The organism is Acinetobacter sp. YH12100 (genome assembly GCF_013419135.1).
GTDB lineage: Bacteria > Pseudomonadota > Gammaproteobacteria > Pseudomonadales > Moraxellaceae > Acinetobacter > Acinetobacter pseudolwoffii.
Genome location: NZ_VPAQ01000006.1, coordinates 56,974 through 150,573 on the forward strand (window position 1 = coordinate 56,974; position 93,600 = coordinate 150,573).

Genomic DNA, 93,600 nt, shown 5'->3' on the forward strand with positions numbered 1-93,600 from the left:
CCTTCTGCGACACTTTTTGCCACCAGACCCACTTCATCATATTTTAGGGTAGAACCTAAATAATCCGGGTCTTCCGAAGATAAGCCGACCACACCACTTCGGGTGACCAGACGCGCATCGATTTTTGGTTTAGCACCTTGCGCCCAGGCTGCCTTGGCATAACCGTTCACTTTACCGGTCAATGCCAGCCCTTCAGGCAGGAATGCACTGAAATCATCCAGATCCAGGTTTTGGGTCACAAAGGATACGCTGCCACGGGTTTTATTGACCCGAATCGGTTGATCAAAACACAACTGGCTTTGCTGACTCATCCAGCAATGTGCACCGACAAACAGATCAGACTGGGCCGCATTATAAATCACTGCCGCATTTTGATGCTGTACTAAATGAGCACGCAAAGAGTCAAAATCACCTTTTTGAATCTGACCCAGCCAGTTATTTTGTGCATTAAAGCCACCGGCCAACTGCACAAAGAATTTTGACAGTTTATTTTCTGCCTGAACTTTAAGGATATGCGCCGCACGAGTACCGGCAAGTGATATTTCCCCGCGTACAATTTCCCGTGAACCGCTACGCAAGCGATCCATTGTGGCAGTTAATAAGGTTGCTGTGGTCTGCGAGGTCGGCAACTGCCCGCGGACACGAATTTTTTGCACACTCATCAGGTTTTTAAAGGCAAAATTATCAATCGAAAGATTTGCCGAAGCCTGCAAACGTGGCTGCGCCTGCATATTGATATAGCCCTGTGCACGACCTCTTAAGCCCGGATATAACTCATACAATGCTGGTGCGTTGACTTTGAGTTGCAGATTCTGCGCATTGCCAGTGGCCTGAATCTGGTTGCTGGCATAAGACAGGAACAGGTTATTGGCTTCAAACTGCTCTGGGACAAAACCACGCTGATTTGAATTAATAATGACTGATAAATTACCTGTGCCTCGTACCGGCTTGTTATTTAACATACCGGCCAGATTCAAACGCTGGATCTGAATGCGTTTTAAGGCATCTGACCAAACCCCTTGGGTTTTTACATTGCCCGACAACTCGCCTTTCAGGTTGGCATTAAAATATTGCGGCTTAAAGCGGATTAATGAAGCGTTAATATCCCAGCCAATACCATTTGCCAGATTCACCAGACCATTGGCATTAATCTTGCCAGCGATACCATCATGACGCAATTCATTGACTCTCAATACTTCTGGTGTACCTGAAACACGCAGTTTCAGGATTCCCTGACTGGCTTGCAACTGACTGGCATTTAAAGCCCCATCATAATTGACTGCATAGCCTCTAAAACCACCGCCGGCTTTTTCATTATGGAATAATAAAGCAATGGTACTGTTACCGGTCAGACGTACTGTTTCGTTCTGTTCTGCCAGGCGCCCAGTCAGGTCTACATTAGACAGTTTAATAATCTGCTGATTGGGTTGTGCATAGCCATTGGCCTTGATCTGGCCATTTAAACGGTCTATCGGTGAAGCCGCAGCGAGACTTCGGGTATTTAAGTCTTTGGCGTTTAATAATGCAGTCCATTTCAACTGGCGTTTTTCTTGTGGCAGTTCAATTCGCGCATGACCGCTTAAGCTACCTGCCTGTGCATTGGCGCTATAATTGAAGCTCGGCACATTTAGAATATTATTTTTCAGATCCAGTTTGGCCTGATACATGCCTGCTGGCAGAAGACCTTGTTCGTGCTGTTCGACTTTGGTTGCCACATGAATATTCTGCTGGCCTTCGACCAGTGCCAGTTTCACATCGCCAGACTGACTGCTGAGCCAGCCGACATAGGGTACGGCGCGGTCGATATTTTGCCAGGCAACATCCAGAAGCATCGGTTGTGCTTTATTGTCTTTAACCGGATTCTGATCCAGCTTGATATTCCAAGTTTCATAACGGTCAAAATCTACCAGCGCCGTCAGATGCAGGCCATTTTCCAGATTGCCTTTTGAGGCAATATTGCCATCCAGGCTTGGTGGTAAAAAGTCTTGTACGACTTGCGGGATACGTTCATGCCTAGGATCAATTCCGTTTAATCGTCCGTTCAGATCCCAGCTTACCTGTTCGTTCCAGCCCACTGTCCCGGCAAGGCTAACCGCACCTTTCATCAGCTGGCCATTCAGATCGGTAATGTTGAGCTGATTGACCAGATCGGTATACATCACCGCGTTATACTGGCCTTGTGGAATATTTTCACCGCTCAGGTCGGTACGGACGTTCAAGTCCAGACGATCGATATCTCCATTGAACTCGGCAATCCCGTCTTTCGTAAACAGTTTCTGCTCAGTCAGAATCGGCCAGTTATAATCTTTAAATTTTAACTCGCCACGCATCGGCACCTGGGGCCGCATTGGATGTACGATGGCCCAACCGGTTAATAAATCAGGTGTATTGGTCGCTACGCCTGCCTGAATCGTATCCAGCGTGCCACGCGCCCGAACCTGAATATCATGAATATTCAAGCTGTCTCTTAAAGAAGGCAGATTGACGATTGCGCGGGCATCCAGTGGATATTTGCCTTCAAACTGCATTTTACCCGTCGCTTCACGCACCGAGAGATAACCCATATCCATGCGGGAATCTTCAAAGTTTAATTCGGTACCAGACCAGAGCGCATCATTTAATTCGATATTATAAAAATCAACTGCCGTGGTTTGGGTTTTAATCACCAGATGATCAAGCAGCAGATGATCGACGCGCAGCACAAAAGGCAAACGGATGGCATTGAACTTGAAAGGTTCGCTGCTAGACGGAGTTTTATTAATAATTTGCAGGTTACGGACATCTGCTTCATTCAGATGAATTTCTTTTTTGATGATCGCCCGCCAGCCCAGTTTTACATCAGCACGATCAATTTTAACATCGACCGGTTTCAGGCTGACCAGCACATTTTTAAGAATAATTCCACGCCATAAATTTCCGCCTTCATATTCATAATGAATAATTTGCTGGCGTTGTAATACCTGATCTAGCAGGAACTTACTGCCCTGATTGGTCGAAAACAGCAGCGCCAGCACAGAGAGCAGGAAAATGAGTGAGAAAAGTACCGACAACAGGATACTTCTCAATATACGGCGCTTTTTCGGCACAACGCTATCTTGTGGTTGTTGTTCTGGCTGTGGTTGGTTCTCGACCATGATGTACCCAAATAACTATTTTTAAAAAATGATGTTTTATAACTGCGAACCAATAAAGAAATGCAGACGAATTGGGTGATTGTCATCAGACAATCCAGTCGCCACATCGATACGAATCGGTCCAATCGGTGAGGCCCAACGTATCCCCACACCCGCACCATATTCGGTCGGATTACTGAACTCTTTATTATAAGCATTTCCGGCATCTGCAAAAACCGCAGCACGCCAGCCTTCCCTAAACTGATAGTTATACTCTAAGGAAGCAACCCCTAAGGCCTGCCCCCCGACTTTAAAGCCTTCAATTTCCGGAGAAAGACTCTTGTAATCAAAACCACGAATGCTCTGGTCACCACCAGTGAAATATCTCAGGTTATACGGCACTTTGGCAAAATCCTCAGTGAAGATATAACCGGCATCAGCACGTCCAACAAACTGATGATCTGCATTTTCACCCAATGAATAGATAAAACGCCAGCCTGCATTTACAATCGCCATATCTGCATCAGACAATAACGCCTCACTACCCAGCTCGACTTTGTAGGTCTGCTTGAAACCCTTGGTCGGATTGACCCGACGATCGGTATCGGTACGTGAAACTTCATAACCGACCAGTAACGACTGCTGTTCATCTTCGGTATTAAAGCGAAACGCTTCCGGAATCTGGTTAAAATCAACAGAACCATTCTGCTTCAAGCGATCCAGACGGTAACGCGCTCCAAAAGTACGCTGCCAGTTACCCAGCGGGTTTTTAATAATCCGGTCTACACCCAGCACTGCCGATTCAATTTGCAGACCTTCACCTTGAGCCACGCCATCACGTTCTTCGCGCTCATAACCACCGACAATACTGACATAATCATTCAGCGGATGGTGATAAGGAATGTTATAACGACCATCGATGGACTGCCGGATACCGGACAACTCGAGGTTGGCATCAAAAGAATGTCCGCGCTTATTTACAATGGCGCGGCGGTACTGACCACGTAGACGGATATTGGTATCTGTTCCATAACCCAGACCCAGTTCAGCACTGTTTAAACGGTCTGCATTTAAAGTCACAATCACTGGAACTTTCTTCTCTTCCCGCGCTTGTGCCTTTAAACGCTCCTGCTCATTTTCTTTGGTCTGCTGCTCGACCCGCAAGCTTCTTAAATTTGGATTTTCCTGATCGCGGCTACCGGCAAACTGGTCTTCATCGACGACATTTTGAGTGACTTCTTTAGCAGATGCCACTGAGCGATCAGGCTGTGTCGCAGTCGCCTGATCTTCAGAAAGTTTCTGTTCTTCTATCAGGCTTTGAATATCCGGTGCCAGCTCCAGCTCCCTGTCAACCGGATCAGGGCGAATTGCGTCCACCAGGGTATAGTTAAAATAGCGCGAGTTGGTCAGGTTATTGGCCAGGCTATTCACTCGCCAGAAGGTATAGTCTGCACCATCTTTCCAGGTGACCAGACTTTCGAGTACATCACGATCCAGCGGAAATTCCTTTTCAGGATCACTCATTCTAAACTCGACATTGCCCAGCTTGTAACGCTCGCCTGTCTCGAAACGTAGATTTACATCGGCCGTATTTTGTGGCTGTGCAATCTTGACATCATGCAAGCGCCAGTATGAATCAAAATAACCGTTGTTATTGGCGGCAGTATTAATCCGTTGTTTGGTCTGTTCATAATTGCCGTGATTGAAAATATCGCCCTCTTCCTGCTCAGGCAAAAGACTGATGACCTGGAATTGCGGCTGTTCCGCACCCGCTCCGCTAAATTCCAGATTTTGTGTAGTGATCAGCACAGGTTCATTCGGGGTGACAAAAACCCGAACGCGGCTATCAGAGATTTTTTCAAACCTGAACTGGGCATTGTAATAACCGACTGCCTGTGCCGCCTGTCGGGACAAGGTTCGCAGTTGTGGCAAAGCGGAATTAAAGTCGCCAAAAGACTCCTGGGTAAAACTGGACAGTTTGGCTTTGACATTATTTCTTAAATTCAGATAGCCTTCAGGCTCAGCTCCACGATTCAGCATACCATTGCTTTGCGCAATACCTTCGCCGTTCATAATCACCACATCCGCACTAATTCGCGGAACTCTCGCGGTCATGATCTGACGTGGCGGACGGATTTTATAAAATAGTCGTTTAAAAATATTGGGACGTTTCTCATCTTCAGCAACAAGTGGCCCCGTTACTTCTGGCAAAGTCATGCCGGCTTCATTATTTTGTACAATAATCTGGCTGTCTGCCTGAATCGATTGCATCAACTGGTCGACATTTACAGGTGCCTGATTGATTTCAAGTAACTCTTGCTGACTGATATCTGCTACGACTGTTTCAGCGGTCTGGGTATTGCGATAATTTTGTGCTTCCTGCTTGGCTTGCTCGGCCTCACGATAAATTTCATTCGCCATGTTCTGGTCAATGGACTGGATCGGCAGCTCTTCCATATCATCGAACTGGATCGGTGTAAATACGTCCAGACCGGAGCCTGCATTTTGCTGTTGCTCCAGCATCAACATGCTGTCGACAGATGCTTCCGGCTGTATCGCTTCTTCAATTTTTTCGGTGGCTTCATTTTCAGATGTTACCAGTCCCTGTCGCATCGCTTCTTTGGACAGTTCATCTACCATTTCTGCCTGAGAAATGGCCACAGGTGTTTCAGGCTGTTCGGTTTGTGCCATGCTCTGATGGGATAACATCATAAAAAAAATGCTCATACACAGCTGTGCCCCACTCTGAAGTGGTATAAGCGACCCCATACTGCGATGAAGCATCGTTTTTTTAAATTTTTTCTTTGCAGGCATGGCAAACTCGAAACGAATACATTCTTTAATTGATTATTTGACCGAAAAATATAAGCTAAAGAGCTTAATTGATTGGTTTTTACCTTTACATGGCTGAAAGTATCTTACATGATTTTTCTCAATGTTTACGCATAACTGACATTTCTTAATAAAACTTAATGTAGCACGCTCTATATGAACAAAAATGAACATTTGTTAGCTTCTCGGCGCTTTTTACCGATGTTTCTGACGCAGTTTTTTGGTGCATTAAACGATAATGTATTTAAACAAGCGTTACTCCTGGTCATCACCTACGGCTGGATTCAGCAGCAATCGGCCAGCATCAGCACCTTGAATAATCTGGCTGCTTTGCTGTTTATCCTGCCTTATTTTATTTTTTCAGCCACCGCCGGACAAATTGCCGATAAATACGAACGTTCACAGCTGATTCGCTATTTAAAGATTCTGGAAATTGTGATTATGTTGTTGGGAACGGTGGGTTTCCTGCTTGGCAACCTCTGGATTCTGTTATTTGCCTTGTTCCTGATGGGAACCCAGTCCACCTTCTTTGGCCCAATCAAATATGCCATTTTACCGGAAGTGCTAAAACCCAATGAGCTGATGTCTGGCAATGCCCTGTTTCAGTCCGGAACATCGCTGGCAATTTTATTCGGTATGATTCTGGGTGGTGCGGTCATTGCTGCATCTTCTGGTAATCTGATCTGGATCAGTTTAACAGTCGTTGTGATCGCCCTGATTGGTTATGGATCGAGTCGTTATATTCTCAAACAGAATATCCCTGCGCCAGAACTGCAAATTGACTGGAATTTTTTCCGTACCAGCTTGCAAACATTAAAATATGCCCAGGGTTTGCCATTAGTCTTTACCATTTTATTGGGCAACTCATGGTACTGGTTTTACGGCGCAACCTATCTGACTCAAATCCCTCAACTGACCTTGCAAAATCTGCATGCCTCTGAAAATGTTGCCAGCCTGCTCTTAACTTTCTTTTCTGTCGGAATCGGGCTAGGTTCATATTTATGCCGTAAAATTGGCGGCAGCAAGGTCAATATCAAGATGGTGCCTTTTGGCGCAATCGGTCTGGTGATCTTTGCCCTATATCTGGCCGCGAGTCTGGCCTTTGTTCCAGCACGTACCGGTGAATTAATCGGTCTGGCTGATGTGTTTCAGCAAGGCTGGAGTTATTACCATGTGATGCTGGCAGTGACCTTACTCGGGATTAGTGGCGGTTTTTATATCGTACCGCTTTATGCCATGATGCAGGCGCATTCTCCCCGCTCACATCGTGCGCGTGTGGTTGCAGCAAATAACATTCTGAATGCCGTTTTCATGGTATCTTCTGCTATATTTTCGATTATTATTTTAAGTGTTTTAGAGCTTGATCTTAAAATACTTTTTTGTATTACCGCAGTGTTAAGCGGCCTGTTTACCCTATGGCTGCTTTTCCGACTCAAACCCATGATCAAAACCGCGAAAACACCCTTGGAGGATTAATTCATGCGTCAATATACAGGTGTCGACAAGCTGATTCATTCTTTTGATCAGGCATTACGCAGTCTCGTCCCGGGCACGACATCGGCACAACGTGAAAATCCAGCCCAACCGGTAGAAACACAATTGACGGTGAGCGATGCCCGTCATGTGGCAGGTTTGATGCGGGTCAATCATAGTGGTGAAGTGTGTGCACAGGCGCTCTATCATGGTCAGGCCATGACGGCAAAACTTCCGAATGTGCGTCGTGAAATGGAACAGGCAGCGATTGAGGAGCAGGATCATCTGGCCTGGTGTGAAGACCGCTTGAAAGAACTGGATAGCCATACCAGTCTGCTCAATCCGGTCTGGTACGGCCTGTCCTTTGGTATGGGCGCGCTGGCCGGAATTGCCGGTGATAAATACAGTCTGGGTTTTGTCGCAGAAACTGAACGTCAGGTGAGCATGCATTTGCAGCATCATATCAGTCAGTTGCCGCCGCAAGATGAGCGTTCTCGGCGCATTCTGGAACAGATGAATGAAGATGAGCTGCATCATCGGGATACAGCGTTGAAGGCAGGCGGTGTAGATCTGCCTGCTCCGGTCAAAATCACCATGACAGCTATTTCCAAACTCATGACCAAGACCAGTTATTTTATTTAAAAAGATCGATCCGATCTCAGCCCACGCATTGTGGGCTTTTTAATGTGTCTCAAATTTTGATCTAAATTTATTCGCTAAAGATATGCGATCATCCTTTATTTACAATCCATATAAAATATGAGAAATACCACAGCTTTTCATTTCAATACTTCTTGCTCATTTCCGAGAGTAAATCCAGCTGGATTTCCTGTATTTGCGCCAGCCTTTCCCATTGATGCATTAATAGATGATCGAGTTTTTCATGTAAATGCTGGATTTCCAGTTCGGCTTTTAAATTGATCTGATAATCATTTTGAGAACGTAGACGGTCTTTTGCCTCTTGTCTATTCTGACTCATCATAATGACCGGTGCCTGAATTGCCGCGAGACAGGAAAGGATTAAATTCAATAGAATAAATGGATAAGGGTCTGCAGGCTGAGTCACCATCACCACAGTATTTATCGTAATCCATAGACCTAGAAAAATTGCAAAACAGATCAGAAAGACCCAGCTTCCACCAAAAGTTGCAACTTTATCGGCCAGCCTTTCACCCAAGGTCCACTTTTGCTCTAATTCCGTTTCCACATTTTTGGTGATCAGTTCATGCTGATGCATGCTATGAATCACTTCGACCTCAAGATCTGTGACCTCACCCTTTTCCAAACTTAATAATGAATGTACATACTGCATGCGATAGCGGGTTAGATCTGTCTGACAAATATAATCTTGCGGCGTCCAGACTGGAATATCCTTGCCAATCTCTTCAGTAATGACTTTTCTGACCGTTCCCATCGGAGTAAGATCTTTCAGAAGAAAGTGCTTGCCGCACACCAAACATTTATGGCTCTCATTTTTTTCTTTCATGATAATTCTCTTTTTAAACCAGCTCACTCAGCTATAATTTTTATATAATTGTTTTTATTAAATAAATTTGATCCCTTGGATATCAATTATATATCAAGTCCGTCTGGTCTTTTGAATAAATGAATTTCACCTCGGTTTTATTTTGGATTGATAAAATACTTAACCAAGCGCACTATGATCTGATCATTCAAGGTAATTTTCAGATCGATTCAATCCTACTATCTATACATGACTTAAATTTACTATAATCATAATGATAATAAAAAAGGGCTTCATTGTGCGCCATTCATACCATCTTGAAAAACATTATATCGAACGTGCGGGCTGGCTTCGTGCAGCTGTACTGGGGGCAAATGACGGGATTATTTCGGTCACCAGTCTGGTGGTGGGTATCGCAGCCAGTGGAGCATCCACTGAAATTTTATTGGTAACCTGTGTTGCCGGATTGATTTCTGGCGCCGCATCAATGGCAGCTGGTGAATATATTTCAGTAAAATCCCAGCAAGATATTGAAACCAATGATCTACTCATGGAAGAGCGCGAACTGCAACGCCATCCCACCCATGAATTAAATGAGCTCAAAACGATTTATATACAACGAGGTCTGGAACCCGCTTTGGCACAACAGGTCGCTGAACAGTTGACCGACCATAATGCCTTGGATGCCCATGCCCGGGATGAAATTGGTATTTCAGCACATACCTCGGCTCAGCCCTTTCTCGCTGCATTTTCTTCGGCTATGGCATTTACGGTAGGTTCATTATTTCCTTTAATTTCAATCATGATTCTACCGGAACACTATCTGGATAAAGGCGTCATGCTGATTGGCGTTTTAAGTTTGGGGATGATGGGTGCACTGGCGAGCTATGCCGGTGGAGTGAGCGTCTGGAGAGGTGCAGTTCGGGTGATGCTGTGGGGAATTATCGCCATGTTATTCAGTGCGTGGATCGGATCATTATTTAATGTGTCTGTTGCCTAAATATGGGTTTATTTTTTAGTTAAATACAGAATAGGATTGAGCGGTTCTTCTATTAACATCACTGAAAAATGTTTTTTCGAAAAACTAACGGCTCTAACAAAACTTGAGTTTATTTTAATTTACGTTCAGTTTTAATTTAGACGCTTAAACCTTAAGATCTATGTCTGAGAGGTATTGTTATGGAAACTGCGATCATTCTTGCCATCTTGGTGATCATTATCGTATTGCTGATTATTTTTTATAACAAGAAAAAGTAAAAGCGCGATGATGCATTTTTACTGCTTTGAGGGTTTTTACTGATCTTAGAATAAATTCCAGAGCTTCAAATCAATCACATATGAATTCCTTGTCGGAAAACCATGAAATCCTCATTGGATCACATAAAGGATCCCAAAAATTAAAATAACATAAGCCAAGATTTCTCATATTTTCATGTTTAAATGATTCCTAAACTCCACCTGAGCCATCTTATCTGAATTTTTTCTTTTCATATAAAAACAAAAAACTGCATCATAAAAAAGCCTGATCTTGCTTGATCAGGCTTTTAAATATTCGTATTGCATAAATTACATCAGCAAAAAATTAGGTGATTTGATTTAAATCAGCTGTTCAACTCTTGGGAAACAATGTAACTCATGCTCGAATACAGGGTCTTGCCAGATATCAAACATGGGAACTTTTACATCCAAAGCCAAGGGCAATTTTTTTTCATTAAACTGCATATGCTTGAGATCAGCTCCCCAGGCAATCAGATCTACATCCAGAGTAATCTGATGCGATGGACGTATCCGTCCTGACGCCTGTTCCAGCTGTTTAAGCAAATCAATTATCTCTGCACTGGACATCGAACTTTTTAATAGACATGCCGCATTCCAGTAGTCAGCTCCAATGCCATCCCGGCAAGGAATCCTATAAATGGGAGAGAACTGGACTTTCCCCCAGGCAGAAATACCTTGCTGTGCAGCTTGAAAATGTTGCTGAGGATGACAATTACTCGCTAATGCTAGGGCGAAAATCGTTTCGGTGGCGTTCAAGACGTATCCCTACAGAATTGGCTTGCGCGATAATGGCAGGCTTACGGATCGTAATATTAATCGATTCAATTGCTGTAAAGGTAGTAAAAAGTGCATTCAACACCAACTTTGCTGCATGTTCAATCAATTCAGGCTGAGCTTCTTGAATGACCTTGGCTGAAATCTCACAAATTTCTGCATAATTCAGCGTATCTGCAAGAGCATCTGAATTTGATGCCTGTTCTAAATCGGTTTGAATGGTCAAATCCAGCATTAAAGGCTGAATAATTTGACGCTCCCAGTTAAAGCAGCCCACGACTGTTTCAACCTTTAAACCTTCAATAATAATGGCGTCCATTGGATTGCTCGAGAATATGATATTTACAACTAATCTCCCTAAATCCCTCTTTTATAAAGAGGAACTTTTATCGCTTATACTTTATCAAGCAGTGAAACACTCCTCCCTGAGCTATTTTAAAGCGCTGCTTTAAAATTTGCGCAAGGAAGGGAGGTCGGGAGGGATTAAATTAATGCTTTAACAGCAGATTCGGATCCATGCTTTGCACCATTTGCAAACGCTGGTCGGCATAGATGTCGGTATACGGCGCAAGAATTCGCATAAAACGGTCAAAATACAGCATTTGCTTGAACAGCAAGGCAAAGTCGCGCGGGAAACGGATACCGTGACGCTCACCCACCGCCACCATATCCATCATGATATCGTTCAGGTCGGCAGGATTTGAAGTTAACAGTTGTTGAGGATCGGCCATCAATACGCCACTAAACAAACGCTCAAGATCCGCTGCAAGAACTTTGGTATCAATCTCTACTGCGGTCATACCCATTTTCAGCATGTTTTCTGCCATCAGCTCATAATTGGTATGTTGCAATGAGTCCATGAATGCCATGCATGCGGTCCATACTTCTGGTTTAAGCTGACCGACAATCCCGAAGTCAATAAAACCAATACGACCATCTTCGAGTAGCATCAGGTTGCCTGCGTGCAGGTCGGCATGGAAGCTGTTACACATCATCAGGCTACCAAACCAGGTATTCATTGCAGTAATCAGTACCTGAGATGGATCTTTAGATACTTTCTTGACCACTTCAAAATCGGTCAAGGGCACACCATACAAGCGCTGCATGGTCAGTACACGACGGGTCGAATACTGATGATAAACCTTCGGTGCAGTCGCTGCCTGATTGTTGGTGATATTCAGGTAATTAACAAAATCATCCAGATTCTGGGCTTCTTCGATAAAATCGACTTCACGCACCATACGGGTTTTGATTTCTTCGACAATGTCGGCCAGTGACGCAAACTTGACTTTTGGTACTGCTTTTTCCAGTAACTTGGTTGCCCAATGTAGGACGTTCAAGTCAGTGTACAAAATGGTCTCTACGCCCGGTTTTTGTACTTTAATCACGACATCTTCGCCAGACACCAGTTTGGCTGCATGCACCTGTGCAATAGATGCAGAAGCTAACGGCGTTTCATCAATCGATGCAAAGATTTCATCCAGATTGCGTCCTGCAAATTCAGAAGCCAACACTTGCTGGATATAGCTAAACGGTAAGCGTGGTGTCTGATCCAGACAGCCCTGAAATTCTTCAACGTATTCACGTGGAAACAGCGACGGTGTGCTGGCAATAAACTGACCCAGCTTGATATAAGTTGAACCTAAGGATTCAAAAGTTTCACGCATCAGTTTGGCATTGCTCGGCTTTTCAGTGGCATATTTAAAGCCCGCCTTTGCCGCAACGACTGCTGTTTCTCCCATACGGGCAACTGAACGTATTCCATCTAACCAGATATTGTTTTTCATAATGTCTTAGGAAAAATTAATTAAATGCAGTGTAGCAAAAAAAATTCACTTTGCAGGCTTATCTTGCCTGACAGATTGGGCAATCTGTATCTTTTTCGAAAGCGAGAATCCGCTGTTTAAAGCTCAGCCCATCCCATAACAACAGCTTTTGTCGAAGTGGCGTCTGGCCCAATCCCAGATATAATAAGGCATGATGTGCCTGCAAGCTGGCCATCACATTCGGTGTGGTGGCCAGTACACCGGAGTTTGCACAGCGTAGACTTTCATCAGCCTGGTTTTCGGGTGGAAACAGACAGGCATAACAGGCGGAATGCCCTTCGACCATAAACAACTGGCCTTGCAAGCCAATTGCCGAGGCACTCAACAAGGGCACATTCTGTTCAATACAAATCTGGTTGACCAGATAACGTGTGGCAAACTGGTCGCAGCCATCCAATACCAGATCCTGATGTTCGATCAGGTGCGCTGCATTCTCAGCCGTTAAGGCCTGATTCACATATTCAACCTGTACGTTCGGGTTAATCTGGCCCAGCCTTTTGGCGAGAGTTTCTGCCTTATAAAATCCAATATCCTGCGGCATAAATGCCAGTTGTCGCTGCAAATTACTCATCTCGATGGTATCCGGATCGATCAGGGTAATTTTCCCCACGCCTGCGCGTGCCAGAAGTTCTGCCAGTGTACAGCCTATCCCGCCACAACCAATAATGCAGACATTAGAAAATTTTAACCTTTCTTGAGCGTCAATATCCCAGCCATCCAGAAGAATCTGACGGCTATACAGATGTAGTTCAGCATCAGTGAGTTCAAATTCTGGGGAGATGGCATCCATGTTAAATGTAGACAACGTCTTTCCTTGTTTCGAAAATTTTTAACAATGATCGCAAAAATTAGCCTTACTGAAGTTTCTAAAGGCTGATAAATCTCTGGAAGATCAATCTCACAGTCAATTTACAGCATATCAATAAATGGTTCGGCAATCGTTGAGCCAAATAGCATATCAGCTAAACGCTCGGTATCAAGCTGCAGCCGCTATGGCTTGGCAAGATTTGTTGAATCACCTCAATTAAACGGTTCCGGCAAACAGCTCTTTCTCATTTATAAAAGGTGTCAGACCTGAAGTTTTTAAAATCTTTGCTATTGAATTCCCCTGTAAATCGAGCTGTCTTGTTTAGCAATTCTGTAGTCTCTGCCTGTATTTGAGTATGAAAATGTATGAGTTCAGTGAGACCTAAGGCATCTGTCTCTAAATATGATTAATCTGAAAATACCAAGCAATTTTTTCAGCTTTCATAAAATCGTATGGAGAACATACATGACCGAGCATAACAATACTCAACATGATAATCGTGAAAAATTATGGGAATTGATCAAGGATGTTCGTTATACCATGATCAGCCATTTAACCGACACACATGAAATCCACTCCTAGCCGATGACCATGCTGAACTCCGAGCAGATGAATGAACGTCAAAACTTATATTTCATCCTGCGTAATACCAATGATCTGGTCAAAGCAGCAGAAACAGGCCGTGGTCAGATTGGTCTGTCTTTTGCAAAACCATCAGATGGTATTTATGTGTCGATTAGTGCACATGCTCAGATCAGTACTGACCGCATCTTGATTGAGCAATTATGGAATCCCTGGGCTGAAAACTGGTTTGAAGGCAAGGATGATCCGACTGTACGGGTATTGATTGCTGAAGCAGTCAGCGCAGAATATTGGAATGTAACAGACAACAAAGTCACCCAGCTTTTTAAAGCCTTAAAAGGCGGCGTTACCGGTGAAGCGGGCGAACCGCATGCAGAGCATCAAAAAGTGAATTTACAAGGCAATATCTGGTGAGTAACGAGATTTAGCCTCTTTATATTAAGAGGCTAAATTTTTGATATATTTAATTTTAAATACTAATGTAATTTTACTGTAATGACATAAAAAATTATAACTTTTACTTGCCTTAATCTGCTCTCTTAAAAATATAAGCTTGAGAAAATCAGCTTAATATCTGACTAAAATTTAACTAGAAAATGATTATTCCTCAAATACCAAAGGCTGCCATGGTAGCCTTTGAGCATTCAATCAAAAAAACTAACTGACTCGCTTCATTTCTTGAAGTTTGGCAATTTCCTGTTGTTTGAGTAAATTTCGCTGAATTTTTCCACTCGACGTTTTAGGTAAACACCCGACAAATTCAATCTCTTTTGGGTAGGCATGCTTGGATAGGCGTGAACGCACATAGCTTTGCAGCTTCAGCATGAGTTCTTCAGTGGCTGGATAGGCTGATTTAAGTACCACAAAGGCTTTTACAATTTCTGTTCGTTCTGGATCTGGTTTACCGACGACTGCAGATTCAAGCACTTCTTCACATTCCAGCAAGGTACTTTCCACATCAAAAGGCCCTACACGATAGCCCGAAGTTGTAATGACATCGTCCGCACGTCCAATAAAATCAATACCGCCATATTCATTCAGTTTTACAGTGTCACCGGTTAAATAATACTGCCCGACAAAAGACTTTCGATTATGACCGGCATAGCCTTTAAACCACATCAAGGGTGAAGCCGAACAGTCAATTGCCAAGATTCCAATCCCGCCTTTTTCGACTTCCTGATGTTTTGGGTTCAATACCGCAAAGCGATGCCCCGGAATCGCAAATCCAGCTGAACCCACTTTTTTATGATGCTCCAAGCCATGATGATTGGCGATCACCATACCGAGTTCAGTCTGTCCATATTGATCATAAATATTCACATTTAAATCATGATTGAACCACTGGATCACTTCAGGCGTAAGCGGTTCACCTGCACTACTGACCACACGCAAATGCGAACTGATGCCTGCATCAAATTTTTCTTTAAAGCCAAAGAACATCCGGAATGCAGTTGGCGAGCCAGTCAGGTTACTGACTTTATATTTCTCAATGATATGTACAGCATTATCGACGCTAAATCCACGTTCATCCATAATGATGCTATGACCTAAACTGAGCGGGCCCGCAATGCCATAATATAGTCCATAGGCCCAACCTGGGTCGGCCAGATTCCAGAAGGAATCTTCTTCTCGCAGATCTACGGCGTGCAGCATATAGCCTTTAAAGGCCAACAACGCTTTTAAAGGTACAGGAACCGATTTTGCCAAGCCTGTGGTGCCTGAAGTAAACATCATCAGAAAAATATCATTAAATTGGCCACTCACTGGCTCAAACTCTTCTGACTGCTGCTTTAACTCGGTCCAAAAGTCAGCATCCGGATAATGATCTGCCACTGCCTGATGTACGGTCAGAATATTTGGAATATTCAGATCATGCAGTTTCAAGCGCTGCTCTTGATCGGTGACAATCAGTTGAGTAGCGGCTGTACTCATACGATGCTCAATTGCTTTACTTTCAAAGGCAGTGAACAAAGGCTGATAGATAGCACCGATCCGCCAGGTGGCCAAAATAGTAATTAAGAGTGCAGGTGTTCTTGGCAGTAGTCCAGCTATACAATCTCCTGCTTTTAAACCCAGAGAATGCATATAATTGGCCAGCTGTCCTGAAGCAGTTGCCAATTGTTCAAATGTCCACTGCTCTGTTTGACCATTTTTGCCTTCCCAGATCAGTGCGGTTCGGTTTTGGCCAAGGTAACGTCCACAACATTCAGTATAGGCATTGATGGACTCTGCATTTCCAGCCAGATGTTCCTGAACCATATTTTCAAAATTGAAATCAACATATGCTTGTTCTAGTGTCTTCATGACGACAACCTCTATCCTGTTGTATTTTTCAGGCGACCTTGCCTGAGTGTGTCCACTTATCGTTGTTGTTCCTGCTGATTCCATCAGCATAGTTTCTTCACATCTAATTCATGCCTGATGACTAAGACATGAATCATGCTGCTTTATTTATCTTCTGCGTACTGTCTGTCTTTAGCTAATCAGGGTTGCTTGATCCTGGCAATTTCCATATCCATCAACCGAAATGCCAGATTTGAATATCGACCAAAATCTATTTTTTAATCAAAATCAACGTTGACAGACTTCACGCGCAATCACCAAACGTTGAATATCCGATGCACCTTCATAAATTTGGCTCACGCGCACATCACGGTAAATACGCTCTACTGGAAAATCAGAGACATAACCGTAGCCACCATGAATCTGAATCGCATCGGAACAGACCCGTTCTGCAATGGTTGATGCAAACAGTTTTGCCATTGAGGCTTCTTTTAAGCAGGCTAAACCAGCATCTTTTAAAGTTGCCGCATGCAAGGTCAGCTGACGTGCCGCTTCAATTTGTGTCGCCATATCTGCCAGCCTGAAAGCCACTGCCTGATGCTGCACAATTTCTACACCAAAGGCTTTACGTTCATTGGCATATTCCACCGCTGCATCCAGCGCAGCCCGAGCCATCCCGACTGATTGTGCTGCAATACCAATACGACCAGATTCAAGATTGGACAAGGCAATTTTGTAGCCTTCACCTTCCTGACCCAGCAGGTTTTCCACCGGAATCCGGCAGTTATCCAGAACAATCGTCGCGGTATCGGAACAATGCTGACCCATTTTCTCCTCTAGGCGTGACACGATATAACCCGGTGCATCGGTCGGTACCAGAAAACATGAAATGCCTTTTTTCCCTGCCAATTTATCTGTCACAGCAAAGACTAATGCGATCTGTGCATGTTTGCCCGTGGTAATAAACTGCTTGGTGCCATTAAGTACCCATTCATCGCCATCACGTTCGGCCCTACATTCTAAAGAACTGGCATCTGAACCGGCCTGAGGTTCTGTCAAGCAGAAACAACCCAGCCATTCACCGGTGGCCAGTTTAGTTAAATACTGCTGTTTCTGTGCTTCGGTGCCATAACGCTGGGTAATCCCACAAGGCAAAGAATTCTGCACACTAATAATAGTCGAAATTGCCCCATCTCCTGCGGCAATTTCCTCAAGTGCCAAAACCAGAGAAACATAATCCAGACCTGCACCGCCCCATTCTTCAGCAACGGTCATACCCAGTGCGCCAAGCTCACCCAGTTCTTTGAGTTCTTGTACAGGAAATTGTGCTGTTTTATCGCGTAAGGCCGCTGTTGGTTTCAGTTTCTGCTGCGAATAATTGCGCATCATGTCCTGAATCATTTTTTGTTCATCATTTAAAATCATTGAACTTCCCTTTCTATATCTATTTTATTTACTTCAAGCTTTTTACTATTGAGATCGTTGGAACGTCAGTTAAGGCGGCATGGATGTCGCCTGCGAAACTGAGATACAGGGATGTATCTTCAGTTTCGCAAAGGATTTTTGTTTCTTTTGATCCTTCAAAAGAAAATGCATGCTTAAACAAAGTCATTTAAATTCAATGAGAAACTGGCAGCTGTGCAAATCATCATGTCCTATATAAATCGAAGACTTATTTAGGCTGCATGCGAATCGCGCCATCCAGACGAATCACTTCACCATTTAAATAGCTATTTTCAAAAATATGCCCCACCAGCTGGGCAAATTCCTGAGGTTTAGCCAAACGTGATGGGAATGGCACCATTTGTCCCAAAGCATCCTGAACATTTTGCGGCATACCTTTTAGCATCGGGGTTTCCATAATGCCCGGGGCGATGGTCATCACTCGAATGGCTTCACGTGCCAGTTCACGAGCCAAAGGTAAAGTCATCGCCACCACTGCACCTTTGGAAGCAGCATAAGCGGTCTGGCCAATTTGACCATCATAAGCGGCGACCGAAGCGGTATTTACAATCACGCCACGCTCTTCTTCACCAGATTGCAGTTCATATTTTGCAATTAACGCCGCTGCATGACGTAGCATATTAAATGTGCCATTCACGTTAATATTCAGCACTTTTTGGAACATCGCCAATTCATGAATACCGTTACGCCCCAGCACTTTGGCAGAAGGTGCAATACCTGCGCAGTTGATCAAACCATTCAGTTGAGCATACGCATTTTCGACATGTGCAAAGAACGTTTCTACGGCCTGCTCATCGGTGACATCTAGCTGTACAAATTCAGCCTGCTCACCCAGTTGTTGCTGTAATGCCTCACCCTGCTCTTGATTCATATCGACCAGAATCACTTTGGCACCGTGTGCAACCAGATGCGTGGCTGTCGCTGCACCCAAACCCGATGCTCCCCCGGTAATCACAACGACTTTTCCCTGAATTTTCATATTTCTTCCCTGATAATTTTCTATTTGAGATACGACTTAATATGCAGAGTAAACAGAGTTTTTATTCTGTACAATTTCCAAATATTGCATCTTGCCTGAGGTATTTGGACAATAAAAATGAGGATGTCACACTGAACATGCATAAGCCTGCACTGGAATATAGCAAAGGGACTATTTCGATCGACTTGGTCAAGGAAGCCTTGCTCGATGCCAAACGATTAGAATTTGATATCTCTACTATTCTGAAAAAAGCCAATATTCCAGCCGAAGTACTCAATGCACCTCAAGCGCGCGTGTCGGTAAGCCAGTTTGCCCAATTATGGACAGTGCTTGCAGACAGCATGAATGACGAATTTTTTGGCATGGACAGTCATGCCATGCGCCGTGGCAGCTTTAAATTGCTTTCAAAAATGCTTATGCAGGCAGATACACTGGAAAAGGCGCTACAACACATTTTGCAATTTCTCAACTTGATTCTGGACGATCTGCAAAGCACGCTTCTCGTTGAGGAACACTATGCCTATATCGTGATTTATGATTTAAAATCTACAAAACGCATGTTTAGTTATGCGACCTATCTGATGCTGATTCATACCTTGATCTGCTGGTTAAGTGGACAACGGATTTTGCTGAATCAGATTCAATTAAAATGTCCTGCACCACTCGATGATTTTGATTATAAAGTCCGTTTTTGTGAACAGATTGAATATCAGGCCAATGAAAACTATGTGCAGTTTGATGCAAGCTATCTGCAACTGCCGATTAAGCAGGATGCTCAATCCTGGTATCAGTTTATTCAACAAACGCCTCACAATTTATTGGTGCGTTTTAAAAATCCTTATGCACTCAGCACCCAGATTCGCAGACAGCTTCTGCAAGTTTCACCGTCAGAATGGCTAGAACTGAATGATCTTGCCTCAAAAATGAATATGTCCGAGGCGACCATACAACGGCGTTTAAAAAGCGAAGGGGTCAGCTACCAGCAATTAAAAAATGAAATACGCCGGGATACCGCAATCGAATTATTGACGCGTACTGAGCAAAGCTTGCAAGACATCAGTGACCAGCTCAACTTCCAGGAATCCAGCGCCTTTCATCGTGCCTTTAAGAAATGGACTGGAGTCAGTCCGGGAGCTTATCGTCAAAATAATATTAGATAATTTATATAAATTGATACTTAAAAAATATTAATAAAATTTTATTGAAACTTAAGTTCATATTTTTACTGTGATTATAAATTTCAAGCCCTGCAGCATATATTAGCAGGACTACACAGTCATCCAGAAAGCTTTGCAATTCGTCTGAGAATAGATTATTTTTCACTCAATTTATAGCACTTTGCTATTGGCTGTACTCCCAAATTTTCTCCTAAGTTGAAGGTATTTTCATGTTAAAGATGACTGATGTTCTTGAACAGAATCTTGTTCAAAACTTCGCCAATGCTTTAGTTCATTCAGCTGATCAAATCTCTGAACAGCTTAATCAAGCTATTTTAAGTGCCTCTGACTCAGCGCTTAAAGATGTTGTGGTTCAGTTCTTTAACCGTGTTGATGCAACTGAAACTGCCGCAGCCTTAGAAATTCCGGCAGATCGCATTGTCGCCCTGCAACAAGGTATTGCGCTCAAAGATGAACAATACTTGGCACATACTGTGAAAGTTGTAGCGCTTTGTCTGGCAATGGAAACCGGTGGCTTAGATCAAGTCGAAGTCTATGACTGCCTGCAAGACTATCCGATGTAATTCTTTTAAAGAATTTAACAAAAGTGATGCTCTGGCATCACTTTTTTCTTTATAGGATAGTAATAGAATGTCATTAAAAATACTGGATATTTCAGATGTTAATCTAAGAATTTAAAAAACCAAAAAAAAAGCGACCAAATCGGTCGCTCTTTTCATAAAGAAGGATTAAAAATTAATGCGGCCACTGACCCAAAGTCACCCGATCATTACCGCCATAATCTTTTACGGTACGGACCTTTTTATAACCGGCCTGCTTAAATAGATGCTGCACGGCATCAGCCTGATCATAACCATGCTCAAGCACCACCCAGCCATTGACGGTTAAATGCTTTTTGGCCTGAATAATAATGTCTTCCAAATCAGCCAAGCCCTTTTTATCCGCAACCAGTGCACGTTGCGGCTCGGTCGCCAGATGCTGCATATGTGCATCATCCGGATCGATATACGGCGGATTTGAAGCAATCACATCAAAGAACTGACGGCCAAATGGTTTCAACCACGAACCCAGAACGAATTCTACATTCTCAATATCATGTTGTTCTGCATTATATTTGGCTACTTCAAGCGTAGGCGCATAAATATCTGATGCAACAATCACCCATTCAGGACGCTCCGATGCAAGCGATAAGGCAATTGCACCTGTGCCTGTACCCAAATCCACCACACGGGCATCTTCAGGCAAATCTAACTTTAACACGGTTTCAACCAGCACTTCAGTATCAGGACGCGGCACCAACGTATCTTTGCTGACTTTCAGATCCAAAGTCCAGAATGGTTGTGAACCGGTGACATAAGCCAAAGGTTCACCGGCAGCAATTCGTGCCAGACCATCCTTATAAGCTTGTTCCTGCTCAGGCGTCAATTCCTGATCTTTTTTCATCAACAGATCAAATGAATCAATCTTGGTGATGTGTTCCAGCAACCAGGCATTTTCCTGACGCTCATAACTTTCAGCTTCACCGCGTAAAGCCAGCGCTTGTAAAATATTCATTATCCACCATTCTGCTGTGCAAGCATGGCCAACTGATCGGCCTGATATTCGCGATGCAGGCTGTCCAGCAATTCGGTCAAATCACCTTCCATGACCGCATCCAGCCTGTATAAAGTCAGGTTAATGCGGTGGTCGGTCATACGACCTTGAGGGTAATTATAGGTACGAATACGTTCTGAACGATCCCCTGAACCAACCAGATCACGACGCATTTCAGAGGTTGCAGCATCGGCAGCAGCCCGTTTGGCATTTTCTAAACGAGACACCAAAAGTGCCATCGCTTTGGCTTTGTTTTTGTGTTGCGAACGTTCATCCTGACACTCCACTACCGTGCCTGTCGGTAAATGGGTAATACGTACCGCAGAATCAGTTTTGTTAATATGCTGACCACCAGCACCTGAGGCACGGTAAGTATCAATCCGCAAATCCGAGGAATTGATTTCTACCGAAGTATCGACATCGACTTCCGGTAAGATCGCAACGGTACAAGCAGACGTATGTACACGACCTTGCGATTCGGTTGCTGGCACACGTTGTACACGATGCGCACCACTCTCAAACTTCAAGCGACCATATACACCGTCACCATTGATCAGGCAAATCACTTCTTTATAACCGCCGTGTTCACCTTCATTTTCTGACAGGATTTCAATACGCCAGCCTTGATTTTCTGCGTATTTACTATACATGCGATACAGATCACCCGAGAAAATCGCTGCTTCATCGCCGCCGGTTCCGGCACGAATTTCCAGATAAGCAGAGTTGGCATCATTTGGATCTTTTGGAATCATCAGAATATTCAGGTCTGATTCAAGCGCTTCAATCAAAGCTTTATTTTCTTTGATTTCCTCTTGTGCCATTTCCTTAAAGTCCGGGTCCGACAACATGGCCTGAGCTGTTTCAATATCTTCTTCAGCCTGTCTGTACTTGCTCCAAACGCTGGTGATTTCTGTCAGGTCATTATGCTCACGCGACAGCTGACGAAAACGTTTATTGTCTGAAATTACTTCTATATCAGCCAATAATGCTGTCAGCTCTTCGTGGCGGTCAGAGAGTTGGTCTAATCGTAAACGTAACGATTCTTTCATTTTTTAAAAAATCTCAAAACATAGGCTGCAACTAAAAACCGATTTAGCACAGCGAAATCAAAAAATTGCGCCTAGTTTAACGATTCTGGCTTCTAATGAACATCATTATTGAGTAAGTCCACGCCGCTATCATTCTCTCTCGGCAGCATTTGTTAACAAATAAGATTAAAAATAGTGGAATTGCCTTTTTTATAATCGATCTTATGCTTATTTCTTGCAGATTTTACAATTCATCAAATAAAGCAGTAAATTATGGAGAAACATCTTCATATTATTCTGGGCATGATTTGTTACATTTTCCACATCGAAATAAATACAGTCCTGTTAATGGACACGGAGTGATGACATGAAACTCAACGCACTTTTAATGAGTACAGTTTTAGCTGCTGGTTCAATGATGGCGGTAAATGCACATGCAGACAGTACAGCACGTGTTGCAGCAGCAAGTGCCTTAGGTAGTGTTGCAGGTACAGCCCTAGGTAAAAACATGGGCGGCAATACTGGCGCGACCATCGGTGCGGCCTTGGGTGGTGCAGGCGGTGCAGCAGTCGCAAGTAGCAAAAAGAACCGTACTGAATCTGCAATCGGTGGTGCTTTGGGTGGCGGTGCAGGTTATACCGTAGGTAAAAACATGGGTGGTAGCAACGGTGGCTATATCGGTTCAGCATTGGGTGCTGCTGGTGGTGCGGCACTGGGTAACAAGATTGCCAAAGATAAAGCAGCGGAAAAACGTTCTAAACACTGGAAAAAACGTCACCGTTAATTTTCTGGGCTCACTTTAGACCAGACATTAGATTTAATATTAAAGGCACCTTCGGGTGCTTTTTTTATGACCTGCTTATAAGATTCAAATTCATGTAATACATAAATTTATTTACTCAAAATCATGAATAAATTAAGGAGATAAAAATCACAATTCGCCAACATTGCCTTCATGCTGTTTGACGCTTGCTAGATTAAATTGATCTTATCAACAAATACAGCTAGATATATAAAAGGTGTACTCATGAACTATAAATCTCTAATGATCGCTGTCGTAGCAACCTCAGCCATGGGTATGACAGCAGCCAATGCGGGTAATACAACCAATACCGCCTTAGCTTCAGCACTTGGTGGTGTTGTTGGTGCGGCAGTAGGTAATAAAATGGGTGGTACAACCGGTGCAACCATCGGTTCGGCAATTGGTGGTGGTGCTGGTGCAGCAGTTGCAGCAAACAAGCGTGACCGTAATGGTGCAATTATCGGTGGTGCCCTGGGTGGTGGTGCAGGTTATGCAGTCGGCCGAAATATGGCGGGTACCAATGGCGGTTATATCGGTGCAGCACTAGGTTCTGCGGGTGGTTCAGCACTGGGTAAAAAAGTCAGTGAGGATCGCCGTTATGATGACCGCTATGACCGTCGCTACAGTTCAAAAAACTACCGCACGAATGACTATCGCTATAACAACCGTCGTCGTTAAGGCTGCACTCTCTAAGCTTCCCTCCTTAAATAAGCATCTTCGGATGCTTATTTTTTTGCCTGTTATTTTCGTTTACACTTATATCGATTTTTTTCGATATACAAATACAATGCAAAGTCGTATGCTTTTAGTCATGTCTATTTAAGAGTAATACGATGCGTACACTTAACGATACCCGGTTCTCTATCCTCGAACTGGTTCCTGTTCGTGACGATAAGACTATTCAATTCGCGCTGAACCACGCGCTGGAGCTTGCCCAGGCAGCAGAACAACTGGGTTATAGCCGAATGTGGCTGGCAGAACATCACAATATGGATGGCATTGCCAGTTCAGCCACAGCCGTTCTTTTAGGCTATTTACTGGCGAACACCAAAAGCTTAACTTTAGGCTCAGGCGGGATTATGCTCCCGAATCATGCGCCGCTGGTGGTGGCTGAGCAATTCGGAACTTTAGCGACCTTATATCCAGATCGTGTTGAACTCGGTCTGGGCCGTGCTCCTGGAACTGACCAGATGACCATGCGTGCCCTGCGCCGTGGCCGTCAGGAAACTGAAGATCAGTTCCCGCAAGATATTCTGGAAATTTTGCAATATTTTAAAGATCCAGAGCCAAATCAGCGTATTGTTGCGACTCCCGGTCAAAGCACGCATGTTCCGGTCTGGCTACTCGGATCGAGTCTGTTCAGTGCACAACTTGCAGCAAAACTGGGCCTGCCTTATTCTTTTGCTTCACATTTTGCCCCGCGTATGCTCGGTCAGGCGATTCAGCTGTATCGTGAAAACTTTGAGCCTTCCGAATATCTGGAACGTCCTTATGTCTCAATGGGTGTCCCAACCTGTGTGGCAGATAGCGATGAAGAAGCAGAATACCTCGCGACCAGTGCCTATCAGCGGGTTTTGTCATTGATTCGTGGTCAGACCTTAAAACTGAAAGCGCCGATAGATTCAATGGACGGTCTATGGTCACCTGCCGAGAAAATGTCGGTTGATAACTTCTTTGCCATGGCACAGGTCGGCTCCAAAGAAACTGTGAAAGCTGGGCTGGAATCGCTTTTGGCCAGATATGATGTCGATGAGTTTATCTTCACTTGTGACATCTATGACACTGACAAGCGTCTGCATAACTTTGAGCTGTTGATGCAGCTTAAAAACGGGCAATAAATGAAAGCGACATCTACCTATTCTCAGCAATGGGTAGATGTTGTATAACTTTCAAATAAAATAGCAACAATCTGTTCAACACCGTCATCCAAACTTTTTCTATTCATTCTTCTCTCTTACTTAACACCACCGCTTTTTAATCATATTTATATCTCCTGACTTAGAAAAAATAAGCCGCTGTATTTCTGTCAAATAGATGACTGTCTAAGTTAAATTTTCTCCTTTACCCTGCTTCTGGTTTTTGTTTATATCTAAGACAAAGAAAATCAATTATTAAATAAATTCAAGGAAGTCTAATGGCCACCAAGCAAGATCTACACGCTGGCATTTTTGAAAATCATCCCGAACATTTCCAGCTGTTTACCGGAATAAATATCGCTTCTTCCGAGCTTATGAAACTGGATTATTCAAACAAAGATATTGCAATTATTGGCACAGACCAGTTTACCGTTACCCAGCTGGATAAAATTAGTCAACATGCCGGTTCGGTGAAAGTTTTTCAGATTAATCCTGCTTTTGTGCTGCCAGGTTCAGACCGCATTCTGCAACGCATTATTAATCATCCTTTAATTGGTAAAAATCGTCGTCTATTTAACAACCGGATTAAGAGTCTGCTTTCCCTCAGATTTCTGGAAAATCAGGTACAAAACCTGTGGCTAAGACGCCAGTTAATGCCAAATCTTGCATCTTCTCCTAACACCTATCTCAAGTCAGATTATTATTATGCCGCGCTACAGCGGGAAAATTGTCAGCTGATTACCTGGCCAATCCTAAAAATTACTGAAAACAGTATTTGCTGTATCAATGGAGATCAGCATCAGGTCGATATTATTATTCATACTTATTTAGCAGAAGAATAAGCTACGTTGGCAACTCAACATGAAAAATTGATGAAATCTAGAACTCTACACCTAGGATTAATAGTGTACTTATTCAACAAATTGATTAAATAACGCTCTTTTGTATTTTTCATTATGATACTTGATATTTTTTAAATTTATAAAAACCATACATTATTTCTATAAATAAGCATTTATTGGTATTTTTTAGCTATAAAACAGAGCCAAATCAAAGTTTGGCTCTGTTTGGCTTTTTAGCCAATTCGACGTTTTAAACCCGTCATTTGCAAGACACGTGTCGAGATTTCTTCAATCGACATTTCAGAGACATTCAGGTACTTGATTCCTTCCGAAATGTAGATTCCTTCAATGGCACGCAGCTCCATCTGGCACTGGCTAAAGCTGGCATAACGACTATTGGCCTTACGTTCAGTGCGAATCGCGACGAGACGGTCTGCATCAATCATCAGACCAAACAGCTTGTTTTTATGCGGACGCAGTACCGCTGGCAAGCGATTATCGTCCAGATCTTCTTCTGTTAGTGGATAGTTGGCCACCCGAATACCAAATTGCAAAGACAAATAAATAGAGGTAGGTGTTTTACCCGAACGCGACACCCCAATCAGAATCAGATCGGCTTTATCATAATGACGCGTACGCGCGCCATCATCATTGTCCAAGGCAAAATGTACCGCATCGATACGGGCTTTATAGGAGGCAGTATCAGTCACCGCATGGGTTTGACCGACTAAAGTTGTAGGCAACACCTGCAACTCATCCGACAACTTACTGATAAGTCCTTCAAATACATCAAGATTTACGGCATTTGCGGTATTAATAATCTCCCGCACATAAGGGTCGACTAAAGTATCAAAAACCAGTGGTTTTTCACCGTCTTGCAGAGCACGCGCATTGATCTCTGCAACCACACTGGTTGCGGCTTCTTCAGAGCTAATATAAGGGATAATATGAATGTCAAACTTTACATTTGGAAACTGCGCTAATAGTGAGTGTCCAAGCGTTTCAGCGGTAATTGCCGTGCCATCCGAGATAAAGAAAACACTACGCTGAATTTGTTTACCTTCTGACATTAAAATTCTCCTCCACCATTTGTCTTAGTGCTATATAATCTTTATAGTAAACCGATCTTACATGACTGTCGCTTAGTAAAATCAAAAACCTAGATGATTTGCTATACTCTCATGCCAAGATAGTGATTAATACTGCAAAAGTGGAGTAACAACTTTGGAAGCGCGCGTAATTGGTCTGGAAAAATTAGGGAAGCACGACGTTGAACTCGTGGGTGGGAAAAACTCATCCTTGGGCGAAATGATCAGCCACTTATCCAATGCTGGTGTATCGGTGCCAGGTGGCTTTGCAACTACAGCTGAAGCATATCGTGAATTTCTCGAGCAAAGTGGCCTAAACGCTAAAATTAATGCAGAGCTTGCAGCACTAAATGTGGATGATGTGAATGCTCTTGCTGAAACCGGTGCAAAAATCCGCCAATGGATTGTGGATACTCCACTTACCTCTGAATTAGAACAAGAAGTTCGTACAGCATTTGCAGAACTTTCTAACGGCAACCCTGATATCGCGGTTGCCGTTCGTTCATCAGCGACAGCAGAAGATTTACCAGATGCTTCTTTTGCTGGACAGCAAGAAACTTTCTTGAATATTCGCGGTATTGATAACGTGCTTATCGCGATCAAAGAAGTTTTTGCATCTTTATATAATGACCGCGCAATTTCTTATCGTGTCCATCAAAACTTCGCGCATGACGTGGTTGCCCTTTCAGCAGGGATCCAACGTATGGTTCGCTCTGAAACGGGTGCTGCAGGTGTAATGTTTACCCTGGACACTGAATCAGGCTTCCGTGATGCAGTGTTTATTACCGCGTCTTATGGTTTGGGTGAAATGGTCGTTCAAGGTGCAGTCAACCCTGACGAATTCTATATTTCTAAGCCGCTGTTAAATGCAGGCCGACACGCGATTTTACGCCGCAACTTGGGTTCTAAACACCAGAAGATGATTTATGGTGAAGAAGCTTCTGCAGGTAAATCAGTGGTTGTCGTAGATGTAGAAAAAGCTGAGCGTCAACAGTTCGCTCTAAACGACCAAGAACTCCAAGAACTTGCCAAACAAGCGCTGATCATTGAAAACCACTACGGTTCTCCAATGGACATCGAGTGGGCAAAAGATGGCGATGATGGAAAAATCTACATCGTTCAGGCACGCCCTGAAACAGTAAAAAGCCGTGAAAATGTCGGCACCATGGAGCGCTATCTCCTCAAACAACGTGGTACTGTGATCTGTGAAGGTCGCTCAATCGGTCAACGTATCGGTTCTGGTAAAGTCCGTATCGTGACTTCAATCAAAGAAATGGACAAAGTACAAGACGGTGACGTGCTGGTATCTGACATGACTGACCCGGATTGGGAACCAGTGATGAAACGTGCTGCTGCGATTATTACCAACCGTGGTGGTCGTACCTGTCATGCTGCAATCATTGCACGTGAACTTGGTGTTCCTGCGATTGTAGGCTGTGGTAATGCCACTGAAGTACTGGTTGACGGTCAGGAAGTGACTGTGTCTTGCGCTGAAGGTGATACGGGCTTCATCTATGAAGGTGCGCTGGATTTCGAAATCCAAACCAATTCGATCGAATCAATGCCTGCTCTTCCGTTCAAAGTCATGATGAACGTCGGTAACCCGGATCGTGCATTCGACTTCGCGCAAATTCCAAACGAAGGGATTGGTCTTGCACGTTTAGAATTCATCATCAACCGTATGATCGGTGTGCATCCTAAAGCATTGTTGAATATTGACAGCTTGCCACGTGAAACACGTGCTGCTGTGATGGCGCGTACTGCTGGTTATGCTTCTCCAATCGAGTTCTATGTAGAAAAACTGGTTGAAGGTATCTCTACTCTTGCTGCTGCATTTGCAGATAAACCAGTGATCGTGCGTATGTCTGACTTTAAGTCAAATGAATACGCAAACTTGATCGGCGGTAAGTTGTACGAGCCAGAAGAAGAGAACCCGATGCTGGGCTTCCGTGGTGCAAGCCGCTACGTGTCTGACAACTTCCGTGACTGCTTCGAGCTTGAATGCCGTGCATTGAAAAAAGTTCGTGATGAAATGGGCTTAACCAATGTACAGATCATGATTCCATTTGTGCGTACTGTGGCTGAAGCAAAACGTGTGATCGAGTTATTGGAATTGAACGGTCTTAAACGTGGTGAAAATGGTCTTAAAGTGATCATGATGTGTGAATTACCAACCAACGCATTGTTGGCCGATCAATTCCTTGAACACTTCGATGGTTTCTCTATCGGTTCAAACGACCTGACCCAGCTAACGCTTGGTCTAGACCGTGACTCTGGTATCGTATCGCACTTGTTCGACGAACGTGACCCTGCTGTAAAAGCGCTTCTTGCTCTTGCAATCCAGGCATGTCACCGTGCAGGCAAATACGTGGGTATTTGTGGTCAAGGTCCTTCAGACCATCCTGATCTTGCGAAATGGCTCATGGAACAAGGCATTGAGTCTGTATCTTTAAACCCGGATTCAGTCCTGGATACCTGGTTCTTCCTGGCTAAAGAAAAAGTGGCAACTGCATAATAGATTTTAAATAAAAAAAGACCCTTTCGCAGGGTCTTTTTTTTATGGGATGAATATTCTTTTATATTTCAAAACGCTCTTCTGAAAGTTTTAAAAATATAAGTTTTTGTATTTTGTTTCTCCACATTCAAATTGTAATGACAAACAAATGCCAACAGTAAAATCATTTTTAAAGGGCAATAATTAAAGCGAATCGGATATGTTGAATGATGCACTCAAACCACCCGATCCTTGTTACACTGTTTTTGATTTGAAGCATTTTCTTCATAAATAGGATTGAAAATACTCAATTTATCTATAATCTTAACGATAAGATGGTGTTTGTTTTCAAAATAGAATTCAATACAATCTTAATTCAACCTATTATCAGTTCAAATTTATATATTGAGATTCAGTCTATATGCAGATTTACTTGGCACGAAACAATCAACAAGCTGGTCCATATACGCTCGAGCAATTAAATCAAATGCTTGCCAATCAGCAAGTCATGCTAACTGATTTGGCATGGCATCAAGGCATGGCAGAGTGGAAAGCTTTAGGTGAGCTTACCCAGGGAAAATCGGTATATCAACCTGAGGGTTATGTCGCACCAACCGCAACACCTGACACGCCTTTCCAGAACAACCCGCCTATAACAGTGTCTGGTACGCAACCACGCACCCAAGCAACTACGCAAAAAAATACACTTGCCAGTATTCCCAGCCGTATTCTGGCCAAAATTGTAGACGTGTTACTCTGGTTACCAGCGACTTTTATTCTGACTGGATTCTTCACCCCTGAACAGGAAGTCCGCTTTGCAGAATTGAACCAAGAGTTCATGAATGTGATACTCAACAGTGATGCTGATCCTACCATGGCGCAGCAACTGCAAACCCAGATGTTTGAGATGTTTTCTCAACAAGCCTGGATTGCAACTGCGGTCTATTTACTGATCATGCTGGTGATTCAAGCCTACCTTATTGCCAAATCTGGGCAAAGTATTGGCAAAAAAATGACGAAAATCAAAATTGTAGATGCTGAATCTGGTGAGAAAGTTAGCTTATTACGTGCCTTCACCATTCGTAGCGTATTCTTTATATTTCTGAATATCATCTTCATGCCCTTGAGTTTAATGATTGACTGGGCCTTCGGATTGGGTAAAAAACGTCAGACCCTGCACGATAAACTGGCAAAAACTCAAGTGGTAAAACAATAATTTTGAATCACTTAAAATGGGATGATATTCATCCCATTCTTTCTTACATAACTTTGAAATTGAAATAAAATTCCTATAAATATTCCTAAATCCCGAGCAACAAAATCGGTTTTTATTACAGGCATTTAAAGCGGCTTTAGATATAGCTTAGTTCGTCAATCTCAGGCATAATGCCCTACAACGTAGCGGTGTATTATGATTAATAGGATGTTTTGTAAAAATCAGCCTTTTTCGTCATGTGCACTTTAATCGCTATCCCATATTAAATTAGGGAATGGGACTCTTCACCGAGGTTGTAAAATGAGACAAACGATTTTAGCTGTATTGTCTTTATCTGCGATGACTGCACTCTTGACCGGGTGTGGTGGTGATATGGTACTTCTGAACTCTAAAGGTCCAGTTGCAGCAGGTCAAAGTAACCTGATGATGACTGCGATTTACTTAATGCTGTTGGTGGTTATTCCATCAATCATCATGGCATTATGGTTCGGTTGGAAATATCGTGCATCGAATAAAGACGCAGACTATAAACCTACATGGACACACTCTACTGCAATTGAAATTGTAGTATGGGGTATTCCTGTCATTATTATTGGTATTTTAGCTTGGTTAACTTGGTGGGGTTCCCACAAGTATGACCCATACCGTCCAATTGAAGCAGATAAAGCACCATTAACTGTTCAAGTTATTGCTGAACAATTTAAATGGATCTTCATCTATCCTGAGCAAAACATTGCAACAATTAACGAATTGCGTTTCCCAGAGAAAACTCCGGTAAGCCTTCGTATCACGTCTAACTTCACGATGAACTCTTTCTTCATCCCGGCGTTAAGTGGTCAGATTTATGCAATGGCAGGCATGCAAACTCACCTTAACTTCTTAGCTGATGAAACGAGTCCAGCTGAAGGTTATCGTGGTTTCTCTTCAAACTATTCAGGCTATGGCTTCTCGCAAATGCGCTTCCGTGCACATTCTGTGACTGATGCTCAATTCGCTGAATGGGTTGCTGCAGTTCAATCAGGTAATGGTACTTCAGTAAATCCTGTTGCAGTTCAAAAAACTGTTTTAGACCAAGCTGAATTTGCGACCTTACGTGACGGCAACCGTTCACAAAAACAAATTGATGCAATGGTTCGTAATGCAAGAACAGATTTAGAGAAACGACTTGCTGAAACTGCACAAGCAGAAGGCCCATATAAGACTCAGCCACATCCTGTGACTTATTATTCTTCTGTCGAGTCTGGTTTGTTTGAATCTGTGATTCACAACTATATGAGTAACTACCACGGTGCTGATCATACAGCTCCTGTAGAAGCTGCAGCGACTGATGCTGTTGCTCAGGAAGCATCTGCTTCTGAAGCTCATGTAGCAGGTGAACATGCGACTGCTTCTCAAGGAGAATAAGACATGAGCTTCTTAGGTAAGTTAGGTCCAGATGCAATTCCTTACGATCCAATCGTATTGGCAACTGTTGCAATGATGATCTTGGGTGCTATCGCAGTTGTTGCTGGTATTACCTACTTCAAAAAATGGGGCTACTTGTGGAACGAATGGTTCACATCTGTAGACCATAAAAAAATTGGTATCATGTATATCTTCGTATCTGTGATCATGCTGGTGCGTGGTTTCGCCGATGCGATCATGATGCGTCTTCAGCAGTTCCTTGCAAAAGGTGGCGGCGAAGGTTATTTACACCCTGAGCATTACGACCAGATCTTTACCGCGCATGGCGTGATCATGATCTTCTTCGTGGCAATGGGTCTTGTAGTTGGTTTAATGAACATCTCTGTGCCGCTTCAAATCGGTGCACGTGACGTTGCATTCCCATTATTGAACTCACTCAGCTTCTGGTTATTTGCCGGCGCTGCGGGTCTGATGATGGTTTCACTTGCGTTAGGTGAATTCGCTGCAACAGGCTGGATGGCATACCCTCCACTGTCAGGTATCGAATATTCTCCAGGCGTAGGTATGGACTACTACATCTGGGCACTGCAAATTTCAGGTCTAGGTACGCTATTAACGGGTGTTAACTTCTTTGTTACCATCATCAAAATGCGTGCGCCTGGCATGAAACTCATGGAAATGCCAATCTTTACCTGGACATCTTTATGTACAGCAGTATTGATTATTGCTGCTTTCCCGGTGTTGACTGCAACAATTGCAATGCTAACGCTTGACCGTTACTTCGATTTCCACTTCTTTACAAATGACCTGGGTGGTAGCCCAATGTTGTATGTAAACCTGATTTGGACTTGGGGTCACCCAGAAGTGTATATCTTGGTATTACCAGCATTTGGTATTTACTCAGAAGTTGTTGCGACTTACTCGCGCAAAGCATTGTTCGGTTACAAATCCATGGTGTATGCAACAGTAGCAATCACAGTATTGTCATTCGTTGTATGGGTTCACCACTTCTTTACTATGGGTGCAGGTGCCAACGTTAACGCGTTCTTCGGTATCATGACCATGATTATTGCGATTCCTACAGGTGTGAAGATCTTCTCTTGGTTGTTCACCATGTACAAGGGTCGCATTGTTTACACAACCCCAATGCTGTGGACACTTGGCTTCCTTGTGACTTTCGGTATCGGTGGTTTAACAGGTGTATTGATGGCGGTTCCACCAGCGGACTTCCTGGTACACAACTCTTTATTCCTGATCGCTCACTTCCATAACGTAATTATTGGTGGTGTAGTATTTGCGATGTTCGCAGGTATCATCTTCTACTGGCCGAAAATGTTCGGTTGGAGACTGAATGAAACTTGGGGTAAAGCAGCATTCTGGTTCTGGTTCTTCGGTTTCTACTTTGCATTCATGCCACTTTATATCCTTGGTTTCATGGGTATGACTCGTCGTCTGAATACATTTGACAACCCAGATTGGGACCCATATGTAAATATCGCGATGTTCGGTTCAGTTCTTGTTGCACTTGGTATCGTATGTTTCGTTATGCAAATCGTGGTTGGTTTCTTACAACGTGACCAACGTCTAGATTTGACTGGCGACCCATGGGATGGCCGTACGCTTGAATGGTCGACATCTTCTCCTGCTCCGTTCTATAACTTTGCTCATCTTCCAAAGATCAATGGTATTGATACTTTCTGGGTTGAGAAAGAAAATGGTGTTGCATATGCAAAACCAACGAAGTATGAAGATATCCATATGCCAACGAATCGTGCTGCTGGTTTCGTTATCGCGATGTTCATCACTGTAATGGGCTTCGGTTTAATCTGGCATATCTGGTGGTTAGTAGTTGTTACGTTCATTGCTTCTATCATTAGCTTCATCGTGTCTTCTTTCACCAAGAAAGTGGATTACTATGTTCCTGCTGCTGAAGTTGAGCGTATTGAAAACGAACGCTATGCGATTCTTGAAAAACACTTGAAGAAGGACTAAGACAATGGCTGAAGTACTTCATCACGATAACCACGGACACGATGAGCATCATCACGATGATACTGACATCACCGTCTTTGGTTTCTGGACTTACTTGATGAGTGACCTTGTCCTGTTCGGTACACTCTTCATTGCGTTCGCTGTTTTAAGTAGCCACATTCCTGTGGGTACTCCAAGTGCGAGAGACCTGTTTGGCGACTCTTTAGGTTTCGTTCTGACTGAAACCTTCGCTCTCTTGATCTCTTCTGTAACCTTTGGTTTTGCAGTTCTTGCTGCATACAAAAAAGACGTTGCAAAAGTACTGACTTGGTTAGCGATTACTTGGGTATTCGGTGCTATCTTCATCGGCATGGAACTATATGAGTTCAATCACTTAGTTCATGCGGGTCACGGTCCAAGCACAAGTGCGTTCTTATCTGCGTTCTTTACCTTGGTAGGTACGCACGGTATTCACGTAACTTCTGGTCTGGTCTGGATGATCGTGTTAATGGTTCAAATCAAGAAATATGGTTTGACTCTTGCAAACACGCGTCGTCTAGCTTGCCTAAGCTTGTTCTGGCACTTCCTTGACATCGTTTGGATCTGTGTATTCAGCGTAGTTTACTTGATGGGAGTTCTGTAATGAGTCACGATCACAACTCAGCTGGTGCATCACACGGTAACGTTAAGCAATATACAATTGGCTTCGTACTTTCTGTCATCCTTACCGTAATTCCATTCGGTATGGTGATGGCAGGCGGTTTTGAACGCGGTATCTTGATTGCAGTAATTGCGATTACTGCGGTTGCTCAGATTCTTGTGCAGTTAATTTACTTCCTGCATATGAACTCTTCTTCAGAGCAACGCTGGAACGTGATTGCGTTCGTGTATACCATCTTAACCATCGCTATTCTTTTAGTAGGTTCTGTATGGATCATGAATTACCTACACTACAACATGATGATCTAAACTGGTCGTCATGTTGAAAAAGTATTTATTCCTGACTAAGCCAGGAATTCTCTTCGGTAACTTTGTTACCACTTTGGGTGGCTACTTCGTAGCCACTCAAGGTTCTGTAGATTTCCTTCTCCTGCTTATTACCCTTCTCGGTACTACGCTTGTCGTAGCATCAGGATGTGTGGTCAACAACGTGATTGACCAGGACATCGACCAAAAAATGCAGCGCACACAAAATCGTGCTCTGGTCATCAAAACCATCTCTGAACCTGTTGCCCTGGCTTTTGCTCTGGTCTTAGGCCTCATTGGTTTTAGCATTTTATGGTTCTGGGTAAATGCGTACGCTTTTCTTTTCGCGGTGATTGGTTTTGTTGTATATGTTGGTTTCTACAGCCTATGGACAAAACGAACCACAATTCATCAAACTGTAGTCGGCAGTATTTCTGGTGCAGCTCCGCCTGTCATTGGTTATACCGCTGTGGCCAATCAATTTGACCTGGGTGCATTACTGATCTTTTTAGGTTATGCGTTGTGGCAAATGCCTCACTCATGGGCAATTGCGGTTTACCGCTTTGATGATTACAAAAATGCAGGCATTCCCATTTTGCCTGTGGCGCGCTCGATTCATCGTACCAAGATCGAATCACTTTTGTATGTGGTGTTATTCACCCTGACCATGAATGCATTATTTGTATATGGCTATGCCAATTGGTTGTATGCAGTCATTTTAAATCTATTGTGCATTTACTGGTTGTATATCGGTGTCATTGGATTTAAAGCTGAAAATGATCAGCTTTGGGCAAAGAAATATTTTCTGTTCTCTGTCATCCTGATTACCGTGATCAGTATTGTATTTAGCTTTACTTCAACTGCGCCATCTACACAGATAGTATTTTTTTAAAAAGATAGAGAGTTCGTCTCTATCTTTTTTTATTTCAGAATCAACGTCTCATATGTTCATGCATCGGTTGCATCGCATGGCAGTCATAACACAAAGCACTCAAATTGATTAAACGGTTATCGGCTTTATTACCATTAATATGATGCGTATGTAAATTTGCATGATCGTGAGTACAATCTTTTGTACATGCTTCACAGCGCCATTGTTTCGATTTTCTGTATTTATAGGAAATATACTTCCAGTCCATTTGATATTGATTAGCTACAATATCATTTTGGTCTGTATATAACACTTGAATCATCGCCTGATAAAATTGTGGCTCAAACTTGAGATAAAAATCACTTAAGTCTAATTTTTTGGATATCTGGTTTTTTTCCATCGGTGTCATCGAAGTTTTATAGCCGTTTAACTTTAATTGACTTAGACAGTATTTACAGACATCCAAATCATACTCACCACTTTTAATTTGGTTTGTATAATTTGAAATAAAGCGAATTTTACGAATTTTATCTGTGCGTGCTGAACACACATAACGCTGTATACGCCCAGCAGCCTTCATTTCTTTGAGCTTATGACAATGACAAATGTGTAATTTAGGCAGACTCTCTTCTTGCTTATTTCCCTGAAAAGCATCCTGAATATTCAGAGAAACCATCACACCTTTATAATAAAGCAAACCCGAAGGAGAGCTTGTAATATCACCAATATCAACCTCGACACCTTCATGCAAATCATATAAATCTGCGTAGGTAATACCATTGCGAAAGGGTAAATCAGTAATATCTAAAAGCTTTGCTTTCATTTGACTTCTTAATTCATTTAAGAAGTCACTAGTTAAAAAATCAACGAGCTGCATTTGAATCACCATAGGCAACAGCACGAATTCTATCTTCAGCGGTTGTCACCACTCTAAATTCTACACGTTGTGATGCACCGTAATGCTCTCTATTAGAGCCACTCGCAGGTTGCCCATTTTTACCTAAAGGTGCAGCCGAAGAAAATCCAATTGCTCTGAATTTACGTTTTAACCACGCTTTTTCTACCGTTGTTAATAATGAACTTTGTAGTAAATAAATTAAGGTATTTTGTGCACGTGTTTGAGAAAGCTGCATGTTACGAATATAAGCCTCTTCCTCACCAACACCTTTTGCCCAGAAACTTGACGTATGCCCTTCAATACGAATTTCTTTAATATTATCAACAAAACGATCTTGCATCACCGAACGAATATAAATAGGGAAATATTCATTCAGTGCCTGCTTAAATTCAGCACTTAAATCTGCTGAACCTGCCTTAAAAAGAATTTCCTCATTATTAAAGCGCACTGTTAAGTCAGGACTTAGAGTTGCACCCCACTTGGTCAATTTACTTTGTAGCTTTTGCTCTAATTGCGAATGTAATTGTTGTTCATCCGCCTTAAAAATTCGTGGGATATCGACTGATTCTTTAACACGTATCATGTAAATGACACTAATAAGCAAAAACACCATCATCAGTGCAGTCATAATATCGCTTAAACTAATCCATTGATCAGAATTCGTTGCACGCTGACGCATAAAGGGCAACATTAAGATCTCACTCCCTGATCAATCGAGTCGATAATATTTTTTAAATTTTCTGTAATTGGCTCATAATCTTGTGCAAACTTAGTTGAAAGTGCACCTAATTGCTGAGCGAGTGTGATCAATGACTGATTCAATGTCTGCTGCAATTGAGTTTCAATCGTGCTTAAACCATCGCTTAATTGCTGCTGCGTCTGTTCAAATGATTGCTTCATTTGCTTTTGCATTTGTTCAGCTTGCTGTGCAGACGTTGTTTGTATCTGTAGCGCACGCGCATGACTAGACTCCAAATAGTCATGAATTTCAGTAAAGATCGTTTCGGTCAGTTGATTGATTTTATCCATTTGCGATTCAGTCTTGTTAAAACTCTCTGCAAACAATTGACGCGTTTGATCAACCTCTACAAGTTTTGCATCCAAAGCGCCATAGAAATGCTCAATACGGTTGTTAAACTCATAGTTGGTATGATCAATGGATTGAATGGCTTGCTCTACTTGTAAAATAATTTGCTTAAAACCATCCACATTATGCAACACAGTTGAAAAATCATTTTTCACCTGTTCAATCTGAGACAACATTCCCTCATAATTTGTGGTCTGTTGTTCTACGTGAGATGCGTATTGCTCCTGCCAATCTACCAAACGGTTTACAGATTGATTAAGTTGCTTAAAGTTTTCACCCAAACTATCTGTTAAATTTTCATTGAAACGTTGAATTGCTTGTTCCAGGGCCTTAATGAAAATATCAGTGGTCTGTTCTGCTTGCTTTTGTGCAAACGAAACAAATTCGTTTCTTAATTCTGCGATTTCACCTGCAATATAACCTTGTGTACTGCGTTGAATTTGCTCAATACCACCTAAACTACTACTGATCGATTGAAGCATTTCTTGCATATTATTTTTATTATTTTTATCTAAATTTAGGCCAAAATTTTCAATGGCTTTTACTAAATTCTGATGATGATTTTGATTATCAGTATAAATTTTTTCTAAAAATTGGCTCTGCTTTGCTAAAATTTGATGCTCTTCATAAAACTGCTGCACCTGCTTATCTGCCTGTAAATCAGTATCATTTTCTTTAAACTTAATAAGTGCATGAAATTTAATTAAAATTGAAGCAAGAATACCTGCAAATGACCCCCAAAATGCAGTTTTAATACCATTTACTAGAGTCGATAGACTTCCCGTTGGATCCTCTGTGTCAAAGCCCGCAAGCCCCAAAGCAACACCAAAGAAGGTAAAGCCAATCCCTATTGTAATCAGTAAACTTGGGTAAGCAGGATTAGCCTTTTCATGCAAGCGATCTAAACGAATAAAATAAATAAAGAAAACAACAATAACTACAATTGCAAGGAAATGAAAAATTTTGGAAAAAACATCAAGAAAATCTAACATGACAGAGGGAAAGGAAATAAAATTATGTGAATAGTATCACTATAAATAATTGTTCCCACAAAAAACTTCAATAAACACAAAAGAATAAATATAACTTAATATTTGAATTTAGCTATTTCAAAGCTATGACTTGTATTTTAAACCTAAACCCTCTAAAATTCTTGGCTCGCAAACACTGCGACACAACCTTGGTTGTGACTCCTTGCTTCAATTTACTTAAATTGGGGCTGTCCAAACCGTAAGGAGCTGACAATGCGTCATTACGAAATCGTACTTTTAGTACACCCTGATCAAAGCGATCAAGTCGTTGGTATGGTAGAACGCTACCTAACTCACATCAAAGAAGCTGAAGGTCAAATCCACCGTCTTGAAGACTGGGGCCGTCGTCAATTGGCTTACCCAATCAACAAGATCCACAAAGCTCACTACATTCTTATGAATGTTGAGTGTGGTCAGACTACTCTTGATGAGCTTGAAGAATTGTTCCGTTATAACGATGCAATCATTCGTAGCCTTATCATCCGTCGTGAAAACGCAATCACTGAAGAGTCACTATTGGCGAAAAGTGCTGAAGAAAAACGTGCGCGTAAAGCTCAACGTGAAGAAGCACAACACGCTCAAGACTCTGCTGAAGCTTAAGGAGAACATAACATGGCACGTTTTTACCGTCGTCGCAAGTTCTGCCGCTTTACAGCTGAGAACGTTACGTACATCGACTACAAAGATATCGACACTTTAAAACAGTACATCACTGAAAACGGCAAGATTGTTCCTAGCCGTATTACAGGTACTAAAGCTCGTTACCAACGTCAATTGGCGCTAGCTATTAAACAAGCTCGCTTCTTGTCTTTGATCCCTTACACTGACAATCATAAGTGAGGTTGAGCTGTGGATATTATCTTATTACAACGCATTAAAAACCTAGGTAAACTAGGCGATAAAGTATCAGTTAAAGCTGGTTATGGCCGTAACTTCCTTATCCCACAAGGTATGGCAGTTGCTGCAACAGAATCAAACACTGCTGCTTTTGAAGCTCGTCGTGCTGAACTTGAGAAAGCTGAAGCTGATGTTTTAGCTGCTGCTCAAGCACGTGCTGACCAATTGAACGAAGTAAATATCGTAATCACTGCGAAAGCTGGTGACGAAGGTAAACTATTCGGTTCTATCGGTACTCGTGACATCGCTGACGCGTTGACAAATGCTGGTCTAGAAGTAGACCGTGCAGAAGTACGTCTTCCAAATGGCGCACTTCGTCACACTGGCGAATTTAACATCGCAATCCAATTGCACCATGATGTTACTGCAGAAGTTCTGGTTACTATCGTAGCTGAGTAATTTCTCGCCTCAAAAAGAGCATGCGAAAGCATGCTCTTTTTTTATCTATAAAAAAATGACAGGTATCTCCTGCTTAAAAATTATTTTATTACCCATACAAATGAAAATTTACCCTTCGCATTTGATTTCAGAACGCGTATGATTTCATGTCGTAGTGAATAAAAGCTATTCATCTCCGATAATGTTTAACCATTGTATTTAAAATCAGGGATTTATATGTCACAGGCGAATGCCAGCAAAAAGCCGACCAGCGCTAATATCGAAATCAGTACTGAGAACAGCAATCTCAAGGAATTTCGTACTCCACCGCACAATTTAGCGATTGAACAAGCCGTACTTGCTGCATTAATGACCGTTGCCGAATCTTTTGAACAGGTCGGTGATGTGCTGACTGAAAATGATTTTTATGCGACCCGACATAAATATATTTTCCGCGCCATTGATCAACTCTCTAAAGAAAACTCACCTTATGATGCGGTACTGGTGCATGACTGGCTGATCAAGCAGAACTTGCTGGATGCCATTGGTGGTGAAGAATATCTGATGCAGCTCATGGCAGACTCGCCATCGAGTTTCTACAACCTGGAAACCTATGCAGGCAAAATTAAAGAATTCTCGACCCTGCGCAGCATGATTAAAGTCAGCTCTGAAATTTTACAAAATGCCTATGACACCAAAGGCCGTACCGTCAGTGAAATTTTGGACTTGGCTGAAACCAATATTTTCTCGATTGCAGAACAGCATAATAATAATGCCAAGGCGCAAGGGCCTAAACCGATTAACTCTGTCGTTGCCGATGTTTTTGATAAATTGAATGAATTATCACAAATGGAAGGTAGCATTACCGGTTTAACCACAGGTTTTGTGGAACTGGATAATAAAACCTCAGGCATGCAATCCGGCGACCTGATTATTGTCGCAGCGCGTCCGTCCATGGGTAAAACCACTTTTGCCATGAATCTGGTCGAAAGCGTTTTATTTAATAACAACCTGCCGGCGCTGGTCTATTCTATGGAGATGCCAGCGGATTCGATTGCCATGCGTTTGATTTCGTCATTTGGCCGTGTGCATCAGGGGCATTTGCGTTCAGGCAAAATGGACAGCGATGAGTGGTCAAAAGTGACCAGTACCATTGTGCATTTACAGGAAAAAAACCTGTATATCGATGATTCCTCTGCCCTGCCACCAACTGAATTACGTTCCCGTGCCCGTCGTATTGCCAAAATGCATGGTGGCAAACTCGGCTGTATCATGGTCGATTATCTTCAGTTGATGAAAGTACCCGGTATGGGCGACAACCGTGTCGGTGAGATTTCGGAAATTTCACGAAGCTTAAAAGCACTGGCTAAAGAAATGCAGTGCCCTGTCATTGCACTTTCCCAGTTAAACCGCGCCCTGGAAAACCGCCCCAATAAACGCCCGGTGATGTCCGATTTACGTGAATCCGGTGCAATCGAGCAGGATGCCGATTTGATCATGTTCATTTACCGCGACGAGGTTTATAACAAGGAATCAAAGGAAGCCGGCACTGCTGAAATTATTATTGGTAAGCAGCGTAACGGCCCGATTGGTACGGTACGTCTGGCTTTCGAAGGTCAATATACCCGTTTTAGTAATCTCTCACCTGAGTTTTATGCTCAGTATGATGATGAAGAGTAAACAAGCTCAATCATCAGATTTCCATCGTCCCTCCAGGAGTAATTTAGGGTGCGCCAAGCTACAGTTTATATTGACAGTGCAGCACTGCAATATAATTTAAACCGTGTCAAACAACTTGCCCCAACCGCTAAAATCGTCAGTATGGTCAAAGCCAATGCTTACGGACATGGAGTTAAAGACTGCCTGGCAGCCTTAAGTGCAAGCGATGCTTTTGGTGTCGCATGCTTACAAGAAGCCCTGGAAATTCGTGAACTGGGTTATCAACAGCCGATCACGCTCATCGAAGGTGTTTTTGTTGCAGACGAAATGCCAATCGTGATTGATCAGAATATTGAAGTGATTGTGCATCAGCAGGCACAGGTCGATTGGCTCTTGGCACATAAAGATGCTTATATCGCCAAAGACCTGAAAGTCTGGGTCAAGCTGAATAGCGGGATGAACCGTCTTGGCTTTAAAATTGATGTAATTAAAGACGTGATCAATCAACTCAAAGCTGAAGGTTTTACTTGTGTTTTGGCGATGCATTTTGCCAATGCCGATGCTGATCACCCGCTGAATGATGAACAAATCCGTCAATTCTTAGAAATTAAAAATGACTGTGCACCATTGATGGGTTCATGTTGTAACTCAGCAGCCATTTATAAATATCCAGAATTGCATTTTGATTTTGTCCGTCCCGGGATCATGCTTTATGGCGCGACTCCATTTGCAGATCGTGATGTGCATGATCTGGATTTAAAACCAGTCATGACCTTTACTGCCGAAGTGATTGCGCTCAACCATATCAAGGCAGGTGAGCATGTCGGTTATGGTTCAACATTTACAGCTGAGCAAGACATGACACTTGCGATTGTTTCAATTGGCTATGGTGATGGCTACCCTCGTGCTTTCCCGAAACAGAACTATGTGGCGATTAATGGCCAGCAAACGCGTGTCATTGGTCGTGTAGCAATGGATATGATCGCGATTGATGTAACTGCTATGCAGGTAAAACCTGGTACTCAAGTCGAACTTTGGGGGAATACCCGTTTGGTCGATGATGTTGCTGAAGCCAATGGCACCATTGGTTATGAACTGTTATGCAGACTCAGTCATCGTCCGCTACGTAAAGTTATTTGAGTTGATCCTCAGAGCCAAAAAAGTCCAACAGAAGTTGGGCTTTTTATTTAAGCTGATTTTTGTTCTTCAGCCTGCTCTAAACTCAATTTCTCTAATAAAGCATCGACATGATGTTGCTGAAAGGCAAAAGGATTAAAGTCATTAAATCCCATGTCCTGACAGAATTGCTGGATTTGACTGCGTTTAGAAATATACTTCATCGACCAGTCGGGGAAACTCGGATATTCGATTTCCTTGGTCTCAAACAATTTAATATCATGATGGCGAGGATCTTTATTGAGTCTCTCGAGCAGCAGACTTTTTAAGGTTAAACACTCACCTTCCAGACATTGAAAAAAATAACCATCGGCAAAATACAGCACTCCTGTGACTTGATAGCGATGATTAAAATCACGTGCTTCTTTCAGGATATTGGTCAGATCTTCAAGCAAATCAACTTTAGAAGACGTACTTTTACTGGCGTAACAAAATTGGTACATGCGCTAACTTATCTATTTTTATTATGCTGGTGCACAGAAGTTCATACTGTACGCGAAAAAACTGAACCAGAATACCTTTTACAGAAAATATTCATTCGATGGAACAGGTAGCGCTGCCAGTCCTTTTTTCAAGGTGTCTGACCATTGCCGGCTGATCGACGTGAAATATTCATCATCTTCGGCAATACGTTTACCCCTCGGCATCATTAAACTGTCTTTTTTATACACCAGCACATCGAGTGGCATACCGACCGATACATTGGAACGTAAGGTCGATGCAAATGAAATGAGCGAACAACGCAGAGCTTCATCCAGCGGCATATCATAAGTCAAGGCGCGATCCAATATCGGCTTGCCATATTTACTCTCGCCAATCTGGAAATACGGCGTATCCCGCGTGGCACAGATAAAATTTCCTTGCGGATACACATGATAGAGCTGCATTTCTTGATCTTTGAGCTGACCACCCACCAGTAAATTACAATAATAATTACTCTGTTCCAAAATGTCGCTGGTGACATTGGCGATGACTCTCTTAAGCGTGCTCCCGATCAGTTCAGCCACATCAAACATGGTATGCAGACTGAGTATATTGGGTTCCTGCTTCAATTCTAGCTGATTTTTGATACGCCCAATTACGGCTTGTGTTGTGGCCAGATTTCCGGAGGCCTGTATGACGATCATACGCTCCCCAGGAATACCAAAGGTATACAGTTTGCGAAAGACAGAAATATGATCTACTCCGGCATTGGTCCGTGTATCACTAATAAAAAGCATACCTTGCTCTAAACGTAGCGCACAACAATACGTCATTCTTTTGTCCTTATTAACATCCTAGTACCTGAACAATGGAATGCATGGATTCCACACCGCCCTTCTCCCTCACACCACGTACCGGTGCTACATCCCAATAATCCCGCCCAATGGCCACATAAATATGCGAGCTTGGACTAAACAGCAGATTACTCACATCAAAACAATACCATGTCTGCTCTACAAACACCTCTGCCCAGGCATGACTGGCCAGATGTGAAGCATTTTGTGCATATAAATAGCCAGAAACATAACGGGCAGCTAAGCCCAGATATTTACACATGGCAATGAAAATATGACTATGATCCTGACAGACCCCCTGACGTGCTTCAAAGGCATCTATGGCAGAGCCTTGCACTGAGGTGCTATTGGAAATATAAGGGACATGTTCCAGCAAGGCCTGTGCCAGTTCAATCAGATGTTGACGGCTTAATGCAGGGACATGAGCTTGTGCAAAATTTTTCATTGCTGCATTACATTGCGTTGATTCGGTCGGCTGTAAAAAAATATTGGGATTGATTGAATCATTCAGTCCAGTCTGATGCGCGGGATTCAGCTCGACAATCCCTTGCGCCATGATCGTTAAGGAATAATAAGGTTCACGCTGGTTACAGGTCATCCACAGATTATGAAAGGCATCTTTTCGGATTTCTTTATTCCCCGGTACACTAATATCCCAGGAATGCACCCGTTGATGCGCATTGCTCGAAGGCATCATTTTGATGTACTGAATACTGTTCCTCACCTCAGCTGTATACATATAATGCGTTTGGTGATTCACCATCAATTTCATACATCTGCCTCAAACAGTTGATGGATATGGTCGCTAAACTGATAGAACTGAATCCGGTTCGGTTCTGTACGCAACTGTTCCCAGTATTGCTCCAGGTCACCCCAGCCCATTTCCACTAGAATTCTGACTACATCATCGATCTTGCACAGTGTCGTACTGGTTTCTTCACCAAGTCGTAACTGATGATCGAGCTGTTCGACACATTGTCCCAGGCTAAAGAACAGAAAAATATCGGCAGATTCAGCTTCCAGAATATCTTCACATTCAGTCACCACTTCACAAATATAACCAGCATTTTTGTCTGCAGTTTTGATCAGTTTCATTAGTTCTGCATAGCCTGATGCAGACAATACTCCGCGTAGTTCCTGAATATTATCTTTAGCCACTTTAAACTGCTGGCTAAAAGATGCGGTCTGAGTTGAATCTAGTACCAATTCATTTAAGGAACTGGCATCAAAAGCGGGTAAACAAAAAGCATGTGCATAGGCCACAGCTGCTTCGTCTTCTAAAAATGGAAAGCGCGCACATAAAAAATGAGTGCGAGATAAATAACGCCCTAACCAAAAAATATGTTGTGCATTGCTATTCAGCAAAACCATGACATTTTCCTTCTTTGGAATATTATGAATGTAAATTGTCGACTACCCAGGTATCTTTAATACCGCCACCCTGTGATGAATTCACCACCAGTGAACCGGGCTGCATCGCTACACGTGTCAAGCCACCCTGCACAATTTCAGTACGGTAAGGCGAGCTTAAGACAAATGGGCGCAAGTCAATATGACGTTCAGCAATACCAAAATTGGTCAAAGTCGGACTAACCGATAAGTCCAAAGTTGGCTGCGCAATATACAAATGCGGCGCAGCTAAAATTTTCTCCCTGAAAAATTCAATTTGCTGTTTCGAAGCCTGTGGCCCAATCAGCATGCCATAACCACCCGAACCCTGAGCTTCTTTTACCACCAGCTGGTCCAGATGGGCCAACACATAGCTTAAATCTTGCTGATTACGACATTGATACGTCGGAACATTTTTTAGTATTGGCTGTTCACCCAAATAAAAATGAATCATTTTATCGACATATGGATAAATCGATTTGTCATCTGCGACACCTGTACCCGGTGCGTTGGCAATCAGGACATTATTTTGTAAATAAGCTGACATTAAGCCAGGTACACCCAGGGTACTCTCCGGTTTAAAGCATAATGGATCGAGATAAGCATCATCGACCCGTCTATAAATAACATCGACTCTTTGGCGACCACGTATAGTTTTTACATAAACCTTCGAGTCATCAACAAAAAGATCACGTGATGTTACCAACGGTACATTCATTTCTCTTGCGAGAAAGGCGTGCTCATAGTAAGCACTATTAAAACGCCCTGGCGTCAGCACTACGACAAAGGGTTTGTCGACATGGGCATTTTCGATCAGGATTTCTTTTAAAAGCTGGGGGTATTGCTCAATTCCAGCAATCTTGGACTGTTCAAATATTTTCGGCATCAGCTTTTGGCTAATCTTACGGCATTCCAGCATATAAGAGACACCCGATGGCGTTCTAAGATTGTCCTCCAAGACATAAAATTTGCCCTTGGAATCACGTATTACATCAATGCCACTAATCTGGCTATAAATCCTGCCTTTCAGGCTATGTTGATACATATGCGGCTGATAAGCCTCATGCGTCAAAATCTGGAGTTCAGGAATGATATTGGCTTTTAAAATATCCTGTTGATGATAAATGTCATGTAAAAACAGATTCAGTGCGCGCACGCGTTGTGCCGACCCCAGAGCCACCATATTCCACTGTTTGCGGTCAATCACTCGTGGAATGATATCGAAAGGAATGCTTCGCTCTACCCCCTCTTTATCTTCGTAAACCGTAAAGCTAATGCCATGATGTAAAAAATGTTCTTTTGCCACCTGATTCAGAGCATTCAATTCATCCAGCGTGTGTTGGGATAACCATTCTTCCAGTCTTTGACTTGCCTGACTGGACATGACTTGCTCATCCTGCATTTCATTAAAGAATTTTGAAGACAACTGTTGAAATAAAAGTTGTGGATTTGCTGTAGTCGATACCGTTGCTGTTTTAGCCTCTATAAAATTTTTCCCAAGATTCGGAGAAGTAAATTTATCAATCGTTTCAATCACATTTGTATCCTGATTTCCTTTAAGCATACAAACCCTCGTATTATCATCTATTTTAATTTAATCAAAGCAATATCTATGCCAGCACATCTATATTCCGCCTATCATTAATCTAGGAACTACCATTTAAACTCAATGCTATTTCTTGCCAAGTTATTTTTAGTTTGTAGGACAATTGTTGCGTTTAAGGACTTGCGAAAAAATGTGAGTTTTCTTATTGTGTTAATCTAAGTTCAAATCCCGTCTTTTATTGCCAGTAAAATACACTATGTCAGCACAAGAAAAAGAAACCTCGAACAGCCTGTATCGCCAATGGCAAATCTTGTCGCGTCTTTCTACCGGCAAATGGATGGGAACACGTGAATTACAGGAAATCCTGAATCGCGAAGGAATTGATATCAGCCTGCGTACCATTCAGCGTGACCTGAACCAGATTGCGCAGCGCTTTCCAATCGAAAGCAGCAAGACCACACCACAAGGCTGGCGTTGGCGCTCAGATGCACCGTTGCAAAGCTTGCCGCATATGACCAGCTCACAGGCGGTCACCTTTATGATGGTCGAAGAACATTTAAAACATTTGCTGCCACCGAGCCTGATCGAAGAAATGAATCCCTGGTTTGATCTGGCACGCCGCAGTCTGTCCTCGCAAAACAATGTCCGCCAATGGATTAATCGGGTACGGATTGTGCCAGCCACCCAACCGCTCATTCCACCTTTCGTGGATAAGACTGCACAGCAGGCGGTATATGAAGGCTTGTTGCAGGACAAACAGCTGGAATGTGTCTATCAGGGCCGCGGTCACAACAGCGAAGAAAAGACTTATATCCTCAATCCACTGGCTTTGGTGCAAAAAGGCTCCATCATTTATCTGGTCTGTACCCGTCATGACAAATCTGATATTCAGACCTTTGCCCTGCACCGTTTTAAATCGGCAGTAGTTCTCAATTCACGTGCCCTGCATCCGGTGAATTTTGATATTGATGACTATATCGATTCTGGTGCATTGGGCTTCCGGGTGGATTTCAATCACCCTACTGAAAATGTCATGCTAAAACTGAGCATGTCGGAATCGGATGCACATTATTTTGAGGAAAGTCAGCTCAGTAAAGATCAGAAGATTGAAAAACTGGACAATGGTATGTCGCTGATTAGTGCAACGGTTCCTTTTACTTCACAACTGGTGTGGTGGCTGCGCAGCTTTGGTAAAAAGATTAAACATATTGAACCCAGTATGGTGTCCAATGCAGTTAGCCAGATGGATGAGGAAAACCCTTAACCAAATGGATTTCATTCAGCTTTAATAATTCCAGAATAAAAAAATCCCCAGATTGGGGATTGGAGAATTATGCTTGTATTTTTATGATTGTTCTGGTGGTCTACCGCTGTACCAACCTGCTTTTCTCTAATACCCCGAAATGCAGATTGGATGAAACCTCAATATTTAAACAGAACTGAGACATGAGCAAGCCAGTTCGGCATTATTAAAGCGAATGGATTTTTTTGTCATGGTTTATAACTCCTGTATGGGTGATAAATCGACTATAAAAGCATTCACTCTGCCTGTGAAATAAATAGAATATATGTGCTTTGCATATTTTTTCTATAGGAATTTTTCCGCAAAATTTATCTGCAATTGCTACTGATTGATTGCCTGTCTGGGTATGATTTTTGGCAAGTTTATAAAATTGAATAACAATTCTATGCTTGCATAAGATACCTGGCTCTGCACATCATAAAGCCCTATAGAAGTAGAAATAGGGACTTAATTTTACAATGGCTAACCCTGCTCAATTAGTACGGCACAAGCTGCTCAATACTTTCTTTTCTCGCCATTCAGTCTGGTTTGCCTGCATTCTGATTGCAGTGATTTTTACCACATTCCATATCGGTTATTCGCCGCGTTATATCTATTATTTTATGCCGCAAACTTTGGTGAATACCCTGTGGATTCTGAGTATACTCCTGAGCCTGTTGGGTTTGTATGATGTACTGCAAAACAAGCATTCTATTCTGAAAAACTACCCCATCATGGGACATTTCCGCTTTATCTTCGAAGAATTTCGTCCGGAGATTCGTCAATATTTTATTGAAGCCGACCGCGATGCACTGCCCTTTTCCCGTATGCAACGTAGTCTGGTGTACCAGCGGGCGAAAAATGAAAATTCAGATAAACCTTTCGGTTCAATTCTCAATGTCTATGAAGACAATTATAGATTTGTCAGTCACTCTTTGACGCCATGTAAGGTGGCCGATCCACAAACTTTCCGTATCCTGATCGGCAATGAGCAATGTACACAGCCCTTCTCTGCTTCCATTTTAAATATTTCAGCCATGAGCTTTGGCAGTATGAGTGCCAATGCAATCCGTGCGCTGAATCTCGGCGCTCAAAAAGGTGATTTTTTCCATGATACCGGTGAAGGCAGTATCAGCCCCTATCATCTTGAATATGGGGGCGATCTGGTCTGGGAAATTGGCAGTGGTTATTTTGGCTGCCGTACCTTAGATGGACAGTTTGATCCGGAACGCTTTGCGGCACAAGCCAAATTACCACAAGTAAAAATGATTGAAATCAAGTTATCACAAGGGGCTAAACCCGGACATGGCGGTATTTTACCTAAAAGCAAGATCTCGGAAGAAATTGCCCAAATCCGGGGCATCAGCCGTGAACATGATTGCGTATCACCCTCTAGTCATCCCGCCTTTAGCACCCCGATTGAAATGATGAATTTCATCCAACGATTACGTGAACTTTCCAACGGAAAACCGGTCGGATTCAAGCTATGTCTGGGGCAGCCCTGGCAGTTTATGAGTATGGTCAAAGCCATGCTGCACACCCAGATTTATCCCGATTTCATCGTCGTCGATGGCTCTGAAGGTGGAACGGGCGCTGCACCCATTGAGTTAATCGACTTTGTCGGTGCACCCCTAAGAGAAGGTTTACTATTTGTGCATAATACCCTTGTTGGTGCAGGTTTAAGAGATAAAATCAAAATTGGTGCAAGTGGTAAAATTATTAGTGCATTTGATATTGCCAGCACGCTCGCGATTGGGGCAGATTGGGTGAATTCGGCACGTGGTTTTATGTTTGCCGTCGGCTGTATTCAGGCTCAAAGCTGTCATACCAACCAGTGTCCTGTCGGTGTCACCACACAGGATAAAGATCGTCAAAAGGCCTTACATGTGCCCACCAAAGCAGAGCGCGTATTTCATTATCATAAAAACACCTTACACGCCTTGTCTGAACTGATTGCTTCTGCAGGCCTGAAACACCCTTCGGCGATTAAGGCACATCACTTGGCACAACGTGTGAATAATCACGAAATAAAGAACTTTGCGCAGATTCATTTTTGGTTGAAAGAGGGAGAATTATTATCCTGTGAAAATAAGGATGAGGAGAACTTCTACTTCCGGATGTGGAACCTGGCTAAACTGGATAAATTTTAACTCAATACAGTTAAATTAGAAAAGGCGTTTAATCAAACGCCTTTTTTCACATTGAATTGTAGATCAATAATAGGTTTTACTGCCCTGTGCATGTAGAAAGGCAGGAATCAAGCCGGTCAATGCAGCACGAATATCCGCGCGTTCATTGATCAGTTGATGCGAACCTTCTTCCAGCATCAGTAAGGTCTGGAGACGGAATTTACGTCGGATAAATTCGATATTATAGCGCCAGTCTACGGTCTGATCCTGTGCACCCTGTGCCAGCCAGACCGGAATACGACAGGCCGGACGCGCTTCCATTTCCAGCATCCAGCGCGACATCGCCAGAATCCAGTCCATACCCATCATCCGCGGCTGTAACGGATCTTTAAGCCGGATAAAACGCAGAAACTCCGGATTATGGTTATTGCGTCTGAAATGCCGGGGAACTTCACGCTTGATCCGGCTAATAATGCCCAGCCCGACCGAGTTATGCCACCAGGCTGTTTTCGCAGGACGAATCAGCGGCGATAACAGCAAAACCCGTTCTACAAAAGGATTTTCGCGGCGCTGTGCAAATTCGAGTAAGTGATGCATCCAGATTGCACCACCGGTACTCTGTCCAATTCCCACCCAAGGTTTGGGCAATTGCGCGGCATGTTGTACATAGCGATGTACGGCATGCAAAACCTGCTGATAATGATCAAAATTCTGAATGCTGGCAGGTGAACCATCACTCAGACCATGTCCGGGCAGATCATAGGTCAATACACTAAAACCTTGCTCCAGCAGCTCTTTGACAATCGGCTGATAAATCCCGCTATGTTCCAGATAACCATGCAGCAAGAAAGCAGTGCCCTGAATCTTGTCAAAGCGGGTATTTTCCAGGTTTGGCTCAAATACCTGTACATGCAATTTAAACAATGGCATCTGTACATAGCCTTGCCAGTGTTTGCAGTCCAATAAATCAAAGCCATACAGCTTGCGATAGGATTGCAGATCAATTGGCGGCTCATCACTACGATTCAGGTTTAACGGCGGCAAGAGTTGTGGCGTTATATCCCGGCTTGGGATGGGTAAATCAAGTTGCTTCAGGATCGTGGGATTTAAAAATGGGATATCAGACATTATGGCACCTCCCGACAGTCACTAGATCCAAACCACATATCGCGCATGGTCGCCAACATTTCATAATTGGCACGACGACTATGATCATAATTTTGCGCACTTGGACGCCATCGTGTCAAAGGCTTCGGCATCGGTGCCTCTACCGGAATGGTTTGTATGCCATTTAAAGCAAATAAACGGCGGGTCCGTGGCATATGATAACGATCCGTAATCAGAATCACAGTCGGTGCTCCACCTTTCTTTTGTAATAATAATGAACTGAAACGGGTATTTTCACAGGTATTCATGCTGCGATCTTCCAGCAATTTGGCATCAACATCGTGGTTTTTCAACCAGCGCTGCATATACGGCGCTTCTACACCACTCAGCACAATCGGTAACTGATAATGTTTTTCTACCGCCAGCGTGGTTTCCAGACGTAAACGCGTATAGTGATTGACCACAATCTCTTCACCTTTCTCATCTAGCGTTAAACCGCCACCCAACACCACAATGGCATAAGGCTGGGAGCTATTCGCCGGTTTCACTTGTTGCTGATCTTGTAGTAAAGCCAGGTCCTGCTGAATTTCCTCTTCAGCGGTTTCTTGTACCGAGCTAGCCTCTTCTTGTTCTATAGGATGCGTACTCAGGAACTCAATATATTGTTCAATACGTTCTTTGTTTTCATTGCTGTCCCAGTCCAGCAACTTCCGAACATTTGCAGTCGGATCAACCGGCTCTGTCGGTACTTGTGAATATAATAATGGAACTTGAGCAGGCGGACTTTGCTCTGCCTTTTGACTTTGCTGCTCACGCTGATGTTCTTCAATGACCTGTTGCAGCGCTTTATAACGTGCCTGAATCAGAATCAGGTTGGCAGAATTGTTTTGTTGGATATCCTTTTCCATGACCTTTAAATATGCCTGACGGGCAATCCATAAATCGGAGCCAGGTTCCAGATTTTCATGCTCGCTCAATGCTGCCATTTTCTGGCTTTGCGCTGCTACTTCATTAAGTTCTAAAGATACAAACTGGTTTAAGCCCTTGACGATCATTTGCGAGTAAAAAGGGGTATAAACCAACACCAGTAGACAGCCGAATAGTACAAACAGTCCAGTGACCACTTGTAGCAAACGTACCATCCAATGGGTTTTATTCATATCATTTTTCATCCTGATGAGAACGGATCAATCCATTTTGGTCAAACAATACAGGTTCTGGTTCCAGCAGCAGCTTGAATTTTTCCCAGACCGACTGCTGTACTGCACGATAAGTTTTACGCACATCGGTAAGAGAGGCCTGACCATAATTCACCAAGACCAGCGCCTGTTTATGAAACATGCCGACAGACCCCAACTGTTTGCCCTTCCAGCCAGCCTGATCAATCAGCCAGCCCGCTGCCAGTTTAACTTGAGTATTGGCTTGCTGGTAATGGGGTAAATTCGGGAAAGATGCCGCAATCTGGTCAAAGACCGGCTGATCTACCAGCGGATTTTTAAAAAAACTCCCCACATTGGGAAATTCTTGCGGATCAGGTAATTTGCTTTGACGGATCTGAATCACTTGCTGTTGCAGGTTTTCTGCTGTAAGCGTATCACCGACGGCTGTCTTTAAGTCACCGTAATTCAGTTTCAAATCTGGCTGTTTCAGTAATTTAAAAGTCACATGGGTAATCACATAACGGTTTGGCTCATCTTTAAAAATACTATGTCGATAGGCAAACTGGCAATCTGCTGCGCTAATCGAGCCAAACTGTTTGAGCTGACGATCATAGACTGCAACCGAATCGATAAACTCGCCAACTTCGACGCCATAGGCGCCAATATTCTGTACCGGCGATGCACCAACACGCCCAGGAATCAGGGCCAGATTTTGTAAACCATACAGACCTTGTGCTGTAGTCCAGAGCACGAAGTCATGCCAGCCCTGCCCGCCGCCCACGCGTAAACGTTGCGACTGATCATCGCCATCCAGCATCTCAATGCCCTGAATATCGATATGCAAAACCAGTGCGTGAATCTGTTCAGGCAACAACATATTGCTGCCACCTGACAGAATCAGCACATTTAACTGTTGCTGTTCAGCAAAATCCAGAGCCGCCAGCAGATCATCGGTCGATTGAATATGGGCATAGTGTGAAGCAATGGCTTCTAAATTTAGGGTATTAAAGGGTTTAAGTTGAACCTGAGTTTGAATCTGCATTGCTTAAACCTTGTGTACATTCTGTTTGAAAATTTCAACCCATGCCTGACTGCTGGACTCACACTGATCGAGCACCCGTTCAAAACCATCCGCTTCGCCATAATAAGGATCGGGCAAGGCCTGTTGTGGATAATCCTGATCATGCTCACTCATCAATGCAACGCGTGCACGTAAATGACCGAACTCAGTTTCGGCCAGACGCTGTATATTCTGGATATTAGATAGGTTTTCCAGATCCATTGCCAGAATCAGATCATAATCAATAAAATCATGCGTGGTCAGCTGACGTGCGCGAAGCGTTGACAGATCATAGCCACGTTTCAGTGCATGCTGCTGGCTACGCAGGTCTGGGGCCTTGCCCGGATGATAATTACTGGTTCCAGCAGAATCGACCACAATATTCAGTTGCTGTTCATCACAATAATGTCTGAGTACCACCTCTGCCGTGGGAGAGCGGCAAATATTTCCCAAACAAACACATAACACCTTGTATGGCGTTCTGGATGACATAAACAACCTCAGAGCTACTTTATTTTAAGGATTCTTATGTTAAGTTATTTATATACTGATTCCTATCTCACAACCATAGAATAATCTCGTATTTGCAATAAAAAAATCAAGGATATCGCCATGAATCGTTTTCAGTTTCAAACCGTCCCCAATATCATTGCCGGACTAGGCACGATTCAGGAATTATTTAAAATTCTAAAAAATGGCCGTTATCAACGTCTTCTACTGGTGACTGACCCGGGTATGCTGAAGCAGCAATTACATCTGCCGATTCTGGATATTATTGAATCTGCCGGTCTGGATTATGTGATTTACTCAGATGTTCAGGCTGACCCGCCCGATAACGTAGTGCTTGAAGCAGCAGCTTTTGCAAAGCAGGAAAAGATTGATGTGGTGCTAGGCTTTGGTGGTGGCAGCTCTATGGATGTGGCCAAGCTGATTGCGATTTTGGCGCATCCTGAGCAGCATCAGACGCTTTCCGATCTGTATGGCGTCGATAATGCCACCGGGCCACGTTTAGCTCTAATTCTGGTTCCCACCACAGCCGGAACGGGCTCCGAAGTCACACCAATTTCGATTGTTACTACAGGTGAAACCACCAAAAGCGGCATTGTCGCGCCTATTCTCTATGCCGATATTGCTATTCTGGATGCGACTTTCACTCGGAATTTGCCGGCACAGATTACCGCTGCCACCGGAATCGATGCCATGGTACATGCCATTGAAGCCTATACCTCAAAACACAAGAAAAATCCTTATTCGGATATGCTGGCCAAACAGGCTTTAAGATTATTGAATGCCAATTTGCAACGTGTTCTGCAAGATGGTCATGATCTAGATGCCCGTCAAAATATGCTGGTCGGTTCCATGCTGGCCGGACAAGCCTTTGCCAACGCACCGGTTGCCGCCGTGCATGCGCTGGCTTATCCACTCGGTGGGCATTTTCATCTGTCGCATGGACATAGCAATGCTTTGGTGCTGACCGAAGTCTTAAAATTTAATGCACCTGTAGCCAAACAGCTCTATGCCGAATTGATGACCTGGTTAGATCCCCACAGTAAAGGTTGTCATGATGGACTGACCGATCTGTTTATTGATCATTTTAATAATCATCTGATACAGAGCGGCTTAACCTTAAAATTAAAGCAGTTAAATGTACCAGAACAGATGTTGATGGTTATGGCAGAAGATGCCATGCAACAAAGCCGGCTGTTGCAGAACAATCCACGCGAACTCAAGTTGGATGACGCTTACCAGATTTACCAGGCGATTTATGCCTAAATCTATTTCCACACTAAGCCTTGTCTAGCTGAGAGCGAATCCTGATGAAAGCCACGATCAAACAACGCGAACACTATGCCTTTTTCTTGCCCATTCAGACCCGCTGGGCAGACAATGACCTGTATGGCCACGTCAACAATGTGACTTATTACAGTTATTTTGACACCGCAGCCAATGCCCTGCTGATTCAGGAAGCGGCCTTTGATCCGAAATACTCTCCGATGATTGGGCTGGTGGTCAGCTCCAACTGCCAGTTTAATCAGGAACTGTCTTATCCGGAAATTATTGAAGTGGGCGTGGCCATTGAAAGCATGGGAAATTCATCACTGAGCTACGATCTGGCCATTTTTAAACGCAATTCGGATACAGCTGCAGCTCAGGGTAATTTTGTTCATGTATTTGTCGATCGTGAGACACGAAAAAGCACCCCGATTTCAGCCGCAATGCGGGATGCCTTATCTCGATTTGTTGTGCCTTAAAATCCAGTCTATTTCAGCTGAATATTTTGCAATTCACCATCGAACTGCTGCAACAGGTCACGTACCGCAGGTTCAGCCTGTAACAGCTCTTCAGCGCGTTTAAAGGCACGAGCCTTCCGCTGATGCTGCATGGTATAGGGTGTTAGCTGGTCCACACTTTCAAATTTCACCTGGAAATGAGTTTGCGGCCACTGCTGTTGTAAAGCAGCTTCTAGAGTATGTTGCAGTTGTGTCAAAAGTTGCTGGTATTGCTCAGGGATATGAAAAACGGATTGGCCATTAATCTGTCCGCTCATGACACCATACTGTGCCAGTTCCTGCACTGCTGGAGAAAGCTGGCTGTTACGGAACCAGTATTCCCATTTTTCGACGCTCCACTCACCCTCTAACATTTGCTCAGGGATTTTTAAAATATCCTGTGGCATCAGATTCTGCGTATTTAAATCTTGGGAAATGTCATCCGGTAGCGCAATCTGAATCGGAGCGACTTCTTCAATCACAGGCTGAGCAATCGTTTCCTGTGAAAGTTCCAATTCCGGTGAGGCAAGACTAAATTCCTCATCAGCAGATATTTCTTGTGCTGCTTCGACATGAGTAACAGCATCTACAGGAATAAACTCTTCAAGCAGGAAATCATCCGAGCTGCTGCTTGTCGCCGGTGCTTCTACGCTACTCTCGATTTCATCAAAACCAAACAGGCCTTTGTCGTCATTTGGATCAAAAACGATCTGATCACTAGACTGTACTTCCTCAATCGCTGTCTGAATTACTCCCTGTTGAACAGGCTCAGGTGCATGATCATTAGTGGACTTTTCTTCATGGAGAAAATCATCTGAAGATGGTTCAGGCATTGATGGCGTATAAGCTTCCTCATCCGTCTCATCGTCCAGAGAGAAATCATCAAACACTGGTTCCGCTTCAAATGTTTTTGCTGTGACTGTTTCAGACTGCAATTGTGTCTGAACGGGCTGTTGTAGACGTGTAGGAGAAGCTGCTATTGGTTGAGTTGCGGCTTCATGAACGACTGGAACCTCGCTTGGCTGTAAGGGTCGGAATGCCAATAAGCGTAGCACCGTCATCTCAAAACCTTGTTCCTGAGTCACAGCCAACTGTAAATCAGCGCGTCCCTTACAAGCAACTTGATAATACAGTTGTAAATCCTGAGCCGAAATCAGACCGGATAATTGCATGATCTTTTGATTGATTTCAGCACTATATTTCAGACTTAAATCAGGCAGATATTGTAATAAAGCCAGTTCATGCAAAGTCGAAATTAACTGATCTAAAACCAGTGACACATCCAAAGCCTGCTGACGGAATTGCAGCAACAACTGACTGACCTGTGCTTTCTGGTTCTGGTGAATCGCCAGAATCAGATCATAAATAATGGTCCGGTCAATCAAGCCCAGCATGTCTTTGACATCCTGATGCTGAATCGCACCCTGACCATAGGCAATCGCCTGATCGGTCAGAGACAAGGCATCACGCAAAGAACCTTGAGCAGATTCGGCAATTTGCCAGATGGCATCCTGATCCGACTGAATACTTTCTTGGCCTAAAATCTGGGCCAGATGCTCGGTAATTTCATCAACAGCCAATGGGCGCAAAGTAAACTGCAAACAGCGTGAAATTACTGTAATTGGCAGCTTTTGTGGGTCGGTCGTAGCAAACAGGAACTTGACGTGCGCAGGTGGCTCTTCCAGAGTCTTTAATAAAGCATTGAAAGAATGCGTGGACAGCATGTGCACTTCATCAATCAGGTAAACTTTAAAACGACCTTGAGTCGGTGCATAAGGCACATTGTCGAGCAGCTCGCGAGTATCTTCAACCTTGGTGCGTGAGGCCGCATCGATTTCGATCAAATCGATAAAGCGTCCTTCGTTGACGGCGCTACAAGTCGCACAGACTTCACACGGTGTCGAGGTGATACCGGTCTCACAGTTCAAGCACTTCGCCAAAATACGTGCAATCGTGGTTTTTCCGACACCACGCGTTCCTGTAAACAAATAGGCATGGTGCAAACGGCCACGTTCGAGCGCGCTGGTTAAAGCACGTGAAACATGGTTTTGCCCCACCAATTCATTAAAATTACGAGGACGGTATTTTCGCGCAAGTACTTGATACATGTATGCTCCTTTTTACAGGTCTAAGCATACTGTTTTTTTAGTAAATAGTGAAATGAATGCCGGTTTATAAACAATAAAAATCCCTTGATCAAAATCATTGAAAAAGGGATATAAAACATATATTTTCTTAAAATCAGACCGATTCAAACAGGATAAAGTCACTTTGCATCTGGTAGCGTTTGCCTGTTTGATCTTCACGAATTTCCAGAACCTGCTTTTTCAGATCCACATAAACCAGATTGCGGGTATCGACATTCAGCAGTTCAATCTTTTGTTGCGTATCATCCTGAAAACGAATCGGCCCAGTAATGGTTTCAATCGGGTTATGCCCACTCAAGCTTTCACGTGATAACGTAAAAGTCCGATCATCATGCAAGCTCAAAGCAACAGCCATACCCGGACAATCGTCACAACTTGAAAAACATCCCATACAGGGTGTGGTGCCCTGATAATTCCCGACCCAGGCAGGAATCTGAGCTTTAGCCTCAATAGCAGTATTTGCCGTCGATTGGTTTTGATCCTGGCAGCCAAACAAGGCACTGCTTGCGACCAGAGGAATCATCAGCACTTTTTTCATCACTTCATACCACAGACTGGGAGTCACGCCAAAATAACATATTTTAAGGACTTTACTAAACTCCCCAATCAGGGATATTTAGCGCCAACCTTTACGTCCAGTCAGGACGGCATCAGCACAGCGTAAGGTTTCCTGTGTCAAACCCCACAGACGATAATCTCCGGTCAATGAACCTGTCGGGAAATTATGGGTATAGGCAAAACTTAAATTGCGCTCAGGGTCACACCAGGCTCCCGAACCATTAAAGCCCATATGACCAAAACCTTGCGAAGCTTTACCTAAAGTAAGCACCCGATGATAACCCAATCGCCAGTGCATCGGCAAAGGCATGACTCGATCGCGTTTTTTGCATTGAATCTGACTGAGACGCTGAAAAACTTCAGGCGAGATCAATTGCTGTCCTTGCCATTCGCCGCGGTTGGCCAGCATGGCATAAATTTTTGCCAGACTCTCTGCGGTAAATACTCCATTGGCGGATGGAATGATTGCTTGCAGGCCTTGCTCACTAAAGAAACTGAAATTCCTTATTCCTTTGGGAATCATCGCATCCTGAAAATCCTGCGGATCTTGTCCACTCCAAATCAAAGCCCGCTCCATCAGATTCGGTTTTCTTGATCCTGTTTTTTTCGCAGGCTGCGATTGAGACTTGGCTGCTTTAGCTTTAAAAATCGGCAGTGCTACCCGAGCTAATTCATTGGTCGGCACACTGAAATAAGCACCATTCAACATCAAAGGCTGAACCAGATATGCCTGCATCAGTTCAGTTAAAGTTTTAGCTGTCGCTTTTTCTAATGCACCACCGACCTGCCAGCCAAAGGTCAGCGGTTGATAGGCCGCATCTGTTGCAACTTGAAAACGTGGTTCAGCCGCGGCAATTCGGTCTAGCATCTGCGGCCAGTCGGCCATTTCAGTGGCGTCGGCAATGATATTACGGATATCAAACAATCCGCTTTGATGACTCAGCATATGCGCCAGAGTAATATTTTCTTTACCGTTTTGCGCAAATTCAGGCCAATATTCTGCAACAGGCTGGTCATAATCAACCAGGCCCTGACTGGCCAGAATATGTGCCAGTGTCGCCAGCACACCTTTGCCCGTCGAATAACACAGCGACATGGTATCGGTTTGCCAAGCCTCAGATTCCGATTTTTTCCCGGTATAAATATCGACGACTTTTTGTCCCTGAAAATAGACAACAAGTGCCGCACCACCCTGCTCTGTGCGAGCATGCTGTAGGCGACTAAACTGACGGGCAAGGTCACGGAAATTTTCATTTACCGTTCCTTGGTAATGGGCTGTATCCGCAAATAAATAATCTTTGAGTGGCTGCATCATTCTATCCATAGAATATTGATTTCTTAAAAACAAAAAAGCCTAAATCAGGTTCAGGCTTTTATCGTACTTTAAATTGCGGTCACAGTTCCTGTGACATGCGGCTTCTGATTTTTGCTATTACGAATCAGGATTTCCGTATCATTAGCTGCTTTCGCGGTTAAGAATTGCACTTTGGAAGGCAGATATAAGGGCAGTTTAAACCAGACATCTGCTTCATAGGCATCGGGCAATGCCAGGCTGGACAAAGCTTTAGCCTTGGTCCACATACCATGCGCAATCGCCTGTTTAAATCCGAATGCCTTAGCCATTAGGGCATGAATATGAATCAGGTTAAAGTCGCCGGATGTCATGGCATAACGGCGACCCGTATTTTCTAGAATTTCCCATTCAGCATTCAGCTCATAATCGGGTGTCTTGTTTTCGACGATTTTGGCTGCAGCTTTGCCTTTACTCTTTTGACGGGACAGATAAGTGGTCAAGGCTTCCACCACCACTTCATCACCGACTTTTACTGTGGTGATGAAATCAAACTGTACACCTTTATCATGCGGCTGCAATTCACCAAACTTGCAAGACAATGTGAGAGATTCATTGACTCCGATTTTACGATACTGTTTGACCTGATTGCGGATATGCACCAGACCGAGAACCGGAAAAGGAAAAGCTTCAGCCGTCATCATATGCATTTGCAGGCTTTGTGAAAGAACTGTTAGATAAATGGCTGGAATATAGCCATTATTTTTAAAACCACAAACTTCATTATAGGCTTTCAGATGCTTTTGATCGACCTTGAATGAATCCACCACATATTCAACTTGCGGTAGAACTTTTTCAGCTTTTGGCTTTTTAAAAATCAAGCCCTGAATCACTTTTGGATAGGCTAAATAAGGTTTTGGAAGTTGACTAAAATGGCGAGTATTCATACTGAACCTTTGGAATATTTATCTTTATGACGTCCTTCTTTTTAAAAGAAGGAAGAATATCTTTTTAAATAAATCCCTCCCAACCTCCCTTTAACAAAGGGAGGAGTAGCCCCCTTTTGCAAAGGGGGAATTAGAGGGATTCTAAATTAAGCCCCTAACAAGCTCTGACCACACACACGCACCACATTGCCATTCAAACCTGAAGAGGCAGTCGAGGCAAACATCGCAATCGCTTCTGCCACATCAGCAGGATGACCACCCTGACTCATGGAATTCATACGGCGTCCAGCTTCACGGATGGCAAATGGAATTGCTGCTGTCATTTGCGTTTCAATAAAACCCGGTGCCACAGCATTAATGGTTATACCATTTTTTAATGTCGGTGCTGTGAATTTCACCACACCAATCACACCTGCTTTAGAGGCTGCATAGTTGGTTTGACCCAGATTACCTGCAATACCTGAAATAGAAGATACACAGATAATACGGCCATTTGCATTTAGACCATCGTTGCAGAGCAAGTAATCATTGACGCGTTCAATTGCTGACAGGTTGATGTTAATGACCAGATCCCAAAGCTCAGGCTTCATATTGGCCAAAGTCTTGTCGCGGGTAATCCCGGCATTATGCACGATAATATCCAGACCACCCTGCGCCGCTGCCGCCTGTTTGATTTTCTCACCCGCATCGGCTGCAGTAATGTCAATCGCTAGTGTAGAGCCGCCAATTTCACCAGCGACACGATCCAGATCTGCCTGCTGTTGTGGGACATCCAGACAAATCACATGTGCGCCATCACGTGCCAGCACATGAGCAATCGCCTCACCAATACCACGGCTTGCTCCAGTTACTACTGCCGTTTTTCCTGCCAGTGGCTTACTCCAGTCCAAGTCTACTTGTGCTGCTGCCGATACACGAATAACCTGACCAGACACATAGGCAGAGCGTGGAGAAATTGCAAAACGTAGCACAGACTCAAGATTGGCTTCGGCACCTGCATCGACATAAATCAGGTTGGCTGCAATACCCTTTTTAAATTCTTTGCCCACAGATTTGACAAAACCTTCGAGCGCACGTTGTGCAATGGCCTGACTCACAGATTTTGCAGATTCAGGTGTTGTGCCGATCACGACCACACGACCAGAACTTTGAATCTGACGCGCAATCGGATTAAAGAATTCATAAAGTGATTTTAGTTGCTCTGAATTTTCAATACCAGAAGCATCAAAAATAACCACTTTAAATTTGGATTCTTTATCGCCAGTATTAAATGCATTCAGGTTCAGACCTGATTTCGCTGCTGCCTGTTGCAGTTCCGCATTATTGCCTGCATAGCTATTGGCATGAATATTTGCCAACACCTGAGCAATAGAACCGGTCAATACACTCGCAGGTGCAGCACCGAATAACACAGCGCCTTTTACCACTGGCGTTGCAGACTCGAAACGGTCTAGGGAAATTGGGGATGGCAGGCCCAGATTTTTAATGACAAATTTACCAATAGGAGATTTTGCGAAAGTTTGGTACTGATCAGTCATGTTTATTATCTCTCATACAAATTAATTTTTGATCGATCTAAAGTTATCCTTTAACTTCAATATAATGCCAGATACTTATATTGCAATAGATCTACCAGATTCTACCCAATCATACTTGAGATATCTGGCAGATGACTTGACCTGAGCGCAGTCTGCAATGTCATTGTAGTCAATACAGCATATACTCATCTATGCTAATGTAAGCCACAAGAAGACGATCAATTTGCTTGGAAAAGCCTTATGAGCAAAACAACTCAAGAAAATCCAGCAGTCGAGAATTCCGCATCTCCAGCTGTGTCAAAATCATCAACGCGTGCTAAGCGTAGCACTAAAAACACGGATACAGCCGCTGCTGCAACAAAAAGTCCGGCTAAAACTCCGCGTACCCGTCGTACAGCGAGCAGTAGCAGTCAGACGACATCAACTCAAACAGATTCAGTTTCAAAAACACAGCCTTCTGTTCAACAGGATAATAATATGAGCCAAAACACAGTTCGCCGCGTTGCTATTCTTGGTGGCAACCGTATTCCATTTGCACGTTCGAATGGTGCCTATTTTACTGCCTCTAACTCGGACATGCTGACCGCAGCATTAAATGGTCTGGTAGAGCGCTTTAATCTGCAAGGTCAACGTGTCGGTGAAGTGGTTGCAGGTGCTGTCCTGAAGCATAGCCGTGACTTTAACCTGACTCGTGAATGTGTTCTGGATACGGCACTGGCACCAGAAACCCCAGCTTATGATATCCAGCAGGCGTGTGGTACGGGTTTACAAGCTGCATTTTTAGTGGCAAACAAGATTGCACTGGGCCAAATTGAAGTAGGAATCGCCGGTGGTGTAGATACCACCTCTGATGCGCCCATTGCATTGGGTGACGGTTTACGTAAAGCGCTGCTTGAATTGAACATTGCCAAAACTGCCAAAGACCGTTTAAAAGCCTTGACCAAAATTAATGTCAAAGAATTGATGGACGCACCTAAAAATGGTGAGCCACGTACTGGCTTGTCTATGGGTGATCATCAGGCGATTACCACACTGGAATGGGGTATTTCCCGTGAAGCGCAAGATGAACTTGCTGCATCTTCACACCAGAAAATGGCAGCAGCTTATGAAGAAGGTTTCTTTGATGATCTGATCACGCCATTCCTGGGTTTAGAGCGTGACAATAACCTGCGTGCTGATTCTTCAGTCGAGAAACTGGCGAAGCTTAAACCTGCGTTTGGTAAGGGCGATGCGCGTACCATGACTGCGGGTAACTCTACCCCACTGACAGATGGTGCTTCTTGCGTTCTGCTAGCGTCTGAAGAATGGGCAAAAGCCAATGGTCATGAAGTTTTGGCTTATCTGACTTTTCAGGAAACTGCAGCAGTTGATTTCGTCGAGAAGAAAGAAGGTTTATTGATGGCACCTGCTTATGCTGTTCCTCGCATGCTGGAACGTGCGGGCCTAAAACTTCAGGACTTCGACTATTATGAAATTCATGAAGCATTTGCTTCTCAAGTGCTGTCTACTTTAAAGGCATGGGAAGATCCAGCATTCTGTAAAGAGCGTTTAGGTCTGGATGCGCCACTCGGTTCAATTGACCGTGCAAAACTGAACGTGAAAGGCTCATCACTTGCAGCCGGTCATCCCTTTGCAGCAACTGGTGGTCGTATTATTGCGACGGCAGCCAAACTGATTGCTCAAAAAGGTTCAGGTCGTGTACTGGTATCGATCTGTGCTGCCGGTGGTCAGGGTGTTACAGCGATTATTGAAAAATAAGCTGCTACCTTGATTCAAAAAAGCTCCTCGATTGAGGAGCTTTTTTATACCTTTTACCTACTGTATTGGCATTGGATTATTTTTAAAGTATTCGTCAATTTTATTCCAAGGTGCTGTTGATGCTACACCCCTCACAATGTTTTGATTAACCCCCTGGCACAGCGCTGCATCGGGAGTGAGGTGGAATGCGTTAACATTTGGATCCATATAAGGCAGTGAACCAGGACGGCGCTGGAAGTAGAAGTTCAACCAATCCACCATCGGCTCGAAGCCATGTGATGACATCGCCCATGCGCTATTATGTCCCCCCCAATGATGTCCGAATTCATGCGCAATAATACGAAAACCTGATAAACGATAGTGACCATAGAATAGCCAAGTATCGACACCCAGCACGGTACCGCCACCAAGACCACCACCCATATTGGTAATACCAAGATTAATCTCGTTACGATTTAAAATCTCTTTGTAGATACGAACATAGTCTTCAGGCATATAAATACCGTTTGGCCCATCGACTTGACCTGCATTACCAAAGAAATCATGGCCCATCACTGCTTTATGATTAAACCAGAGGTTTTCAAATTCAGGGGTACTGAGCATGTATGCTAAGTTCGTCATCATGATGACCCATTCACGCGCATAGACAGGCGTTACTCGACACCATTTGCCTGGTTCGTCATATTTACCAAAATAGATTTTCCATTTTGCCTGAATTTTATTGAGCTTTTTCACATGCTCGTCTGTTTCAGAAGTCACATGTAAATCGAAAATATCACTTGGTATCAGCGTGGTCTGACTTAAACCTGCCAACTGAATTGAACCACTGCCATCTGCAAGCGGGAAGTGGGATTGATCATTCAATTTAATATTAAATTTTGCAGTGGAAAATGGCGTAAGCTCATCTAAATCTGCAAGTATAACCCAATCATCTGAATGACGGATTTTGGCGCGAATTTGTAAATTTCGAACAGGAACAGCGCTATAACTTTTAAGCGTTAAAGCGTTGCTACTCAGCTCTGCCGATAAAATCCGATTCATATACACATGACGTTCAGCACTATTGGTCAGCGCCTCCCAAGATTCACCATCTTGCAATACACGTGTTTGATTTTGTGCTTTAGATTCAGTCAACAATAATGCAGAACTCAGCTGTTTGGTCTTATTTTGCTGTAATGTGACCATTGGCAAGAGCTTAACCCTTTGATTAGACAAATGAATCAACTGTTGGCCATACACCGCAACATCACCTGCTCTTTCGATATGACTGCTTTCAGCTTGCCCTTTCAGGATATATTTTTTGAATTGGTCGATATTGTGCTTTGGCAGAATTGATTTTAAGCCAAATTCCTGAGTAGGATATGTTGCTATCGAACCATCATTCCTTGCGGTATACACAGTACCGTCATCATGACGGTGTAAAAGGGTCGCAAGATTTGACTCTGTCAAAATAGGTGCAATGTGAGTGTCATTTTCACGAATTTGGTTAATGTCATGCACATAAGTTTTACCGTTTGGAAGGCTGGTATACAGATGATCTCGCATGACTTCCATACGTGCATTACAGTTACGACCACAATCAGGAAGACTGAGCCGAGCAAACTTTTTCGCTTTTAAATGGTTTTGTGCAATAGCATCGCTTTGACGCCAGACATTAATACGACCTTCGATATCGGGGACATAGATATAGTGGTCATCTGCGGTAACAGCATTACTGTGAACTAAAGCATGGTTCACTGTATCGCCCCACCAAACGCCAGTTCCTAGCGCCATCACAAAGCTCGGTTGAGGCTGTGAAATATCTAGAATATCGACACGGTTAGAACCATAACTGGCCACATATAAGCGTTCTGCATGGATTTCGATATCTGCAAGACTGTCCCATTTTTTTGCTAAGCCTTCAATTTTTAATGGGTCAATTGCACTCAGCGCACGTTTTTGTTTTAAATCATAACGTAAAATTTTTGATTCTGATTGGCTATTGGCGATATACAATACATCACCAGTTCGTACCAGGGCTGTAGGATTCCATGTACTTAAACCGAAATCTTGAGCAGTAAGTTCCGAACCCACATCCAAGACTTTAAATTCTGAAATTTTGGTAAATTGAGCATTATTTCCTGTTGATGGATTAGAGCCAGCCGTACCTGACCCAGGCTTAGATGCATGGCTGTCATTCTCACCACCACCGCCGCCACAAGCAGTCATGAGTAAGGCAATGCTTAAACTCAACAAGCTATATTTTAACTTCATAATTCCCCTTAGATGCAAATGCATAAAAACTTCTGCTCTTATAAAGGGGTTTAAGATGAATACCAAGTCGAATAAGTGTGCTATGTGTCAAAGAAATACTGCTGTTTACTAGATTCCCCACATAAAGCACAAGTAACATTAGCTGTGCTTTATTTTTTTCTATGCTTTTCTTATTATATTTTTCGATGCTCAGGCTGATATCCAAGCATTTCTTCTATCGAATCATAACACCACTGAAAAATGAAGGTATATACCAGAATACACAAGGTCAGGCTAAAATCGAGCACAATCGCCTGCCATAGCCCCATGTTCATCGCATAGGCCACCATTGGAATGGTGGCGAGCATTAAACCACCTTCAAAGCCAATCGCATGTAAAATACGCACTCGAATCGTTCGTTTCAGTTGACGTTTCGCTTCAAATTTTTCGAAATAATGATTAAACAGCATATTCCAGATGACAGAGGTCACGGCCATCACAATTCCCAGTGCACCTGTGACTTCTAGCGGCATATTAAAAATAAGACTCAAAGCTATCGCAATGATCACCAACAGGATGACTTCATAGCTAAGCGCATGCACAAGTCGTCTTTTGGAAATCAACATTTTCATTACTCGGTTTTTTATCAATAATCGCGCATATTATGTTCTTTAAACTGATTAATCGAGTTAGAATATTTCAATAAAATTGATAGATAAGATTGCATGAATATTAATCAGGAACAACTCACTGTATTTAAAACTGTGATGGAAACCGGTTCATTCTCTGCAGCTGCACGAAAATTGGGCAAAGTTCCCTCTGCCATTAGCATGTCAATTGCGAATTTAGAAATTGATCTGAATCTGCAACTGTTCCAGCGTATTGGGCGTGAACCTGTGCCAACGGAGCAGGCACAGACACTGTATGAAAGAACAGAACAGCTGTTAATCGAAATGAATCAGTGGAAACAGCATGCGCTTGCCCTAAGTTCAGGCCTGGAGTCTGAACTGAATATCGTCATCGTTTCTGAATTACTGCATACGCGCTGGACTGATTATGTCGTTCTGGTGGAACAGCAATTTCCCGAGCTTCAGATTAATGTCTTTGGTGCACCTCAGGAAGATGCGCAACAGATGCTCTTGGATGGTAGCGCACAACTGGCATTAATGTTTGAGCGGGAACAACTCGATGCACGTGAACAGTTTGTGGAATTAAAGCGTGAAGTCTTGATTCCTGTCGCAGCCAAGCAGCATGTACTGAGTCAATACGATCAGGTCAGCTTTGAACAGATTCTAAATAGCCGTCAAATTGTGGTGGCGAGCCGTGACCGTAATATTAAACCTGAATTATTATATTCCCGTCATTACTGGCGCACTGACAATCATCATTCTGCCTGTAGCATGATTCAACAGGGTTTGGGTTGGGGTGTTCTCCCGCAGGAAATGCTAAAAAAACAGCCGAATTTACAGCAAAATCTGCAAGTGCTGAATCTGCTCGATTTCACCCCAAAGTTTGAATATTTTATCGATCTGGTCTGGAGTCGGGAAAGCAACTTGGGCACAGCTGCTCATTTTTTGATTAATCATCTGCGAAATCAGCGTAAAAGTAGCAAATAATCACAGAAACACCACTTCAGTCTACTTGGTAAATACAGGGTTTATGATATAAAAGTATGCATAAGCAATAACCATAGAACTAGATCGTAATGACATTAACCGCATTAGACCAATTAAAAAACTTGACCACAATTGTGGCGGATAGCAGTGACTTGAGCGCAATTGAAAAATTTCGTCCTCTGGATGCAACCACCAATCCATCACTGATTACAGCAGCGGCCAGTCAAGTTGAGAACAAGGCCCTGATTGAAGCGGCCTATCAGCAGGCGCAGCAGGAAGGCTATGCGGATGATGCCCTAATTGAACGTACCATTGATATTTTGACCGTCAAATTCGGCGTTGAAATCTTGAAATTAATTGAAGGGCGTGTTTCGACTGAAGTCGATGCGTCCCTGTCTTTTGATACTGCTGCCACCATCGCAAAAGCCAAAGAGTTACTGGCACTATATGCGCAGTATGGGATTGACTCCGATCGCATCCTGATCAAGATTGCATCAACCTGGGAAGGCATTCAGGCCGCAAGAACCTTAGAAGAAGAAGGCATTCATACCAACCTGACCCTGTTATTTGGCCAGCATCAGGCCCATGCCTGCGCTGATGCCAAAGTTACTTTAATTTCACCTTTTGTTGGCCGGATTCTGGACTGGTACAAGAAGGCTGAAGGTGTGGATGCTTATCCAATCGAAAAAGATCCTGGCGTGTTATCGGTTAAAAGTATTTATGAGTTTTATAAAGCCCATGGCATTCAAACCGAAATTATGGGCGCCAGCTTCCGCAGTATCGATCAGGTCTTGGGCTTGAGCGGTTGTGACCTTCTTACCGTTGCACCAAATCTACTGGCAGAACTGAACCATGATCAACGTGAAGTTCAGCTGCAACTTTCAGCGACAGCTATTACTGTGCAGGGTGAACTGAGTCCGATCAGTCAGGCAGCATTTCTGGAACAGCTGAAGCAGGATCAAATGGCCAGTGAACTGTTACAAGGCGGTATTCAGGGTTTCATCAAAGCGCGTGAGCAACTGGCTGCGCTATTAGGTCAAACCTTTCTCAATCCCGTTGAAAGCTAAGCTAAAATCTTAGAAATTTTACCAGCCGATGTTGCTATAATGCCGCATCGGCTTTTTCTTGTGCGAATTCTTCGTGTTTGGTATTACAGATCTCAGTACCTTTATCATTGGTACCACCTTAATTGTGCTCTTGCCCGGCCCCAATTCCCTTTATGTCATGTCCATTGCCTCACGTTTTGGTATCAAGACAGGTTATTTAGGTGCTCTGGGAGTGTATACCGGTGACATGATTCTGATTTTATGTACTGCTTTGGGGGCTGCATCTTTATTGCATGCTTTTCCAATCCTGTTTATTACTTTGAAGATTATCGGCGCCATCTACCTGAGTTATCTGGGGATGAAGTTATTAATTGCCGCCTATAAAACCATTCGTCCAACAGAAAAAGTGACGATTCCGCAGATGAATGCGGCTGATGCTAAAGCTTCGTCTATTCAGCCATTTCGTACTGCATTGACCATCAGTATTTTAAATCCAAAAGCGATTCTGTTTTATCTGTCATTTTTTGTGCAATTTGTTGATCCTCGCTATCCTTATCCGGCATTGACTTTCATTCTATTGGCTTTGATCTTGCAATTGATTAGCATGACCTATCTGTCCATTCTGATTTTCTCAGGGGTAAAACTGGCCTCCTATTTCAACCAGCATTACAAACTGACAGCCAGTTGTGTGGCCATAGTCGGCATTTTATTCTGTGGTTTTGGGATGAAGCTAGCCAGCTCTACCTTATAAAAGCTTGAAACAGATATTGTCTAAATACGTGAAAAGCGTATGATTTAAACGCTTTTTAAAATTGTGTCATGGACGATGCCAAAACTATTACAAGATCTGTCTCTTACTGCGGTCATTGCCGGCCTGATTACCTGCCTGATTGGCATTAGTGTTTCTGCTGTACTGGTGATTGAAGCTGCACAAAGCTTAGGCGCCAATGCGGCACAAATCAGTTCCTGGTTATGGGCACTGGGAATCGGCATAGGTATCTCTGGTGTGTGGCTGTCCTGGAAATATCAGTATCCTGTTTCTACTGCCTGGTCAACGGCGGGACTAGCTTTGATCATTGCGTCTGCGGGTCATTACAGCCTCGGTGAAGCGATTGGTGCGTTTCTGATTTGTGGACTGTTGACTGCTGCGCTGGGATTCTTAGGAATTTTTGAGCGTATTTTTCATTTTATTCCACAAAGTTTAACCAGTGCCATGCTGGCTGGAGTATTGCTAAAATTTGGTATTTCAGTATTTGGTAGCCTGCAACAGTCCTGGAAATTTGTACTCAGTGTCCTGGCCATTTATCTGATCTCAAAAAAAATCAGCACACGCTATAGCATCGTGATTACCGTATTTACCGCAATTGCGCTCTGCCCTTTCTTTATCGATTTTACAATCCCGAGTTTAAACTGGAGTATGGCCCAGCCGGTCTGGATCCAACCTGAATTTAGTCTACAAGCTGTTCTAGGGCTGGCTTTACCACTGTTGGTGATCAATCTGGCTTCGCAATATCTACCCGGACTGGCAGTAATTAAAAGCTATGGCTATCCACCCAAGGTAAACGGTATTTTAGGCTGGACCGGTATAAGTCAGGCGATACTGGCACCTTTTGGCTGCTTTAGTGTCAATCTTGCTGCGATCAGTGCGGCAGTGAGTCTGGATACTCAAGCTCATCCCGACCCACAGAAACGCTATATTGCAGGCATGAGTTGTGGGCTGTTTTATATTTTGATGGGACTATTTGCAGCGACCTTGACCAGTGTCCTGATGGCATTTCCAGCAATCCTGATTACCATTCTGGCCGGAATTGCCTTATTCGGCACCATTGGGCATAACATCGCGCTGGCTTTTCAGCAAAGCCATGAACGTGAAGCGGCTCTGATGACCTTTTTATTCAGTGCATCCAATATTCAGTTTTTCGGGATTGGTTCAGCCTTTTGGGGCTTACTACTGGGATTAATGGTTTATTTTCTATTTAAGCTCAAGCCTCAAGTCACTTAAAATTGATGACTGATCATTAGAATAAAATGACAAATAAGGGCAGCGATCATGTCTGCCTTTTATGAATGTCCTGCGGTCTGGGAAAAAAGGTTGATGATGAGTACACCGGAAATAATCAGTGCAATGCCAATAAGTGCAGGCACATCGAGCGTCTGCTTGAAAAGTACATAGCCCACAATTGCAGTCAGAACAATTCCCACACCGGCCCAGATGGCATAAGCGATTCCCAATGGAATGACTTTAATCACTTGGGACAATAAATAAAATGCAATACAGAATAAAACCACGACTGCCAAAGACGGCCATAATTTGCTAAAGCCTTCAGATTTTACTAAAAATGTAGAGCCTGTGACTTCGGCGACAATCGCCAGTGCCAGTAACAGGTAGGCCCACGATACAGGATTCATTTTTCCATCTCCAAAATTTCAGTGTTCATGCTTTGAATAACAAGCCAATTAAAATAGAAAATTAAACTTTAAATAATGCTTATTTTACAGTGAATGCTGGTGCAGAAAATCAAGGGTGCGAATAAAGGTTTGCTGACTCTCTTTTTTGCCCATAAAAAACTGGTATTCATGAATCAGCCAGGCCTTAGATTCCGGATAAAATACCTCGGTCACTGCAATATTCCGGGCCTTGAGTGTCTCTACAAAAGGTAAGGACTGAGTATCGGTCAGAAAGTCTTTATTACCGCCACTGATGAACACCGGCGGATAAGCATTTGAAATATGCTGGATCGGGGAAATCTGCTTTAAAAATTCGACATCATCTTTCTGGTCGCCCGTATAAGCCTGTACCAGATTATAAACGCCCCATTCGACCATTTTGATTTCATCCGGTGCTTTTTGCACAAAGGCCTGTAGATCGTAAATACCACAATGCAAAATCAAGCCTTTGAGCTGCATTGGCTGAATATTTGGACTGAAATTGGATTGTTGTGAAAACTCTGGATTGGTCAACAATGCGGCATAATGACTGGCCAGATTGGCACCGGCAGAATCTCCGGCTAAATACAGTTGTGCTGCATCAATGTAGTAGTTCTCGGCATGCGTGTTGATAAATGCCAACGCCTGATTAATTTGCTGAAGTTGACTCGGATAAGTCACCTGCGGCGCAAACTGATATTGTACAGAAATCACGTTATAGCCTTGCGCCGCCAATAGCTTAAAATAGCCGCGGGCATGTGCCTTGGAACCTGAAATCCAGCCACCGCCATGAATCCAGACAATGGTCGGTCTCGGGCCTAGATTCTGAATATTCTGCGGTTGATATAGATCGAAGCTTAAATCCTGTAGCGGCTGGTACACGATATTGTTCTGTACCCGAACAGTTTCAGGAGCATAACGATCCATCACTTTTTGTTGTAGGCCCGTAGTCATATTGAAGGCACTGGCAATTAGCCTGCTATTTTGTACGGTATTCTGACAGCCCGCTAACATCATCGAGCTGACCAGCACAAGATTTACCGCGATATATCTCACAATTTCAATTTCCCTATATTGATAAAAATCAAGCGCAGGCAGTTTAACTGAAATGCTCAAAAACCAAAAACTTAATCCAGTTCGTTCTGGCAGCAGAGGTGAAAATCCCCAGTTTTTTGCTCGGATTTATTTGCCCATTTCTTTACAGTTTTATGTGAATAATAGTTGTAATTTAATGAGTTTTTTCATTTTTTTAGGTTTTGCAATTGCACCTGTAGAGTCACTGTGCTATCAATGAATCAGAAGCGAACAATAAACATTTGGAGTAAAAAAATCATGGCCTATCAGCATATTTTAGTTCCGGTAGACGGCTCAGAAATTTCTTTTTCCGCAGTACGACATGCTGCAAAAATTGCCAAAGCATTTGGTGGCCAGCTTTCCCTGATCAGCCTGATTGCAGAAGATCCTTTTACTGAAGCTGATTTCTATTACAGCTCATCTATCATGAAGGAATATTTTGTACAGGCGCATGCCAATGCCAAAAATGCCCTGAAAGAAGCCACTGCGATTGCAGCGACTGAAGGTATTGAAGCTCAGTCACGGATCGTCACGGGTCTGGTCAATGCCGAGCACATTGCCAAAACTGCTGATGAAGTAAAAGCAGACCTGATTGTTATGGGTTCTCATGGCCGTAAAGGCTTCCAGAAAATGATTCTGGGCAGCTTTGCACAGGATGTTTTAGGTGCCAGTGAAATTCCGGTTCTGATCGTGAAAAAATAATCAAAGCTTTGCGCATCTTCAAGGTGCGCATTACTCGGTTTTCTATATTTGATTTCAAACCAAACCGTACGTTATGGAGATTCACCCACCTAACCCCTATTCTCCTTACTGCAATAATAAATATCAGGAAGCACCATGAATAATTATGATCATCTTCTCGTAGCACTCGATGAGTCCTCGATTTCCTATGCTGCCGCAGAACATGCCCTCGAACTGGCCAAAGTATTTCATAGCCATGTCACCTTACTCAGTGTCATTGCGGTTGACCCTTTTAAGGGCGTAGATTTTTATAAAGTTGCTCCAGCAGTCACAGATTACTTTATGCATGCAGAACAAAATGCGCTTGATCGCTTAAATGACCTGAAACAGAGCTTTGTTCGTGAAGGCATACAGGTCACGACAAAAATCCTGCATGGTATGGCACCTTCAGAAGGAATCTTACAGGCTGCAAATGAATCACCGACTGATGTCATTATTATGGGTTCACATGGCCGTAAAGGTTTGCAAAAACTCATGCTGGGCAGTGTCGCTCAGAATGTTCTGGCACTTTCCTCTATTCCAGTACTCATCGTCAGACAATAGGATGCTTGATCAAAGCCTGTATGATACAGGCTTTTAGCGAAGTTTTTGATTTAATTCACTTAAGAAAATTTCAGCATCAAGCTGACTTTGAAATACTTTTTTGTATTCTCCGACCTGCTGAATGGAATGCGGCGTATATTGAATCGAGATTTCAAGTAAGCCATTTTCAGGATTCTTGCTGACATGTACGGCAATAATATGCTGGCTATTTAAATAAAAACCATCTTCAATTTTCACTAACATATCTTGGACAACCTCTAGTAAGCGAATCTGTAGATCCCTTTACCTAGCTTACAGCTTAATAAATAAATACTCTTTTCCGTATAATCATACTGTAACACCCTTTGGTACTTACCTAAGCCTTTAGAGAAATTCAACTGTATTTAAAGCCAGCGTTTGAAATAAACAGGAAATAAAAAACCGGATCAGGTCGATCCGGTTTTTTTATGAATATTGATGTTATACGCTGAGCATACTATTGAGTGTCTCAGACACGTTTTTAGATTTAACCAGTGGTTTTAAGGTTTCAAGCTGTGCTTTCACTTCACTGCGTTGCGGTTCTGCCAAGGTATACCAGCGTGACAATACCTGTAGCAAACGTGAGCCTACAATCGGGTTTTTCTCGTCCAGATATTTCGCCAGACCAATAAAATGCTGTACGCCAAAGCTCCAGGTATTGACTGGGTTGGCATTCAAACCACCACTGACTGCACGAATACGGTTAGGCACCGCCAGATCATAATCTGGATGCTGGGTCAGATACGCAATGGTTGCATCGGTTGCTTTTGGATGGGCTGCCTGAACCATAAACCATTGGTCTAAAGACAAGGCTTCATCTTCAAAGCGGCTGTAGAAATCGGCTAGAGCTTCTTGTGCTTGTGGTGCATCATTCCAGACCAAGACTTTCAGTGCACCCAAACGTTCAGACATATTCCCCGTGTGATATTGCTCATAAGCCAAATCAAAGGCAGATGCATCTCCCTGACGGGCGATCATCGTCAACATGATGTTTCTTAAAGCACGTACACCCATCGCTTGCGAGAATTCAGATTGCAGATCAGGATCCAGATCAAGATACGTCTCTTTGGCTGTTTCACCAAAGGCACGTGCCAGCGTATGCAGCAAAGCCTCACGCTTTTCCTGAATCATGACCGGATTATAGTCCTGATCAATACGGCTGCCCAAATAACCTTCAGACGGCACATCAAACAGACGTGATGCCAACAGCGGATCTTTTTCAATCACACCCGGCAAGGTATTCAACATCGCCGCGATATAAATATCCGCAGGCTGATCATCCAGCAAGATACGCTCGAGTAAAGTTTGAGTTGCTTGCCACTGGTTAAAACCATTCGTTTCATATTGCAACAGGAAAGCCAGTTCTTTTTCTGAATAGTCAAAGTCCAGATTCACTGGTGCAGAGAAATTACGCAGCAAGGACACTACCGGTTTTGCTGTCACACCGCTAAATTCGATCGTGGCTTCATCCTGATCAAACAGATATACCCCATCTTTGACGCCATTTTCAAAGAGTGCCTCAGAGTTCAGCGTTAACTGCTCACCGCTTTCAGCATCAAACAATGCCAAAGCGACTGGAATGGGTACGGCTTTCAGATTTGGATATTTAGCATGGGTTTTCAGGCTTTGTTTCAAGCTGAGGCGATAGATTTGTGTCTCTACATCATATTCAGCTTTTGCTTGAAGTTTAGGTGTACCCGGCTGATTGTACCAGGTCAGGAAGTTTGAAAGCTCCACACCTGAACCTGCTGTCAGTGCAGCCACCCAATCCTCAACTGTTACTGCTTGACCATCATGACGGCGGAAATATTCATCGGTTCCTTGACGGAATTTTTCCTTACCGAGCAAGGTCGCCATCATGCGGTTAATTTCAGCCCCTTTTTCATAAACAGTGGCAGTATAGAAGTTGTTAATTTCTACAAAATGATCTGGACGCGGCGGATGTGATAGCGGCCCTGAATCTTCCGGGAACTGATGTGCTTTCAGAACTGCTACATCATCAATACGTTGTACCGCAGCCGACTGTAAATCTTCCGAGAAAGACTGGTCACGGAATACCGTCAGACCTTCTTTAAGACATAACTGGAACCAGTCACGACAGGTAATCCGGTTACCAGTCCAGTTATGAAAATATTCATGGGCAATCACCGACTGTACCCGCATGATCGCAGCATCAGTGGTAAATTCTTCATCGGCGAGCACACATGAGGTATTGAAGATATTCAGCCCTTTGTTTTCCATGGCACCCATATTAAATGCACTGGTCGCCACGATCATGTAATTGTCGAGGTCATATGGCAGGCCATAATGCTCTTCATCCCAACGCATGGAATGTTTTAGCGCTTCCATGGCAATCTTGCATTTTGGAATATCTTTTTCTTCTGCATAGATTTCCAGTGCCACATTGCGGCCTTCTGACGTAACATAGGAATCTTTCATCACCGCCAGATCACCAATGACACAGGCAAAGAGATAACTTGGCTTTTTGGTCGGGTCCTGCCAGATGGCGTAATGACGGTTGGCATCAACTTCCCCGGTTTCCAGCAGGTTACCATTGGCGAGTAAAACAGGATATTTCTTGTCTGCTTCGACACGTGTGGTAAAGACCGACAACACATCCGGACGGTCTGGATAGAAGGTAATTTTACGGAAACCTTCTGGCTCATTTTGGGTTACAAACAGATCTGAACTGGCCTGATATAAACCTTCCAGCATAGTATTACTTTCAGGATGGATTTTAACCACAATTTCAAGCGACACTTGATCAGGCGCATTGGCAATGACCAGTTGCTCAGCATCCAGACTGTAGTCACTGGCATTGAGTATTTGACCATTTAACTGAATCGATTGCAGTTCCAGATCTCGTCCGAGCAAGACCAGATCACCGGCAGTTTGACGCTGCATCTGCAGTTTGCTGCTGACCAGCGTATGATCCGCATAGACCTGAATATTCAGCTCGATAGAATCGACGATAAAGGAGGGTTTTTGGTAGTCTTTTAAATAAATGGTTTGATCCGCTTCGATCACCGGGTTTGCCGCAATATTCATGTCCTGTCCTAATCTTTATCTTATTCGACATTGTTCATGTCAAAATCATACGCCAAGTTTTAAACGCTGTCTGTGCATTTGTATTGTTCGCTCTAATATGGGCATTGTACGCACCACTTTCAATGCATTTTGCCTAATTGTGCAGCATTCGATTAAGCTTAAGAAATATCTATGCCAAATAAACAGCCAGAATCATAATTTCTTACATTATTATAAATCTTTGATTTAAAGATATATATTTATATCCAAATTACACTTCACAAATACAGATTAAAAAATAAGCACACTTCTTGCTAGAGTTAAGCTGTATTTCCCCGCCCTTAAAATTAAAGAATAATGATAACCATGAGGTGAGCCATGTACTTAAAAAAACATATTGTACGAATGGAAAATATCAAAACCCTGCAAACACTGGATCAGGCCAATATTGACCATAAAGTCATTGCACTCTTGATGAGCTGTGAAGGTATTCCGCTTCAGGCCCATGAAGTGACTGCCATTCTCAACAGCTACGATGCCCTCGGTACCAAGAAAGTGCCCTCTAAAAAAGTTCAGGCCTTAATTCACGCCAAACATCGCGGACAGCAAGACGAAACCTTACCATGCCCAGTCTAAAACCCGTCATTTCATGTTTTTAAGATCAGAGCTACTTCGGTAGCTCTTTTCATGTGCGCGTGTATTTTTTGCTGACGTAAAATAGCATCAGTCAACTACATTTGCCTCGCATCAGCGGTGTATAATCAAATGCCCGTCCATTCTAAAGTTGCTCGCGCCCATGGTATTCAGTGTTCTGCAAAAACAGCTTGATGAAAGCACCCACTGCCCGCTATGTAAGGCATCGATGTATTGGATTGAGGCGGAACAGTATGATCAGGAGATGAGTTACCATGAATGCAGCCATTGCCAACATCAGCTTCATCCAGATCAAAAAAATAATTGTTATTGCGCACAGTGTCTGGCCCAGCGTAAACGCATGCTCAAGGAAGTCCGTTTACAGGAAAATCGTCTCTATCATAAAAAACAGGACCGGCCGGTTCCTGAGCTCAATCAGCTCAGTTTTATCAATAAACTGTTTTTACTTTCGATTTTAGATGAACAAGTACAGGAATATAGCCAGCACCGCGAATATATCGACTGGCATCATATTCGCTATTTTTCCATCAGTCCGAACTATCTGTTTCAACATGGTCTGATCAAAAATATGCTCAGAGAACAGATTTTAATTCCCAAAGATGTGCAACAGGAAAATCAGCACTATTATATTAATGTACGTCTGGATGGCTATTCTGAACCGAGCCTGTTCAGCATTACCCAGCAACTACGCAACTGGTTTTATCAGAACCTGAGTCAAGGTGTGCCCTTTAAAAGTGCAGATGAAGTCAAAGATGCCCTGTATTGTCTGCTATATGAGGAGATCATTCAGTTTGCGCAATTTTACTGTCGTAGCTGGAATGTGCAGATTGCCGGAAATCAGAGCTTTCAGACCTTTTGCTATCGCCTTTTAGATGTCTTGGCAGTGGGACAGATTTATTATCTGGTACAGACCGCACTGGAATATCTATATAAGCAAAAAGCGCTTAAGCCACGCAATGAAAATTTTATTAATACCAATCTGCTGAAAAAAACCTTACAACAGTATCGGGAACGTTCTGTCACGGAAAAATGGGAAACCTCTACCCTGCCACGCCCGCCACAACTGGCCTTCAGCAAGATGAGTGAAATCCTGTTTTATCGCTTCCTGGGTTATGATGAGAATATTTTCTTTCAGCCGGTCTGGCGCTCATGGCATAAAATTGAACCGCGCCTGAAATTTTATTCGCAGAAACGTTGTATGCACTGCGGTTCACAGGAACTTTCGGTGGATTATGATGCCAGTGACTATGTCAGCCTGTTCTGCCGTAGCTGTAAGCATCAGGACCATTATTTTACCCGCTGAGCGAAGATACGACTTAGATTCCTTTTTGACAGATGATCATTATGAATACTTCTACGCAAGCACTACAGCACACGCTTCTGGATCAAATCTGCGAGGCATGGTTAAAGTTACAGCAACATCAGCCATTGGTACATATCATGACCAATGCCGTGGCCAGTAATTATGTGGCCAATGTGGTGCTGGCTGCCAATGCTTCCCCCGCCATGATCGATAATCCTTTTGAGGCCGAAAGCTTTGCCAAAATTGCAGCTGCGATCAATCTCAATCTGGGTACACCGACCACCGAACAAGTACAGGCCATGCACATTGCTGCGGAAACGGCACATCGTCTGAAAAAACCGTGGGTACTGGATCCGGTTGGTTATGGAACGGTACTGCATTGGCGCTCGAATACGGTAGATCAGTTACTCAATTCCCATCCGACAATTTTACGGGGCAATGCCTCTGAAATTGGTGCTTTGGCCGGCAAGCGGATCGAATCCAAAGGTGTGGACAGTACCATCAATAGTGCCGATGTTTATTTACAGGCACAAAGCTTATTGGCGCATTGTGACTGTGTCGCGATTTCCGGTGAATCTGATTACATCATTTCCAGAGATTATCCGGTAATACAGGTATCAGGCGGATCATATTTACAACCGCGAGTCACGGCCACCGGTTGTGCACTTGGTGCACTGATTGCAGCCTATAGTGCTGTAAGTTCTCCCGCAATCGCAGCACTCGCTGCACATGTGCATTTTGCAATTGCAGGTCAACGGGCTTTTGAACGTGCGCCACAGCTTGGCCGTTTTAATGTGGCTTTTCTGGATGAAGTCCATCAACTTAATACTGAAAGCATTCGACAATACGCCAACTTTCAAATTTTGCCGGGAGCAGTTTAGTTTGCTAGCAGCTTTAAGGGGTGTTTGCAGGTTTGCATAGACCTGACACCCCACTTTTAGCTGTACATCGCTCACATCTTCTACTAATTTCTGAAGAGATAGGTTGCTTCTGAATCCTACGCTGAAACTATTTTGAGCATGATCGGTGGTTAACTGAGTAGGCTTCATATAACTTAATGTAACTTAACTACCGATTTCCACCAAAGGAATCAAACTTTTGTTTGATCTGTTTTCACATGATCCCAGCTGAAATCATGTGAATTATAATTTAATTATTCAGCAGGATTTGAATGTTACTTTTAAGCTTTAATTAACAGGCTCTATTGATCAATATCCAGTATGTGATTCTGCTTATGCTGCATTACGAATCTGGCTTTTAGACTTAAAACTCTAGTGCAATATCAAGCCATTCAGCTCAATATCCAACTTGAGTGATAGTCTGCATCGAATGATAAAAAATCTGTCTGAACAATGACCTCACTTTGTTTTAATAAGGACAATTGAGAAAAGATGCATTAAAAAAAGTCAGCTGCCACTAGAGCAACTGACCTTCAAGATTTGAACAAAGCAAGTGTTTAAGCCGCGTAATGAATACTGACTGATTTGATACGATTGCTTTCAATTTCAGTGACTTTGAACTGTACACCTTGATAATCCAATTCAGTACCGACTTCGACCACACTGTTGGTTTTATCCAAAATCAGACCCGCAACACTGATATAACCAGCATCTTCATCAATCAGATCAATCATGCCGAGTTCAAGCTCAAGCTGATACAGATCCAGCATACCTGAAGCGATCCAGTGGGAATCGTCAATTCTGACCAAATCAAGTTGTTCGTCTGCATCCGGGAACTCACCGGCAATGGCTTCAAATACATCTAGTGGTGAGATCAGACCCTGTACATTACCAAACTCGTCGCTCACCAAGACCAAAGAGCCTTTAGAGGTACGCAAAGTATTAATCGCATCAATAACTTTCATCTTTTCAAAGATATAAATTGGACGATGGCGTTTGATCAGGGCTTTTAACTCTTCCGGTTCTTCCAGCACATCCAGTAATTCCTTGGCACGTACGATGCTAATCACCTTATCCAGGCTGCCACGACATACCGGAAACAGGCTGTGGGGAACAGATAGAATTCTTTCACGGATCTGTTCCGGGCTATCCTCTAGATCGACCCATGAAATCTGACTGCGCGGTGTCATGATCGAAGCGACTGAACGCTCTGCAAGGGTCAATACCCCGCCAATCATGTAACGTTCTTCATCTGCAAAGGCTTCTTGAGCTTCATTTTTGTCAGTATCAGTGGTTTCCAGCTTGCCGCCCATTAACTTCAAAATGGAATCAGCCGTACGATGACGCAAAGGAATCTTAGATTCATGCTTTGCTGCATTACGCTGGCCGAACTGGTTGAACGCTTCGATCAAGATTGCGACACCAATACCCGAATAGATATAGCCTTTTGGAATGTGGAAACCAAAACCTTCTGCAATCAGACTGATACCAATCAAAAGCAGGAAGCTTAGACACAGAATCACCACGGTTGGATGACGGTTTACAAAACTGGTCAATGGTTTCGATGCCAGTAGCATTACACCCATCGCAACAATCATTGCAGCCATCATGACGTAAATATTGTCGACCATACCAATTGCAGTAATCACTGAATCTAAAGAAAATACAGCATCTAAAACCACAATTTGGGCAACAACAGCAGTGAAACTTGCATAAACCACCTTAGTGGTCAATTTGACTTCAGGCTTACCTTCTATCTTTTCATGTAACTCTGTGACGGCTTTATACACCAAGAACAAGCCACCAAATAACAAGATCAAGTCCCGACCAGAGAAGGTCCAGTCAAACAGGGTGATCAGCGGCTGAGTCAAAGTGACCAGCCAAGCAATGGCAAACAACAGGCCCAGACGCATCAATAATGCGAGTGAAAGACCGATGACACGAGCTTTATCACGTTGTTCAGGAGGAAGTTTTTCAGCCAGAATGGCAATAAAGACTAGGTTATCAATACCTAAAACGATTTCAAGAATAATAAGAGTAATTAAACCTACCCAAATTCCGGGATCTAATAAAAATTCCATTAGAGAACTACCCCGTTCGAGTAAGCTAGAAATAGAGATGGAAGATCAACGCACGGCGAGGGATCCATTAAATTTAACCTATGTAACTTAAGACCATTCCATTATGCATAAACTGAGTATTTTGTAATGTATTAATTTATAAAAAAATTACATGATTATGATTTTCCTTAGACTTTTTTCATTAATCAGTGTGTATAAAACGCATTAAACTTAATTTTTTCTTCACAAATTATTTTACTTTAATTAAAAATATGCATAATTACCATTCATTAGCTCAACCACTTTTAAAGTGAACTAAAAATTCAGCCATCAAATATATACCGATTAAAAAAGCAATCAGTTAAAATAGGGCTTGAATTTTTTGATGGGGAAATTCCTCCGCATAACTGCATAGATCCATCAGCAAAATTGTCTGGTTGATTAAAATCAGAGTGATTGCATTTTGGCCGATAAGCGAATCATGCTGTCGAATGACAAACGATTGCGGAAAATGATTCCGCCTCAGAAATATACAATTAAGTATTAATTTTACACAAAATATTATTGCCTTTCATCCGATTTAAAATGGCCATTCTCTGTCCTGAATCAGCGCATATGCAGAACTGCTCGACTTCTGGGGCTATTAAGAAAAACTAAAAAGTGCAATCTCTTTAACATTTTTAAAATAAAGGTTGAAACATGCATAAACTTTTTCATAAAATGGACGGGCCCTAGAAAAATAAATACAAGGAACATTTCATGACTAAGAAATATGCAAAATTTTTACCGTGTACGGAAGAATTTAATTTAGAAAACTTTCCCTATTATTGGGTTACTCAGGTTCATGCTCAATATGTACTTAATGTCGATCACGCACTTAAAAAATATGGTGTCGACAATTCGCGCCGCCGTATCCTTCTTGCCTTAAAATCCAAACCGCGTGCGAGTGTATCCGACTTATCAGAGATGGTCGTATCTAAAATGTCGACCACCACTAAAATTGTTTATCGCTTAAAAGATGAAGGTCTGGTTGAGACTTATTCATGTGAAGATGATGCACGAATTACCCGGGTATTTTTGACCGAAAAAGGCATGCAAATGACACATAAGATCAATGATCTGACCAATATAGTACTAGAGCAGTCATTTGAAGGCTTGACGCCTTTGCAAATTGAAAAAACCATGGAAAGTTTACGTCATATTTTTAAAAACCTGGCTCGTTAAAAGTCCTACTTTTTATTTTTAAATAGACGCTGGCGAATTGGCATACTTTCAATAATAAATAATTCACCGGAGCTTTCTAAGAATCAAAAAAGTTCAGTTGTGGGCTGGCTTTTTTGATTTTTTCTTTGGGGACATGTGAACATTCAAACTCTTCTTCCGGAAAGCCGTGTACAAAACTCCGAATATCCGGATGACTCAGTGTCAGCCATTCTTGTAGTCGCTCATGCGGAATTACGATCACCGAACGTTTGATATTTCCAGGCTCATGAAATTCTTTCATCATCGGATGGTCAATGGCATCCATGGTGATCATGCTGGCAGATCGCACAATTTCCCCTTGTACTCGTGTAATCTCATATACTGCCGCAATAAAAGTCGCCTGACCATCTTGACGTCTTATACCCCAACGCTGTGGTTTATTGTCAAAATATTTGGACTCATAAAACTCGGCAACAGGAATGACCCCAAAATGACATTTGGCAGTGGCTTCAGCAAAGGTTGGCTTTTGCAATAAAGTTTCATTTCTGGCGTTATAGGTCTTGGTAGCTATACTTTTATCTTCTGCCCATTTTGGAATCAGGCCAAAATTTACCGACCGCCATTCCAGTCCTTGAGCTGAATGAAATAACAGCGGTGTAGCATAATTGGGATAGACCTCTTCCGGATATTCAAAGGGAATTTCGGGCAACCCCAGATTATGCAATTGTTCTAAGCTTAAAGGTTTAAAGTTGGCACACATGGCGGATTAATGTAAATCATTCGACCACTCGATTATAACCTGATGTCTGAGCCAAACCTGTAATATTGATATAGATTTGAGTATCATGAATTCGGTATGGTCAACCAGTGTGTCCGGGTAAACTCCTCAAAAATCCAGCGACCATTAAAACGTCCGAGTCCTGAGTTTTTCTCGCCGCCAAAGGGTGCATTCGACTGATCTGCAACACTGATCCCGTTAATATGGGTCATGCCAATATCCAGTTGTGCCGCAAAAGTGCTGCCGCGTTCGATATTTGATGTACAGACTGCACTGGACAAACCGAACTCTGTTGCATTGGCCAGATTTAAAGCATGGGCCTCATCACGTGCTTTTAAGATCGGTAAAATCGGACCGAAGCTTTCTTGTTGTGCTAAATCAGAATCGGCTGTGACGTTAATGAAAATATGCGGATAGACCAGATTTCCTTCAATTCCGCCCTCATATACCAGCTGTGCGCCCTGCTCGCTGCCTGTCTGAATGATCTGTTGATGCTTTTTGACCTGACTCCGATTAATGATCGGCCCGATGATGGTATCTTCCAGATTCGGATCGCCCACTGGAATCATTTTGACTCGATCCAGAAGCTTATCCACATAAGCATCATGAATAGATGCATCGATAACAACCCGATTGGTGCTCATGCAAATTTGTCCCTGATGCATAAAACGCCCCATCAAGGTCAGTTCAACCGCCAGATCAAGGTCGGCATCATCCAGAATCACCAAGGGTGCATTGCCGCCCAGTTCCAGTGCCAAACGTTTGATTCTGGAACTGGCCAGAGCTTTACTGCCGACACTTTTCCCCACTTCAGTCGAGCCGGTAAATGAAATCATTTTTGGCACTGAATGCTCGACAAAATAATCCCCGATTTCACTGCCAGCACCGGCAATAATATTCAATGCACCCGGAGGCAAACCGGCTTCTTCAAATAATTTCCCGATTAATGTACCGCCAGTCACCGGCGTATCACTGGCTGGTTTCAAGACAACCGTATTGCCACAGGCAATCGCTGTCGCCACTGAACGCAAGGACAGATGAAATGGAAAGTTCCATGGGCTGATGACTGCAATCACGCCTAAAGGTTTACGCAAGACCAAACTTTTCCGTACTGGATCTTTGCTTTCGAGCTGTTCAGTTTTCAGCTGATCTGGAAATGCCAGACTTTCGTGAATAATCCCCAAGGCAGCATCTACCTCAAGGCCGGCTTTAATGCGCGTACTGCCTGATTCAATAATCAGCCAGTCAATGATTTCTGCACGGCGCTGCTGAATAATATTAATTAAATTTTGCAATACTGTTTTACGGACTTCAATGGAATTCAAAACACCCTGTTGAAAAGCCTGTTCTGCTGCCGTATACGCACTGTCTACATCGACAGAGCTGGCAGCTGCAAGACTCATAATTTCGGTTTGGGTAAAAGGATTGATATTTTTTATGATTTTGGTTGAAGTTCCATGTTGCCACTGACCATGAATAAACTGCTGGTCTAAGTCCTGATATACCGTCATCATTTTATTGTTCCTCGCAAGCTTTGCTCCACTTTAAGAGTTCAACTGAAAAATTTCTAGTCAGAAAGACAGCCGCTTACCATTAGACAATAAAAAAGCCTCCGAAGAGGCTTTTTTAAGTTAGACGGGATTAGTCACCTGTATAACCTTTTAACTTTAAACGTGCTGCATGTAAAAGTGGCTCGGTATAACCTGATGGCTGTTCACCACCTTTAAAGATCAGGTCAGACGCTGCCTGGAATGCAATATTGTTGGCAAAGTCTGCAGACATTGGCGTATACAACGGATCATTGGCATTTTGCTGATCTACAATTTTCGCCATACGCTGCATCACTTCTTCTACTTGCTCACGGCTTACCACACCATGACGCAACCAGTTCGCCACGTGCTGTGAAGAAATACGTAGAGTCGCACGGTCTTCCATTAACCCGACATCGTTGATATCGAGTACTTTAGAACAACCTACACCTAAGTCTACCCAGCGAACCACATAACCCAAGATCCCCTGACAGTTATTTTCAAGTTCTTTGGTTTTCTCTTCTTCAGACCAGTTAGTGTCTGTTGCTAATGGTGGCGTTAACAAGTCATCTAGTGACAAGGCTTCAGTTGCCAATAACTCTTGCTGACGATCCGCAACATTAATCTGATGATAGTGAATCGCGTGAATTACCGCACCTGTTGGTGATGGCACCCATGCACAGCTCGCACCTGCTTCCGGATGTTCAGTTTTGGTTTTATACATGTCGAGCAACATATCTGGTTTTGGCCACATGCCTTTACCGATTTGCGCTTTGCCACGTAAACCTGCTTGCAGACCGATCATCACGTTACGGTTTTCATAAGCCGGGAACCAGATCTGACCTTTGACTTCGCCTTTACGTACGAATGGGCCTGCTTCCATAAAGGTATGGATTTCGTCACCGGTACGGTCCATGAAGCCTGTATTGATGAAAATAGTACGGTCTTTGGCTTGTGCAATACAGTTCTTCAGGTTTACAGAAGTACGGCGCTCTTCATCCATAATCCCGATTTTTAAAGTTTTTGCAGGCAAACCCAGTACCTGTTCCGCACGTTCAAACAATTCAACGGCAAATGCCACTTCTTCAGGACCATGCATTTTTGGTTTAACGATATACATTGAACCTTGACGCGAGTTCTTGATGGTATTTTCACCTTTGATGTCGGCAAAAGACAACAATGGTGTAATCAAGGCATCCATGATGCCCTCAAAAATCTCTGCACCATCGACCAAAATGGCAGGGTTTGTCATCAAATAACCGACATTACGCAGCAACATCAATGAACGACCATGAACCTTGGTTTCACCACCTTCCACATTTTTGAAAGTACGGTCTGCATTCAGTGTACGGGTAACTGTTTTACCATTTTTCTGAATGGACTCTTCTAAAGTGCCTTTCATCAGACCTAACCAGTTACGATAGCCTTCCACTTTTTCTTCAGCATCAACCGCTGCAATCGAGTCTTCCAAATCCTGAATGGTGGTAACTGCAGCTTCAAGAACTACGTCTTTTACGCCAGCGGCATCAGTCTGGCCAATCGGGCTCGTTGCATCAATTTGCACAATAACGTGCAGACCGTTATTTTTAAATACGATTTCAGTCGGTGCTGACGCTTCGCCATTGAAGCCAACAAATTTAGCGCTATCCGCAACAGTCGTTGTAGAACCATCTTTTAATGTTACAACCAGTGCGTTGCCATCAACTGCATATTGAGTTGCGTCTGCGTGTGAACCTTGTGCCAATGGGAAAGTTTCGTCAAGGAAGTTTTTCGCAAATGCGACAACTTTCTCACCACGTTTCGGGTTATAGCCTTTACCTTTTTCCGCGCCATCTTCTTCAGAGATCACGTCGAAACCATAAAGTGCATCGTAGAGAGAACCCCAACGTGCGTTGGCTGCGTTGAGGCAGTAACGTGCATTACGTACCGGTACCACCAGCTGTGGGCCGGCCAATACGGCAATTTCTTCGTCTACATTTTCAGTGCTGATTTGAAAATCTTCTACTTCTGGTAACAAGTAGCCAATTTCAGTCAAGAAAGCTTTGTAAGCTTGTAATTCAAATGTGTTATTGCGGTGCCATTCATCGATTTTCGCTTGAATGTCATCACGCTTAGCCAAAAGTGCTTTATTTTTAGGGCTAAGATCAACAACGACTTGTTCAAAGTTTTTCCAGTAAGTTTCACTATCCAAACCAGAACCTGGTAGTGCTTCATTTTCGATAAAATCGTAAAGTTCTTTAGCAATCGCTAACTTGCCTTTTTGAATACGTGCAGTCATTGTCTTTCCTGATATTGCTACTTTTTATACAAGAGATTCTAGTATACCGATTAAAATCTAGCTGAATAGTATTATCAAATTGCTAAATACTGAGCATTTTTCATAATATGAGTACCCTCATAAACATATCAGACGTCGCTCAGCCGCATTGAGATATCATTCTGCTAAATACCCTAATGACAGTGTATAAAGTTTTCGAAATGTAGAAATTAGACTTAAGTTCAGATTTTCGAGTAAAAATTATGCATTCTAGTTATACACGATCATATTTAGATCAAGATTAAGCCATGTTTGGCCCTAGTTGTCGATCAATTACCTGCTTATTTTTATAAAAAAGCGCCAGTCAATGACCAGCGCTTTTATTCTGCTTCCTACTCACTCGAGATAGTTTTCTGAATCTGACGATGTTCAGAATTCAGATATTCATCCGACTGCATTTCCAGTAAACGTGAACGCGTCCGTTCAATTTCAAAGACCAGTTTTTCACCTTGGTAAATATCAATAATATTGTCTTCCGAGGTCAATAACAGTTTGACACCACGGTCATAGAACTCATCGACCAGATAAATAAAACGGCGCGTCCCATCATTGAGGAAATCGGTCAGGTGCGGCACATTACTGACTAAAACCGTATTATAAATATTGGCAATTTCAATAAAGTCAGCCGGGCTACGTGGTTTTAGACACAGCTCAGAAAACTCGCACCACAATACATCTTCGGTATGTGACACAGTTTCCACAATACGGTTATTGATGATAATCGGCTCTTCAGAGCAGGTTTGCGTCTGAGTCAAAGCGCTGAAACGTTGCGCAATCCAGTTTTTATGATCATGGGTTAATGGGAATTTGAATAACTGCGCCTGTTTTAATACGCGTAAACGGTAATCGACGCCGGCATCGACGTTTAACACCACACAGTTTTTCTTGACCAGTTCAATCGTCGGCAGGAAACGGTCACGATGAATCCCGTTTTTATACAAACCATCTGGGGCAATGTTCGAAGTTGCAACCAAAGTAATCCCGCGTTCAAATAGTTTCTGGAACAGATCACTCAGAATCATGGCATCGGTGACATTGGATACAAAGAACTCATCGAAACAGATAATCACCGCGTCTTTATAAATCTGATCCGCGACCAGATCCAGCGGATTACGCTGCCCAGAGAGCTTATTTAATTCACGATGCACATGCTGCATAAAGTGGTGAAAATGCATCCGGGTTTTACGGCGAAATGGAATCGAATCATAAAACTGATCCATTAACCAGGTTTTGCCACGACCCACACCACCCCACATATACACGCCATTGGGAGAAGTCTGACGGCGAAAACGGCGAAAGGCTTTTTTCGAGGCCTTAAAACGCTGAATCAATTCCAGCCAGACACGATTCAGTTCATGTACTGCCATTGCCTGTGCATCATCAGGCATAAACTGTCCCGAAGATATTGCTTGTGCATAACGTTCTGCAGGAGAAATCGGACTAAAGGCGGTGCTGTGCTGTGAATTAAAATCGGACATAGAGTTTCGTACTATTTGGGATCAATTTAATTATAGCGGAGTTTAATCAACACACTATAACACTTTGGCATAAACAAGCTTAGGCTATTTCACATATTGCCGAGGGCTTTGCCCAAACCAGCGTTTAAAGGCATGGTTAAAAGCAGCCGGCTCGGAATAGCCCAACAACTCTGCAATCATTTCAATTGAATACTGTTTATATTCAATCAATCGCAAAGCCTTATCTTTAATAATGTCTTCGCGAATCTGTTTATAACTGGTATCACACTGCTGTAACTGATGCCGCAAGGTTCGCTCCGGAATATTTAGCGCCTGCGCAGTTTCGGCCATGCTCGGCATCAAACCACTTTGTATTTCCAGATAATCCTGAACGCGCTGCACCACTGTCGGTGTCTGCTCATCCTGTTGCAAACGTTGCAATTCAGCAAAACACTTGGCTTCATACAGCGCAAAGGTCACCGTATCCGCAGACGGAATTTTAATATCCAGAACTGCTTCATCAAACCAGAATGCCGCACTTGGTGCATCGAACTGAACCTGTGTCCCATAATAATCATGATAGACCTTTAAGGTATTCGGCTCTTGCGGATGGGCAAATGGTAACTCGATCCGTAAATCAGGTTTGGACAGGCCCATCATTTTGTAGATATCACGGATAAACTTGAAAGTTCCCGAAATCTCCGCCTGTGCCAGCAACACACCCAGACCATCTTCCAGATTTTTCGGTCGATAACACAACGCGCTATGATGCTCGCTTTGTTGCAAACCCAATTGTCCTGTCAAATGCGTCAACTGTTGAAAGCGGATCACCTGATGCAGCGCATCACGTACCGTCGGACTGGTAACCAGTAACATCAACAACGGACCATAACCTGCCAATGCATAATGCTGGCCAATCAATAATCCCTGTTCAGCTTCGATTTCCTGCCCTACGACCTTAAGTACATCATGTTCCAGACTCGGATGAATAATCGAGCCAGGATCAAAGGCATCGACACGCAGTCCAATGTTTTGCAGCTTCTGATCGACGTCTATGCCCGCCTTGCGCATACCTTGAATCAAATACATCAGACTGAGAACAGAACGTTTCATAACCATACAAATACAATGTGATAGTCTTAGTTGTACTATAAAAATAAGTGTACTGCTATTGCCGTTTAGATCAATTTTAGGTCTAATCTTTTATCAGTGAATGATGATAATAATCTCTTATTAAAATAAGCAAGGAATGCAATGATGCTGGAAAATACAAGTGCCACCCGCTCGCCACCCTTTACCAAAGTCGCCATTATTGGCGCCGGTTTTGGCGGTATTGCCATGGCAATACGTTTACAGCAGCAAGGCATCCATGATTTTATTCTGCTGGAAAAAGGCCATGAATTTGGTGGAACCTGGCGAGACAACCAGTACCCTGGCGCAGCCTGTGATGTGCAGTCACATTTATATTCCCTCTCATTCGCTCCGAAAAGTAACTGGTCAAAACGCTATGCCGAAGCACCCGAGATATTTTCCTATATTCAGGATCTGGTAAACGATTATAAGCTGCGTGCGTTCTGCCGCTTAAATACTGAAGTCCTTTCAGCGCATTACCAGGCAGAGCGCTGTCTGTGGCAATTGCAGTTACAAGATCAAACTATCCTGGAAGCCCAATTTGTCATATTTGCTTCAGGGCCTTTACATATTCCCCAGATTCCACCTATCCCCGGTATTGAGAAGTTTCAAGGGAAAGTCTTTCATTCTGCACAATGGGATCATACTTATGATTTAAATGGAAAAAATGTCGCATCGATTGGCACAGGTGGCAGCGCCATTCAATATGTTCCGGAAATTGCCCCACAATGCAAACAACTCTATGTCATGCAACGTACTGCAGCCTGGATCATTCCTCGCGATGAACGTGTCTATCACCCTCTCGAAAAGACACTATTTGAAAAATATGACTGGTTCCGAAAACTGCACCGTGCCCGCTTATATTGGTCAAATGAATCGCGGGTCATCCCCATCGTTAAACCCGGAATCATGAAATACACCCAGAAACTGGCAGAACTGTTCATCAAATACCAGATTAAAGATCCTGAGTTAGCTCAAAAACTCACTCCGGATTACATCATGGGTTGTAAACGAATTCTGGTTTCTAATAGCTATTTCCCGACTTTTAACCGCAGGAATGTAGAACTGGTGACTGAAAAGATTCAGGAACTCACTGAAAATAGCATCATTACCCAAGATGGTCAGGAACGGCCAATTGACTGTCTGATTTATGGCACCGGGTTCATTACCGATCCACGCATCTATATGAAGAATTTTCAATGTACTGGGCTGGATAATCTACAGCTCAATGACGTCTGGAAACAGGGGGCTGAAAGTTATTATGGAATTTGCATGAAAGGTTTCCCAAACCTATTTCAGTTACTGGGCCCAAATACCCTATTGGCACACAACTCTGTGATTTTTATGATTGAGGCACAAGTTGACTATATCTTACAGCTCATGCAGCGGGTCGATCAATCACATAGCGATGCCATTATGGTCAAAGAGCAGGCGCAAGATACATTTAATCAGCAAGTGCAACATATGTTTGAACAGACCGTATGGCAATCTGGCTGTGTCAGCTGGTATCAGCAGGAAGGTGGCAAGAATTTTGCCCTATGGCCGACTTATACCTGGAAATACTGGCTGAAAACCAAGAAACCCAATACCGCAGATTATCGATTATTCAATAAAGTTAGCTAAAAGCTTTTCACCATCTAGCATCAAGCGATGGCATAATTTAAAGATAATTTTTTCAATCTATTAAACTTATGCAATCGCTTTGGCTCATCTTTCAGCTTCTTCTCTGTTTGGCACTCGGTTTTGCTTTGGCGAAACGGATTCCAGTATCGATGATTAAAATCTGTTTCAAGCTCTTACCTTATTTTAGCTATGTGTTACTGATTGTGATTTCCTTTGAATTCTCACAGCTTGTGGATGAATTACAGCATCCCCTACAGATTCTGAGTACATCCATCAGCATTGCCTTTCTGACATCACTCGGTGCTTTTGCTATTTGCTATTTGCTGTTCAAGTGGGCTGGTTTTCTTCCCAGTTCAGGCAGAGTATCCCTTGATCTGGTAATTAAATCCTTACTGAATATGAGTTATGCTTTTTTGGCACTCGCAGGCGGATACTTTTTACATGCTGGCTTGACTCTGTTTGATTTATCCTTGCACATTAGCACCTGGCATTTGTTACTGATATTTATGTTTTTCATTGGTTTAGATCTGGCTTATTCGCCACTGGATCGTTCTTGGTTAAATATCAAAATTCTTCTGGTTCCAATCGGTTGTATCTTCGGTTCATTATTCGCAGTTATGCTGTATTCATTCTGGAACACACAGATTGGCCTGAAAGATTTGATCATGCTGTCACAAGGCTATGGATTTTACTCAATGTCAGGCGTTGTCGTGACCGAGCTTCGAAATGCAGAACTCGGCAGCATTGCACTAATGAATGACCTGTTTAGAGAAATTTTTGCCATCTTACTGATGTATTGTATGGGCTGGAGATATCCAAGATCGGCCATTTCCGCAGCAGGTGCAACTGCAATGGATGTGACTTTACCGATGGTTAAGCAGGCATGCGGGCATGACTTTATTCCACATGCTATGGTCAGTGGATTTATTTTGTCACTGTTAGCACCAGTCATGGTGAGTGTACTGGCAGCGATTTAATTGCTTTATTGCTTTCTCAATCTCCCTAAATCTCTCTTTTCTAAAGAGGCTTTGTTGCATAAAGGTTTGAAAGGCTGAGTTCCCTTAAGCTACTCAAATTTAAGAGACAACTTGGGTATGAGGGCGACCTAATTCTGTGAATTTATTCAAGACTGCCATGCGTGCATGGATCTC

At 43.1% G+C, this 93,600-nt stretch carries 80 protein-coding genes and 1 pseudogene (1 of these 81 only partly in view); 39 read left to right on the forward strand and 42 right to left on the reverse strand.

The annotated features are described in order from the left end of the window. Both FTU40_RS05885 and FTU40_RS05890 read right to left on the reverse strand, forming a co-directional pair. On the reverse strand, positions 1-3,134 hold the 5' portion of the coding sequence (locus FTU40_RS05885; protein ID WP_180040133.1) for a translocation/assembly module TamB domain-containing protein. Its footprint begins 1,390 nt before the window's first position; only the first 3,134 of its 4,524 coding nucleotides appear in the window; it begins with the start codon at positions 3,132-3,134; the stop codon falls past the left edge of the window. 36 nt (positions 3,135-3,170) lie between these two features. Beyond that, positions 3,171-5,927: an autotransporter assembly complex family protein gene (locus FTU40_RS05890; RefSeq protein WP_180040135.1), complete on the reverse strand. Its 2,757-nt coding sequence runs from the start codon at positions 5,925-5,927 to the stop codon at positions 3,171-3,173. Between the two features lie 174 nt (positions 5,928-6,101). Between FTU40_RS05890 and FTU40_RS05895 the strand changes: the two genes are divergently transcribed. Further along, the gene (locus FTU40_RS05895) at positions 6,102-7,421 is read left to right on the forward strand and encodes an MFS transporter (protein ID WP_180040138.1); all 1,320 of its coding nucleotides are present in this window, start codon (positions 6,102-6,104) and stop codon (positions 7,419-7,421) included. 3 nt (positions 7,422-7,424) lie between these two features. Then, positions 7,425-8,060: a 2-polyprenyl-3-methyl-6-methoxy-1,4-benzoquinone monooxygenase gene (gene coq7 / locus FTU40_RS05900; RefSeq protein WP_074383217.1), complete on the forward strand. Its 636-nt coding sequence runs from the start codon at positions 7,425-7,427 to the stop codon at positions 8,058-8,060. 142 nt (positions 8,061-8,202) lie between these two features. Here the strand turns inward: coq7 and FTU40_RS05905 are convergent, their stop codons facing one another. Next, on the reverse strand, positions 8,203-8,904 hold the full coding sequence (locus FTU40_RS05905; RefSeq protein WP_180040139.1) for a DUF1003 domain-containing protein: 702 nt from the start codon (positions 8,902-8,904) through the stop codon (positions 8,203-8,205). A gap of 277 nt (positions 8,905-9,181) precedes the next feature. On the opposite strand from FTU40_RS05905, the gene FTU40_RS05910 reads away from it, so the two are divergent. After that, positions 9,182-9,883 (forward strand): VIT family protein, encoded by a 702-nt coding sequence (locus FTU40_RS05910; RefSeq protein ID WP_005097209.1) that lies wholly within the window; start codon positions 9,182-9,184, stop codon positions 9,881-9,883. A 596-nt stretch (positions 9,884-10,479) separates the two neighbouring features. Here the strand turns inward: FTU40_RS05910 and FTU40_RS05915 are convergent. The 4 genes from FTU40_RS05915 to FTU40_RS05930 form a co-directional block, all read right to left on the reverse strand. Next, on the reverse strand, positions 10,480-10,917 hold the full coding sequence (locus FTU40_RS05915) for a 2-amino-4-hydroxy-6-hydroxymethyldihydropteridine diphosphokinase (RefSeq protein WP_180040141.1): 438 nt from the start codon (positions 10,915-10,917) through the stop codon (positions 10,480-10,482). Beyond that, positions 10,874-11,254, reverse strand: coding sequence for a dihydroneopterin aldolase (gene folB / locus FTU40_RS05920; RefSeq protein WP_180040143.1), 381 nt, complete (start codon positions 11,252-11,254; stop codon positions 10,874-10,876). Before folB ends, FTU40_RS05915 begins: the two co-directional genes overlap by 44 nt. Positions 11,255-11,423: 169 nt before the next feature. After that, on the reverse strand, positions 11,424-12,722 hold the full coding sequence (locus tag FTU40_RS05925; protein WP_180040145.1) for an AarF/ABC1/UbiB kinase family protein: 1,299 nt from the start codon (positions 12,720-12,722) through the stop codon (positions 11,424-11,426). Positions 12,723-12,780: 58 nt separating this feature from the next. Beyond that, positions 12,781-13,551: a HesA/MoeB/ThiF family protein gene (locus tag FTU40_RS05930; RefSeq protein ID WP_180040186.1), complete on the reverse strand. Its 771-nt coding sequence runs from the start codon at positions 13,549-13,551 to the stop codon at positions 12,781-12,783. A gap of 483 nt (positions 13,552-14,034) precedes the next feature. Between FTU40_RS05930 and FTU40_RS05935 the strand changes: the two are divergent. Beyond that, a pseudogene (locus tag FTU40_RS05935) lies at positions 14,035-14,565 on the forward strand (pyridoxamine 5'-phosphate oxidase family protein). Between the two features lie 243 nt (positions 14,566-14,808). Here the strand turns inward: FTU40_RS05935 and FTU40_RS05940 are convergent. The 3 genes from FTU40_RS05940 to FTU40_RS05950 all read right to left on the reverse strand — a co-directional run bounded on the left by FTU40_RS05940 (position 14,809) and on the right by FTU40_RS05950 (position 18,877). Further along, complete coding sequence (locus FTU40_RS05940) at positions 14,809-16,455, reverse strand: AMP-binding protein (RefSeq protein ID WP_180040147.1); 1,647 nt, start codon at positions 16,453-16,455, stop codon at positions 14,809-14,811. 267 nt (positions 16,456-16,722) lie between these two features. Further along, the gene (locus FTU40_RS05945; protein WP_180040149.1) at positions 16,723-17,859 is read right to left on the reverse strand and encodes an acyl-CoA dehydrogenase family protein; all 1,137 of its coding nucleotides are present in this window, start codon (positions 17,857-17,859) and stop codon (positions 16,723-16,725) included. A gap of 247 nt (positions 17,860-18,106) precedes the next feature. Then, positions 18,107-18,877 (reverse strand): 3-hydroxyacyl-CoA dehydrogenase, encoded by a 771-nt coding sequence (locus FTU40_RS05950; protein WP_005097220.1) that lies wholly within the window; start codon positions 18,875-18,877, stop codon positions 18,107-18,109. Positions 18,878-19,014: 137 nt separating this feature from the next. Here FTU40_RS05950 and FTU40_RS05955 point away from each other — a divergent pair, with 137 nt between their 5' ends. Further along, positions 19,015-20,037, forward strand: coding sequence for an AraC family transcriptional regulator (locus FTU40_RS05955; RefSeq protein WP_179999461.1), 1,023 nt, complete (start codon positions 19,015-19,017; stop codon positions 20,035-20,037). 227 nt (positions 20,038-20,264) lie between these two features. Continuing rightward, complete coding sequence (locus FTU40_RS05960; RefSeq protein ID WP_180040151.1) at positions 20,265-20,618, forward strand: hypothetical protein; 354 nt, start codon at positions 20,265-20,267, stop codon at positions 20,616-20,618. 172 nt (positions 20,619-20,790) lie between these two features. On the opposite strand, the gene prmC is transcribed toward FTU40_RS05960, so the two are convergent. Next, complete coding sequence (gene prmC / locus FTU40_RS05965) at positions 20,791-21,609, reverse strand: peptide chain release factor N(5)-glutamine methyltransferase (protein WP_005097223.1); 819 nt, start codon at positions 21,607-21,609, stop codon at positions 20,791-20,793. Beyond that, a complete protein-coding gene (prfA, locus tag FTU40_RS05970; RefSeq protein ID WP_180040153.1) occupies positions 21,609-22,697 on the reverse strand; it encodes a peptide chain release factor 1 in 1,089 nt (362 codons plus the stop codon). Before prfA ends, prmC begins: the two co-directional genes overlap by 1 nt. A gap of 346 nt (positions 22,698-23,043) precedes the next feature. Here prfA and FTU40_RS05975 point away from each other — a divergent pair, with 346 nt between their 5' ends. The 4 genes from FTU40_RS05975 (at position 23,044) to FTU40_RS05990 (ending at position 26,176) form a co-directional block, all read left to right on the forward strand. Further along, positions 23,044-23,460, forward strand: coding sequence for a glycine zipper domain-containing protein (locus FTU40_RS05975; RefSeq protein ID WP_180040155.1), 417 nt, complete (start codon positions 23,044-23,046; stop codon positions 23,458-23,460). 243 nt (positions 23,461-23,703) lie between these two features. After that, positions 23,704-24,156, forward strand: coding sequence for a hypothetical protein (locus FTU40_RS05980; protein WP_005097226.1), 453 nt, complete (start codon positions 23,704-23,706; stop codon positions 24,154-24,156). Between the two features lie 155 nt (positions 24,157-24,311). Beyond that, positions 24,312-25,316 (forward strand): LLM class flavin-dependent oxidoreductase, encoded by a 1,005-nt coding sequence (locus tag FTU40_RS05985; protein WP_100355348.1) that lies wholly within the window; start codon positions 24,312-24,314, stop codon positions 25,314-25,316. A 296-nt stretch (positions 25,317-25,612) separates the two neighbouring features. Beyond that, a complete protein-coding gene (locus tag FTU40_RS05990; protein ID WP_180040157.1) occupies positions 25,613-26,176 on the forward strand; it encodes a flavoprotein in 564 nt (187 codons plus the stop codon). Positions 26,177-26,409: 233 nt separating this feature from the next. Here FTU40_RS05990 and FTU40_RS05995 read toward each other — a convergent pair whose 3' ends face one another. After that, positions 26,410-27,246 (reverse strand): pyruvate, water dikinase regulatory protein, encoded by an 837-nt coding sequence (locus tag FTU40_RS05995; RefSeq protein WP_005097231.1) that lies wholly within the window; start codon positions 27,244-27,246, stop codon positions 26,410-26,412. 154 nt (positions 27,247-27,400) lie between these two features. Here FTU40_RS05995 and ppsA point away from each other — a divergent pair, with 154 nt between their 5' ends. From ppsA to cyoE, 7 genes are all read left to right on the forward strand, one after another. Further along, entirely contained in the window at positions 27,401-29,779 is a 2,379-nt protein-coding gene (gene ppsA / locus FTU40_RS06000) for a phosphoenolpyruvate synthase (protein WP_005097232.1), read from the forward strand. A 400-nt stretch (positions 29,780-30,179) separates the two neighbouring features. Then, the gene (locus FTU40_RS06005; RefSeq protein WP_005170506.1) at positions 30,180-30,974 is read left to right on the forward strand and encodes an RDD family protein; all 795 of its coding nucleotides are present in this window, start codon (positions 30,180-30,182) and stop codon (positions 30,972-30,974) included. Between the two features lie 300 nt (positions 30,975-31,274). Next, complete coding sequence (cyoA, locus tag FTU40_RS06010; RefSeq protein ID WP_005097235.1) at positions 31,275-32,378, forward strand: ubiquinol oxidase subunit II; 1,104 nt, start codon at positions 31,275-31,277, stop codon at positions 32,376-32,378. 3 nt (positions 32,379-32,381) lie between these two features. Then, complete coding sequence (gene cyoB, locus FTU40_RS06015; RefSeq protein WP_074383225.1) at positions 32,382-34,370, forward strand: cytochrome o ubiquinol oxidase subunit I; 1,989 nt, start codon at positions 32,382-32,384, stop codon at positions 34,368-34,370. A gap of 4 nt (positions 34,371-34,374) precedes the next feature. Then, on the forward strand, positions 34,375-34,992 hold the full coding sequence (gene cyoC / locus FTU40_RS06020) for a cytochrome o ubiquinol oxidase subunit III (RefSeq protein WP_005097238.1): 618 nt from the start codon (positions 34,375-34,377) through the stop codon (positions 34,990-34,992). Further along, on the forward strand, positions 34,992-35,318 hold the full coding sequence (locus tag FTU40_RS06025; RefSeq protein WP_005097239.1) for a cytochrome o ubiquinol oxidase subunit IV: 327 nt from the start codon (positions 34,992-34,994) through the stop codon (positions 35,316-35,318). The genes cyoC and FTU40_RS06025 overlap by 1 nt, the downstream gene beginning before the upstream one ends. Before the next feature lie 10 nt (positions 35,319-35,328). Beyond that, positions 35,329-36,207 carry a heme o synthase gene (gene cyoE, locus FTU40_RS06030; protein WP_005097240.1) on the forward strand — a complete coding sequence of 293 codons (879 nt, stop codon included), beginning with the start codon at positions 35,329-35,331 and terminating at the stop codon, positions 36,205-36,207. Between the two features lie 40 nt (positions 36,208-36,247). Here cyoE and FTU40_RS06035 read toward each other — a convergent pair whose 3' ends face one another. From FTU40_RS06035 to FTU40_RS06045, 3 genes are read right to left on the reverse strand one after another with little or no spacing between them, the layout of a single operon-like run. Next, positions 36,248-37,063: a hypothetical protein gene (locus FTU40_RS06035; protein ID WP_180040159.1), complete on the reverse strand. Its 816-nt coding sequence runs from the start codon at positions 37,061-37,063 to the stop codon at positions 36,248-36,250. After that, entirely contained in the window at positions 37,050-37,763 is a 714-nt protein-coding gene (locus tag FTU40_RS06040) for an OmpA family protein (protein WP_218944650.1), read from the reverse strand. The genes FTU40_RS06035 and FTU40_RS06040 overlap by 14 nt, the downstream gene beginning before the upstream one ends. 11 nt (positions 37,764-37,774) lie before the next feature. After that, on the reverse strand, positions 37,775-39,163 hold the full coding sequence (locus FTU40_RS06045) for a hypothetical protein (protein WP_180040161.1): 1,389 nt from the start codon (positions 39,161-39,163) through the stop codon (positions 37,775-37,777). 252 nt (positions 39,164-39,415) lie between these two features. Here FTU40_RS06045 and rpsF point away from each other — a divergent pair, with 252 nt between their 5' ends. The 5 genes from rpsF to alr all read left to right on the forward strand — a co-directional run bounded on the left by rpsF (position 39,416) and on the right by alr (position 43,276). Continuing rightward, the gene (rpsF, locus tag FTU40_RS06050) at positions 39,416-39,802 is read left to right on the forward strand and encodes a 30S ribosomal protein S6 (RefSeq protein ID WP_004278789.1); all 387 of its coding nucleotides are present in this window, start codon (positions 39,416-39,418) and stop codon (positions 39,800-39,802) included. Positions 39,803-39,814: 12 nt separating this feature from the next. Then, a complete protein-coding gene (rpsR, locus tag FTU40_RS06055) occupies positions 39,815-40,042 on the forward strand; it encodes a 30S ribosomal protein S18 (RefSeq protein WP_005097242.1) in 228 nt (75 codons plus the stop codon). A gap of 9 nt (positions 40,043-40,051) precedes the next feature. Then, positions 40,052-40,498 carry a 50S ribosomal protein L9 gene (rplI, locus tag FTU40_RS06060; protein ID WP_004645413.1) on the forward strand — a complete coding sequence of 149 codons (447 nt, stop codon included), beginning with the start codon at positions 40,052-40,054 and terminating at the stop codon, positions 40,496-40,498. 216 nt (positions 40,499-40,714) lie between these two features. Then, the gene (dnaB, locus tag FTU40_RS06065) at positions 40,715-42,157 is read left to right on the forward strand and encodes a replicative DNA helicase (protein WP_005097243.1); all 1,443 of its coding nucleotides are present in this window, start codon (positions 40,715-40,717) and stop codon (positions 42,155-42,157) included. Between the two features lie 48 nt (positions 42,158-42,205). Next, positions 42,206-43,276, forward strand: coding sequence for an alanine racemase (gene alr / locus FTU40_RS06070; protein ID WP_100355351.1), 1,071 nt, complete (start codon positions 42,206-42,208; stop codon positions 43,274-43,276). A gap of 47 nt (positions 43,277-43,323) precedes the next feature. Here alr and FTU40_RS06075 read toward each other — a convergent pair whose 3' ends face one another. The 5 genes from FTU40_RS06075 to FTU40_RS06095 all read right to left on the reverse strand — a co-directional run bounded on the left by FTU40_RS06075 (position 43,324) and on the right by FTU40_RS06095 (position 47,542). Then, positions 43,324-43,755 (reverse strand): BLUF domain-containing protein, encoded by a 432-nt coding sequence (locus FTU40_RS06075; protein ID WP_005097246.1) that lies wholly within the window; start codon positions 43,753-43,755, stop codon positions 43,324-43,326. Positions 43,756-43,833: 78 nt separating this feature from the next. Beyond that, on the reverse strand, positions 43,834-44,568 hold the full coding sequence (locus FTU40_RS06080; RefSeq protein ID WP_005097248.1) for a proteasome-type protease: 735 nt from the start codon (positions 44,566-44,568) through the stop codon (positions 43,834-43,836). Between the two features lie 13 nt (positions 44,569-44,581). After that, positions 44,582-45,361 (reverse strand): transglutaminase family protein, encoded by a 780-nt coding sequence (locus tag FTU40_RS06085; protein WP_100355354.1) that lies wholly within the window; start codon positions 45,359-45,361, stop codon positions 44,582-44,584. Next, entirely contained in the window at positions 45,358-45,960 is a 603-nt protein-coding gene (locus FTU40_RS06090; protein WP_005097250.1) for an alpha-E domain-containing protein, read from the reverse strand. The genes FTU40_RS06085 and FTU40_RS06090 overlap by 4 nt, the downstream gene beginning before the upstream one ends. A gap of 22 nt (positions 45,961-45,982) precedes the next feature. Then, entirely contained in the window at positions 45,983-47,542 is a 1,560-nt protein-coding gene (locus FTU40_RS06095) for a circularly permuted type 2 ATP-grasp protein (RefSeq protein ID WP_180040163.1), read from the reverse strand. A 238-nt stretch (positions 47,543-47,780) separates the two neighbouring features. Between FTU40_RS06095 and FTU40_RS06100 the strand changes: the two genes are divergently transcribed. Beyond that, positions 47,781-48,788, forward strand: coding sequence for a YafY family protein (locus tag FTU40_RS06100; protein ID WP_005097252.1), 1,008 nt, complete (start codon positions 47,781-47,783; stop codon positions 48,786-48,788). Positions 48,789-49,285: 497 nt separating this feature from the next. Beyond that, on the forward strand, positions 49,286-50,956 hold the full coding sequence (locus FTU40_RS06105) for an FMN-binding glutamate synthase family protein (protein WP_005097253.1): 1,671 nt from the start codon (positions 49,286-49,288) through the stop codon (positions 50,954-50,956). Between the two features lie 63 nt (positions 50,957-51,019). On the opposite strand, the gene FTU40_RS06110 is transcribed toward FTU40_RS06105, so the two are convergent. From FTU40_RS06110 to FTU40_RS06125, 4 genes are read right to left on the reverse strand one after another with little or no spacing between them, the layout of a single operon-like run. Next, on the reverse strand, positions 51,020-52,063 hold the full coding sequence (locus FTU40_RS06110) for an alpha/beta hydrolase (protein ID WP_005097254.1): 1,044 nt from the start codon (positions 52,061-52,063) through the stop codon (positions 51,020-51,022). Then, positions 52,063-53,202 carry a YdcF family protein gene (locus FTU40_RS06115; RefSeq protein ID WP_100535329.1) on the reverse strand — a complete coding sequence of 380 codons (1,140 nt, stop codon included), beginning with the start codon at positions 53,200-53,202 and terminating at the stop codon, positions 52,063-52,065. The genes FTU40_RS06110 and FTU40_RS06115 overlap by 1 nt, the downstream gene beginning before the upstream one ends. Position 53,203: 1 nt before the next feature. Further along, positions 53,204-54,244, reverse strand: coding sequence for a UDP-N-acetylmuramate dehydrogenase (gene murB, locus FTU40_RS06120; RefSeq protein WP_005170480.1), 1,041 nt, complete (start codon positions 54,242-54,244; stop codon positions 53,204-53,206). A 3-nt stretch (positions 54,245-54,247) separates the two neighbouring features. Then, positions 54,248-54,754, reverse strand: a complete 507-nt coding sequence (locus tag FTU40_RS06125; RefSeq protein WP_005170478.1) for a low molecular weight protein-tyrosine-phosphatase — start codon at positions 54,752-54,754, stop codon at positions 54,248-54,250. Positions 54,755-54,874: 120 nt separating this feature from the next. Here FTU40_RS06125 and FTU40_RS06130 point away from each other — a divergent pair, with 120 nt between their 5' ends. Both FTU40_RS06130 and FTU40_RS06135 read left to right on the forward strand, forming a co-directional pair. Continuing rightward, the gene (locus FTU40_RS06130) at positions 54,875-56,035 is read left to right on the forward strand and encodes an iron-containing alcohol dehydrogenase (protein WP_005170476.1); all 1,161 of its coding nucleotides are present in this window, start codon (positions 54,875-54,877) and stop codon (positions 56,033-56,035) included. Between the two features lie 44 nt (positions 56,036-56,079). Next, positions 56,080-56,514, forward strand: coding sequence for a thioesterase family protein (locus FTU40_RS06135; protein ID WP_100329603.1), 435 nt, complete (start codon positions 56,080-56,082; stop codon positions 56,512-56,514). A gap of 8 nt (positions 56,515-56,522) precedes the next feature. On the opposite strand, the gene dnaX is transcribed toward FTU40_RS06135, so the two are convergent. From dnaX to FTU40_RS06160, 5 genes are all read right to left on the reverse strand, one after another. Beyond that, entirely contained in the window at positions 56,523-58,640 is a 2,118-nt protein-coding gene (gene dnaX / locus FTU40_RS06140; protein WP_180040165.1) for a DNA polymerase III subunit gamma/tau, read from the reverse strand. Positions 58,641-58,773: 133 nt separating this feature from the next. After that, on the reverse strand, positions 58,774-59,217 hold the full coding sequence (locus FTU40_RS06145; protein ID WP_034608473.1) for a copper resistance protein NlpE N-terminal domain-containing protein: 444 nt from the start codon (positions 59,215-59,217) through the stop codon (positions 58,774-58,776). Positions 59,218-59,295: 78 nt separating this feature from the next. After that, complete coding sequence (locus tag FTU40_RS06150) at positions 59,296-60,549, reverse strand: serine hydrolase domain-containing protein (RefSeq protein ID WP_373686047.1); 1,254 nt, start codon at positions 60,547-60,549, stop codon at positions 59,296-59,298. A 71-nt stretch (positions 60,550-60,620) separates the two neighbouring features. Further along, positions 60,621-61,475 carry a MaoC/PaaZ C-terminal domain-containing protein gene (locus FTU40_RS06155; protein WP_005170469.1) on the reverse strand — a complete coding sequence of 285 codons (855 nt, stop codon included), beginning with the start codon at positions 61,473-61,475 and terminating at the stop codon, positions 60,621-60,623. 146 nt (positions 61,476-61,621) lie between these two features. Next, positions 61,622-63,013 carry a 3-oxoacyl-ACP reductase gene (locus FTU40_RS06160; RefSeq protein ID WP_180040169.1) on the reverse strand — a complete coding sequence of 464 codons (1,392 nt, stop codon included), beginning with the start codon at positions 63,011-63,013 and terminating at the stop codon, positions 61,622-61,624. Positions 63,014-63,253: 240 nt separating this feature from the next. Here FTU40_RS06160 and FTU40_RS06165 point away from each other — a divergent pair, with 240 nt between their 5' ends. Then, a complete protein-coding gene (locus FTU40_RS06165; protein WP_074383233.1) occupies positions 63,254-64,771 on the forward strand; it encodes an acetyl-CoA C-acetyltransferase in 1,518 nt (505 codons plus the stop codon). Positions 64,772-64,828: 57 nt separating this feature from the next. Here the strand turns inward: FTU40_RS06165 and FTU40_RS06170 are convergent, their stop codons facing one another. Then, the gene (locus FTU40_RS06170) at positions 64,829-67,024 is read right to left on the reverse strand and encodes a beta-propeller fold lactonase family protein (protein WP_180040172.1); all 2,196 of its coding nucleotides are present in this window, start codon (positions 67,022-67,024) and stop codon (positions 64,829-64,831) included. A gap of 173 nt (positions 67,025-67,197) precedes the next feature. After that, complete coding sequence (gene aceI / locus FTU40_RS06175) at positions 67,198-67,629, reverse strand: chlorhexidine efflux PACE transporter AceI (RefSeq protein WP_005170461.1); 432 nt, start codon at positions 67,627-67,629, stop codon at positions 67,198-67,200. Positions 67,630-67,728: 99 nt separating this feature from the next. On the opposite strand from aceI, the gene FTU40_RS06180 reads away from it, so the two are divergent. The 4 genes from FTU40_RS06180 (at position 67,729) to FTU40_RS06195 (ending at position 71,667) form a co-directional block, all read left to right on the forward strand. After that, entirely contained in the window at positions 67,729-68,619 is an 891-nt protein-coding gene (locus tag FTU40_RS06180) for a LysR family transcriptional regulator (protein ID WP_005170459.1), read from the forward strand. Positions 68,620-68,708: 89 nt separating this feature from the next. Continuing rightward, positions 68,709-69,686, forward strand: a complete 978-nt coding sequence (gene tal, locus FTU40_RS06185; RefSeq protein WP_180040174.1) for a transaldolase — start codon at positions 68,709-68,711, stop codon at positions 69,684-69,686. 73 nt (positions 69,687-69,759) lie between these two features. After that, on the forward strand, positions 69,760-70,416 hold the full coding sequence (gene leuE / locus FTU40_RS06190; protein WP_005097277.1) for a leucine efflux protein LeuE: 657 nt from the start codon (positions 69,760-69,762) through the stop codon (positions 70,414-70,416). Between the two features lie 75 nt (positions 70,417-70,491). Then, positions 70,492-71,667 carry a benzoate/H(+) symporter BenE family transporter gene (locus tag FTU40_RS06195; RefSeq protein ID WP_074383234.1) on the forward strand — a complete coding sequence of 392 codons (1,176 nt, stop codon included), beginning with the start codon at positions 70,492-70,494 and terminating at the stop codon, positions 71,665-71,667. A 59-nt stretch (positions 71,668-71,726) separates the two neighbouring features. Here the strand turns inward: FTU40_RS06195 and FTU40_RS06200 are convergent, their stop codons facing one another. Together FTU40_RS06200 and FTU40_RS06205 are read right to left on the reverse strand one after the other, a co-directional pair. Next, on the reverse strand, positions 71,727-72,074 hold the full coding sequence (locus FTU40_RS06200; protein WP_180040176.1) for an SMR family transporter: 348 nt from the start codon (positions 72,072-72,074) through the stop codon (positions 71,727-71,729). 84 nt (positions 72,075-72,158) lie between these two features. Further along, positions 72,159-73,109, reverse strand: coding sequence for an alpha/beta hydrolase (locus tag FTU40_RS06205; RefSeq protein ID WP_218944654.1), 951 nt, complete (start codon positions 73,107-73,109; stop codon positions 72,159-72,161). A 315-nt stretch (positions 73,110-73,424) separates the two neighbouring features. On the opposite strand from FTU40_RS06205, the gene FTU40_RS06210 reads away from it, so the two are divergent. Next, positions 73,425-73,868 (forward strand): universal stress protein, encoded by a 444-nt coding sequence (locus tag FTU40_RS06210; RefSeq protein WP_005170452.1) that lies wholly within the window; start codon positions 73,425-73,427, stop codon positions 73,866-73,868. A gap of 135 nt (positions 73,869-74,003) precedes the next feature. After that, positions 74,004-74,450 carry a universal stress protein gene (locus FTU40_RS06215; RefSeq protein WP_005252208.1) on the forward strand — a complete coding sequence of 149 codons (447 nt, stop codon included), beginning with the start codon at positions 74,004-74,006 and terminating at the stop codon, positions 74,448-74,450. Positions 74,451-74,483: 33 nt separating this feature from the next. On the opposite strand, the gene FTU40_RS06220 is transcribed toward FTU40_RS06215, so the two are convergent. Together FTU40_RS06220 and pepN are read right to left on the reverse strand one after the other, a co-directional pair. Continuing rightward, positions 74,484-74,693 (reverse strand): hypothetical protein, encoded by a 210-nt coding sequence (locus FTU40_RS06220; protein ID WP_004278836.1) that lies wholly within the window; start codon positions 74,691-74,693, stop codon positions 74,484-74,486. Between the two features lie 216 nt (positions 74,694-74,909). Next, positions 74,910-77,516, reverse strand: coding sequence for an aminopeptidase N (pepN, locus tag FTU40_RS06225; RefSeq protein WP_180040178.1), 2,607 nt, complete (start codon positions 77,514-77,516; stop codon positions 74,910-74,912). A 357-nt stretch (positions 77,517-77,873) separates the two neighbouring features. Between pepN and FTU40_RS06230 the strand changes: the two genes are divergently transcribed. The 3 genes from FTU40_RS06230 (at position 77,874) to thiM (ending at position 80,333) form a co-directional block, all read left to right on the forward strand. Continuing rightward, positions 77,874-78,131: a hypothetical protein gene (locus tag FTU40_RS06230; RefSeq protein ID WP_005097289.1), complete on the forward strand. Its 258-nt coding sequence runs from the start codon at positions 77,874-77,876 to the stop codon at positions 78,129-78,131. Positions 78,132-78,291: 160 nt separating this feature from the next. After that, entirely contained in the window at positions 78,292-79,452 is a 1,161-nt protein-coding gene (locus tag FTU40_RS06235; protein WP_035337723.1) for a hypothetical protein, read from the forward strand. Positions 79,453-79,484: 32 nt separating this feature from the next. Continuing rightward, positions 79,485-80,333, forward strand: a complete 849-nt coding sequence (gene thiM / locus FTU40_RS06240; RefSeq protein ID WP_171063326.1) for a hydroxyethylthiazole kinase — start codon at positions 79,485-79,487, stop codon at positions 80,331-80,333. A gap of 575 nt (positions 80,334-80,908) precedes the next feature. Here thiM and FTU40_RS06245 read toward each other — a convergent pair. After that, positions 80,909-82,432 (reverse strand): TerC family protein, encoded by a 1,524-nt coding sequence (locus FTU40_RS06245; RefSeq protein ID WP_005097293.1) that lies wholly within the window; start codon positions 82,430-82,432, stop codon positions 80,909-80,911. A gap of 738 nt (positions 82,433-83,170) precedes the next feature. Between FTU40_RS06245 and FTU40_RS06250 the strand changes: the two genes are divergently transcribed. After that, entirely contained in the window at positions 83,171-83,635 is a 465-nt protein-coding gene (locus tag FTU40_RS06250; protein ID WP_074383241.1) for a MarR family winged helix-turn-helix transcriptional regulator, read from the forward strand. Between the two features lie 76 nt (positions 83,636-83,711). On the opposite strand, the gene FTU40_RS06255 is transcribed toward FTU40_RS06250, so the two are convergent. The 5 genes from FTU40_RS06255 to FTU40_RS06275 form a co-directional block, all read right to left on the reverse strand. Continuing rightward, a complete protein-coding gene (locus FTU40_RS06255; protein ID WP_005097295.1) occupies positions 83,712-84,374 on the reverse strand; it encodes an SOS response-associated peptidase family protein in 663 nt (220 codons plus the stop codon). A gap of 83 nt (positions 84,375-84,457) precedes the next feature. Continuing rightward, positions 84,458-85,906 carry an aldehyde dehydrogenase family protein gene (locus tag FTU40_RS06260; RefSeq protein ID WP_081273087.1) on the reverse strand — a complete coding sequence of 483 codons (1,449 nt, stop codon included), beginning with the start codon at positions 85,904-85,906 and terminating at the stop codon, positions 84,458-84,460. A 127-nt stretch (positions 85,907-86,033) separates the two neighbouring features. Further along, positions 86,034-88,199, reverse strand: a complete 2,166-nt coding sequence (locus FTU40_RS06265) for a malate synthase G (protein WP_180040180.1) — start codon at positions 88,197-88,199, stop codon at positions 86,034-86,036. 371 nt (positions 88,200-88,570) lie between these two features. After that, positions 88,571-89,716: a cell division protein ZapE gene (gene zapE / locus FTU40_RS06270; protein ID WP_005097301.1), complete on the reverse strand. Its 1,146-nt coding sequence runs from the start codon at positions 89,714-89,716 to the stop codon at positions 88,571-88,573. 84 nt (positions 89,717-89,800) lie between these two features. Then, a complete protein-coding gene (locus tag FTU40_RS06275) occupies positions 89,801-90,808 on the reverse strand; it encodes an AraC family transcriptional regulator (RefSeq protein WP_005097302.1) in 1,008 nt (335 codons plus the stop codon). 141 nt (positions 90,809-90,949) lie between these two features. Here FTU40_RS06275 and FTU40_RS06280 point away from each other — a divergent pair, with 141 nt between their 5' ends. Beyond that, the gene (locus FTU40_RS06280; RefSeq protein ID WP_373686049.1) at positions 90,950-92,449 is read left to right on the forward strand and encodes a flavin-containing monooxygenase; all 1,500 of its coding nucleotides are present in this window, start codon (positions 90,950-90,952) and stop codon (positions 92,447-92,449) included. A gap of 68 nt (positions 92,450-92,517) precedes the next feature. Beyond that, a complete protein-coding gene (locus FTU40_RS06285) occupies positions 92,518-93,426 on the forward strand; it encodes a lysine exporter LysO family protein (RefSeq protein WP_180040184.1) in 909 nt (302 codons plus the stop codon). The last annotated feature ends 174 nt before the right edge of the window (positions 93,427-93,600 follow it).

Coding starts and splice junctions, on each gene's coding strand:
- FTU40_RS05890 (WP_180040135.1), bottom strand. CDS start 5,927: ATGCCTGCAAAGAAAAAATTTAAAAAAACGATGCTTCATCGCAGTATG.
- FTU40_RS05895 (WP_180040138.1), top strand. CDS start 6,102: ATGAACAAAAATGAACATTTGTTAGCTTCTCGGCGCTTTTTACCGATG.
- coq7 (WP_074383217.1), top strand. CDS start 7,425: ATGCGTCAATATACAGGTGTCGACAAGCTGATTCATTCTTTTGATCAG.
- FTU40_RS05905 (WP_180040139.1), bottom strand. CDS start 8,904: ATGAAAGAAAAAAATGAGAGCCATAAATGTTTGGTGTGCGGCAAGCAC.
- folB (WP_180040143.1), bottom strand. CDS start 11,254: ATGGACGCCATTATTATTGAAGGTTTAAAGGTTGAAACAGTCGTGGGC.
- FTU40_RS05925 (WP_180040145.1), bottom strand. CDS start 12,722: ATGAAAAACAATATCTGGTTAGATGGAATACGTTCAGTTGCCCGTATG.
- FTU40_RS05930 (WP_180040186.1), bottom strand. CDS start 13,551: ATGGATGCCATCTCCCCAGAATTTGAACTCACTGATGCTGAACTACAT.
- FTU40_RS05940 (WP_180040147.1), bottom strand. CDS start 16,455: ATGAAGACACTAGAACAAGCATATGTTGATTTCAATTTTGAAAATATG.
- FTU40_RS05945 (WP_180040149.1), bottom strand. CDS start 17,859: ATGATTTTAAATGATGAACAAAAAATGATTCAGGACATGATGCGCAAT.
- FTU40_RS05950 (WP_005097220.1), bottom strand. CDS start 18,877: ATGAAAATTCAGGGAAAAGTCGTTGTGATTACCGGGGGAGCATCGGGT.
- FTU40_RS05955 (WP_179999461.1), top strand. CDS start 19,015: ATGCATAAGCCTGCACTGGAATATAGCAAAGGGACTATTTCGATCGAC.
- FTU40_RS05960 (WP_180040151.1), top strand. CDS start 20,265: ATGTTAAAGATGACTGATGTTCTTGAACAGAATCTTGTTCAAAACTTC.
- prmC (WP_005097223.1), bottom strand. CDS start 21,609: ATGAATATTTTACAAGCGCTGGCTTTACGCGGTGAAGCTGAAAGTTAT.
- prfA (WP_180040153.1), bottom strand. CDS start 22,697: ATGAAAGAATCGTTACGTTTACGATTAGACCAACTCTCTGACCGCCAC.
- FTU40_RS05975 (WP_180040155.1), top strand. CDS start 23,044: ATGAAACTCAACGCACTTTTAATGAGTACAGTTTTAGCTGCTGGTTCA.
- FTU40_RS05980 (WP_005097226.1), top strand. CDS start 23,704: ATGAACTATAAATCTCTAATGATCGCTGTCGTAGCAACCTCAGCCATG.
- FTU40_RS05985 (WP_100355348.1), top strand. CDS start 24,312: ATGCGTACACTTAACGATACCCGGTTCTCTATCCTCGAACTGGTTCCT.
- FTU40_RS05990 (WP_180040157.1), top strand. CDS start 25,613: ATGGCCACCAAGCAAGATCTACACGCTGGCATTTTTGAAAATCATCCC.
- FTU40_RS05995 (WP_005097231.1), bottom strand. CDS start 27,246: ATGTCAGAAGGTAAACAAATTCAGCGTAGTGTTTTCTTTATCTCGGAT.
- FTU40_RS06005 (WP_005170506.1), top strand. CDS start 30,180: ATGCAGATTTACTTGGCACGAAACAATCAACAAGCTGGTCCATATACG.
- cyoA (WP_005097235.1), top strand. CDS start 31,275: ATGAGACAAACGATTTTAGCTGTATTGTCTTTATCTGCGATGACTGCA.
- cyoB (WP_074383225.1), top strand. CDS start 32,382: ATGAGCTTCTTAGGTAAGTTAGGTCCAGATGCAATTCCTTACGATCCA.
- cyoC (WP_005097238.1), top strand. CDS start 34,375: ATGGCTGAAGTACTTCATCACGATAACCACGGACACGATGAGCATCAT.
- FTU40_RS06025 (WP_005097239.1), top strand. CDS start 34,992: ATGAGTCACGATCACAACTCAGCTGGTGCATCACACGGTAACGTTAAG.
- cyoE (WP_005097240.1), top strand. CDS start 35,329: ATGTTGAAAAAGTATTTATTCCTGACTAAGCCAGGAATTCTCTTCGGT.
- FTU40_RS06035 (WP_180040159.1), bottom strand. CDS start 37,063: ATGCAGCTCGTTGATTTTTTAACTAGTGACTTCTTAAATGAATTAAGA.
- FTU40_RS06040 (WP_218944650.1), bottom strand. CDS start 37,763: ATGCGTCAGCGTGCAACGAATTCTGATCAATGGATTAGTTTAAGCGAT.
- FTU40_RS06045 (WP_180040161.1), bottom strand. CDS start 39,163: ATGTTAGATTTTCTTGATGTTTTTTCCAAAATTTTTCATTTCCTTGCA.
- rpsF (WP_004278789.1), top strand. CDS start 39,416: ATGCGTCATTACGAAATCGTACTTTTAGTACACCCTGATCAAAGCGAT.
- rpsR (WP_005097242.1), top strand. CDS start 39,815: ATGGCACGTTTTTACCGTCGTCGCAAGTTCTGCCGCTTTACAGCTGAG.
- dnaB (WP_005097243.1), top strand. CDS start 40,715: ATGTCACAGGCGAATGCCAGCAAAAAGCCGACCAGCGCTAATATCGAA.
- FTU40_RS06075 (WP_005097246.1), bottom strand. CDS start 43,755: ATGTACCAATTTTGTTACGCCAGTAAAAGTACGTCTTCTAAAGTTGAT.
- FTU40_RS06080 (WP_005097248.1), bottom strand. CDS start 44,568: ATGACGTATTGTTGTGCGCTACGTTTAGAGCAAGGTATGCTTTTTATT.
- FTU40_RS06085 (WP_100355354.1), bottom strand. CDS start 45,361: ATGAAATTGATGGTGAATCACCAAACGCATTATATGTATACAGCTGAG.
- FTU40_RS06090 (WP_005097250.1), bottom strand. CDS start 45,960: ATGGTTTTGCTGAATAGCAATGCACAACATATTTTTTGGTTAGGGCGT.
- FTU40_RS06095 (WP_180040163.1), bottom strand. CDS start 47,542: ATGCTTAAAGGAAATCAGGATACAAATGTGATTGAAACGATTGATAAA.
- FTU40_RS06100 (WP_005097252.1), top strand. CDS start 47,781: ATGTCAGCACAAGAAAAAGAAACCTCGAACAGCCTGTATCGCCAATGG.
- FTU40_RS06105 (WP_005097253.1), top strand. CDS start 49,286: ATGGCTAACCCTGCTCAATTAGTACGGCACAAGCTGCTCAATACTTTC.
- FTU40_RS06110 (WP_005097254.1), bottom strand. CDS start 52,063: ATGTCTGATATCCCATTTTTAAATCCCACGATCCTGAAGCAACTTGAT.
- FTU40_RS06115 (WP_100535329.1), bottom strand. CDS start 53,202: ATGAATAAAACCCATTGGATGGTACGTTTGCTACAAGTGGTCACTGGA.
- murB (WP_005170480.1), bottom strand. CDS start 54,244: ATGCAGATTCAAACTCAGGTTCAACTTAAACCCTTTAATACCCTAAAT.
- FTU40_RS06125 (WP_005170478.1), bottom strand. CDS start 54,754: ATGTCATCCAGAACGCCATACAAGGTGTTATGTGTTTGTTTGGGAAAT.
- FTU40_RS06130 (WP_005170476.1), top strand. CDS start 54,875: ATGAATCGTTTTCAGTTTCAAACCGTCCCCAATATCATTGCCGGACTA.
- FTU40_RS06135 (WP_100329603.1), top strand. CDS start 56,080: ATGAAAGCCACGATCAAACAACGCGAACACTATGCCTTTTTCTTGCCC.
- dnaX (WP_180040165.1), bottom strand. CDS start 58,640: ATGTATCAAGTACTTGCGCGAAAATACCGTCCTCGTAATTTTAATGAA.
- FTU40_RS06145 (WP_034608473.1), bottom strand. CDS start 59,217: ATGAAAAAAGTGCTGATGATTCCTCTGGTCGCAAGCAGTGCCTTGTTT.
- FTU40_RS06150 (WP_373686047.1), bottom strand. CDS start 60,549: ATGCAGCCACTCAAAGATTATTTATTTGCGGATACAGCCCATTACCAA.
- FTU40_RS06155 (WP_005170469.1), bottom strand. CDS start 61,475: ATGAATACTCGCCATTTTAGTCAACTTCCAAAACCTTATTTAGCCTAT.
- FTU40_RS06160 (WP_180040169.1), bottom strand. CDS start 63,013: ATGACTGATCAGTACCAAACTTTCGCAAAATCTCCTATTGGTAAATTT.
- FTU40_RS06165 (WP_074383233.1), top strand. CDS start 63,254: ATGAGCAAAACAACTCAAGAAAATCCAGCAGTCGAGAATTCCGCATCT.
- FTU40_RS06170 (WP_180040172.1), bottom strand. CDS start 67,024: ATGAAGTTAAAATATAGCTTGTTGAGTTTAAGCATTGCCTTACTCATG.
- aceI (WP_005170461.1), bottom strand. CDS start 67,629: ATGTTGATTTCCAAAAGACGACTTGTGCATGCGCTTAGCTATGAAGTC.
- FTU40_RS06180 (WP_005170459.1), top strand. CDS start 67,729: ATGAATATTAATCAGGAACAACTCACTGTATTTAAAACTGTGATGGAA.
- tal (WP_180040174.1), top strand. CDS start 68,709: ATGACATTAACCGCATTAGACCAATTAAAAAACTTGACCACAATTGTG.
- FTU40_RS06195 (WP_074383234.1), top strand. CDS start 70,492: ATGCCAAAACTATTACAAGATCTGTCTCTTACTGCGGTCATTGCCGGC.
- FTU40_RS06200 (WP_180040176.1), bottom strand. CDS start 72,074: ATGAATCCTGTATCGTGGGCCTACCTGTTACTGGCACTGGCGATTGTC.
- FTU40_RS06205 (WP_218944654.1), bottom strand. CDS start 73,109: ATGATGTTAGCGGGCTGTCAGAATACCGTACAAAATAGCAGGCTAATT.
- FTU40_RS06210 (WP_005170452.1), top strand. CDS start 73,425: ATGGCCTATCAGCATATTTTAGTTCCGGTAGACGGCTCAGAAATTTCT.
- FTU40_RS06215 (WP_005252208.1), top strand. CDS start 74,004: ATGAATAATTATGATCATCTTCTCGTAGCACTCGATGAGTCCTCGATT.
- FTU40_RS06220 (WP_004278836.1), bottom strand. CDS start 74,693: ATGTTAGTGAAAATTGAAGATGGTTTTTATTTAAATAGCCAGCATATT.
- pepN (WP_180040178.1), bottom strand. CDS start 77,516: ATGAATATTGCGGCAAACCCGGTGATCGAAGCGGATCAAACCATTTAT.
- FTU40_RS06230 (WP_005097289.1), top strand. CDS start 77,874: ATGTACTTAAAAAAACATATTGTACGAATGGAAAATATCAAAACCCTG.
- FTU40_RS06235 (WP_035337723.1), top strand. CDS start 78,292: ATGGTATTCAGTGTTCTGCAAAAACAGCTTGATGAAAGCACCCACTGC.
- thiM (WP_171063326.1), top strand. CDS start 79,485: ATGATCATTATGAATACTTCTACGCAAGCACTACAGCACACGCTTCTG.
- FTU40_RS06245 (WP_005097293.1), bottom strand. CDS start 82,432: ATGGAATTTTTATTAGATCCCGGAATTTGGGTAGGTTTAATTACTCTT.
- FTU40_RS06250 (WP_074383241.1), top strand. CDS start 83,171: ATGACTAAGAAATATGCAAAATTTTTACCGTGTACGGAAGAATTTAAT.
- FTU40_RS06255 (WP_005097295.1), bottom strand. CDS start 84,374: ATGTGTGCCAACTTTAAACCTTTAAGCTTAGAACAATTGCATAATCTG.
- FTU40_RS06260 (WP_081273087.1), bottom strand. CDS start 85,906: ATGATGACGGTATATCAGGACTTAGACCAGCAGTTTATTCATGGTCAG.
- FTU40_RS06265 (WP_180040180.1), bottom strand. CDS start 88,199: ATGACTGCACGTATTCAAAAAGGCAAGTTAGCGATTGCTAAAGAACTT.
- zapE (WP_005097301.1), bottom strand. CDS start 89,716: ATGTCCGATTTTAATTCACAGCACAGCACCGCCTTTAGTCCGATTTCT.
- FTU40_RS06275 (WP_005097302.1), bottom strand. CDS start 90,808: ATGAAACGTTCTGTTCTCAGTCTGATGTATTTGATTCAAGGTATGCGC.
- FTU40_RS06280 (WP_373686049.1), top strand. CDS start 90,950: ATGATGCTGGAAAATACAAGTGCCACCCGCTCGCCACCCTTTACCAAA.
- FTU40_RS06285 (WP_180040184.1), top strand. CDS start 92,518: ATGCAATCGCTTTGGCTCATCTTTCAGCTTCTTCTCTGTTTGGCACTC.